Below are 111,927 nucleotides of genomic sequence, written 5' to 3'. Positions count from 1 at the left end.
GCGAACCTTCACGTGCTCCATCTTTCTTGAATGCGGGGAGGTCAAAGATTTTTTTCTCCAGCTCTGTCGTAGCCGCTGCTCCCCTTTCGATCGCTCTTGCTTCCTCATTTACTTTATTCTTCGGAACCTTGGCCATTATATTTCTGCCGCATACTTTGTTCTGAAAAAATCAAGGATTTCGGTTTTGGGCATAACGGTTTCGCAACGTTCCTCAGCGCTTAAGTTACCTCTGGCTTTAATCCACGGCGCGTCGTTATGAGTCATATCCTCAAGTGTTTTGGCAGGAAGATCGGAGTAGGCCTCAAACACCTGAATCAAGATATCTTCAATCTCAGAGGAAACGACTGGTATTTTTTGATCTTCTGGGGCCGGGAGTGGATTCCAACCATATTGTTTAAGTGCATGAAATACTTCAGGAACTACCGGCCCATGAGCCCAAGCTTGTATTTGCTCGGAAAACAGCTCCTTACCCGTCAGCGTTTGAGTCCATGCTTCCGCATAGTAAAGAAGCTTTTGAACTTTCAAATGAGTGACGAGATCCCCCGACTCTGCACACTTCGCTATAAACCAATTCGCTATATCCATAGCTTTATGTAGCGCCATAAATCGTCCTCCTATTTTTGGCGGATACTCTCACTTTTTCCAAGCCCAGTCAACTCATAAATTATTTCTTAAATGCAAGTTACATATACTTAAACACATCGATTAGATGCCAAACTAAAAATGCACTTGAAAACGCCTCATATATCCAACAATGCTTTCCAAGCACCAGCACTATTTTAACCAGCTAATTTCTTGGACACCGTAACAATATAGATCCGCGAATATATTTAGGCCGCTAGATATCGGGCGGCATTAAGTAATATTCCCCGACCTGGCGGTCAATCATCAAGCGTAGAGGCAGCGTTACATTATCTGTGGACACTCATTGGATCGCGGCCAAAGAAAAAGGGCTTCAGAACCTGGTCCTGAAGCCCTTTTCATTGTCCGATTGAAACCGCGAATCAGCTGACCCGCGCCTTGCGCACCCCATCGGCGAGGGCGGCGCACAAGCTCAACACCCCATCAATGGCCTGTTCCGGGGTATCGGCGCTGGCGATGTGGTCGATCAGCGCCGAGCCGACCACCACGCCGTCGGCCAACCGGGCAATCGCAGCAGCCTGCTCCGGCGTGCGGATGCCGAAGCCGATGCTGATCGGCAGATCGGTGTGGCGACGCAAGCGCGCCACAGCCTCTTCAACGTGCTCCAGCGTCGCGGCGCCGGCACCGGTGACCCCGGCCACCGACACGTAATACACAAAGCCGGAACTGCCATTGAGCACGGTGGGCAGCCGCACGTCATCAGTCGTGGGCGTGGTCAGGCGGATGAAATCAAGGCCAGCAGCCTGGGCCGGTTCGCACAGCTCGCTGTTGTGCTCAGGCGGCATGTCCACGACGATCAGGCCATCAACGCCGGAGTCCAGCGCCTCGCCAATGAAACGCTGCACGCCATAGCGGTGGATCGGGTTGAAGTACCCCATCAGCACCAGCGGCGTCTGGGTGTTGTCTTTGCGGAACTCGCGAACCATCTGCAGGGTTTTCGCCAGGTTCTGCTGGCTTCCCAGGGCACGGATGTTGGCCAACTGGATCGCCGGGCCGTCGGCCATCGGGTCGGTGAACGGCATGCCCAATTCGATCACGTCGGCACCGGCCGCCGGGAGGCCTTTGAGAATCGCCAGCGAGGTGTCGTAGTTCGGGTCACCGGCCGTGACGAAGGTCACCAAGGCGGCGCGGTTCTGTTCCTTGAGTTCGGCAAAACGGGTTTGCAGGCGGCTCATCAGTGTTTCTCCTGCTGGGACTGTTCCATGTGGTGCATCACGGTTTGCATGTCTTTGTCGCCACGGCCGGACAGGTTGACCACCATCAGGTGGTCTTTGGGCAGGTTGGGAGCACGCTTGAATACTTCCGCCAGGGCATGGGCACTTTCCAATGCAGGAATGATCCCCTCCAGGCGACAGCATTTATGGAAGGCTTCCAGGGCTTCGGCGTCGGTGACCGAGGTGTACTGGACGCGACCAATGTCGTGCAACCAGGCGTGTTCGGGGCCGATCCCCGGGTAGTCGAGGCCTGCGGAAATCGAATGAGCGTCGATGATCTGGCCGTCGTCATCCTGCAGCAGGAACGTGCGGTTGCCGTGCAGTACACCCGGGACGCCGCCGTTCAGGCTCGCCGCGTGCTTGCCGGTCTCGATGCCGTAGCCGGCGGCTTCGACGCCGATGATCTCGACGCTCTTGTCGTCCAGGAACGGGTGGAACAGGCCCATGGCGTTGGAACCACCGCCGATGCACGCCACCAGGCTGTCGGGCAGGCGCCCTTCCTGGGCTTGCAGTTGGTCGCGGGTTTCCTTGCCGATCACAGCTTGGAAGTCGCGCACCATGGCCGGGTAAGGATGCGGGCCCGCCACGGTGCCGATCAGGTAGAAGGTGCTGTCGACGTTGGTCACCCAGTCACGCAGGGCTTCGTTCATGGCGTCTTTCAGGGTGCCGGTGCCGGCGACGACCGGGATCACCTCAGCGCCGAGCAACTTCATGCGGAACACGTTGGCCTGCTGGCGCTCGATGTCGGTGGTGCCCATGTAGATCACGCAATCCAGGCCGAAACGTGCGGCCACGGTGGCGGTGGCCACGCCGTGCATGCCGGCGCCGGTCTCGGCGATGATGCGTTTCTTGCCCATGCGCCGGGCCAGCAGGATCTGGCCGATGCAGTTGTTGATCTTGTGGGCGCCGGTGTGGTTCAGCTCTTCGCGCTTGAGATAGATCTTGGCGCCGCCGCAGTATTCGGTCAGGCGTTCGGCATAGTAGAGGGGGCTCGGGCGACCGACGTAGTCACGCTGGAAGTAGGCCAGTTCCTCGATGAAGGCAGGATCCTGCTTCGCCACTTCGTATTCGCGGGCCAGGTCGAGGATCAGCGGCATCAAGGTTTCGGCCACATAGCGGCCGCCGAAGGCACCGAACAGGCCATTGGCATCGGGACCACTGCGCAGATTGAATGGGGTCGTAGGCTGGGTCATCGGGGGCTCCAGGCGAATGCGAAGAAAGACAATGAGGGCCACTCTACCCCTGACATCCCCTGGTGAAAACCGATAAGATCGCCACAACCTGTCAGGAAAACTCACAGATACCATGAGCCACGACCTGCCCCCGCTCAATGCCCTGCGCGCCTTTGAGGCCACCGCCCGCCTGAATAGCGTAAGCCAGGCGGCCGAACAGCTACACGTCACCCATGGCGCGGTCAGCCGACAATTGAAAGCGTTGGAAGAACACTTGGCCGTCAGCCTGTTCATCAAGGACGGCCGCGGCCTGAAACTCACAGATGCGGGCATGCGTCTGCGCGACGCCAGCACCGATGCGTTCGAGCGGTTACGCACTGTTTGCGCGGAACTGACCCAGAGCACGGTGGATGCGCCATTCGTGCTGGGCTGCTCGGGAAGCCTGCTGGCGCGCTGGTTCATCCCCCGCCTGGGCAGGCTCAACGCCGATCTGCCGGATTTACGCTTGCACCTGTCCGCTGGCGAAGGCGACCTGGACCCCAGGCGGCCAGGGCTGGATGCCTTGTTGGTATTCGCCGAGCCGCCCTGGCCGGCCGACATGCAGGTCTACGAGCTGGCGAGCGAGCGAATCGGCCCGGTGATGAGCCCGCACTATGCTGGCTTCCACCGTTTGCAAACCGCACCGGCCAGCGCGCTCCTGGACGAGCCTTTGTTGCACACCACTTCTCGCCCCCAGGCCTGGCCGACCTGGGCACGGCAAAACGCCCTGGAACCTCAAGCAATGAAGTTCGGGCAAGGATTCGAGCATTTGTATTATTTGCTGGAAGCCGCCGTAGCGGGATTGGGTGTGGCGATCGCCCCCGAACCACTGGTGGCCGAGGACGTCAGCGCCGGTCGCCTGGTCGCGCCGTGGGGCTTTGGTGAAACCCCGGCACGATTGGCGTTGTGGTTACCCAAGCGCGCCGCGGATGGGCGCGCCCGGCAGTTGGCCCAATGGCTCAGGCATGAGCTGGGCCAACCCGCTCAATCACCGCGCTTGCACAGCAAGTAAGCGGCCAGCAAGCCCAGTGCCCCTACCGCCACGCCAGCCGCAGTCCAAGGGTGCTCCTGCGCGTAATCGCGGGTGGCGAGACCGGTTTCGCGGGTTTTAACCTTGACTTCCTCATAGGCGTCGCTGAGCAGATGACGAGAATGTTTCAAGGCACTTTCAGCGTTCGCCTTGAGCGACTTGAGGGTCTTGCGCGACTCGTCCGATGCGTCGTCCTTCAGGCTTTCCAACGACTTGAGCAGACTTTCGATCTCCGCTTCCATGCTTTGCAACGAGGCTTTGCGTAACGAAGTGCTGGCCATGGTGGCTCTCTCCTGCAGTGGTTGAGTACGTGTGTGAATTGGGACTCCAGCCGTTTCCTAAAGTGCAGTAAATCTGAACTTTCAAGGCGTAAACGGCGACACACGTAAGGCGAAAAATCGCTGCTAGGCTGTTATGACAACCTAAAAGGAGAACGTCATGAGTGATCATCACACGTACAAAAAAGTCGAACTGGTCGGCTCGTCTCCCACCAGTATTGAAGATGCCATCAACAATGCTTTGGCCGAGGCCAGCAAAAGCCTCAAGCACCTGGAATGGTTCGAAGTCACGGAAACCCGCGGCCACATCGAAAATGGCCGGGCCGCACACTTTCAGGTCACCATCAAGGTCGGGTTCCGCATCGCCAATAGCTAAGCGCAGTGAACTTGCACGCTGGCGGAGTGCCATAGGAATGGCGATGCGCTATGGTGTACGCATCACGGCGTTTCCTACCTGCCCTATTTGATCCGACCAAGGAGTGCGAGCGATGAAAAAGTTGATGGTGGCCCTGGGTTTGCTGAGCCTTGCCGGTGGTGCATTTGCGGCTGGCAAGCCCTGCGAAGAACTGAAAAGCGAAATCGCAGCGAAGCTGGATGCCAAGGGTGTGTCAGGTTATTCGCTGGAAATCGTCGATAAGGGCGCAGCGGCTGACGGAAAAGTCGTAGGTACTTGTGAGGGCGGCGCGAAAGAAATCGTCTATAAAAAGTGATTCTCTTCGAACGTCAAAGCCGACGCAGTGCGTCGGCTTTTTTATGGGTGTCATTCAGCCTTTCATGACCTGCGCCAGCAGTTCATAGGAGCGCACGCGGTCGGCATGCTCATACAGGTCGCTGGTGAAAATCAGCTCATCGGCCTGGGTTTGCTCGATCAGCACCTGCAGCTTGGCGCGAATCTTCTGCGGGCCTCCCACCATGGCCAGGCCGAGGAAATCGCCAACCGCTTCCTTCTCATGGGGCAGCCAGAGGCCGTTCATGGTTTCGACCGGCGGGCGTTGCACCAGGCTCTGGCCGCGCATCAGCGCGAGGATCCGTTGATAGACCGATGTCGCCAGGTAGTCCGCCTGCTCGTCGGTGTCCGCCGCCACCAGCGGTACGCCGAGCATCACATAAGGCTTATCGAGCACCGCCGAGGGCTTGAAATGATTGCGGTAGATGCGAATCGCCTCGTGCATGTAGCGCGGTGCGAAATGCGAGGCGAAGGCGTAGGGCAAACCACGCTCACCGGCCAATTGTGCACTGAACAGGCTCGAACCCAGCAGCCAGACCGGGACGTTGGTACCGGTGCCGGGCATGGCGATGATCCGTTGATCCGGGGTGCGTGGGCCGAGGTAGCGCATCAGCTCGGCCACGTCTTCGGGAAAATCGTCGGCACTGCCGGAGCGCTCGCGACGCAGCGCCCGGGCCGTCATCTGGTCGGAACCGGGCGCTCGCCCCAGGCCCAAGTCGATTCGGCCCGGAAACAGGCTCTCCAGCGTGCCGAACTGCTCGGCGATGACCAGCGGCGCATGGTTGGGCAACATCACCCCGCCGGAGCCAACACGAATGGTCGAAGTGCCCCCCGCCAGATAGCCCAGCAACACCGCCGTGGCGGAGCTGGCGATGCCATCCATGTTGTGGTGTTCGGCCACCCAGAAGCGGGTGTAGCCGAATTTTTCCACGTGTTGGGCCAGGTCCAGGGAGTTGCGCAAGGACTGGCCGGCGTTACCGTCGGCACGAACGGGCACCAAGTCGAGGGTTGAGAACTTCACTTCGGACAGCTGTTTCATGGGCCAGGATCTCCAACGGCGTTCCGGGCTTTTCTGTGGACAAAAGCCTGCCGTTTCTAAAGGTGTGTTCCATGCAATGTGGGCATATACCCGAGTTTCAATAGCTGCGAAGAATTTTCCTACTAAATTCGTCGGCTAATCGACCAGATGAACTTTTCCGGACGGTCTATCCTCACATCCCTGACAGCTGAAAACACCCAGGCGCGACCCTCGCGCCGGATCTTTAGGAGGCAGACATGGCGATCATCAAGAAAGCATCGGCTCATTGGTCAGGTGACCTGAAAACCGGTATCGGCTCCATCTCCACGGAAACCGGGGTATTGCGCGAAGCGCCCTACGGCTTCAAGGCCCGTTTCGAAGGCGGCAAGGGCACCAATCCCGAAGAACTGATCGGCGCGGCCCATGCGGGCTGCTTTTCCATGGCCTTTTCGATGATCCTGGGCGAGGCCGGGCTCAAGGCCGACAGTATCGACACCAACGCCGAAGTGACCCTGGACCAGGTCGACGGCGGTTTTGCGATTACCGCTGTGAAGCTCATTCTCAAGGCGAAGATCCCTGGCGCCAGCCAGGCGCAATTCGACGAACTGAGCAAAAAAGCCAAGGAGGGGTGCCCGGTGTCCAAGGTACTGAACGCCAGCATCACCTTGGAAGCGACGCTGGTGAGCTGACGCACTGAAAGGGTCGCAGCCTCTGCAGGCTGCGATCTTTTTGCGGGCGGGCGAACTGTTTACCCCGGCACAAGTGTGATCGAATGCACGCCTGCGGTTTCAGCGCACAGGCAGTGCGCGCTGCAATGAGGAATTTCGAGCATGAAACGATTTGCCCTGGCGGTCATCGGCTGCGCCTTCGCCTCATCGGCCCTCGCTGCGCCAAAGTCCTGCGAAGAACTGAAAGAGGAAATCGAAGCGAAGATCCAGGCAAACAACGTGTCGTCCTACACGCTGGAAATCGTCACCAATGACGAAGTTCACGACCAGAACATGGTGGTTGGCACGTGCGAAAACGGCACGAAGAAAATCATCTATCAGAAGAATGACCGCTAGGCAGCCCTACGGCAGGCAACGGGCTTGTCGATCTTCGGCGACGATTTCTCGCTTGGCGTCGTAGAGCCGGGCGCTTGGGGTGAACGCCAGGCTGCGGGCCTCCAGGCGATAGCGTTGGCCGGCCTCGAAGTGATCATATCGAATGGTCAGGTAACACAACCGCTCTTGTGGTTCGCTCATCACACCCAACCCACCGCCGCCGTAAACCTCGAAGTCGAAGCGCACCTCCAGCTCATGACTGCCCGGTGAGACCAGGAAGTAGCGACCATCGCGCAGCCGTTGGCCATCGAGTTTTTCCGCCATCAACACCTTGCCACCCGGCGCAGGCATCGCGAAATCGACCCAGGCCAGGTTGGGATCGGCCGGGGGCAGCGGGCTGGTTGCACAACCGCCCATGGCGAAGAAGGCCAGCAACAGCAGGTGAACACGCATGGTCGGTTTCCTTGGCAATCAGGCCCTGAGCATAGCGCCGATCAGCTTTGCTGGCAGCCTGCCGGAGTGCCTTGGCCGACCATTTTTCGTTGTTGATCGTAAAGCTTGGCCCATGGCCGGAAACCGATGCTGCCGGCCTGCAACTGGTAACGCTGGCCGGCATTGAAGTCCTTGAATTTCACGTTCAAACGACAATCACGCCACAGCGGCTCGGCATTCGGGCCGATATTGCCGGGCTCGACGGCAAATTGATAACGCACCGTCAGCTCATGGCTGCCGGGTTGCACTTCGAAATAACGCCGGTCGACTGAGGTCTTGTCATCGACTTCCAGCGCTTGCAACGCGGTGTCCTGATGATTTCCCAGGTCGATCCACGCCTGGGAGGGATCAGGGTCCGGCAAGCCGGCGCAACCGGTCAGCAACAACAGGCCACTCGTCAGCATCAACACGCGCATAGCGAAGCTCCAGGCAGGCGAGATAGTCTTGCAGGCAGACTTTCCCAGGGTGATTCCAATTGATCAGGCCGCGTTCAAACCATCGGTTACTCGACCGTGCTTTCCGGATTTTGTTTCCAGGCCTCCTGCTTTTGTTACTGAACGGTTGCACCAGCGTCGGTTATTACGGCCAGCTCGTCGGCGGGCAACTGCGCTTGTTGCAGGCCCGCGAGCCTATCGATCAAGTGATTGCCGACCCCGCTCGCGCGCCCCAGTTGCGGGCGCAACTGGCCCAGGCACGCCAGGCCCGGGCGTTTGCCAGCGCACACCTGCACCTGCCGGACAACCAAAGTTATCGCCTGTACGCGGACATCGGCCGGCCATTTGTAGTCTGGAACGTCTTCGCCACGCCGGAATTTTCCCTGGCGCCGCAAACCCATTGCTTCCCCATCGCCGGTTGCGTGGCCTATCGCGGTTACTACAGCCAGGGTGCGGCCCGGGGCGAGGCCGCGCTACAGCATCTGCAGGGCATGGACGTGTCGATTGCTGGTGTGGAGGCTTATTCGACGCTGGGCTGGTTCAACGACCCGATCTTGAGTTCGATGCTGCATTGGGACGACGAACGCTTGGCGACGTTGATTTTTCATGAACTGGCGCACCAGCGCTTTTATGTAAAAGACGACACGCAATTCAACGAATCCTTCGCCACCTTCGTTGAACAGGAAGGCACCCGCCAATGGCGCGCCCATCGTGGGCTGGCGCCGGACAGCAGCAAGCAGGCGCAACAGCGCGATCAGTTCATCCAACTGGTCCTCGACACTCGCCAGCGCCTGGAAACGCTCTATGCCCAACCCCTGCCGGCCGAAAAGATGCGCCAGCGCAAGGCACAGGCATTCGAACGCCTGCGCACCGACTACAAGCAGCTGCGCGACAGCCAATGGGCAGGCGACAAACGCTACGACGCCTGGGTCTATGCACCGCTGAACAACGCGCGTTTATTACCGTTCGGGCTGTACGACCAATGGGTGCCCGCCTTTGCGGCGTTGTTCAAGCAGGCGAATGGGGATTGGGCGGCGTTCTATTCGGCAGTGGAAACACTCGGCAAGCTGCCGACCGATGGGCGCAAGGCAGCCTTGGAGGCGTTGGCAGCATCGAAGGCTTCCGGCGCGTGAACGGACCCTATCGCAAGCTTGCTCGCGATAGCGGTCTCTACAGGTGTCGAAAAAAGTCATGAAAAAAGGGCACCCGACTCCATCGGTGTGCCCTTTTTTAAGCGCCCCCGGATTACGGGTTAACGCTGTCCTTCAGAAACTTGCCTGGCTTGAAAGCAACCGTGTTGCTTGCCTTGATTTTCACCGGCTCACCGGTTTGTGGGTTCTTGCCGGTGCGGGCGCCGCGGTGGCGTTGCAGGAAGGTGCCGAAGCCTACCAGGGTAACGCTGTCCTTGCGGTGCAGGGCGCCGGTGATTTCTTCGAGGACGGCGTTGAGCACGCGGTTGGCTTGCTCTTTGGTGAGGTCTGCCTTTTCCGCGATGGCGGCGGCGAGTTCTGGTTTACGCATGAATGAAGCCCCTTTGACGGTTTTTTTGTTGTTATGTCCGTGCCGTTCTCTTTGGAACAGCCCCTAAGGCGCCGCAGGCTCTACTCTGCGGCAGACGGAAGTGAGGATGGCACGGGGCCGCAGGCGGCGCCAGTGTCCGAACGACCTTTGTGGGACCAAAAGTAGGGTTTTTGCGACAGAACGGCCGTTATTTACGCCAGCAGCGCCGGAAGTTCCTTATTCAGCGCCAGCTTCTCCATCACCGCCGCCCCCGTCAGGGCGTAGCCCAGCAGGTTGCCGTCGGCGTCGCGACACAGGGCCTTGATGTCAGCGCCCTGCCCTTCGACGCTCCATGCGCCTTCACGGCCCCGTGGCGGTGGCGAAACCACCAGCGGACACACCGGGGTCTTCACCGTGATGGGCATGGCGCCATAACTGACGGCTGTCGGGTTGCCGGCCAGGGTTTGGGCCAGGGCACGGGCGCAACTCATCAGCGGCATCACGTACAAGAGGTTCAAGCCATCGACCTCGGCGCAATCGCCCAAGGCGTAAATGTTGGCATGGGACGTTTTCAGGTGGCGGTCGACCACCACGCCGCGATTGACCACCAGGCCGGCGGCAGCCGCGAGGTCAATGCGCGGGCGCAGGCCGATGGCCGAGACCACCAGGTCGCAGGCGATCACCTGGCCGTCGGACAAGTGGGCTTCCAGCCCGTCGGCCACCCGCTGCAAACGGTTGAGCACCGGTCCCAAGTGGAAGCGCGCGCCGAGGCTCTCCAGCCCGGCCTGTACCGCGGCGGCTGCAGCCGGGTGCAACAGCGTCGGCATGACTTGCTCGCAAGGCGCCACTAATTGCACCTCATAGCCGCCAAGAATCAGGTCGTTAGCGAATTCGCAGCCAATCAACCCTGCGCCCAGCAGCAGCACACGACGCTTACCGGCGGCCGCAGCCCTGAAGCGTGCGTAGTCTTCCAAGTCGTTGATCGGGAAGATCAGCTCCGAAGCGTCACCCTGCACCGGTACGCGCACGGTTTCGGCGCCCCAGGCCAGGATCAGATCGCGGTAGCTCACCGCTTCCTCGCCGATCCACAACCGCTTGTGACCTGGGTCGATGCCGCTGATGCGGGTGTGGGTGCGCACTTCGCCCTTCAATTGCTCGGCCATGGCGCCAGGCTCGGCCACGCTCAGGCCATCGGCGTCCTTGCTCTTGCCAAACCCCGTGGAGAGCATCGGCTTGGAGTACGAGCGGCCGTCATCGGCGGTAATCAGCAGCAACGGGGTTTCGCTGTCGAGCTTGCGAAACTCCCGGGCCAGGTTGTAACCGGCAAGGCCGGTGCCGACGATGACGACAGGTGCGCTCATGTTGCTCTCCATGAAGAATGATCAGTTGATTTCGATCATTTCGAAATCCATTTTGCCCACGCCGCAGTCCGGGCAGAGCCAGTCTGCCGGCACGTCTTCCCAGCGGGTGCCGGGGGCGATGCCATCATCCGGCCAACCATCGGCTTCGTTGTAGATCAGGCCGCAGACAATACATTGCCACTTCTTCATTCAGTACTTCCTCGGGTGTCAGGCGTTTGCCGGTATTGGTTGGGTCGATGCGGTCGCCCTTCCGGCTCAGGGCGTTTTGTACTGATCGATTGCGCCAGATGCAAGCATGATCGACGCGACGGCAGGCCGGGCCAGTCAAATGGCCGACCGGCATGGTAAGCTCCCGGCCTCATTTGCTGCCATTCAAGACCTCTGTGCCGCATACAAATTCGATCTTTCCTACACTCCAATGGCTGCCCCGGCACCTGCTGGAGCCCTGTCCCGATGCCTGTGTACTCGATTGGCTGTTCGATGCGGGTTCGCTGACCCGGCGGCTGACACGGCTGTCGGACGATCACTTCAGCGTGACGCCACTGTTCGAAGGCTGGCAGCCACTGCGGGCCGATGAATGTGCCGCACTCGACTTGGCCGAAGGCAGCGAAGGCTGGGTGCGCGAGGTGTTTCTGCGCGGCCACGGCCAGCCCTGGGTGTTCGCCCGCAGTGTGGCGGCGCGCAGCGCGTTGCAGGGCGACGGGTTGCACATGGACGAATTGGGCAGCCGCTCCCTGGGGGAATTGCTGTTTTGCGACCAGGCGTTCCAGCGCCGGGCCATTGAAGTGTGCCATTACCCCGAGCCCTGGTTGCCCGCAGAGGTAAGCACCAGTGGGCTGTGGGGCCGCCGTTCGCGTTTCGATCGCGGTGCATTGAGCGTGCTGGTGGCGGAAATCTTCCTGCCGCGCCTATGGACCGTCGCCCGCGCCTATTCGGAGAATTGCTGATGTACATGCACCTGCTCAAATCCTTGAATCGCCTGAATCCGCGGGCCTGGGACTTCGTGCAATTGACCCGCATGGACAAGCCCATCGGCATCTACCTGCTGTTGTGGCCGACCCTATGGGCGTTGTGGATCGCCGGTGAAGGTTCGCCGTCCCTCGCCAATATCGTGATTTTTGTCCTGGGCGTGGTGCTGACCCGCGCCGGTGGTTGCGTGATCAATGACTGGGCCGACCGCAAGGTGGACGGTCATGTCAAACGCACCGAACAACGCCCGCTGGTGAGCGGCAAGATCCGTTCAAAAGAGGCGCTGGTGTTCTTCGCGGTGTTGATGGGCGTGAGCTTCCTGCTCGTGCTGTGCACCAACGGACCCACCATCCTGCTCTCCCTCGGCGGGCTGGCCCTGGCGCTCAGCTATCCATTCATGAAGCGCTACACCTATTACCCACAAGTGGTGCTGGGCGCGGCGTTCTCCTGGGGCATGCCGATGGCGTTCACGGCCGAAACCGGTCACCTGCCAGCGGCCGCCTGGTTGCTGTACATCGCCAATCTGCTGTGGACGGTTGGCTACGACACTTATTACGCGATGACCGACCGCGACGATGACTTGCGGATCGGCGTGAAATCCACGGCGATCCTGTTTGGCGATGCCGACCGGGTAATCATCCTGACGCTGCAAGGCCTGGCCTTGGGGTGCCTGCTATTGGCCGGCTCGAAATTCCAGCTGGGTGGCTGGTTCCACCTCGGTCTCGTGGCCGCCGCCGCATGTTTTGCCTGGGAGTCCTGGTACACCCGCGACAGGGATCGGATGCGCTGCTTCAAGGCGTTCCTGCACAACCATTGGGCCGGGTTGGCAATTTTCGTCGGCATTGTGCTGGATTACGCGTTGCGCTAAGCCACATCAATTAAGCACACATTGAACCCGTGGCGAGGGAGCTTGCTCCCGCTCGGTTGCGCAGCGACCGCCAAAAGCCGGGACCGCTTCGCAGCCCAGCGGGAGCAAGCTCCCTCGCCACAGGAGCATTTTCCTGGACCGGCTCGGGTCAGTCAGGCTTGGCGATTTTCCAGGCGCCGTCCATTTTGCCGTCACCGGTCATGTCTCCGGCTTTTTTATCCATGACGAAGGTGTACAGCGGTTTTCCGTTGTAGGCCCATTGCTTCTTGCCGTCGTCGCGGGTGATCACGGTCCATTCGCCCATGGACTTGGCGCCCTCTGCGGCCATCAGCGGTGGCCAATTGGCCGCGCATTTGTCGTTGCACATCGACTTGGCGCCCGCGTCCTTGGCGAACGTATACAGCGTCATGCCTTGGTGATCCGTCAGCATGCCGTTTTTTTCCTTCGCCGGATCAGCCGCGAATGCCGACATCGGCAGCGCCAGCGCAACCGTGACTGCCAGGGCCTTGATGGATTGAGTGAAGTAAGTCATGGAAACCTTCTCTTGTGGTTGTCAGGGTTCGGACTAAAAGCGTAGCCCAGGATCCCCGTCGATGCAGGCTCAGGAAATAACTGTCACACGACTGCAATAATTCCGTTATCTAATGCGGCGCAAGACAGTTAAATGACAAGAGGATTACCCCATGGTTGGCAGGAGCATTCTGATCGTCGACGACGAGGCGCCCATCCGCGAGATGATCGCCGTTGCGTTGGAGATGGCCGGCTATGACTGCATGGAAGCAGAGAACTCTCAACAGGCCCATGCCATCATCGTCGACCGCAAGCCCGACCTGATCCTGCTGGACTGGATGTTGCCCGGCACGTCTGGCATCGAGCTGGCGCGGCGCCTCAAGCGCGACGAGCTGACCGGCGATATCCCCATCATCATGCTCACCGCCAAGGGCGAAGAGGACAACAAGATCCAGGGCCTGGAAGTCGGCGCCGACGACTACATCACCAAGCCGTTCTCTCCACGCGAGCTGGTGGCGCGCCTGAAGGCCGTGCTGCGGCGTGCGGGGCCGACCGATGGCGAAGCGCCAATCGAAGTCGGTGGCCTCCTGTTGGACCCGATCAGCCACCGCGTGACCATCGACGGCAAGCCCGCCGAGATGGGCCCCACCGAATACCGTCTGCTGCAATTTTTCATGACCCACCAGGAGCGCGCCTACACGCGCGGGCAACTGCTGGACCAGGTCTGGGGCGGCAACGTCTACGTCGAAGAACGCACCGTGGACGTGCATATCCGGCGTCTGCGCAAGGCCCTCGGCGATGCCTACGAGAATCTGGTACAAACCGTGCGCGGCACCGGTTATCGTTTTTCGACGAAGGCATGAGAAAAGCAGCTGCGAGTTTCAAGCTACAAGCTGCAAGCAAAAGCCACTACCGACCCGCTTCAAACTTGCAGCTTGAAGCTTGCAGCTTTCAGCTGCTTCCAAAGGAAGCCCCGTGAATCAAAACTGGCATGGCACCCTGATTCGCCACATGTTGCTGCTGGTGACCGGCTGTTTGCTGATCGGCCTGATCAGCGGCTATTACGGCTGGAGCCTGGCCGCAGGGCTGGGGGTTTACCTGGCATGGACGCTCAAGCAATTGCTGCGCCTGCATGAATGGCTGCGCTTGCACCAACCCGACGAAGCCCCGCCCGACGGCTACGGCCTGTGGGGCGAGGTGTTCGACAGCATCTATCACCTGCAACGGCGCGACCAGCGTGTGCGCGGGCGCCTGCAAGCGGTGATCGATCGGGTCCAGGAATCCACCGCCGCGCTGAAAGACGCGGTGATCATGCTCGACAGCGACGGCAACCTGGAATGGTGGAACCGCGCCGCCGAAACCCTGTTGGGCCTCAAGACGCCCCAGGACAGCGGCCAGCCGGTGACCAACCTGGTGCGTCATCCGCGCTTCAAGGAATACTTCGAGCAGGATAATTACGCCGAGCCCCTGGAAATTCCTTCGCCTATCAATGATCGGCTGCGTATCCAGCTGTACATCACCCGCTACGGCAACAACGAACACTTGATGCTGGTGCGGGACGTGACGCGCATCCATCAGCTGGAACAGATGCGCAAGGACTTCATCGCCAACGTATCCCACGAATTGCGCACGCCATTGACGGTGATCTGCGGCTATCTGGAAACCCTGCTCGACAACGTCGAGGAAGTGAACCCGCGCTGGAGCCGGGCCCTGCAACAGATGCACCAGCAAAGCGGGCGCATGCAGACCCTGCTCAACGACTTGCTGCTGCTGGCCAAGCTCGAAGCCACCGATTACCCGTCGGACAACCAGCCCGTGCCCATCGACGAGCTGTTGCAAACCATCGCCGAAGACGCGCAGGAACTGTCCGGCCCCAAGCAGCAGACCATCACCCTGGAAGCCGAGCCGGGCGTGCAACTCAAGGGCAGCGAGGCGGAATTGCGCAGCGCGTTTTCCAACTTGGTGTTCAATGCCGTCAAGTACACCCCAGAACAGGGCCGGATTCATGTGCGCTGGTGGGGCGATGAGCAAGGCGCACACCTGAGCGTGCGCGATTCGGGCATCGGCATCGACAGCAAGCACCTGCCGCGCCTGACCGAGCGTTTCTACCGCGTCGACTCCAGCCGCAACTCCAACACTGGGGGAACCGGGCTCGGACTGGCCATCGTTAAACACGTGTTGTTACGTCATCGCGCACGCATGGAAATCAGCAGCGTGCCCGGCCACGGCAGCACGTTCACCTGCCATTTCGCCCCGGCGCAGGTGGTGCGCGGGCGTCTCGCCAGCCGCGCCGATTGATACCGACCGGCACTCGCCACTAGGCAACCGCCGAGTCAGCCGCTACATTGGCTGACTTGTGCCTGCCCTTTCAGGCACTCATTCCTAACTTCTACGAACATACGGAACCCGCAAAACTCCATCATGGACCCTTCCCCTGGCTTGTCCCTCGTAACACTCTTCGCCGAATTCGGCATGATTCTTTTTGCTCTGATCCTGGTTCTGCTCAACGGTTTTTTCGTTGCGGCCGAGTTTGCCATGGTCAAGCTGCGCTCGACCCGGGTCGAGGCCATTGCCGAGCAGAACGGCTGGCGCGGGCATATCCTGCGCACCGTCCACAGCCAGCTCGACGCCTACCTGTCGGCGTGCCAGCTGGGCATCACCCTCGCCTCCCTGGGCCTGGGCTGGGTCGGTGAGCCGGCGTTCGCACACATTCTCGAACCACTGCTGGGCGCGGTCGGCGTTCAGTCGCCGGAAGTGATAAAAGGCGTGTCGTTCTTCACCGCGTTCTTCATCATTTCGTACCTGCACATCGTCGTCGGCGAGCTGGCGCCCAAGTCCTGGGCGATCCGCAAGCCTGAGTTGCTGTCGCTGTGGACCGCCGTGCCGCTGTACCTGTTCTACTGGGCCATGTACCCGGCAATCTACCTGCTCAACGCCAGCGCCAACGCCATCTTGCGCATCGCTGGTCAGGGCGAACCCGGCCCGCACCACGAGCATCACTACAGCCGTGAAGAACTGAAGCTGATCCTGCACTCCAGCCGTGGCCAGGACCCGAGCGACCAGGGCATGCGCGTGCTGGCTTCGGCCGTGGAAATGGGCGAGCTGGAAGTGGTGGACTGGGCCAACTCCCGGGAAGACCTGGTGACACTGGAGTTCAATGCGCCGCTCAAGGAAATCCTGGCGATGTTCCGTCGCCACAAGTTCAGCCGCTATCCGGTGTATGACAGCGAGCGACAGGAGTTCGTCGGTCTGTTGCACATCAAGGACCTGTTGCTGGAACTGGCGGCCCTGGACCACATCCCCGAGTCGTTCAACCTGGCTGAACTGACCCGGCCGCTGGAGCGGGTGTCGCGGCACATGCCGCTGTCGCAATTGCTCGAGCAGTTCCGCAAGGGCGGCTCGCACTTCGCCGTGGTTGAGGAAGCCGACGGCAACATCATCGGCTACCTGACCATGGAAGACGTGTTGGAAGTGCTGGTGGGCGACATTCAGGACGAACACCGCAAAGCCGAACGCGGCATCCTGGCCTACCAGCCGGGCAAGTTGCTGGTACGCGGCGACACGCCGTTGTTCAAGGTCGAACGGCTGCTGGGGATCGACCTGGACCACGTCGAAGCCGAGACATTGGCCGGTCTGGTCTACGAAACCCTCAAGCGGGTGCCGGAAGAGGAAGAGGTGCTGGAAGTCGAAGGGCTGCGGATCATCATCAAGAAGATGAAAGGACCCAAGATCATCCTGGCGAAGGTATTGATGCTCGATTGAGCATCAACCTGCCCTGAAGGCTGAACATAAATCCCGTGCTATTGCTTGCCCAGCGCAAAGTTGGGCAGCTCTCCCACCGGTTGATTGAACTGGTAGGGAATCGACACCAGCCCCAGCCCGGTATTGCGCTGCACCACGAAATGCAGGTGCGGGCCGGAGCTGTTGCCGGTGTTGCCCGACAATGCCAAGGGCGTGCCCACCCCGACACGCTGCCCTTCCCGCACGTTCACCGAACCTTTCTGCAAATGCAGGTAGACGCCCATGGTCCCGTCATCGTGCAGCACCCGCACGAAGTTGCCCGAGGGATCATCGCCACGACCGGTCTGCTGGTTTTCCGTCTTGATCACTACACCGCCCCGCGCCGCGATGATCGGCGTGCCTTCGGGCATGGCGATGTCCATGGCGTAGCGGTTTTTCGGGCCGTAGTGACTGTATTGGCCGTTGGCACCCTGGCTCAACCGGAACGGCCCGCCTCGCCAGGGTAACGGGTAACGATAGGCCTGCGCCGCGTCCGCAGGGTCACCCAGGGAGTATTCGAACCTCGGGGTATACACCAACGGCCTGCCGGGCCGGGTGGCCGTGAGCAACGCCAGGCGCAGGTTGCTGCGCGCCGGCAGCACCCGGCGAATCGGCCGGCTCGGCGCCCCGCTCACGTTCTTGAGCCCGGCGAAACTCAACTCGATCTCCACCGGCGCGTACAGGTCGTTGCGCACGAATACAGCGTCCGCACCTTTGTGCTTCTGGATATCAAGAAACACCTGGCGCTCCAGGCGCTCCACCATGCGGTCGCGAAACACGAACACCTGGGCGCCTCGGCTGGGACGGTCGCTATAGGACACCACGCCATTGGCATCGGTGGATTTGTAGATCGTCATGGCCGCGGCCGAAGTGGAGGCCAGGACAAGACCACAGGCAAACAGCAAGTGCGCGAGCATGGGCAAAGGTTCTGTCGAGAAATGAAGGCCTGCACAGCAGCCTAGCAGCTGGGATGGACCAGCGTAGTCGACGGATGTTTCAAAATTGGATCAGCGATCGGTGTTGGATCTCATTGCCCCATCGCGAGCAAGCGCGCTTCCACAGAGAGAGTGGAAGTGAACTTGCTCGCGATAGCAGCCGGATCAGGCGCCCGGAACGAAGTGCTTCTGCGCGGTGCCGCGGGCGATCAGGCGGGAGATGTAGTCAAGTTTCTGCGGGTCTTTGTCGACGAAGCGGAAGGTCAGTTGCAGCCATTCGCTGTCGGGAGTCTGTTCGTGAGCGACGATGGCGTGCAGGTAACCGTTCAGACGAGCGGTCTCGGCGTTGTCGCCCTGCTCCATGTCCAGCACCGCGCCTTCGAGCACTTGCGGCAGGGTGTCGGAGCGCTTGACCACCAGCAGCGCTTCCTTGAGGCTCAGGGCCTTGATCACGCATGGCTGGGTGCCGCTGGACAGGCGCAACTGGCCCTGGCCACGGTTGCCGGCCGGCGCGGCCGAGGCAGCCGGGGCTTTGACGGGCGGGCTGTTGAGCAGACCCCGAGCCGGTGCAGCGGCGGGTGCAGCAGCCGGGGCGGCGGCAACGGCAGCGGGCTTGGCGAAAGGATTCACCGCAGGGGCCGCCGCAGCAACCGGCGCAGCCTTGCCGCCTGTAAGAGCGCTGAGGGAATCATTGCCGAACGCCGAATTCATCTTGGTTGGCGCGCTGTTCATCAGGGTGTCGAGCTTGCCGACTTTGTGCAGGGCCTGTTTGACCTTGGTCAGCAACTGTTCGTTGGTGAACGGCTTGCTGACGTAGCCGGAAACGCCGGCCTGGATCGCCTGGACCACGTTTTCCTTGTCGCCGCGGCTGGTAACCATCACGAACGGCATGCCCTTGAGGTTATCCTGCTGGCGGCACCAGGTCAGCAGTTCCAGGCCGGACATCTCCGGCATTTCCCAATCGCACAGCACCAGGTCGAACGCCTCGCGAGCCAGCACAGCCTGGGCTTTCTTGCCGTTCACCGCGTCCTCGATGCGGATGCCCGGGAAGTAGTTGCGCAGGCACTTCTTCACCAGGTCACGAATGAACGAAGCATCGTCCACGACCAACACACTGACCTTACTCATCCAGATACACCTCTAAAAAATCCCGGCAAGCATACCGCTTTTACTGATGGCACATTGCCAAAAACCTTCAGTCACGCCGGGACTTTTCGTTCGCGGGGTGCTGCTGACGATTAAAAAAAAATTCCAAAAAAAAGCCCGACCAGAAGGCCGGGCGCTTTTCTTGGCAATCTTACTTATCGTCAGCTTCGCCCGGAACATTAGCGGTTTCGGACAAGGTGCCCTCAACTTCTTCCTTCATGCGCTTGAGGCCCAAATGACGGACATCGGTGCCGCGCACCAGATAGATCACAAGTTCCGAGATGTTGCGCGCATGATCGCCGATACGCTCCAGAGAGCGCAGCACCCAGATGATGCTCAGCACCCGCGAGATCGAGCGCGGGTCCTCCATCATGTAGGTCGCCAACTCACGCAGGGCGGTCTTGTACTCGCGGTCGATGATCTTGTCGTACTGGGCCACCGACAATGCCAGATCGGCGTCGAAGCGGGCAAAGGCGTCCAGGGCATCGCGAACCATATTGCGCACCTGGTCGCCGATGTGGCGCACCTCGACGTAACCGCGCGGCGCTTCGCCTTCTTCGCACAACTGGATGGCGCGGCGGGCGATCTTGGTGGCTTCGTCGCCGATCCGCTCCAGGTCGATCACCGACTTGGAGATGCTGATGATCAGCCGCAGGTCGGAAGCGGCCGGCTGGCGACGGGCCAGGATGCGCAGGCATTCCTCGTCGATGTTGCGTTCCATCTGGTTGATCTGGTCGTCGATCTCACGCACTTGCTGGGCCAGGCCGGAGTCGGCCTCGATCAGCGCGGTGACCGCGTCGTTGACCTGTTTTTCCACCAGGCCGCCCATGGCCAGCAGGTGGCTGCGCACCTCCTCCAGCTCGGCGTTGAACTGTGCGGAAATGTGGTGGGTAAGGCCTTCCTTCGAAATCATGGTTTTGCTCCGCAAAAGCTGTGAGCTGCAAGCTTCAAGCTGCAAGCTAATTTGTGTCGTTACGCTGAACTGCCTTTACTTGCCGCTTGAAGCTTGCGGCTCGCAGCTGCCGCTAGCCATAGCGACCGGTAATGTAGTCTTCGGTCTGCTTCTTGGCCGGATTGGTGAACAAGGTGTCGGTGTCGCCGAATTCCACCAGTTTGCCCATGTACATGAACGCGGTGTAGTCGGACACCCGCGCCGCCTGCTGCATGTTGTGGGTCACGATGACAATGGTGAACTTGGACTTGAGTTCGTAGATCAATTCCTCGACTTTCAAGGTCGAGATCGGGTCCAGGGCCGAGCAAGGTTCGTCGAGCAGCAACACTTCCGGCTCCACCGCGATGGTGCGGGCAATCACCAGGCGCTGCTGTTGACCACCGGACAAGCCCAGTGCCGACTCATGCAGGCGATCCTTGACCTCATCCCACAGCGCCGCGCCCTTGAGGGCCCACTCCACCGCTTCGTCGAGGATACGCTTCTTGTTGATGCCTTGGATGCGCAGGCCGTAGACCACGTTTTCATAGATGGTCTTGGGGAATGGGTTGGGCTTCTGGAACACCATGCCCACGCGACGACGCAGCTCGGCCACGTCCTCGCCCTTGCGGTAGATGTTGTTGCCGTAGAGGTTGATTTCACCCTCCACGCGGCAGCCGTCCACCAGGTCGTTCATGCGGTTGAAGGTGCGCAGCAAAGTCGACTTGCCGCAGCCCGACGGACCGATGAACGCGGTGACGCGTTGTTTCGGGATGTTCAGGCTGACGTCATACAGCGCCTGCTTCTGGCCGTAGAACAGGCTCAGGCCCGGCACTTCGATGGCGACGGTTTCCTGCGCCAGGTCCAGGCTCTGCTTGTCGCGACCCAGGGCCGACATGTTGATGCCGCGTGCTTGTACTTCGTGTTGCATGGGAGGCTCCCTGTGCTAACAAATTCGGTTCGGTTGACCACTAAGCGGCCATGCCAATCTGTGTATCTGTGGGAGCGGGCTTGCTCGCGAAAGCGGTGTGTCAGCTTGCATCTCTACAGGATGTGCCGCCGTCTTCGCGAGCAAGCCCGCTCCCACATGAAAATCAACTATCCAACGCCTTGTACTTCTCACGCAGGTGGTTACGGATCCACACCGCCGACAGGTTGAGCGTGGCGATCACCAGCACCAGCAACAGCGCCGTGGCGTACACCAGCGGTCGTGCCGCTTCGACGTTCGGGCTCTGGAAGCCGACGTCGTAGATATGAAAGCCCAAGTGCATGATTTTCTGGTCAAGGTGCAGGTACGGGTAGTTGCCGTCCAGCGGCAGCGACGGGGCCAGTTTCACCACGCCCACCAGCATCAGCGGCGCCACTTCGCCGGCGGCACGGGCCACGGCGAGGATCATGCCGGTCATCATGGCCGGGCTCGCCATGGGCAGGACGATTTTCCACAAGGTCTCGGCCTTGGTCGCGCCCAGAGCCAGAGAGCCCTCGCGCACGGTCCGCGGGATCCTCGCCAGGCCTTCCTCGGTGGCGACGATCACCACCGGCACCGCCAGCAGCGCCAAAGTCAGGGAAGCCCAGAGCAGCCCCGGGGTGCCGAAGGTTGGCGCCGGCAAGGCCTCGGGGAAGAACAAGCGGTCGAGCGAGCCACCCAGCACGTAGACGAAAAAGCCCAGGCCGAACACGCCGTAGACGATGGCCGGTACGCCTGCCAGGTTGTTCACCGCGATACGGATCAGGCGGGTCATCGGCCCTTGGCGGGCGTATTCACGCAGGTACACCGCGGCCAGCACACCGAATGGCGTCACGATCATCGCCATGATCAGGGTCATCATCACCGTGCCGAAGATAGCCGGGAAGATCCCGCCCTCGGTGTTGGCTTCGCGAGGATCGTCGCTGAGAAATTCCCAGACCTTGCTGAAATAGAAACCGAGCTTGGTGAACGTGCCCATGGCGTTCGGCTGGTAGGCGTGCACCACCTTGCCGATGCCGATTTCCACTTCCTTGCCGTTGGCATCGCGGGCCGTCAGGCTGTCGCGATTGAACTGCGCATGCAGGTCGGACAGGCGTGCTTCGATGTCCTTGTAACGGGCGTTGAGTTCGGCGCGCTCGCCTTCCAGGTCTGCCTGGGCGGTGGCGTCGAGCTTGCCATCCAGCTCCAGTTTGCGCCCGTGCAGGCGGATGCGCTCCAGGCCGGCGTTGATGGCGCCGATATCAACTTTTTCCAAGGTCTTGAGTTCGCCTGCCAGCTGGTTGACGCGTTGTACGCGAGCCTGCAGCTGCGGCCAGGCGGCCTCGCCTTCGGCAATGACCTTGCCGTCTTCCTTGACGTTGACCAGGTAGCCGTAGAAATTGCCCCACTCACGACGCTCGATGGCCATCAGCTCCGGCGGCGTGGCCTGGTTGGTCAGCCAGTCGCCGACGATCCAGGTGAAGTCGGTGCCGTTCAGGTCCCGGTTACCCACCTTGACCAGCTCGCGGGTCATGAACTCAGGGCCTTCGTCCGGCACCGGCAGGCCGGCGCTTTTCAGGCGTTCACGCGGTACTTCTTCTTTCTGCACCACTTCGCCCACCACCAAGTGCGCGGGCATGCCGGGCACGTTGTAGTTGGCATGGATCAGATCCGCCGGCCAGAAGTGACCCAGGCCGCGCACAGCGATCACCGCCAGCAGGCCAATGGTCATGATGACCGCGATGGACACCGCGCCACCGCTGATCCAGACGCCGGGGGCGCCGCTCTTGAACCATCCTTTCAGGGAGTTCTGTTTCACAGACTTCTACCTTTCTTAAAGCGACGAATATTTCTTGCGCAGACGCTGACGGATCAGCTCGGCGAGGGTGTTCATGACGAAGGTGAACAACAGCAGCACCAGCGCCGACAGGAACAGCACGCGGTAATGGCTGCCGCCGACTTCCGATTCGGGCATTTCCACCGCCACGTTGGCCGCCAGGGTGCGCAGGCCTTCGAACAGGTTCATTTCCATGACCGGCGTGTTGCCGGTGGCCATCAGCACGATCATCGTTTCGCCCACCGCACGGCCCATGCCGATCATCAGCGCCGAGAAAATACCTGGGCTGGCGGTGAGGATCACCACGCGGGTCATGGTCTGCCACGGCGTGGCGCCAAGGGCCAGGGAGCCCAGGGTCAGGCCGCGTGGCACGCTGAATACGGCGTCTTCGGCAATGGAATAAATGTTCGGGATAACCGCGAAGCCCATCGCCAGGCCAACCACCAGAGCGTTGCGCTGGTCATAGGTGATGCCCAGGTCATGGGAGATCCACATGCGCATGTCGCCGCCGAAGAACCAGGCCTCCATGTACGGGCTCATGTACAGCGAGAGCCAGCCGACGAACAGGATCACCGGGATCAGCATCGCGCTTTCCCAGCCTTCCGGCACCTTCAGGCGAATGGATTCAGGCAGGCGACTGAAGACGAAACCGGCCACCAGGATGCCGATCGGCAGCAACATCAACAGGCTGAAGATGCCCGGCAGGTGCCCTTCAACATACGGCGCCAGGAACAGGCCCGCGAAGAAACCGAGGATCACCGTCGGCATCGCTTCCATCAACTCGATCACCGGCTTGACCTTGCGGCGCATGCCCGGGGCCATGAAATAGGCGGTGTAGATCGCCGCGGCAACCGCCAGCGGAGCGGCCAGCAGCATCGCGTAGAACGCGGCCTTGAGGGTACCGAAGGTCAGCGGCGAGAGGCTCAGCTTGGGTTCGAAGTCGGTGTTGGCGGCAGTCGATTGCCAGACGTATTTAGGCTCGTCGTAGTTTTCGTACCAGACCTTGCTCCACAACGCGCTCCACGAGACTTCCGGGTGCGGGTTGTCCAGCGTCAGCGGCTGCAGCTTGCCGCCCTGCTCCACGATCAGGCGATTGGCCCGGGGCGACATGCCGAACACGCCTTGGCCGTCGACCACCTGGTCCACCAGCAAGGTGCGATGGGCAGTGCTGTGGAACACACCGAGCTTGCCGGCCGCATCGAGGGCGACGAAGCCTTTGCGCCGTTCCTCGGCAGTGATTTCAACGATAGGCGCGGTGCCCATCTGGAAGGTGCGGATCTGCTTCAGGCGCTGCTCACCGTCCGGATCCCGGGCCATGAACCATTGGGCCAGGCCACCTTTGGAGTCGCCGAAGATCAGCGAAATCCCGCCCACCAACTGGGTTGCGGCGGTGACTTGGGCTTCGCCGTTTTCCAACAACTTGTAGCGACCGTTCAGGCTCTTGTCCCGCAGGCTGAATACATCGGCCTGGGCGCGCCCATTGACCACGTAGAGCCATTGCTGGCGCGGGTCGACGAAGATGTTCTTCACCGGCTCCGTCATCTGCGGCAGATCGATACGCGTCTGCTCGCTGGTGGTTTCGCCGGTCATCATGTTTTCTTCGCGGGTCAAGGACAGCACCTGCAACTGGGCACCGCTGGAACCGGCCAGCAACAGGGTCGAATCCGTGGCGTTGAGGCTGACATGCTCCAGTGCCGCGCCCTGCTCGTTCAACGCAATCGGGGTCTCGCCATAGGGATATTCGACGGCAGGCGAGATGGTCTTCTTGCCGTCCGGGTACGTGACGTTATAGGTGTGACGGAACACCAGCGCCTGGCCGTTGGACAGGCCGATCGCCACCAGCGGACTGCCGGGCTGATCTTCGCCAATGGAGGTGACGCTGGCGCCGGCCGGGATCGGCAGATCGACCCGACGCAGTTCGGCGCCACTGTTGATGTCGAAAAACAGCGCCTGGCCCTTGTCGGAAACCCGCAGGGCGACTTGGTTCTGCTCTTCGATGGCGATCATCAGGGGTTTGCCGGCATCTTGCATCCAAGCCGGGGTGATCGATTCCTTGGCGGTCAGGTCCGCGCCCTGGAACAGCGGCAGCACCACGTAGGCCAGGAAGAAGAAGATCAAGGTAATGGCGGCCAGGACGGCGAGGCCGCCGATCAGGACATACCAGCGAGTCAGGCGATCCTTGAGCGCACGGATGCGGCGCTTGCGTTGCAGCTCAGGCGTATTGAAGTCAATGCGCTTGGGAGGGGAAGTCGTAGTCATTGGGGAATTGGCCAGATCATTCATGCGCACACCCTAGCGATCCTGTATGACAGAAAGATGACAATGCAGTGACGCAACAAATCCGCCGCCAGCTAGAAGCGGCAGCGGACGGAAAATTCGTGCCTGTGGGAGCGGGCTTGCTCGCGAAGGGGCCAGCACATTCGATATGGATGCCGACTGATCCACCGCATTCGCGAGCAAGCCCGCTCCCACAGAGAGCCCGGGCGTTGACCCGGGCTCAGGTATTACTTCTTGGCGACGTTGCTGCCTTCCGCCAGACCCAGGTCAGCCAATGCCTTGGCAGCTACCTTGGCCGGTACCGGGATGTAGCCGTCCTTGACCACGACTTCCTGGCCTTGCTTGGACAGGATCAGCTTCACGAACTCGGCTTCCAGCGGGGCCAGAGGCTTGTTCGGTGCCTTGTTGACGTAGACGTAGAGGAAGCGCGACAGCGGGTACTTGCCGTTCAGGGCGTTTTCTTCGGTGTCTTCGATGAAGTCAGTGCTGCCTTTCTTGGCCAAGGCCACAGTCTTCACACTGGCGGTCTTGTAGCCGATGCCCGAATAACCGATGCCGTTGAGCGAAGAGCTGATGGACTGCACCACCGACGCCGAACCAGGTTGCTCGTTGACGTTTGCCTTGTAGTCGCCTTTGCACAGGGCTTCTTCTTTGAAGTAGCCGTAGGTGCCGGACACCGAGTTACGGCCGAACAGTTGCACTGGCTTGTTGGCCAGGTCGCCGGTCACACCCAGGTCGCCCCAGGTCTTCACGTCGGTTTTAGCGCCGCACAGACGGGTGGACGAGAAGATTGCGTCGACCTGTTCCATGGTCAGGTGCTGGATCGGGTTGTCCTTGTGTACGAATACCGCCAGGGCGTCCACGGCCACCGGGATTGCGGTTGGCTTGTAGCCGTACTTCTGTTCGAAGGCCTGCAGCTCGTTGTCCTTCATCTTGCGGCTCATCGGGCCCAGGTTGGCGGTGCCTTCGGTGAGGGCGGGCGGCGCGGTGGAGGAACCGGCGGCTTGGATCTGGATATTTACGTTCGGGTATTCTTTCTTGTAGTTCTCGGCCCACAAGGTCATCAGGTTGGCCAGGGTATCGGAGCCGACGCTGGACAGGTTGCCCGACACACCAGTGGTCTTGGTGTAGCTCGGGATCGCAGGGTCAACAGCGGCAACCGCGTTGGCAGTCGCAACGCCAGCGGCGACAAAGGTCATTGCCGCCATCAAACGCTTCAGTTTCATGCCTTACTCCTAGCAGATAGGGTGTGTTAAGTCGGCCAAGTATCGGTAAGCCGTGTGAACACTCTATGGCTGAAATATGACAATTGGATGAAAGGCCAGTATTGAATTTTACGAGATGATTTCTGCCGGTAGAGTCAGGCCGAAGACCCGCTCATTTACAGAGATGTACCCATCCGTGGCGAGGGAGCTTGCTCCCGCTTGAGTGCGCAGCACTCATAAAGAAGGGGTTGCTGCGCAACCCAGCGGGAGCAAGCTCCCTCGCCACAATGAATCGCAACCGCCTTGAGCTTAGCGCCCGTTTTTCCAAAGATAGCCACCCACCAGGATTCCAATCCCGCAGATCACCGCCACGTAATAGGCCGGGCCCAGCGGGCTTTCCTTGAGCAGCAGCGTGACGACCATCGGGGTCAGGCCGCCGAAGATCGCATAGGCCAGGTTGTAGGAGAATGACAGGCCACTGAAGCGCACCACGGCCGGGAACGCCTTGACCATGACATAAGGCACGGCGCCAATGGTGCCCACCAGCAAGCCGCTCAGGGCATAGAGCGGGAACAGCCACTCGGGGTGGTCGAACAGGCTGTGGTAGAACGTCCAGGAAGTAATCAATAGCAAGGCGCTGCCAAACACGAACACCCGCCCAGCGCCGAAGCGGTCGGCCAGCACGCCGGCGCCAATGCAGCCAAAGCTCAGGAAAACAATCGCCAGGCTGTTGGCCTGCAATGCGGTGGTCGGGCTGAAATGGTAAACGGTCTGCAACACTGTCGGGGTCATCAGGATGATGACGATGATGCCGGCCGACAGTAGCCAGGTCAGCAGCATTGAAATGGTGATGGCGCCGCGATGGTCACGCAGCACGGCCTTCAACGGCACTTCCTCGGCCAGGGCCTTGCGCAGTTGCAGCTCGGCGAAAACCGGGGTTTCGTGGAGCCAGCGGCGCAGGTACACCGAGAACAGGCCAAACACACCGCCCAGCAGGAACGGAATCCGCCAAGCGTAATCCGCCACTTCCACCGGTGTGTAGATGCCATTGATGGCGGTCGCGACCAACGAACCCAGGAGGATCCCCGCCGTCAGGCCGCAGGTCAGCGTGCCGCAGGCATAGCCGATGTGCCGTGCAGGAACGTGTTCGGAAACGAAGACCCAGGCACCCGGCACTTCGCCGCCAATGGCTGCGCCCTGGATCACCCGCATCAGCAACAGCAGGATGGGCGCCCACATGCCGATCTGGGCGTAAGTGGGCAGCAAACCCATGATCAGGGTCGGCACGGCCATCATGAAAATGCTCAGGGTGAACATTTTCTTGCGCCCCAGCAGGTCGCCGAAGTGGGCCATGACGATGCCGCCCAATGGCCGGGCCAGGTAACCGGCGGCAAAAATGCCGAAGGTCTGCATCAAGCGCAGCCACTCGGGCATGTCGGCGGGGAAGAACAATTTGCCGACCACGGTGGCAAAGAACACGAAAATGATGAAATCGTAGAACTCCAGCGCACCGCCAAGGGCAGAAAGCGACAGGGTCTTGTAATCGTTGCGGGTCAGTGGACGTGCAGGTTGTGCGGGCGTCGTCGTGCTCGAAGGCGCAGTGGTCATGGCAAGGGCTTCTCTTATAGTCAATTGCGCAACCCGACAACGCGGGTTTGGGGCCTGGGCAGGTTCGGCACGATAGCAAATTGTTCGAAAAAGCACATAGAGGCGCGTAATTGACGGTCAAAATCAGAACCCGGTGGTCGTCTCGACGCCTATCGCCCGATATACTCGCAACCTGCAACACTTTGTAGGGGGTTGCTGTGCGAAAACGCCGTTGGTGGCGAAAAGTAGAACCAGCCGGTTTCGCAGAGTATCCCTTTGGCACGCCTTTACGAAAAACGTGACGAACGTAGTCTGTTCGGGCTGAATCGTTTTTTTCAAGGACGGCTATTCACCTGAAGCACAAGACAGCGTTACGGGTCAGAGGCACCCCCGGCATGATAGAACTCGAACAAGAAGATCCGATCCCGCAAGGCGACCTGGCCCTGCAAATCACCGCGCTCCCGCGTGAAACCAATGGTTTTGGCGATATTTTCGGCGGCTGGCTGGTGTCCCAGATGGACCTGGCCGGCACAGCCATGGCCAGCAAGGTCGCCGGCGGACGCGTCGCCACCGTGGCAATCGATCGCATGGCGTTCCTCGTGCCGGTGGCCGTGGGCGCGCAGTTGTCGTTCTACACCCAGGCGCTGGAAATCGGCCGCAGCTCGATCCAGATGATGGTCGAGGTCTGGAGCGACGATCCGCTGTCCAGCGAATGGCGCAAGGTGACCGAGGCCGTGTTCGTGTTCGTCGCCATCGACGGCAGCGGTCGTACCCGCTCGGTTCCACCTCGCGCCCGTTAAACACGGCGGCCGTTTTGCGGTCCATTGCAGTTCCTGTTCCTGAACGAGATTTGCAGCATGCCTACGCCCAATGTCGAAGCCGTCAAACTGGATGAACTGAACGGCTGGCGCATCCGCCACGGTCAGGCCGAGTTGCTGGTGGCCCAGCAAGGCGCGCACATCCTCAGTTATCAAGTAGACGGCCAGCCGCCGCTGATCTGGCTCAACGACCAGGCCACTTTCAAGGCCGGCAAAAGCATTCGCGCCGGCGTGCCGGTGTGCTGGCCGTGGTTCGGTAACCTGACGCGCAACCCAGACAGCGTCCAGGCCATGCGCGTCAGCAACGACCCGGCCACCGCCCACGGCCTGGTGCGGGCAATGGATTGGGAGCTGAAGGGCATCGAAGCCGAAGGCGAGAGCCTCAAGGTGGAATTCGTCTTGCCCTATCCGGAAAACGGCCTCTCGGGCTGGCCGCACCAAGTCGACCTGACGCTGACCATCGTGATGGACGAGCAGTTGCACATCCGCCTGACCAGCCATAACCGCGGCAGTGAAACCGTCAGCCTCAGCCAGGCGCTGCACAGCTACTTCGCCGTAAGCGATGTGCGCAATGTGCATGTCGAAGGGGTGGACGGCTTGGACTACATCGAGACCCTGGACGACTGGAACACCGCGACCCAGGCCGGCAACTTGCATTTTGCCGGCGAGACCGACCGCATCTACCTCGACACACCGCCGACGCTGAGCATTGTCGACCCGCATTGGAATCGACGGATCGAACTGACCAGCTGCGGTTCGCGCTCGGCGGTGATCTGGAATCCCTGGACCGAACGCGCCAAGGCCTTCAGTGACATGGCCGACGATGGCTGGCAGCGCATGCTGTGCATCGAGACGGCAAACGTGATGGACGATGTGGTGACGCTGTTACCCGAGGCCAGCCATACCCTGGGCGTGAGCATCAGCAGCAAGCCGCTCTAAGCCACACCATGAATACCACTGTGGGAGCGGGCTTGCCCGCGAAAGCGAACGATCATGCACCGCAGATTCTGGATCAGAAGAAGCTCAACCCCACATGAAACAGCTTCTCGACGTCGCGAATGTGTTTTTTATCCACCAGGAACAGGATCACATGGTCGCCGGTCAGGATCGTGGTGTCGTCATGGGCGATCAGCACTTCTTCATCGCGGATGATCGCGCCAATGGTGGTGCCTGGCGGCAGGCCGATGTCGCGGATGGCTTTGCCGATCACTTTGCTCGACTTGGCATCGCCGTGGGCAATCGCCTCGATGGCTTCGGCCGCGCCTCGGCGCAGGGAATGCACGCTGACGATGTCGCCACGCCGCACGTGGGCCAGCAGGGTGCCGATGGTCGCCAGTTGCGGGCTGATGGCGATGTCGATGTCGCCGCCCTGGATCAGGTCGACGTAGGCCGGGTTGTTGATGATGGTCATCACCTTTTTCGCCCCCAGGCGCTTGGCCAATAACGACGACATGATGTTGGCTTCGTCATCGTTGGTCAGGGCCAGGAAGAGGTCGGCCTCGGCGATGTTCTCCTCCAGCAGCAGGTCGCGGTCCGAGGCGCTGCCCTGCAACACCACGGTGCTGTCGAGGGTGTCGGAGAGATAGCGGCAGCGCGCCGGGTTCATTTCGATGATCTTGACCTGATAGCGGCTTTCGATGGCTTCGGCCAGGCGCTCGCCGATCTGTCCACCGCCGGCGATGACGATGCGCTTGTAGTTTTCGTCCAGGCGACGCATTTCGCTCATCACTGCGCGAATGTTGGCCTTGGCGGCGATGAAAAATACCTCGTCGTCCGCTTCGATCACCGTATCGCCCTGGGGCAGGATCGGCCGGTCACGCCGGAAAATCGCCGCGACCCGCGTCTCCACGTTGGGCATGTGCTCGCGCAATTGGCGCAGTTGCTGGCCCACCAGCGGCCCGCCGTAGTAAGCCTTGACCGCCACCAGTTGCGCCTTGCCTTCGGCAAAATCGATGACCTGCAGGGCGCCCGGGTGTTCGATCAGGCGCTTGATGTAGTTGGTCACCACCTGTTCGGGGCTGATCAACACGTCCACCGGGATCGCTTCGTTGTCGAACAGGTCGGCGCGGGTCAGGTAGGCGGCTTCGCGCACCCGGGCGATTTTGGTCGGGGTATGGAACAAAGTGTGGGCGACCTGGCAGGCCACCATATTGGTTTCGTCGCTGTTGGTGACGGCCACCAGCATATCGGCATCGTCGGCGCCGGCCTGGCGCAGCACCGTCGGCAACGATCCGCGGCCTTGTACGGTACGGATGTCGAGGCGGTCGCCCAAGTCCCGCAGGCGTTCGCCGTCGGTGTCGACCACAGTGATGTCGTTGGCCTCGCTGGCCAGGTGTTCCGCCAGCGAGCCGCCGACCTGCCCTGCGCCAAGGATGATGATTTTCATCCGGTCACTCCTATCGATTCGGTCTTAACCGCGCGCGGCGGCGATCTTGATCAGCTTGGCGTAATAGAACCCGTCGTGACCGCCTTCCTGGGCCAGCAACTGACGGCCATGGGGCTGCTTGAGGCCGGCCTGGCTGGCGATGTCCAGCTCGCGGGCACCCGGGGTGCGGGCAAGGAAGGCTTCGATCACCTCGGTGTTCTCGGTGGGCAATGTCGAGCAGGTGGCATAGAGCAGCATGCCGCCCACGTCGAGGGTCGGCCACAGGGCATCGAGCAGTTCGCCCTGCAGCACGGCCAAGGCAGCGATGTCGTCCGGCTGGCGGGTGAGCTTGATGTCCGGATGCCGGCGGATCACGCCAGTGGCCGAGCATGGCGCATCCAACAGGATGCGTTGGAATGGTTTGCCGTCCCACCAAGTTGCCGTGTCGCGGCCGTCGGCGGCGAACAGCTCGGCGTCCAGGCCCAGGCGCGTGAGGTTTTCCTTCACGCGCACCAGGCGCTTGGCTTCCAGGTCCACCGCCACCACGCCGGCCAGTTTCGGCTCGGCCTCGAGGATGTGGCAGGTCTTGCCTCCCGGCGCGCAGCAGGCGTCCAGCACCCGTTGGCCGGGGGCCAGTTCCAGCAGGTCGGCAGCCAATTGCGCGGCTTCGTCCTGGACACTGATCCAACCGTCGGCGAAACCTGGCAGGGCGCGTACATCACCCGGGGTCTCCAACAGAATGCCGTCGCGGCTGAACTCGCACGGCCGGGCCGGGATGCCGGCCTCGCCCAGCAAGGCCAGGTAGGCATCGCGCGTATGGTGACGCCGGTTGACGCGCAAGATCATCGGCGGATGGGCGTTGTTGGCGGCACAGATGGCTTCCCATTGCTCGGGCCAGAAGGCCTTCAAGGCTTTCTGCAACCAGCGCGGGTGGGCGGTGCGCACCACCGGGTCATGCTCAAGCTCCGCCAACAGGGTTTCGCTTTCCCGTTGGGCGCGGCGCAACACGGCATTGATCAGGGCCTTGGCCCAGGGCTTCTTCAGTTTGTCGGCGCAGCCTACGGTTTCGCCAATGGCGGCGTGGGCGGGAACGCGGGTGTAAAGCAACTGATAAAGGCCCACCAGCAGCAACGCTTCGACATCCGCGTCGGCGGCCTTGAACGGCTTCTGCAACAGCTTGGCCGCCAGGGCCGATAGCCGCGGCTGCCAACGGGCGGTGCCGAACGCCAGATCCTGGGTGAAACCGCGGTCACGGTCTTCTACTTTGTCCAGTTGAGTCGGCAGGGAACTGTTGAGGGAGGCTTTGCCGCTGAGAACGGCGGCCAGTGCCTTGGCGGCGGCCAGGCGCGGATTCATGAGGCGTCCGCCACTTGGCCCAGATGACTGCCAACGGCAAATTGCTCGCGACGACTGTTGAACAAGTCGCTGAAGTTCAGCGCCTTGCCGCCGGGCAATTGCAGACGTGTCAGGCACAGCGCCTGTTCACCGCAGGCGACCACGAGACCGTCCTTGCTGGCGCCGAGGATTTCGCCCGGGGCGCCCTGCCCTTCGGCCTGGCTGGCGGCCAGCATCTTCAGGGCTTCACCGTTCAGCGTGCTGTGGCAGATAGGCCACGGGTTGAAGGCGCGCACCAGGCGCTCCAGCTCGACAGCCGGACGGCTCCAGTCGATGCGGGCCTCGTCCTTGTTCAATTTGTGAGCATAAGTGGCGAGGCTGTCATCCTGCACTTCGCCTTCCAGGGTACCGGCCGCTAAGCCTGCGATGGCCTCGACCACCGCCGGCGGGCCGATGAGCGCGAGGCGGTCGTGCAGGCTGCCACCGGTATCGTCGGCGCTGATCGGAGTGCTGACTTTGAGCAGCATCGGCCCGGTGTCCAGGCCGGCCTCCATGCGCATCACGGTCACGCCACTCTCGGCGTCGCCCGCTTCCACGGCGCGCTGGATCGGCGCCGCACCGCGCCAGCGTGGCAGCAGCGAAGCGTGGCTGTTGATGCAACCCAGGCGCGGAATATCCAGCACCACTTGAGGCAGGATCAGGCCGTAGGCGACCACCACCATCAAGTCCGGCTGCAGTGCGGCCAGTTCGGCCTGGGCCTGCGCATCACGCAAGGTCGGCGGTTGTAACACCGGGATGCCGTTTTCCAGGGCCAACTGCTTGACCGGGCTGGGCATCAGCTTTTGCCCGCGGCCCGCCGGACGATCCGGCTGGGTGTAGACCGCGACGATCTCGTGAGGGCTGCTCAACAGGGCCTTGAGGTGTTCGGCGGCAAATTCAGGGGTGCCGGCAAAGACGATGCGCAGTGGCTCAGTCATGGGAAGCTCTCAAATTTCAAAGCAGTCGCAAAAAGAAAAAGGCTTGCCGCAGCAAGCCTTTGAAGGAGGGCATCAAGCATTCTGGCGATGCAGTTTTTCCAGTTTTTTCTTGATCCGGTCACGCTTGAGCGTAGACAGGTAATCGACGAACAACTTGCCGTTGAGGTGGTCACACTCGTGCTGGATGCACACCGCCAGCAGGCCTTCGGCGATCATTTCGTAAGGCTGGCCGTCACGGTCCAGGGCCTTGATCCTGACTTTCTGCGGGCGGTCGACGTTCTCGTAGAAGCCCGGAACCGAGAGGCAGCCTTCCTGGTATTGCTCCATCTCGTCCGTCAGGGTTTCGAACTCGGGGTTGATGAACACCCGTGGCTCGCTGCGGTCTTCGGAGAGGTCCATGACGACGATACGCTTGTGCACGTTGACCTGGGTCGCGGCGAGGCCGATGCCTGGCGCCTCATACATTGTTTCAAACATGTCATCGACCAACTGACGCACTTCGTCGTCCACTACGGCCACGGGTTTGGCGATAGTGCGCAGGCGCGGGTCCGGAAATTCGAGAATGTTCAAAATGGCCATAAGCTTGATAAATGCACGTGTGAGGTAAAGTCGGGTGGCTGGCCTGGCGTGTCTTGGGATGCAGGCTACCGTTGTAAAACGTTGCTCCTGAAGCGCAGAGCCTCACGGAGCGAGCCACGGGGGCTCTGGCGTTTCACGCGAACGCACATAATAAAGGGATTCACCGCATGAGGAAATCACTACTCGCCCTGCTCGTTCTGGCCTCGGCCGGCGTCGCGCACGGGCAAGTGCAACTTCGGGAGGGTTTTCCCCCGCAATACACGGTGGTGACGGGAGACACCCTGTGGGACATTTCCGGTAAGTACCTGCGCGAGCCCTGGAAATGGCCGGAGCTCTGGCAGGCCAACCCGCAGATCGAAAACCCGAACCTGATCTATCCCGGCGACACCCTGTCGCTGGTCTACGTCAACGGGCAGCCGCGCCTGACCCTCAATCGCGGCTCCTCGCGAGGCACCATCAAACTGTCCCCGCGCATCCGCAGCTCGCCGGTGGCCGACGCCATCCCGAGCATTCCGCTGCAGGCCATCAACAGCTTTTTATTGAGCAACCGTATCGTCGACACCGCCGAGGATTTCAACAAGGCGCCGTATATTGTCGCCGGCAATGCCGAGCGGGTGCTCAGCGGCATGGGAGACCGGGTCTTTGCCCGTGGTTCATTCGACGCGAGCCAGTCGGCGTATGGCATCTTCCGCCAGGGCAAGGTCTACACCGACCCCGAGACCAAGGAGTTCCTGGGCATCAACGCCGACGATATCGGCGGCGGCGAAGTGGTTGCCACCGAGGGTGATGTCACCACGCTGACCCTGCAGCGCACCACCCAGGAAGTACGCCTCGGTGACCGCCTGTTCAGCGGCGAAGAACGCTCGATCAACTCGACGTTCATGCCCAGCGCGCCAAAATCGGAAATCAACGGGCTGATCCTCGACGTGCCCCGGGGCGTGACCCAGATCGGCGCGCTCGACGTGGTAACCCTGAACAAGGGCCGTCGCGATGGGCTGGCCGAAGGCAACGTGCTGGCGGTGATGAAAACCGGGGAGACCGTGCGCGACCGCATCACTGGCGAGTCGGTAAAAATCCCCGACGAACGGGCCGGCCTGTTGATGGTGTTCCGTACCTACGACAAGCTCAGTTATGGCTTGGTGCTCTACGCATCGCGTTCGTTGGCGGTGCTCGACAAGGTGCGTAATCCATAACGGGTCTCACAAGTTACCAACAGAGTTATCCACAGCTTGTTCCCGTTTCTACGGGGCTTATAACGGTCAAGGATGATCGCATGTCATTACCTGAATCTGCTCCGGTTTCCCCTGCGGAACTGGAGGCCCGGCTACGTCTTCATCGCTTGCCGGAGCTTGGACCCAAACGTTTCATGACCCTGATGGAGGCCTTCGGCTCGGCCTCCAAAGCCATCAGCGCACCGGCCAGCGCGTGGCAAGCATTGCGCTTGCCTGCGGCGTGCGCCGAGGCTCGGCGCAACCCGGATGTGCGTGACGGCGCCGCCCACGCATTGGCCTGGCTAGAGCGTTCGGGTCAGCATTTATTGATGTGGGACCAACCGGACTACCCGGCGCTGCTGGCGCAGATCAGCGACGCGCCACCGCTGCTGTTCGTCGCGGGCGACGCATCGATCCTGGAAAAACCCCAGCTGGCGATGGTCGGCAGTCGCCGCGCATCGCGACCGGGCATGGACACCGCGGCGGCGTTTTCCCGCAGCCTGGCCGGCGCCGGTTTTGTCATCACCAGCGGCTTGGCCTTGGGTATCGATGCGGCAGCCCATCAAGCGGCGCTGGACGTCGGCGGGCGCACCATCGGCGTACTGGGCACCGGCCTGGAAAATTTTTATCCACAGCGCAATCGACGACTGGCGGAGGCGATGATTGCCCAGGGCAGCGCCGTGCTGTCGGAGTTCCCGCTGGACGCGCCACCTCATGCCAGCAATTTTCCGCGCCGCAACCGGATCATCAGCGGCTTGTCCCTGGGTGTGCTGGTGGTGGAGGCCAGTATTGCCAGTGGCTCGCTGATCACGGCACGGCTGGCCGCCGAACAGGGTCGCGAGGTGTACGCCATTCCGGGGTCCATTCATCATCCCGGCGCCCGGGGCTGTCACCAACTGATCCGCGACGGCGCCGCGCTGGTGGAAACCGTTGAACATATCTTTGAAGCCTTGCGGGGCTGGCAGCGGTTAGCGCCAGCCCAAGCGCCTGAACCCGTGACCCATCCGCTGTTGCGCCTGCTGCATGCCGCCCCGCTGAGCACTGAGGCGCTGGCCGATGCCAGTGGCTGGGGGTTGCCCAAGGTGCTTGCAGCCCTGACCGAGCTGGAAATGGAAGGACGCGCCATCCGTGACAATGGTCGCTGGTTTGCGCGCACGCGCTAGGTTTTATGGGGAAGATCGGTAAACTGCGCACAGCCTTATTTGTGTTGCGGAGATTCTTTCATGGTCAACAGTTGGCGTGTGCAACAAGCCGCGCGAGAAATTCGTGCCGGGGCGGTGATTGCCTATCCAACCGAAGCGGTCTGGGGCCTGGGTTGTGATCCGTGGAACGAGGAAGCGGTGGAACGGCTCTTGGCGATCAAATCGCGGTTGCCTGACAAAGGCCTGATCCTGGTGGCTGACAATATCCGCCAGTTCGACTTCTTGTTCGAAGACTTCCCCGAAACCTGGATGGACCGCATGGCCAGCACGTGGCCAGGGCCCAATACCTGGCTGGTTCCGCACCAGTGTCTGCTGCCTGAATGGATTACCGGTGTGCACGATACCGTCGCACTGCGGGTCAGCGATCATCCCACGGTGCGCGACCTCTGCTCGCTGGTCGGCCCATTGGTGTCAACCTCGGCCAACCCCCAGGGTCGCCCGGCAGCGCGCACGCGGATTCGCGTCGAACAGTATTTCCGTGGGCAGATCGACTTGGTGCTGGGCGGTAACCTGGGCGGGCGCAAGAACCCCAGCGTGATTCGCGACCTGGCGACCGGGAAAGTCGTGCGGCCGGACTGAGACCGCGCAGGTCCCATTCGCGAGCAAGCCCGCTCCCACATTCGATTCTCGGCGAACACAAGTCTTGCGTTCAATGGGCCCCTCTGTGGGAGCGGGCTTGCCCGCGAAGACGACGGCACATCCAACTTGGATTCAAGCTGACCCACCGCAATCGCGAGCAAGCTCGCTCCCACAGTTTTTTCAAGCAACCTGCCCCCCAACCTCAGGGCAAGAGGATGGTCGACCCGGTCGTCCGTCGCGCCGACAACTCGGTCTGGGCCTTGGCCGCTTCCGCCAGTGGATAACGCTGGTTGATGTCCACCGTGAGCTTGCCGCTGCTGATCATCGCGAACAGTTCATCGGCCATGCGTTGCAGGTTTGCGGCGTTGTTGGCGTAGGTGGCCAGGGTCGGGCGGGTGACGTACAGCGAGCCCTTGGCGGAAAGAATCCCCAGGTTCACCCCGTCCACCGCGCCCGAGGCATTGCCAAAGCTCACCACCAGGCCACGGGGGGCGACGCTGTCCAGCGAGGTCAGCCAGGTGTCCTTGCCGACCCCGTCGTACACCACGGGTACTTTTTTGCCGTCAGTCAAATCCAGCACGCGTTGTGCGACGTTTTCCTTGCTGTAGTCGATGGTTTCCCAAGCACCATGGGCTTTGGCTATCGCGGCTTTCTCCGGTGAGCTGACGGTGCCGATCAGCTTCACGCCCAAGGCCTTGGCCCACTGGCACGCCAACGAGCCCACACCACCCGCGGCGGCGTGAAACAGGATGGTTTCTCCGCCCTTGAGTTCATAGGTCTGGCGCAACAGGTACTGCACGGTCAGGCCCTTGAGCATCACGCCGGCCGCCTGTTCGAAACTGATGGATTCGGGCAGGTGCACCAGGTTGGCTTCGGGCAGCACATGCACGTCGCTGTAGGCGCCCAGAGGACCGCTGCCATACGCCACCCGGTCGCCGACCTTGAAGCGCGAAACCTCGCTGCCGACCGCCTCGACCACGCCCGCCCCTTCGGCGCCCAGGCCCGAGGGCAGCGCCGGTGGCGGGTACAAGCCGCTGCGGTAATAGGTGTCGATGAAGTTGAGCCCGATGGCCCTGTTGCTGACGCGTACCTGCTGCGGGCCCGGCTCGGCGGGCTGGTAGTCCACGTACTCAAGCACTTCGGGACCGCCGTGGGAACTGAACTGGATACGTTTGGCCATCTTCACTCTCTCCTTGTCGAGGGACATTTACCAAGCCTGCTATCGGACTCCTAAGCTTGACCTTCGTCAACTGTGGCGTGGGCAAGTGCGGTGGTATCCTGTGCGCCAATTTGCGACCGGCCCGTTGTACGCCGCGTAGCGTAGCCCTGATCAAGGTGATGTCATGTCCACTCGCACCGAGGCCGTGAAAGCCTACCTGCTCGACCTGCAAGACCGTATCTGCGCCGCCCTGGAAACCGAGGATGGCGGCACGCGCTTCGTCGAAGACGCCTGGGCCCGGCCTGCCGGTGGCGGCGGTCGCACGCGGGTCATTGAAAACGGTACGGTGATCGAAAAGGGCGGCGTCAATTTTTCCCACGTCTTTGGCAGCGGTCTCCCACCGTCGGCCAGTGCCCACCGGCCGGAACTGGCCGGGCGCGGCTTCGAAGCCCTGGGCGTATCGCTGGTCATTCATCCGCACAATCCCCATATCCCGACGTCCCACGCCAACGTGCGCTTTTTCATCGCCGAAAAGGAAGGTGAAGAGCCCGTCTGGTGGTTCGGCGGTGGCTTCGACCTGACGCCCTACTACGGCGTAGAAGAAGATTGCGTGCATTGGCACCGTGTCGCCGAGCAGGCCTGCGCGCCGTTCGGCCCGAATGTATATGCGCGCTACAAAGCCTGGTGCGACAGCTACTTTCATCTCAAGCATCGCAACGAGCCACGGGGCATCGGCGGCTTGTTTTTCGATGATCTGAACGAATGGGATTTCGACACCAGCTTCGCCTTCATGCGCGCCATTGGCGACGCCTACATCGATGCCTACCTGCCGATCATGCGCCGACGCAAGAATGATCCCTTCACCGCCAAGCAGCGCGAGTTCCAGGAGTTTCGCCGCGGGCGCTACGTGGAATTCAACCTGGTCTACGACCGCGGCACGCTGTTCGGGCTGCAATCGGGCGGGCGTACCGAATCGATCCTGATGTCCCTGCCGCCGCAAGTGCGCTGGGGCTACGACTGGAAAGCCGAACCGGGCAGCGAGGAAGCGCGGCTGACCGAATACTTCCTGCAGGATCGCGATTGGCTGGCAACGGCCTGAACGGGGAATGTCCATGGATCGCTACGTTGTAATGGGTAACCCGATCGGCCACAGCAAGTCGCCGTTGATTCACCGCTTGTTTGCCGAACAAACCGGACAAGCGCTGGACTACACCACGCTGCTGGCGCCCCTGGAGGATTTTGCCGGTTGCGCACGGGCATTTTTCCGCGAAGGGCGTGGGGCAAACGTCACGGTGCCGTTCAAGGAAGACGCCTTCCGCCTGGCCGACAGCCTGACGCAGCGAGCGCAGCGGGCCGGCGCGGTCAACACGTTGAGCAAGCTGGCCGACGGCCGCCTGCTGGGCGACAACACCGACGGCGCCGGGCTGGTACGGGACTTGACCGTCAATGCGGGCCTGAGCCTCAAAGGCAAGCGCATCCTGTTGCTGGGGGCCGGCGGCGCGGTGCGCGGCGCCCTGGAGCCGCTGCTGGCTGAAGCACCGGCCTCAGTGATCATCGCCAATCGCACAGTGGAAAAGGCTGAGTTGCTGGCGGAATTGTTCGCGGATCTGGGGCCGGTCTCGGCCAGTGGTTTCGACTGGTTGCAAGAGCCGGTGGACCTGATCATCAACGCCACGTCCGCCAGCCTGTCAGGAGAGGTGCCGCCGATTGCCGGCAGCTTGATCGAGCCCGGCCTGACGGTCTGCTACGACATGATGTACGGCAAGGAGCCGACCTCGTTCTGCCGCTGGGCCAGCGAACACGGCGCGGCGTTGGCAATGGATGGCTTGGGGATGCTGGCCGAGCAGGCGGGTGAAGCATTTTACCTGTGGCGCGGCGTGCGCCCCGACACCGCGCCAGTGCTGGCCGAACTGCGCCGCCAGCTAGCACTCTGAACCCCCGTGGCGAGGGAGCTTGCTCCCGCTGGGCTGCAAAGCAGCCCTAAAATACTCGACATGACAGGTTTGCGGGCGCTTCGCACCCGAGCGGGAGCAAGCTCCCTCGCCACGGGTCAGTCCTCGAAAAGAATCGGGCACTTCTGTGCCCCCTCCAGTTTCAACAACTCTTCCACCACCTGCGGCCGGGCCATGCGCAACGTCAGGCTACGCCCCTGACTGCGCAGGCGCCGGGCCTCCTGGTGAAGCATTTCCACCCCGGAATAATCGATGAAGTTGATCTGCTGTGCGTCGATCACCACCCGTTGCGCCTGCAACCGTTGCAGGCGCACTTGCAGGTAGTGGCTGGCGCCGAAAAAGATCGAGCCGCCCACCCGCAGGATCTCTGCCTCTCCCTCGCGAAAGTGTTGCACCCGTGGCTGCGACGTTCGTTTGAGATAGAAGAACAGCGAGGCCAGGACGCCGGCGTAGATGGCGGTTTGCAGCTCCAGCAGCAGCGTGGCCAGGCAAGTCAGGCCCATCACCACGAATTCGGCACGACTGACGCGATACAGCGCGCGGATGCCTCGGTGGTCCACCAGGCCCCAGGCGATCAGCAGGATGCTGCCGGCCATGGCGGGAATCGGAATGTGCGCGATCAGTTTCGCCCCGGCGACCGCAAACAACGCCACCCACAACGCCGAGAACACCCCGGCCAACGGCGAGCAGGCCCCGGCTTCATAACTGAGGCCGGAACGGGTAAAAGAACCGGCCGACAGCGATCCGGAGAAAAATCCTCCAACGATGTTGGAAAGCCCCTGCGCCCTCACCTCCTGGTTCGCATCGAGCAGTTGCCCGGAGCGGACCGACAGCGAGCGGGCGATGGACAGGCTGGTGACCAGCCCGAGCATGCCAACCGCGACGGCCCCAGGCAGCAGGCGCAGTATCAATTCCAGGTCCAGCGGCAGCGGAGCGAACGGGGGCAGGCGCCCGACAAAGGCACTGACCAGCGCCACATGCCCGAACATTGCCGGCCACAACCAGACCAACAGGCTGCTGAGCACCAGAGTTATCAACAGGCTCGGCCAGCGTGGTAACAAGCGTTTGAGCACGACGCCGATGACCAACGTTCCCAATCCCAACAGCAACGACGGTTTATCCACAGCCCCGATGTGGCTGAGCAGTCTCAACAAGCCTTTCAACGCCGTGGCTTCGTTCGGCAACTCCAGGCCCAGCAAGTTTGGCAACTGCCCCAGCGCAATGACCACCGCCGCGCCCAAGGTGAAACCCAGCACCACCGAGTGCGAGACGAAATTGACCAGCGCCCCGAAACGCAACAACCCCAGCAGCCACTGGAAGATGCCCGCCAGCACAGTCAGCAGCAGGATCAACGTGACGTAGTCCTCGCTGGCGGGTACGGCCAGTGGACTGACGGTGGCGTACAGGACGATGGAAATCGCCGCCGTGGGACCGCAGATCAAATGCCACGACGATCCCCACAGGCACGCGATCAACACCGGCACAATCGCCGCGTACAGTCCGTATTCAGGCGGTAAACCGGCGATCAGGGCGTAGGCAATGGATTGCGGCAACGCCAGAATCGCGCCGCTCAGGCCGACGATCAGGTCACGGCCGACGCTGGCGCGGGTCTGCCGAGGCAGCCAGTTCAGGAACGGCAAGAGTGAGCGGCGGGTGGGAATTGCCATGGGGCCTCAAGGATGGGGTTTGGCGCAGAGTATCAGGCGAGTGACCGCCCGTGGCGAGGGAGCTTGCTCCCGCTGGGCTGCGAAGCAGCCCCAAAATCCGAGACGGCACGACACCGTATCGGTTTTGGGAGGGCTTCGCCCTCCAGCGGGAGCAAGCTCCCTCGCCACAAGAGCAACTCACCGGCACATCGGCTTTACAGCTTGGCTTTCACCGCCGCCAACGCATCTTTGCCATCCACGGTCTTCACACCGTCCAGCCATTTATCCAGCACAGCCGGGTTAGCCTTGATCCAGGCCTTGGCCGCGTCGGCGTTGCTGACTTTGTTGTTGACCACCTCGGCCATGATGCTGTTTTCCATTTCCTGGGTGAAGCTAAGGTTCGTCAACAGCTTGCCCACGTTCGGGCAGGCCTGTGCATAACCTTTGCGGGTCAGGGTATAGACGCTGCCGGTGCCGCCGAAGTATTTCTCGCCACCCTTGAGGTAATGCATTTTCAGCTGCACGTTCATCGGGTGCGGCGTCCAGCCAAGGAAGGTCACGAACTTCTGCTTCTTAACGGCCCGGGAAACTTCGGCGAGCATCGCCTGCTCGCTGGATTCCACCAGTTTCCACTCGCCCATGCCGAAGTCGTTGGTTTTGATGATCTCTTTCAACGACAGGTTTGCCGGCGCGCCGGAGCCGATGCCGTAGATTTTCTTGTCGAACTTGTCGGCGAATTTGTTCAGGTCGGCAAAGTTATGCACACCTGCGTCCCAGACATAATCCGGGACCGCCAAGGTGAATTCCGTGCCGTCGAGGTTCTTCGCCAGCTGCGTCACATCGCCATTGGCCACGAACTTGTCATAGAAACCCTGCTGGGCTGGCATCCAGTTGCCAAGGAACACATCCACCTGGCCATCCTTGAGGCCGCCAAAGGTGATCGGCACTGCAAGGGTGTCGACCTTGGCCTTGTAGCCCATCCCGTCCAGCAGGAAACCGGTGATGGCGTTGGTCGCAGCGATGTCGCTCCAACCCGGGTCGGCCATTTTCACGGTGTCGCAGCTTTGCTCGGCCCATGCCGAAACACTGCTCAACGCCAACAGCCCAGCGGTCAGTACTGTGGATAACTTTTGCATGTGCTTCCCCTTACGTTATTGGTTTTGGCAGGGTTGTGGATAACGGGCCTTGCGCTCCAGATCGTCGAGGTCGATGTGGTTGCGCATGTATTGCTGACTGGCGTCCACCATTGGCTGGTGATCCCAGCTCTTGAGTTTGCCCAGGGTCAGTGCCTGGGCAACGAAACGCCGACGCCGCTGGCTGGCGAGCACCTGGCGGTGAATGGTTGGGATATCCCATTTGGCCCGCGCTTGGGCGAGAAAATCGCCGAATAGCGTCCGATGTTCCGGCGACTGGCTAAGATCTTCCTGTTCCTCAGGATCGTTACGCACGTCGAACAACAGGCACGGATCGTCTTCGCTGTAGATGAACTTCCAGGGGCCGCGGCGAATCATCATCAACGGGCTGACGGTGCCTTCGGCCATGTATTCGCCAAACACTTCGTCATGGCCGCCCTGCCCTTGCAGGTGCGGTACCAGCGAACGGCCATCCAGCGGCAAACCCGGCTCCAGCGTGCCGCCGGCCAGTTCGACGAGGGTCGGCAGCAGGTCGGCCGTGGACACCGCCGCGCTGACCCGACCGCTGGCAAACTGCCCCGGCGCGCTGATCAACAGCGGCACGCGGGCGGCCATTTCGAACCAGTGCATTTTGTACCAAAGGCCCTTTTCCCCAAGCATGTCGCCGTGGTCGCCGGAGAACACCACGATGGTGTCGTCCAGCAGGCCAGTGTCCTCCAGCGTTTGCAGCAGTTTGCCGACGTTGCTGTCAATGTAGCTGCACGCGCCAAAATAGGCCCGGCGAGCATCGCGAATCTTATCCACAGGCAACGGCTTGTCCCACAGGTCGTAAACCTTTAGCAGCCGCTGGGAATGTGGGTCGAGTTCGGTTTGCGCCGGCGTGTGTGGCAGCGGGATGTCCTTGTCCTCGTACAGGTCCCAGAACGCCTTGGGAATCGTGTATGGATCGTGCGGGTGAGTCATGGACACGGTCAGACAGAACGGCTGATCCCCGTCTTCACGAATGTGGTCGAACAGGTATTGCTGCGCCTTGAACACCACTTCTTCGTCGAAATCCAGTTGGTTGGTGCGCACGCACGGCCCGGCCTGCAACACCGAGGACATGTTGTGGTACCAGCTGGGCCGTACATCGGGCTCGTCCCAATTCACCGCCCAGCCATAATCGGCCGGGTAAATATCGCTGGTCAGGCGCTCTTCATAACCGTGCAGTTGATCGGGACCGCAAAAATGCATCTTGCCGGACAACGCCGTGCGGTAGCCGAGGCGCCGCAAGTAATGGGCATAAGTCGGTACGTCTGCCGGAAAATCCGCCGCGTTGTCATAGGCGCCGATCTTGCTCGGCAACTGGCCGCTGACCAGGGTGAAGCGCGACGGTGCGCAGAGCGGGCTGTTGCAATAGGCGGCGTCGAACACCACGCCTTCAGCGGCCAGGCGCGACAGGTTGGGCAGTTTGATGGGTGAAGGACCGTAGATCGGCAACATTGGCGCGGCCATTTGATCGGCCATGATGAAAAGAATGTTCTTGCGCTTCATGTATTCGCGGCATTCCATAGTAGACAGTTATGCGAAATTGCTGCGATCGAGCATGTAGCCACAAGGTATTGGGGTAAAGCCCATGCAGGATAATGACTAGGATAAGCACAGCTTATGTATGACGCCTTGGGTGACCTGTCCCTGGAACTGTTCCGTGCCTTTGAAGCCGCAGCCCGCCAGCAAAGTTTTACGGCGGCGGCAATCGAGCTGGGCACCACGCAACCGGCCATCAGCCAGCAGATCAAACGCCTGGAAGAACAACTGGGCACGCGACTGTTCGACCGCATCTATCGCGGCATCGAACTGACCGAGGCCGGAACGATCCTGTTCGAGCAGGTCCAGGCCGGTTTGCAGAGCATCGATGCGGGGCTGAGCGCGATCACCGCCCAGCATCAGCATGAGGTGCTGCAAGTCGCCACGGACTTCGCGTTCGCCGCCTATTGGTTGATGCCGCGCCTGCACCGCTTCCACGCGGCCAATCCCCAAGTGGACGTCAGCCTCGTGACCAGCGAGCGCAACCACAACATGTTGCGCACGGATATCGACGTTGCCGTATTGTTCGGCGACGGTCGCTTCAAACAAGGCGAAAGTCGCTGGCTGTTCAGCGAAGAAGTCTTTCCAGTCTGCAGCCCGCTGCTGCTCAAGGACCGTCCCCTGCCCTTGCCCGCCCAGGCCTTGGCGGAATTCCCCTTGCTGCACTTGCGGGCGGGCAATAGCAACAGCTGGTTCGACTGGAGCGGCGTGTTTCGTGAGCTGGGGATCACCTCGCCCCCGGCGCCGGGCCAATTGCGCTTCGACAACTACACGTTGCTCATCCAGGCCGCGATTGGCGGCCAAGGCGTCGCCATCGGCTGGCGGCACCTTGTGGATAACTTGCTGGCGCAGGGATTGTTGTGTCGCCCGATCTCGGAAACCGTGTTGTCGCGGCTGGGGTACTACGTGGTCTTGCCCCAGCGTAAACGGCGCGGGGTGTTGATCCGGCAGTTCGTCGACTGGTTGATGGAAGAACAGGCCAACAGCGCCGACTCGCTCACGGGATTGCCGCTGCCGTCGATTGCGGTTTGATTGTTGGGTGGGCGACGTCCTCTGGGGCCGCTACGCGGCCCAGCGGGAGCAAGCTCCCTCGCCACCCGGGGTGAATATCGCTTCTAGTGAGCTGCCACGAAGCTGACATGCTCGCCCACGTGCAGGTTCAGGTGCAGTTCGTCAACGATACCGACCGCGACGCGGTTGAGCCGTTCCAGGGATTCAGCCATGCCGGGTTCCAGGCTCGTACTGACGTGGCTGAAATGCTCGAAACCCAGGCCCGGCGCAGCGTAGGGGGCGTTGACCAAGGTCCATTGCAAGGTGCTGTTCTTGAGTGCGTCGAGCACTTCCTCGGCGGCATGGCGCTGTAAATCGTCGTCGGCCTGCTCCTCGTCGAGCACGGCGAAATCGCCTATCAGGAACAACCGGGGAACATTCACTGCCTGCATGCCGGCGACCAGCGCATCCACCGCCAATACTTGCTCGACGGGGCCGGGAATCAATGTGCGCTCCACCTGTTCGCTGTTCATCGGCAGGCCCGGTGCATTGAGCAGGCACACCACGGCGTCGGCACCGGCAACACTTTGCTTGACCCGCAGGGGATCAAAAAGACTGCCGGTCTTGGTCCGCAAGCCGGGGCGCGGGGCCAAAGCTGTGAGATCATCGAGAATGACGATGACCTCATGCTGGCGCCGCAGCATTTCAGCCATCAACGCACTGCCCAGACTGCTCATGGCGCCATAAAGCACAACTTTGACGACCGGGGTTTCGGCATTTTTCATGGCTTCGTTTCCCTTATTCCTGCGTATAGGCGTCTGACCCGCGGGAAACGCAGAGGGTTCGGCCTCTTTTAAAAGGAGCGACAGATGCAGCGGATCAAGGGTTACCACGCCCACGTGTATTTCGACGCCAACACGCTCGACCAGGCGAAGGCCCTCTGCGAGGAAGCGGCGCAACTGTTCCCGCTGAAAATGGGCCGCGTCCACCAGCGCCCGGTCGGCCCGCACCCGGACTGGAGCTGCCAATTAGCGTTCGATCCGCAGTACATCGGCGTGGTCTTGCCGTGGCTGGCCCTGAACCGCAAAGGCTTGGTGATTTTTCTTCATCCGGACACCGGCGATGACCTGACCGATCACACCGAGCATGCAATCTGGATGGGCGCGGTACGGCCGCTGGATCTTTCAGCATTTGAACCGAAACAGTAATTGCTCCCTTGCCATGAAAACGGGCCAGTCATCAGCCATTGCCATAGCGAAAGCTGGCTGAAAGCTTGCGCGATTAGGATCGCCCCCACTACCGGCAAAAGACCGGTGGCCAGAAGCGAGTTTCCAACGCTCGCTTGGCCCCTTTAACAACAACAATGGTGATTCTGATGTCCGCTGCTTCCTCTTCCGTCGCACCCACTCCATCCGTCCGTCCCGAGCCTTGCATCCTGCGCTGACCTATCCGGTTTGCCTTTGCCCGCCGCGCCACGCCTGGAGTATTTCCTATGCTGACTTTCCTTGGCTTCGCCATGGTCATCACGTTCATGTTCCTGATCATGACCAAGCGCCTGTCTGCGCTGATCGCCCTGATCATCATCCCGATCCTGTTCGCCCTGTTCGGTGGCTTTGCGCCGAAGATCGGCCCGATGATGCTCGAAGGCATCACCAAGCTCGCCCCGACCGGGGTGATGCTGATGTTCGCGATTCTCTATTTTGCCCTGATGATCGATTCCGGCCTGTTCGACCCGGCCGTGCGCAAGATCCTCAAGCTGGTCAAGGGCGACCCGTTGAAAGTTTCGGTCGGTACCGCCGTCCTGGCGCTCGTCGTTTCCCTTGATGGTGACGGCGCGACCACTTACATGATCTGCGTGGCCGCGATGCTGCCGCTCTACAGCCGCATCGGCATGAGCCCACGCATCATGGCTGGCCTGATCATCCTCGCCGGTGGCGTGATGAACATGACGCCCTGGGGCGGCCCGACGGCCCGCGCAGCCAGTGCGTTGCATGTCGATCCGTCCGATATCTTCGTCCCGATGATTCCTGCGATGGCCGCCGGTGTGGTGGCAATCCTGGTGATCGCCTACATGTACGGCAAACGCGAGCGGGCACGCTTGGGTGAACTGCACTTGGCCGGTGATGAAATCGACCACAGCGAAATCAGCGTTTCCCAGTTTCCGGATGCCCGCCGCCCGAAGCTGATCTGGTTCAACGGCGCGTTGACCCTGGGCCTGATGTGCACCCTGATCGCCGGCCTGTTGCCGCTGCCGGTGTTGTTCATGGTGGCATTCAGTATCGCCATGATCGTCAACTACCCGTGCCTGCAGCAGCAGAAGGACCGCGTCGCGGCTCACGCCGGCAGCGTCTTGGCAGTGGTCGGGCTGATTTTCGCGGCAGGCATCTTTACCGGCATCCTGTCCGGCACCGGCATGGTCGACGCCATGTCCAAAAGCCTGCTGGCAGTGATCCCGGACTTCCTCGGCCCGTACCTGGCAGTGATTACCGCCCTGGCGAGCATGCCGTTCACGTTCTTCATGTCCAACGATGCATTTTATTACGGGGTGTTACCGGTTCTCGCCGAAGCCGCCAGTCATTACGGCATCACCGCCGTTGAAATGGCCCGTGCCTCGATCGTCGGCCAACCCGTGCACCTGCTGAGCCCGCTGGTTCCGTCCACCTACCTGCTGGTGGCCCTGGCCGGGATCGAGTTCGGCGATCACCAGCGCTTCACCCTGAAGTGGGCAGTGCTGGTTTGCCTGTGCATAATGTTCGCCGCGTTGCTGATGGGGATTTTTCCGCTGTTCAGCACTCTATAAAAGCAATGCCCGCCGCGTCGCCCAGGCAGCGCGGCCTAACACTCGCTCAAAGGAACTCACATGGAATGGCTGACCAACCCGGAAATCTGGGTTGCCTTCTTTACCCTGACCGCCCTGGAAATTGTCCTGGGCATCGACAACATCATCATGATCTCGATCCTGGTCAGCCGCATGCCCAAGCACATGCAGGCGCGCACCCGGATATTCGGCCTGGCGCTGGCCATGGTCACGCGGATCCTGCTCCTGCTGTCCATCACCTGGGTGATGCGCCTGACCGCCGATTTGTTCGAAGTGTTCGGCCAGGGCATCTCCGGTCGTGATCTGATCCTGTTCTTCGGTGGCCTGTTCCTGCTGTGGAAAAGCTCCCAGGAGATGTACCACGCGCTGGAAGGTGAAGACGAAAGCAGCGACGAGCCCTCGGGCAAGGGCGGCAACTTTCTCTACACCATCATCCAGATCGCGATCATCGACATCGTGTTCTCCCTGGATTCGGTCATCACCGCGGTAGGCATGGTCTCCCATGTGCCGGTGATGGTCGCGGCGATCATCGTCGCCGTGCTGGTGATGATGCTGGCCTCGGGCACTATCAGTGAGTTCATCGACAAGCATCCGTCGCTGAAGATGCTGGCGCTGTCGTTCCTGCTGGTGGTCGGTACCGTGCTGATCGCCGAGTCGTTCGACGTGCACGTGCCAAAAGGCTACGTCTACTTCGCCATGGCGTTCTCGTTGGCGGTGGAAGCCATCAACATCAAGATGCGCACGGCGATTGCCCGCAAGCGCAAGCAGCAGGATCCGGTGAAACTGCGCAAGGATGTCCCTGGTCAGTAAGTGTAGGGGCAATGGACGAAGGGGCTCTTGGAGCCCCTTTTTCATGCCGGTGTCATTGGCCTGGTGCGCCCCTGTGGGAGCGGGCTTGCTCGCGAAGAGGCCAGAACATTCAACCCTGTGTCGCCTGAAAGAGCGCATCCGCGAGCAAGCCCGCTCCCACAGGCTTCGCGTTTGTCTGATGGACCCAGGAGGTTTCAAGACCGCAGCATAGTTTTTATGACAGTTTTGTTTCAAACCCTTCTTTAGCTGTGCAATGCTGGCGCTCGAACCGTTAGCCAACTACAGCTTAAGTACACACCTAAAAATGAAGTGGCATCGTCAATTTGTCCCTTTGGGACGCTAACAGGGGGCTCCTCATGCTGACCCTGCTGAATCTACTTTCCGCCGTGGCCCTGCTGATCTGGGGCACGCATATCGTCCGTACCGGCATCTTGCGGGTCTATGGCTCGAACCTGCGCCATGTCATCGGCCAGAACATGTCCAGGCGCTGGCTGGCGTTCCTGGCGGGCATCATGGTCACGGCCATGGTCCAGAGCAGCAACGCCACGGCCATGCTCGTCACATCGTTCGTTGGCCAAGGGCTGATGGCACTGACGCCGGCCCTGGCGACCATGCTTGGCGCCGACGTCGGTACGGCGCTGATGGCGCGGGTCCTGACCCTCGACCTGTCGTGGCTGTCGCCGCTGTTGATTTTCCTCGGGGTGATTTTTTTCCTGTCGCGCAAACAGACGCGAGTCGGGCAGATGGGTCGGGTCAGCATCGGCCTGGGCCTGATCATCCTGGCGCTGCAACTGATCGTCGAGGCTGCCGCGCCCATCACCCACGCCCAGGGCGTGAAAGTGATCTTCGCCTCGCTCACCGGCGACATCTTGCTCGATGCGTTGGTCGGTGCGCTGTTCGCGATGATTTCCTATTCGAGCCTGGCGGCCGTGCTGTTGACTGCGACGCTGGCCGGCGCCGCCGTGATCAGCTTGCCGGTGGCCATCGGCCTGGTGATCGGCGCCAACATCGGCAGCGGCATATTGGCATTCCTCAGCACGAGCATGCAGAACACCGCAGGGCGGCAGGTGGCGCTGGGCAGCCTGTTGTACAAACTGATCGGGCTGTTGCTGATCATTCCGGTACTCGACCCGCTGGTGGGCTGGCTGGACAGCCTGGATTTCAGCCCGCAGGAAACGGTCATTGGTTTTCACCTGCTCTATAACAGCGTGCGTTGCCTGGTGCTGCTGCCCAGCGTCGCGCCCATGGCCAGGCTGTGCGCCTGGTTGCTGCCGGAACGTCCCGAAATCAACGGCACGGCCAAGCCCCGGCACCTGGACCCCACGGCCCTCGCCACCCCGAGCCTGGCGCTGGCGAACGCCGCCCGGGAAACCCTGCGCATTGGCGATCTGATCGAAAACATGCTCGAAGCCATGCTGGACGTGTTGCGCGGCCAGCAGACGGCGGTTACCCAGGAAGTGCGGCGCATCAGCGATGACGTCGAGGCATTGTGCAGCGCCATCAAGTTGTACCTGGCGCAAATGCCCCGGGAGGACCTCAGTGAGCAGGACAGTCGTCGCTGGGCGGAGATCATTGAGCTGGCGATCAACCTGAAACTGGCCAGCGACCTGATCGAGCGTATGTTGCGCAAGGTCCAGCAGCAGAAGACCTCGCAACGCCGCTCCTTTTCCGAGGTGGGCCTGGAAGAGTTGGCGGGGCTGCACAACCAGCTGATCGCCAATCTGCGCCTGGGCATGTCGGTGTTCCTGAGTGCCGACCGGGAAAGCGCCCGTCAGTTGTTGCGCGAGAAGCGCCGTTTTCGTGCGCAGGAACGGCGAATGGCCCATGCCCACGTCAGCCGTTTGCATCGCAAGGTCCTGCAAAGCCTGGAGACCAGTTCCCTGCACCTGGAACTGATTGCCGACATGAGACGCCTCAATTCGCTGTTCTGCGGCAGCGCCTATGTGGTGCTGGAGACAGCCGAGATCGGCGCACTGTCGGCAGATGAAATTTCTGACATCACCCATTCGCCTTGAACGACTGGCGCATTGGTCAGTCAGTAACATTGGCCAGGGCTTGAAGCCATTCGCGGGCCAGCCGCTCCCACTGTCATAAACCTGCCTGGATTCGATGTGAGAGCGAGCTTGCCGGCGATGATCCTCTGCCCGGCGCCATGGACCCGCACCTCAGCCGCCAGGAAGCCCTTATGCGTTGTCTGCTATTCGCCTTTCTTTTGCTCGGCTCGTTGCCGGTAGTGGCCCTGGACCGGTTCCAGGTCGAAGGCTATACGTTGCCCAACGGCATGCAATTGTTGCTCAAGCCCGGCAGCGAACGCGGGCACGTGGCGATCCGGCTAGTGGTCGGCGTGGGCCTGGACGACTTCAGCTGCGCCGACAAGGAGCTGCCGCACCTGCTCGAACATCTGCTGTTCAGCGGCGTCGATGACAGTGGCGAAGGAGGCCTGGAGGAGCGCATGCAGGCCTTGGGCGGTGAGTGGAACGCCTTCACCAACAACGCCGATACCACGTTTGTGATCGAGGCACCGGCGAACAACCAGCGCAAGGTCCTGGACCTGCTGCTGGCGCTGTTGACCCGTACCCGCATCGATGAAAAAGCCCTGGCGGCGGCCAAGCAGGTGGTCGAACGCGAAGACGGCGGCCATTACACCCACCTGCAACGCTGGCTCGATCGTCAGGACCTGAGCCACAAGGCCAGCAATCAACTGGCAGTGGAACTGGGCTTGCGTTGCGCGGAACGGGCCGAGGTCGAACGTCTCACACTCGCCAAGATCGAGCACGTGCGCGAGGCCTGGTATGCACCGAACAACATGACGCTGATCGTGGTCGGCGATCTCGACCGGTTGTTGCCGGCCTATCTGGAACGCACCTTTGGCGAGCTCGAAGCAGTGGAGCCCAGCGTGCACGAACCGCTGCCGCAGATCCGCTACAGCGCGGTGACCAAGCGCAACCTTATTCGCGGCCTGGTCGGCAATGGCGCGAAACTCCACTGGTTATTTCCGGAGCCGGTGCTGGAACAGCAACACGACGAAACCTTCGACTTGCTCAAGGATTATCTGGACTGGGCGCTCTATCGTCAGTTGCGCCTGGCCCGTGGTCTGTCCTATGGGCCTTGGGTAGAGCGAGAGGTGTTCGGCGGCGTCGGCTTTTTCAGCCTGAACGCCGACCTGGCGCGCGAAGATTTGCCGCAAGCCGAGCAGGCGCTCGAAGCGCTGCGCCAGACCTTGCTCAAGGACGGCCTGGACACTGACAGTTTCATGCGTATCAAACGGGCCGCCATTGCCCATCAGGCCTGGGCGGTCCAGGGCAACAGCGCCCTGGCCGATTACTACTGGAGTGCCCTTGGCGACTATGAAGACGGCCGCTTCGCCAATCCCGCCGTGCGCTTGCAGGGAGTGAGCCTGGAACAGGCCAACCTGGCCCTGCGCGAGTTGCTGAAGGACCCGGGTTACCTGCGTATCGAGAAGCCGCTGCTCAGTGATGATGAGCTCGTTTGGGCGCTGGGCGGTGCGCTGGGGGTGCTGTTGCTCGGGCTGGTGATCTGGCAAGTGCGCCGCCGGTCCCGCCCGAGCGAGAGCTGAGTTCGCCACAACCACAAAAGCAGGCTCGTCACATCGTTGTCCGGGCGATACTCTGTAGGGGATATTTCCTACGACTTACTGTGAACCCACCTCATGCAGAACCTGACACTCTTTATCCAGCGCATTCTGGAACTGATGAAGCGCTATCCGGGGGTCATCGCGCTGGGTGGTTTCATTTCCGGGCTCGGCAGTTTCATGCTGGTGGACCGCCAACAGGGCCTGGCGACCTGGATCGCCATCATGATGCTGGTGAGCTGGCTCTGGCTGATGGTGGAAAACAGCATGACCCGGCTGTTCACGCGGATCTTCAAGCGTGAAATCCCCCAGCCGCTGTTGCGCTACGCCACGCAGATGATTCACCAGGAAAGCCTGTTTTTCGTCCTGCCGTTTTTCTTCATTACCACGACGTGGAACAGCAGCCAGTTGATCTTCACCGGCCTGCTCACCATCGCCGCGTTGATTTCGATCACCGATCCGCTGTATTACAAATGGCTCGCACCGCGGCGCTGGGCGTTCCTGGCGTTGCACACCCTGACGCTGTTTGCCGCCCTGCTCACCGCGTTGCCGGTCATCCTGCACTTGACCACTGACCAGAGCTTCAAGCTGGCGCTGGGCATTGCCATGCTGCTGTCGTTTCCGAGCCTGGCGTCGATCTTTCCGATCCGCACGGTGCGCAACGCCCTGGCGATCCTGTGCATCACCGTGGGGATCGGCGCCGCCGGCTGGGTCCTGCGCTCCTGGGTGCCACCGGCCACGCTGTGGATGACCGAAGTGGCGATCAGCACCCAACTGGAAGACCGCACGCCGGGCGCCAGCCTCAAGGAAGTCAGCGCAGCCCAGATCCGTGGCAACGGCCTGTATGCCTACACCGCCATCAACGCACCGCGAGGCCTCGACGAGCGGATTTATCACGTCTGGCAATTCAACGGCAAAGAAGTGGACCGCATCGCCTTGGATATTCATGGCGGGCGCAAGGAAGGCTACCGCGCCTGGACCCACAAGCAGAACTTCCCGGACGACCCGACGGGCAAATGGCAGGTACGGGTGCTGACGGAAAACGGCCAGATGATCGGCGTGCTGCGTTTCAACGTCAGCGCCGCGGCGCCCGAAGCAAAATGAGTGTGGTCGTGCTATTAGGTAGCGCTGTTCAAGCCGAACGAGCAAGAAACGTATGACCCCTGGCCCCCACATGGGCAGTGCCCGACTCGACACTTCCGGCTCGCCGGCGCAACTGTGGATCAGCGGCGACTGGACGCTGGCCCATTACCCACAGCTCAAGCGCTTGGGCGAATCGCTGCGCGGCCAGTACGACGAAAAGACCCGGATCGACCTCAACGGCCTCGGCGCCCTCGACACCGCCGGGGCCTCATTGCTGGTGGAACTGCTGGGTTCCGAGCGGCTGGGCAAGACCGCCGAACATCCCGATTGCAGCTTGCCGGCCGCCGAGCGGGCACTGCTACAGACGGTTTATCGTTCGCTGACGGATTTCTGCGTACCCATCAAAGAACCGACGGTGAGCGTTTGGACCCAATTGCTCACACGCATCGGCCGCGCCGTGGAAAAGGTTTGCCAGGACACCCTGCAATTGCTGGGCTTCGTCGGCCTGATCCTGGAAACCATCGCCCGCAACCTGTTTCGCCCCAGACGCTGGCGCATGACCCCCATGATCGTCCACATCGAACAGACCGGCCTGGATGCGGCCCCCATCGTCGCCTTGCTGACGTTTTTGGTGGGCGCGGTGGTGGCGTTCCTCGGGGCGACGGTGCTGGCCGACTTCGGCGCCAGTATTTTTACCGTCGACCTGGTGGCGTTCTCGTTCCTGCGTGAATTCGGCGTGCTGCTGACGGCGATCCTCATGGCGGGCCGCACCGCCAGCGCGTTCACCGCACAAATCGGCTCGATGAAGGCCAACGAAGAAATCGACGCGATCCGCACCCTTGGCCTCGATCCCGTCGAGTTGCTGGTCGTGCCACGGGTGTTGGCGTTGCTGGTGGCGCTGCCCATGCTGACCTTCGTGGCCATGCTTTCGGGCATTGTCGGCGGCGGCGTTGTCTGCGCCCTGTCACTGGGTATTTCCCCGGCGATGTTCCTGACGCTGTTGCAGTCGGACATTGGCGTACAGCATTTCGTGGTGGGGATGGTCAAGGCACCGATCTTTGCCTTCCTGATCGCCGCCGTCGGCTGCCTGGAAGGTTTCAAGGTCAGCGGCAGCGCCGAGTCGGTCGGGGCGCACACGACGTCCAGCGTGGTGCAGTCGATTTTCGTGGTGATTGTGCTCGATGCCGTGGCCGCGCTGTTCTTCATGGAGATGCAATGGTGAGCCGACCTCCTCGCCCGCCCGCCGAGGCGGTGATTCAAGTGCGTGGCTTGTGTAATCGCTTCGGCCAACAGAGCGTGCATGAAAACCTCGACCTGGATGTGTACAAGGGCGAGATCCTCGCGGTAGTCGGCGGCTCTGGCAGTGGCAAGTCGGTGTTGCTGCGCAGCATCGTTGGCTTGAACCAACCCAGTGAGGGATCGGTCAAGGTGTTTGGCCAGGACTTGCCGAGCCTGTCTCAGGAACAGCGCTCGCGGATCGAGCGCCGCTTTGGCGTGCTGTTTCAGAAAGGCGCGCTGTTTTCGTCCCTGACCGTGACTGAAAATGTCGCCCTGCCGCTGATCGAACACGCCGGGCTTAGCCGCGCCGATGCCGAACATCTGGCAGCGGTGAAACTGGCATTGGCCGGGCTACCGCTCTCGGCGGCAGACAAGTACCCCGCCTCGCTGTCCGGCGGCATGATCAAGCGAGCCGCACTGGCCCGGGCGCTGGCTCTGGACCCGGACATTCTGTTTCTCGACGAACCTACCGCAGGCCTTGATCCCATCGGTGCGGCGGCGTTCGATCAATTGATCCTGACGTTGCGCGATGCCCTGGGCTTGAGTGTGTTCCTGGTCACCCATGACTTGGATACCCTCTACACCATCACTGACCGGGTGGCGGTGCTGGCGCAGAAAAAGGTGCTGGTGGCCGATGTCATCGACAAGGTATCGGAAACCGACGATGCCTGGATTCACGAATATTTCCACGGCCCTCGCGGTCGCGCGGCGCTATCGGCCGCTACACAACTGAACGAGGTTTGACATGGAAACCCGAGCCCATCATGTGCTGATCGGCCTGTTCACCGTAATTGTGGTGGTCAGCGCCCTGCTGTTCGGCCTCTGGCTGGCAAAGTCCAGCGTGGACAGCGAGTTCAAGGATTACGAAGTGGTGTTCAACGAGGCCGTCAGTGGCTTGTCCAAGGGCAGCTCGGTGGAATACAGCGGCATCAAGGTCGGCGATGTCGTCAGCTTGCGGCTCGACCCTAACGACCCACGCCGGGTGCTGGCGCGGGTGCGCTTGAGTGGTGAAACGCCCATCAAGCAAGACACCCAGGCCAAGTTGGCACTGACGGGCATTACCGGCACCTCGATCATCCAGCTCAGCGGCGGCACACCCCAGAGCCAGCCATTGACCGGACACGACGGCGAACCGCCGGTAATCATTGCCGCGCCCTCGCCCATCGCCCGCCTGCTCAATAACAGCGATGACCTGATGACCAGCATCAATCTGCTGCTGCACAACGCCAACGAGGTGTTCTCCTCGGACAATGTCCAGCGCCTGAGCAGCACCCTCGACCATCTGGAACAAACCACCGGAGTCATCGCCGAGCAACGCGGCGACGTTCGCCAGGCCATGCAACAGCTGGCAACCATCGGCAAGCAGGCGAGCGCCACGCTGGAGCAGACCACCGCACTGATGCGCAACGCCAATGGCTTGCTCAATGACCAAGGCAAACAGGCATTCGGCAACGCCGGCCAGGCCATGCAATCCCTGGCTCGCAGCACGGCAACCCTCGACAAACTGCTGGATGACAATCGGGACTCGCTGAATAACGGCATGCAGGGCCTCAATGCCTTGGCGCCAGCCGTGCGTGAGCTGCGCGAGACCCTGAGCGCACTGCGGGGGATCTCCCGGCGCCTGGATGCCAACCCCAGCGGCTACTTGCTGGGCAATGACAAGAACAAGGAATTCACGCCATGAAGCCGTTGCATCGGTTCATCCGCCCTATTCTCTTGCTGGCAGGACTGACCCTGGCTGGCGGTTGCTCGATTTTGCCCAAGACAACGCCGTCGGATGTGTATCGCTTGCCCATCACTCAAGCCCCTGCTTCTGCGGGCACGCCGGTGAGCTGGTCGCTACGCCTGGCCACCCCCCAGGCCAGCGAGATACTCAACAGCCCGAACATCGCGGTCATTCCCCAAGGCAACCTGCTCAGCAGCTATGCCGCCTCGCGTTGGAGCGATCCGGCACCGGTTTTGCTGCGTAACCGTTTGCTCGATGGCTTCGCCCAGGATCGACGCGTCGGGTTGTTGAGTGTCGCCGACAGTAACTTGCAGGCCGACTTGGAGTTGGGCGGCCAGTTGCAGGCTTTCCAGACGGAATATCAAGGTACGGCAGCCAGCGTGGTGATTCGCCTGGATGCGCTGCTGGTGCGCGGTTTCGACCAACGCATCCTGGCCAGTCGCCGTTTTGAAGTCCGCCAACCGCTGACCGACGTGAAAGTGCCAGCGGTGGTGGAAGGTTTTGGCCGGGCCAGTGATCGACTGACGGCCGAGGTCGTTAATTGGACGGTGGAGCAGGGCCAGCGTCTCGCAACGCCCTCGCTGCACTAGGGTTCGCCAGGGCTCAGCCAAAGAACCAATAGCAAACCCCGATCGCCGCCACGACCCCGGCGAACTCCGCCAGCAGCGCGCAGCCCACGGCATGGCGCGCTCGTTGGATACCCACGGAGCCGAAGTACACCGCCAGCACGTAGAAGGTGGTCTCGGTGCTGCCCTGGATGGTCGCGGCCACCAGGGCCGGAAAGCTGTCCACGCCGGACGTCTTCATGGTCTCGATCAGCATGGCCCGTGCGGCGCTGCCGGAGAACGGCTTGACCATGGCGGTCGGCAAGGCATCGACGAAGCGGGTATCCAAGCCGGCCCACTGCACCAGGTGACGGATGCCGTCCAGGCCGAAATCCAGCGCTCCCGAAGCGCGCAGCACACCCACGGCGCAGAGCATCGCCACCAGGTACGGCAGCAGATTCTTGGCGACGTCGAACCCCTCCTTGGCCCCTTCGACGAAGGCTTCGTACACCTTGACCTTGCGCAGAGCCCCTATCACAAGGAACAGGATGATCAAGCCAAACAGCGTCAGGTTGCCCAGGATCGAAGATAACCCCGCCAGCGCCGTGGCCGAGAGCGTCGCCAACAGCGCCATGAAGCCGCCCAGCACCAACGCCCCCGGAATCAGGTAAGCCAGCACCACCGGATCCCAGAGCCGCAGGCGCTGAACGAAGGCCACCGAGAGCAGCCCCATCAAGGTCGAGGCGCTGGTGGCGAGCAGGATCGGCAGGAACACCAGGGTCGGATCCGGCGCGCCTTGCTGGGCGCGGTACATGAAGATCGTCACCGGCAGCAGAGTCAGCGAGGAGGCGTTGAGCACCAGGAACAGGATCTGCGCATTACTGGCGATGGTCGGGCTGGGGTTGAGGTCCTGCAGGGCCCGCATGGCCTTGAGACCGATAGGGGTTGCGGCGTTGTCCAGGCCCAGGCCGTTGGCGGCAAAGTTGAGGGTGATCAGGCCAATCGCCGGGTGGCCGGCCGGCACTTCTGGCATCAAGCGCAAGAACAGCGGTCCGAGGGCCTTGGCCAGCCAGTCGACGATCCCGGCTTTTTCGGCGATCCGCAAAAAACCCAGCCACAAGGTCAAGGTGCCGAACAGCAGGACCATCACTTCCACCGACAGCTTGGCCATGGCGAAGATGCTTTCCACCATGGCCGCGAAAATCCCGGCGTTGCCGCCGATCAACCACTGCGCCAGCGCCGACACGGCTGCCACGATAAAGAAGCCAAGCCACAGGCCATTGAGCATCGGTTAAATCCCCCGGAAGATGCCGCGAATGATAGCGGGGCTGGCAGAAACGACAAACCCCGGATTTCTCCGGGGTTTGCGTGGGTGGTCAATGTCGGAGCGAGCTTGCTCGCGATGGCGGCCTCAAGGCAGCCTCAGTGACCGGAAGTTTCCCCGGCCGGCAGCGGCTCTTTGCTGCGCCAGTGCGGCAGGGAGTTCCAGTAGCGCTGGCCCTTGGCATCGTCGTACATGCCTTCCCAGCGGGAAATGACCAGCACCGCCAGGGCGTTGCCGATGACGTTCAGCGCGGTGCGAGCCATGTCCATGATGCGGTCGACACCGGCAATGAACGCCAGGCCTTCCAAGGGAATGCCCACGCTGCCAAGAGTAGCCAGCAGCACCACGAACGACACACCCGGTACGCCGGCGATGCCTTTGGAGGTCACCATCAACGTCAGCACCAACAGCAATTGCTGACTGATGGACAGGTCGATGCCGTACAACTGGGCGATGAAAATCGCCGCGATGCTCTGGTACAGGGTCGAGCCGTCGAGGTTGAACGAATAACCGGTAGGCACCACGAAGCTGCAGATGGCTTTCGGTGCGCCGTAGGCTTCCATCTTCTCGATCACGCGCGGCAGCACGGTCTCGGAGCTGGCGGTGGAGTAGGCCAGCACCAGCTCATCCTTGAAGATGCGCATCAGCTTGAGCACCGAGAAGCCGAACAGACGAGCAATCAGGCCCAGTACCACGAAAGCGAAGAAAGCGATGGCGACGTAAACCAGGATCACCAGTTTCGCCAGCGGCAGCAGGGAGGCGAAACCGAAGTTGGCGACCGTCACCGCGATCAGCGCGAACACGCCGATGGGCGCGTACTGCATGATCATGTGTGTCACCTTGAACATGCTTTCCGACACGCCCTGGAACATCTTCACCAGCGGTTCGCGCAGGTCCGATTGCAGGCTGGACAGGCCCAGCCCGAACAATACGGAGAAGAAGATGATCGGCAGCATCTCGCCACGGGCGACCGCTGCGAAGATGTTCGATGGGATCAGGTTGAGAATGGTCTCGACGAAGGCATGCTCATGCTGGACTTCGGCGGCGGTGGCCTGGTACTTGGAAATATCCACAGTGCCCAGGGTGCTCATGTCGATGCCGCTGCCCGGCTGGAAGAAGTTGGCCAGTAGCAGGCCGACGACGATGGCGATGGTGGTGACGACTTCGAAATAAAGGATGGTTTTGAGGCCGATACGCCCCAGTTTCTTGGCGTCGCCGACCCCGGCAATGCCGACGATCAAGGAGGAAATCACGATCGGAATCACGATCATCTTGATCAAGCGGATGAAGATATCGCCGGCCGGTTGCAGCACGTTGCTGATCCACCAGGCCTTCTCGGCACTGAAATGGTTGAGCAGCGCGCCCAGTGCAATCCCGAGCACCAGACCGATGAGGATCTGCCAGGCGAGGCTTAATCTTGCCTTCTTCATATCATTACCCTTACTTCAGTTGGACTCGGGCAGCGGCACGAACACGGTTGCCAATGGCAATAAAGGTTCGCGCCGCTGCCCCCGTATAAGGTCACCCCGAGCGCGCTAGCGGCTAACTGGCAGGCGAAAAAAGGCGCAACTATTGCGATGCAAGGGGAGGCCGTCTAATGCCGTAAACGCCTACCCTATGCCGAATCGGCATGAGATTTTCAAAACGAAACGAGCGTCCCGATCGAATCTAATCGAGCGTTCTGGCGGGCATAAGCGCCGTGAAACGGCCATTTCAGCGTAGCCCGGCCTTCGCGGGCATACCTGCGGATCCGATGAAATGCAGGCGAATCCAGACATGCCCCATGGACGCAAAAGCGCGGGCATTCTCCGATATACGGTCGGGCGTGGGGGGATAAATCGAACGATGGAGACAAAATGCCGCATCGGGCAGCGGTGCGAGGCGTCGATCTGGCAGCCGCTCTGGCGCAAGCATTGGGTGCGATAAGCTCTCCGCAAGTTCGCCAAGCCACCGTGGCTTTGCGAACTTGCGTCGCAGCTTTTACCTGACCCGGCCCTTTCGCAGGCACCCCTTGTGCCCGTAGGTCACTCCGACCCTAAGCGGTCAGAACGTCCCAGCCCCCTGGTCATGCAGCAGCCCTCCTCGGGCTGTGCAGAAGGAAAAGCAAGGCTGCTTTTCCCGTTCTCAAAATCAGTACCAATTTGGATCTTTCTTGAGTTGTTCCCTTAACAGTTCCTGCATACCTTCATCGGGTTTGCCAAGGAACCGGTAGTCGGCATGACGCGTGGGCGACTTGTCGGCCGGCAATCCGGCAGGCACTTCCACCAGCATTGCGTAGGCCTCGTCCTTGTCAAAACTAAAGGCCACGATCAGGCGTTTACTGCGGCATGTCGCCTGGGTTTCGCACAGAGGGCCCACCAGATATTTCTCGCCATCTTCCTCGACGGCGTTCATCTGTTGCGAATCGCCCGACAGGTTCATCACCCATTCCGGCAAGCGTTCCTCTTTGCGAACGACGTGCTGCCAGGTCTCGCGGTACTGCGGGTCTGCCTCAAGCAGTTGATTGACCCGCATCTGTCCATCATTGGCAGCCATTGCCGTGGCACAGCCGCCCAAGAGCAGGGCGGCGGCCAATCCTTTATAGGGAACGCCCATGGTCAGCCTCGACCACGACGGCCAAAGAAGAAGGAAGCGATGAACATCACCAGGAACACGACAAAGAGAATCTTGGCGATGCCCGTGGCGGTGCCTGCGATACCACCGAAGCCCAGTACGGCGGCGATGATGGCAATGATCAGGAAAGTAATTGCCCAGCTCAACATGGTGATTCTCCTTACGCTTTTCTATTTAGTGAGGGTCTGGCGGTGATGGTTCCGGTGCACTGGACGACCGGTCTCATCGAGTTAAAAAACCCAACGCTCCTGACGGGGCATGTCAGTGACGGGTTGGGCCTGGTCGACCTCCATCATTCGCATTGAAGCGGTGGCTTCCGCGACGCTGTTTACGGCGCTGAAATGCGTCTGAGGAGCGCGATACACGGAAACCTGAGGCGCCTCGGGCTGGCGGCTTTCGTGCCAGAGAAGAAGCTGCTGGCTTGCCACCAGAGTGATCAGCAGCGCCAGAACAGCCCACAAACCCTGCTGGATATGCAGGGAAGAGATTCGAAATTGGGCGGCACGTTGACGATTCATCCTGAAATTCCTCCCCACCCGAGTGGTGATTTGGTTGAGGCGTTCTAACGCCACGTTTGATTCAGAACATTGCAGTCGCCGTGCCAGATTTTTTATCGACACAAATATCAATTAAAACAAATAGTTATGAAAGCTGTGCACGATGTTGGGGGCGCATCCTGCACGATGACCCGATGGGAGTCGTGCGAATTGCACGAAGGAAAAAGGGAAGGGCGATAGATTCTTTTTGAATTGCCCGTCTGAAACAGCTGTCGGAATGAGCGAGCCGAACCGTAAGACCCACGCGGCTCATGAAAAAAGCAGCTTAAATCAATATTTTAGCCACCCGGCGTCCACAGGGCCGTTCGCGGTGGGTAATATCCCCTCAGAAATGACCATGCAACTTGCCCGATTTTTCTGACACTAACCAACATCATTCATTAAAGGAGCGTAGGAAAGATGGAATCCGCCACTGAGCATCAAGGCCGCATTCTGCTGGTGGACGATGAGTCCGCCATCCTGCGTACGTTCCGTTATTGCCTTGAAGACGAAGGCTATACCGTCGCCACCGCCAACAGCGCCGCCCAGGCCGATGCCTTGCTGCAACGCCAGGTATTCGACCTGTGCTTTCTCGACTTGCGCCTGGGTGAAGACAATGGCCTGGACGTCCTGGCGCAGATGCGTATTCAGGCGCCATGGATGCGGGTAGTGATCGTCACTGCTCACTCGGCTGTCGACACCGCTGTCGATGCGATCCAGGCCGGGGCGGCGGATTATCTGGTCAAGCCTTGCAGCCCGGATCAACTGCGCCTGGCGACCGCCAAGCAATTGGAAGTGCGCCAATTGTCGGCAAGGCTTGAAGCCCTCGAGGGGGAAGTACGCAAGCCCAAGGATGGCCTCGATTCTCACAGCCCGGCGATGAAAGTGGTCCTGGAAACTGCCCGCCAGGTGGCCAGCACCGATGCCAACATTTTGATTCTCGGCGAGTCCGGCACCGGTAAAGGCGAGCTGGCCCGGGCGATCCACGGCTGGAGCAAGCGTGCGAAGAAGTCCTGCGTGACCATCAATTGCCCGTCATTAACCGCTGAGTTGATGGAAAGCGAATTGTTCGGCCATAGCCGTGGGGCATTCACCGGCGCCAGCGAGAGCACCTTGGGTAGGGTCAACCAGGCCGATGGCGGCACGCTGTTTCTTGACGAGATCGGCGATTTTCCCTTGACGTTGCAGCCCAAGTTATTGCGCTTCATCCAGGACAAGGAATATGAGCGGGTAGGCGACCCGGTGACCCGTCGCGCCGACGTGCGGATTCTTGCCGCGACCAACCTCAACCTGGAGGACATGGTGCGCGACGGACGTTTTCGCGAAGACCTGCTGTATCGCCTGAACGTCATCACCCTGCACCTGCCGCCCCTGCGCGAGCGCGCCGAAGACATCCTGACCCTGGCCGACCGTTTCCTGGCGCGCTTCGTCAAGGAGTATGCACGTCCGGCCCGGGGTTTCAGCGACGAGGCTCGCGAAGCGCTGCTAGGCTACCGCTGGCCAGGCAACATTCGGGAGCTGCGAAACGTGGTCGAGCGTGCCAGCATCATCTGCCCCCAAGAGAAAGTCGAAATCAGTCACCTGGGCATGGCCGAGCAACCGGTCAACAACGCGCCGCGAATCGGTGCCGCGCTAAGCCTCGACGAATTGGAGAAAGCCCATATCGGCGCGGTGCTGGCCACGGCCGACACCCTCGACCAGGCGGCCAAGACGCTGGGTATCGATGCCTCCACGCTGTATCGCAAACGCAAGCAGTACAACCTGTGAGCGAGACGTCATGAAACTGGCAATGAAGCTGCGCACCCGATTGTTCCTCAGCATCTCGGCCCTGATTACGGTGGCGCTGCTGGGGTTGGTGCTGGGGCTGGTCAGTGTCATGCAAATGGCCAACACCCAGGAACAATCGGTACGCGACAACTTCCTCTTGCTGGACCTGGGGCTCAAGCTGCGCCAGACCCTGGGCGATCAGTTGATGATCATGCTCGACGACAAGCCCGACCTTGCTGCGCTGGAACAGTCCAAGCAGCAATACCTGGCGCTGATCGACGAGGGCATCGCCCATGAGCGCGCGCTGGATGACTCGGCCATCAGCTTCAGCAAGGCCAAGGCCGACTACATCGACTTCTTCCAAGCCTTCACCGCCTCTCGCCAGGATCCGCAACAGCTCGCCGGCATCCAAGGCCTCACCGATAAATTCGATGTGCTGCGCAATGGGCTGATCGAAGGTTATCGGCACGCCCTGAACAACATCAGTGAGACTCAAGACCGCGCCCGTGAACGCGCGTTGCTGATTTCCGCGCTGCTGGGGTTGGTTGGGCTGGCCGTGCTGATCATCGGATTCATTACGGCCCACGGTATCGCCCGGCGTTTCGGGGCCCCGATCGAGGCGCTCGTCGCGGCGGCGGACGACATCGGCCAGGGCAATTTCGAAGTGACGCTGCCGATTTCCTCTGCCGCCGAGCTGAATCTGCTCACACGTCGTTTCGGGATCATGGCCCAGGCCTTGCGTGAGCACCAGGCCACCAATATCGATGAACTGTTGGCCGGCCAGCAGCGCTTGCAGGCGGTGCTCGACAGCATTGACGACGGCTTGCTGATGATCGACCGCCAAGGCCGCCTGGAACACCTCAACCCGGTGGCCCAGCGTCAGTTGGGTTGGGATGAGGAACGCCTGGGTCATGGATTGGGCGAGGCATTGGGGCGACTGGAGCTGGATGAAGAGCTGCAACTGGTACTTCGCGGCGGCACGCTGGAGCGCGCACCGGAGGACTTGAGCATCGAAGTGGATGGTGAAACCCGCGTATTGACCTACAGCCTCACGCCGGTCAGCCATACCCAGGGCCACATCCTCGGCGCGGTGATGGTGTTGCATGACGTCACCGAACAACGCGCCTTCGAACGGGTGCGCAGCGAATTCGTGCTGCGAGCCTCGCATGAACTGCGCACACCGGTGACGGGCATGCACATGGCCTTCGGCCTGTTGCAGGAGCGCGTGCACTTTGCCGAGGAATCCCGCGAGGCTGACCTGCTCAACACGGTCAATGAAGAAATGCAGCGGCTGATGCAGCTTATCAACGACCTGCTGAATTTCTCTCGCTATCAGAATGGCCTGCAGAAACTGACCCTGGCGCCGTGCTCCATCGAAGAGCTGTTGGAGGCGGCCCGGCTGCGGTTTGCCGAGCAGGCCGAAACCCGGGGTGTCGAATTGCGTGTGGAGCTTCAGGGCACGTTGCCAAGATTGCATGCCGACGCGGCGCAACTGGACCGTGTGCTGGATAACCTGATCGACAACGCCATGCGCCACACCGGCGACAATGGCCAGATCCGTTTGCAGGCCCGGCGCCACGGCGAACGGGTCATCATCAGTGTCGAGGACAATGGCGAAGGCATCGCCTACGGCCAGCAGGGCCGGATCTTCGAGCCGTTCGTGCAGGTCGGACGCAAGAAGGGCGGCGCAGGCCTGGGACTGGCGCTGTGCAAGGAGATCGTGCAACTGCACGGTGGCCGCATGGGCGTTTACTCGAGACCGGGGCAGGGCACGCAGTTCTACATGGCGCTGACGGTCTGAGGCCGATCAGGCTTCGTCGTCCAGGCGTCGTCCGATCAGCCGTCGACCCCGTGTAATCAATTCGATGAGCTGCACCGCGCTGAGCGCATGAGCAAACAGCCAACCCTGGCCGAACCTCACCCCTTCGCTGCTTAGAAAGGAGGCCTGGGCTTCGTGCTCGATACCTTCGGCAATCACTTTGAGCTGCAACGCGTGGGCCATGCGAATGATATGCGGGGCCACGCCGCTGCTGGCGGCATCGTGGCCGAGGGCGTCGATGAAGGCCTTATCGATTTTCAGGCAATCGACCGGCAGGGTTTGCAGGTAGGCCAGGCTGCAATAACCGGTGCCGAAATCGTCGATCAATACCTGATGTCCGACATCACGCAGCGATTGCAGGTTATCCCGGGCGACCAACACATCGATCAAGCCACGTTCGGTCACTTCGAAGGCGATCTGGTGCGCCGATACTCGATGCCGAGCCAGCAACCGCGCAATCACCTCACCGATGCGCGGCACCATCACATCGCAGGCCGCCAGGTTCACTGAAATGTACAGCTGCGGATTGGCGCGCAACATCTGGCCCAACTGATCAAACAGCCGCTGCAATACAAAGTCGGTGATCTGGCGAATCTGCCCGGTGTTCTCGGCCATCGGAATGAACAGATCCGGACTGGTGAGGGTGCCGTCCGGTCGTCGCCAGCGCAGCAGGGCTTCGGCCCCGACACAGTTGCGGCTGTTCAGGTCGAAGATCGGCTGGTACAGCACCTGCAACTCACCACGCCGGATAGCCCGATTCAGCTCGGCATCCATGGACTGGCGCTGGCGCGCCAACAAAAACACCTGGAAGCCGATGCCCAGGCCCAGCACCAGGCTGAAGGGAAATATCCACCACGCGGCTGCCGGCATGCTGTAGCTATTGCGCGGGGCGATCAGCACCAACTGATACTCCGGGCTGTCGGTGGGCATCCGGTAGATCAGCCGGGTCTGCGTCACTTGCAAGGCATTCTGGCTTTTGGGTGGCCAGGGCTCCGTGGGCGGCCAATACTGCTCGGTGCCCAAGACGGGAATGGCCCGCTCGCCATGATCGACCACCACCAGCAGACTGCTATCCGGTGGCAGATCGACCACGTCGGTCAGATGGCCGCGAGAGGTGGCCACCCGAAAATTGCCGCGCCCCAGCATCAAGGCGGCGCGGTCTTCATCGGGTTCGGTGGTGGTGTTGAGCCAGTAGCTATAGGTCGGGCCACGGATATCGGGGGGGCGGGTAACTGACAGTCCACTCTGCCGGGGACGATTGGAGCACACACCGCTGCCATCGATATACACCGCTTCGTAAACGAAACGGTAGTTGAAGCTGACCTGCCGCAACGTCGCGATCATGTCATCGTCGCATCCCCGTAGCGGCTGGTTCTGGAGGTCGTCGAGGCTTTCACGCAGTTGCCCGAACAACTGCTCCAGCCGTTGCAGGAAGCGCTCGCCCTGGGCGTTCATCAGGTCGCTCTCACGCTGCTGCGCCTGCTGCCTGACCACAAGCAGACCCACCCCCAGCAACAAGGCTGTACTCAGGACAGCCGCCATCACCGCCAGGAACACGGGGCGATGGAGCCAGCTCTGCAGGGTTTCGCGGGCAGCCGTCATCATGGGTAATCCGAAAGTTACCAATGAGTTATAGCTGCTGATTTGGATCTAGCCTTGATCGTCAGACGGGCGTCATTATTTTGTCTGGTTGAGCACCTGCAAGAGCGCGGCGCTTTGTGCGTCCGGCATGCCATCGAACCGGGTCGGCCGGTAGTGCATCTGGAAGGCGGCCAGTACATGGTGCGTGGCGACATCCCATTCGCCGGTCTGTGGCGTTGGGTAGCCGAGACGGGCCAACTCCACCTGGAACCAGCTGGCACTGGGCAGCTGCGCCGCGAAGGTGGGCTGCAGGCGCGCTACGGCCTGTTCGTCGGGCCAGACGCCCAGGCCCGCCTGGGCCAGGCGTTTCCACGGAAACAGCGGGCCCGGATCCAACTTGCGCAGGGGGGCGATGTCGCTGTGGCCGATGATGCTGCGCGGGTTGATCCCGTTGCGCTGGATGATGTCCTTGAGCAATACGATCAGGGCCTGGACCTGGGCTTCGCTGTAGGGATACCAGAGGCGCCCTGTGGGCGTATCGACGAAGCCAGGATTGACGATTTCGATGCCGATGGAGCTGGAATTGAGCCAGGTCCGGCCCTCCCACTCACTTTCCCCGGCGTGCCAGGCGCGCCGGCTCTCGTCCACCAGTTTGTAGATCGTCGCGCCTTTATCGTCGCCAATCAGGTAATGGGAACTGACTTCACCGTGTGTCAGCAGGGCCAGCGAGCGCTCCAGGGAGGCTGATGTGTAATGCACCACCACGAATTGGATGCGGTTGTCATGATTGACAGAAGGATGGCTGGTATCGAGCCGAGGGCCACTGGCGCAGCCGGCCAGCATGGCTAAAAAGACGATAAACGGTAAAAATTTCATGGTGGACTGCATTACAGGTTGGAGTAATGCAACAGTGTAACGTATTGGGTCGCGATGATCCGGTGCGCGGCCGATATTAAACAAAATGGAACAATTGAGTTATCAGGCTAGCTCCACTCGATTGCGCCCGGCATTTTTTGCCCGATACAGCGCCAGGTCGGCTCGCTTGATCACCGAATCACTGTGTTCGCCGGGCTTGAAGGCGGTCATGCCCATGGAAACCGTGACGGTCACCGGCTCGCCTTTGAAATGGAACGGGCAGGATTCGATGGCTGCGCGCAAGGCCTCGGCCAACTTGACGCCGGAAGCCAACGGCGTGTCAGGCACCAGCAGGACAAATTCCTCGCCACCAAAGCGGGCGATAAAATCGCCGCCACGCAGGCGCTTACGCAGTACCGAGGCGATCAGCTTCAATACCCGGTCGCCGGCCAAGTGGCCGTAGTTGTCGTTGATTCGCTTGAAGTGGTCGAGGTCGAGCATGGCCAGTAGCAGGCTGTTACCGTGTTGCTGCCATTTAGCGACTTCATGCTCCAGGCGCTCGGACCAGGCGGCGCGGTTGGGCAGGCCGGTGAGCGGATCGACCAGCGCTTTTTGCCGTTGTTCCTCGAGATTCTCGCGAACGACCTGAGCATCCTGCTCCATCAGCGCCACGCGCTCGGCCAGGCTTTTCAGGCGAGCCGAGACTTCCTGCTCACGTTGGTCACGTTGCTTCTGGTGCTCGTCCAGCGTCCCCAGCAAGCCCTCCAGGTGATTTTCGAGCACCTGCTTGACGCCTTCCAGGTCGTCGGCTGCCTGAACGCTGCTTTGCAGGCCATCTACCTGTTCACGGATCTGGGTGTCCATTTCCCTGGAAGCTGAATGGTTATCGGCGTGGTCTTCGCTCGCGGCCTGCAAGCTGCTCTGGAATGACTCGAGCCGATCGTTGAGGCGCTTCAGGTAGGCTTCGAATTCATGCTGGCCACTGTCGGTGATGGCCAGCATGAGTACCGCCAGATCGTCGAGGATTGGCAGCAGCTCGTACCAGTTCAAGCCATTTCGCAGGCGCTCGCGCATGGCCTCTGCCTGCGGTCGATGACGCTCGGGCAGGGTGAGGTCGCCCAACAGGCCCAGCAGCGTATCTTCAATGTGCTTGGCAACCGAGCTGTAGGACGGTTCCGGTGAGTCGGGCAGCGCATACTGGGCATCGGCCGCATCGGCGACCGCTATCGGGACTTCGGCGGGCTCGGCCTCTACGGACGGCAGCGATGGTTCGGACAGGGCCTGTGGCGGGACTTCTGGCTTTAGCTCGTCGGGGTTATCCGGCAGGGGCATCGACTCGACGGGCTCGGGCTCGCTGTGGACCGGTGCCGGCTCGCTTGCCTTGTCCGGCTCGCCGGCCGGCTCAACCTCTTCTGATGCGGCTGTCGGTGCCGGCTCGACGCTCGGCGCAACGACAGTGATTGCTTCGGGCGCGGTCTGCGAGGCCGCTGATTGTGCGGGGCTGGATGCTATGGAGGATGCTGGTTCGGGTGCCGGTGCTTGGCCGGTGTGCTCTTTGGCCGGTGCCGCTGTTACCGGAGGGGCCGTTTCGGGCGCGCGCGTCTCACTGGCCTGGGCAGGCTCGTGTGGCGCTGGCGCCAGCGCGGGCTGTTCGGCGCCCTGGCTGCCGAACAGCCGCTGCAATAAACCCGGTCGATTCGGTTCGGTGGGCGTCTCCAGGGCGCTCAGCGCCTTGCCTTGAAGACTGCTCAATTCGCCGAGCAGCAGTGGGAGCTCCCGAACCTGGCCGGCCCTCTCTTCCAACTGCTTGGAGAACTTCTTCAACGGCCGGCTGACTTCCTTCGGCAACGGCAGGGTTTGCAGTTGGGCAACCAGCGCCATCAGCGCGGCGCTCATCTGCTCGGCCCGGGTCTCGCGACGCTGCTCGGAATCGAGCACCGCCTTCTCCAGGCGCGGCAGCAAAGCGGCGAGGGCGGCATCCATGTCGTCGGTGCGCACCGCCTCGCGCATTTCCTTCATGCACTGGTCCACCGCCCGATCCGTGCCCTCGGCGGCCAGGGTGCTGCGCACCAGGCCTCGACGCAGCAAGTCGAGGCGAGCATCCCAGCGGCGTTCGAGCTTCTCCTGTTGCTCGATACCCTTGAGGTACTTCTCTCTCCAGCGTTCAGCGTCGTCGCTCATTCATCGGATCCGCAAGGGGCAGGGCTCAGCACAGGGAATGCATCAGCCGTGAGCGAACCCGGCAAACGAATTTCGACCGCGACCGGCAGGTGGTCGGAAATGGGTTGGGCCAGCACCTCGACGCGTTCGAGGGTCAGGGTCGGGCTCAACAGGATATGGTCCAGGCAGCGCTGGGGGCGCCAGCTGGGAAACGTCGCTTCCAGTTGTGGAGCGAGCAGGCCAAGGTCGCGCAGGGGCGAGGTCTGGAGCAAGTCACTGGCATGGGTGTTCATGTCGCCCATCAGGACCTGGTGCTTGTAGCCACCGATCAGCTCGCGGATGTAGGCCAGTTGCATCGTCCGGGTACGCGCCCCGAGCGCCAGATGCATCATGACCACGACCAGCGCCTCCGGCCCTTCGCCGAAACGCGCGAGGATCGCCCCGCGCCCCTTGGGACCCGGCAGCGGATGGTCTTCGATCGCCCACGGGCGCAGGCGGCTCAACACACCGTTGCTGTGTTGACCGAGACGACCGAGGTTGCGATTGAGCTGTTGGTACCAGTAGGGAAAGGCGCCCAGTTGGGCCAGGTGTTCGACCTGATTGACGTAGCCGGACCTCAGGCTTCCGCCGTCGGCCTCTTGCAGGGCCACCAGGTCAAAATCCTTCAGCAGGTCGCCGATTTTCTGCAGATTACCGGCACGCCCGGTGTGCGGCAGCAAATGTTGCCAGCCACGGGTCAGATAGTGCCGATAGCGTTCGGTGCTGATGCCCACCTGAATATTGAAGCTGAGCAGCCGCAAACGGCTGTCAGCCGGCAGGCCCGTGGACGTGACGTGATGCTCGTTGACCCGCGGTTCATGCAGGCCAACGATGCGTTCGGTGCTCCAGCGGGCCATGGGCTGGGCCGCGCTTAGTTGGCGGCAGCCTTGTTGGCCGCTCGCTCTTTGGCGACCAGTTGGTCGGCCAGTTGCAGCGCTTGCTCGGCACCGCCGGCAGAACCGATATCAAAGCGATACTTGCCGTTGACGATCATGGTCGGAACACCCGTGATTTCGTATTTTTTCGCCAGCTCACGGGCTTTGTTGATCTGGCCCTGAATGGCGAAGGAATCGAACGTGGCCAGGAACTTTTCCTTGTCGACGCCCTGGGTGGCGAGGAAATCGGCCATGTCTTCTTTCTTGACCAGTTTCTTGCCTTCTTTCTGGATCGCGTTGAACACCGCGGCGTGAACCTGATGCTCGACGCCCATGGCTTCGAGTGTCAGGAACATCTGGCCGTGGGCATCCCATGGGCCGCCGAACATGGCCGGGATGCGTACGAAGTTTACGTCCGAAGGGAGTTTTTCGACCCAAGGGTTGATGACCGGCTCAAAAGCGTAGCAGTGCGGGCAGCCGTACCAGAACAGTTCCACCACTTCGATCTTGCCAGGCACCGCTACCGGAACCGGGTTGGTCAGTTCGACGTAAGGGGCCTTCGATTCCTCGGCGTTGGCTTGGGCGGCCATGCCGAACAGGCTGGCGGCGACGAGCGCGGCGCTGATGATCAGATTACGCATGCTTTACTCCTGGACAATGAGGTGGCCTCGCGAGGCGTGTTTTTCAGACAGACCGTGGCGGGTTCAAGTTCGCTAGTGTAACGGCAGCGGCCACAAAAAAGGGCGGCCAAAGCCACCCTTTTGATGCTCGCATCGACAGATTAATCGAGCGTTAACGTTGCAAGGGGTGTACCCCCTCGCAACGGCCTTAATGCAGGCCCTGGATGTAGCTGGACACTGCCGCGATATCTTCGTCGCTCAGTTTTTTCGCAATGCTCTGCATCGGCTTGGTGTCGCCGTCGTTGGCCCGGCCACCTTCTTCCTTGCGGAAGTCGGTCAATTGTTTGCCTACGTACTGGGCATGCTGGCCGCCCAAATGCGGGAAGCCGGCTGCGGCGTTGCCTTTACCGTCAGGGGAGTGGCAACCGGTGCACGCAGGAAGGCCCTTGCTCAAGTCACCCCCGCGGAACAGCGCTTCACCCCGTGCTACCAGTTTCGGATCGGCAGCACCGACGCTGCCCTTCTGGCTGGAGAAATAAGCCGCGATGTCCGCCAGGTCCTGGTCGCTCAGGTTGGTCAGCAGGCCGGTCATTTCCAGCACCGTGCGCTTGCCGGACTTGATGTCGTGCAGTTGCTTGTTCAGGTAACGCTCGCCCTGGCCCGCCAGTTTCGGAAAGTTGGGCGCCATGCTATTGCCATCCGGGCCGTGGCAGGCACCGCATACGGCCGCTTTCGCCTGACCAGCGGCGGCATCGCCAGCGGCGTGGGCTACGCCGGATATCCCCAAGGTCAACAGCAGACTCACGATCAGTTTGTTCATCAGCTAATCCAACTACGGCTAAGGGTTAAAGAGTTATGGACCGGGTTTACTCGCTCATCCACTGGATGATGGCTCGGTAATCCTCGGCACTGCAGTCCATGCACAAACCACGCGGCGGCATCGCCTTGAAACCCTGGGTCACGTGTTGCACCAGCGTCTCCATACCTTTCGCCAACCTTGGCGTCCAAGCTTCCTGATCGCCCTTGCGAGGCGCCGTAGGGAGTTGGCCGGAATGACAGGCACCACAAACACGGTTGTACACAGCTTCCGGATCCTGTGTAGCCTGAGCGCTGTAAAGCGGCATCAAGACACCGGCAGCTAGCAGCCATTTCGTCATAAAACGACCTTTTCAGGGTTGGGAACGAGCTGCGTTCTAATGCGCAATTTCGGTCGATCGCTCCCGTGAGCTTCATCCTACGCTGGGACAAAGCGCACACAAAATCTGCGGCATTATATACTGGCGTCACTGAAACGGAAACGACACAGCTTGCCGCGTCCCTTCCCGACGCCGCCCACATCGGAAATCCCATGCAACTGAAGAACCCCATCCTTGGCCTGTGCCAACAGTCCACCTTCATGCTCAGCGCCGCCAAAGTCGATCAATGCCCTGATGACGAAGGCTTCGAAGTGGCATTTGCCGGCCGTTCCAACGCCGGCAAATCCAGCGCGCTGAACACCCTGACCCATGCAAGCCTGGCGCGCACCTCGAAAACCCCGGGTCGCACACAGCTCTTGAACTTCTTCAAGCTAGACGAAGAACGCCGTTTGGTCGACCTGCCCGGTTACGGCTACGCGAAAGTACCGATCCCGCTCAAGCAGCACTGGCAGCGCCACTTGGAAGCCTACCTGGGCAGTCGCGAGAGTTTGAAGGGGCTTATCCTGATGATGGACATCCGTCATCCAATGACCGACTTCGACCTGCTGATGCTCGATTGGGCCGTCGCCAGCGGCATGCCGATGCACATTTTGCTGACCAAGGCGGACAAGCTCACCTACGGCGCGGCGAAAAATACCTTGCTCAAGGTGCAGTCGGAAATTCGCAAGGGCTGGGGCGACACGATCACCATCCAGCTGTTCTCGGCCCCCAAGCGCATGGGCCTGGAAGAGGCCTACACGGTACTGGCCGACTGGATGGAATTGGCGGACAAGGGCAGCGAAGCGGCCGAATAAGCCAAATCGCAGGCAAAAAAAACCCCGGACTTCTTATGGGGAGGGGGAAGTTCGGGGTCCAAGTTCCGGACCGCTAGGGCGGGGTCCAGATATCTGCCAACACTTAACACAACATAGGAGCATTGAAGGGCTTCACCAGCCATTCAAAATCTCTGAGTGCCAATTCACGGGTTTAGTTCAGATTAATTTGGAAATAACCCTAGGAATTTTCTGACCTAATGAGGCCGCCCCTGGCTTTACGGTGGTCATCCGTGGCGAGGGAGCTTGCTCCCGCTTGAGTGCGTAGCGCTCACAAAAGTTGGGCTGGCTGCGCCACCCAGCGGGAGCAAGCACCCTCGCCACGGGGCTTGCTCCAACTGCGACGCACTACGAATCAGTGCGCCTCATCCCAGTTGTCGCCCACGCCCACTTCCACCAGCAACGGCACGTCCAGCGTGGCGGCGGCACTCATGTGCTGACGGATTTCTGCGCTTACCTGATCGACCAGGTCTTCGCGTACTTCCAGCACCAATTCGTCGTGTACCTGCAAGATGACCTTGGCATCCAGCCCTGACGCTGTCAGCCAGCCATCCACAGCGACCATGGCTTTCTTGATGATATCGGCAGCCGTGCCTTGCATCGGCGCGTTGATGGCCGTGCGTTCGGCGCCTTTGCGCAGGGCCGGATTCTTCGCATTGATGTCTGGCAGGTACAGCCGACGGCCGAATATGGTTTCGACGAAACCCTGCTCCGCAGCCTGGGCACGGGTGCGCTCCATATACGCCAGCACGCCCGGGTAGCGGGCAAAATAGCGGTCGATGTAAGCCTGGGACTGCTTGCGGTCGACGCCGATCTGCTTGGCCAGGCCGAACGCGCTCATGCCGTAGATCAAGCCGAAGTTGATCGCCTTGGCGCTGCGGCGCTGGTCATTGCTGACGGCCTCCAGCTCGACGCCGAACACTTCCGCAGCCGTGGCCCGGTGTACGTCCAGGTCATTGCGGAAGGCGTGGAGCAGGCCTTCATCCTTGGCCAGGTGCGCCATGATCCGCAGCTCGATCTGCGAATAGTCCGCGGCCAGCAGTTTGTAGCCCTTGGGCGCGACAAACGCCTGACGAATCCGGCGACCTTCAGCGGTGCGGATCGGAATATTCTGCAGGTTCGGGTCGATGGAGGACAGTCGCCCGGTCGCGGCGACGGCCTGTTGATAATTGGTATGGACGCGGCCCGTGCGGCTGTTGATCTGCTCCGGCAGGCGGTCGGTGTAAGTGCTCTTGAGCTTGCTCAGCGAGCGGTACTGCATCAGCACCTTGGGCAGCGGGTAATCCTGCTCGGCGAGCTCGGCCAGCACCGCTTCGGCAGTCGACGCCTGGCCCTTGGCGGTCTTGCTGAGCACCGGCAAGCCGAGTTTTTCGTACAGGATCGCACCCAATTGCTTCGGCGAACCCAGGTTGAATTCCTCCCCGGCGATGGCAAACGCCTCACGCTCCAATGCCACCAACTTCTCGCCCAACTCGACACTCTGAACGCCCAGCAACCTGGCATCGACCAGCGCCCCCTGGCGCTCGATACGCGCCAGGACGGGCATGAGCGGCATTTCAATTTCGTTGAGTACCTTGCCCAGGCTCGGCGTGGCGGCCAGCTTCTCTTGCAAGGCCTGGTGCAGGCGCAAGGTCACATCGGCGTCTTCAGCGGCGTAAGGGCCGGCCAGTTCGAGGGAGATCTGGTCAAAAGTCAGCTGTTTAACGCCTTTGCCGGCGATATCCTGAATGTCTGTCTTGCTTTTGCCCAAGTATTTGAGCGCGAGGCTGTCCATGTCGTGGCGAGTCGCCGTGGAGTCCAGCACGTAGGACTCAAGCATGGTGTCGAATGCGATGCCTTGAACCAGAATTCCATTGGCCTGATCGCCACCGATGGCGCAGTTGGCCAGGATGTTGGTTTCAAACTTGGCGTGCTGACCGACCTTGAGCTTGTCCGGGTTTTCCAGCAAAGGCTTGAGGGCCTTGAGCACGGTGTCGCGGTCCAGTTGCTCAGGCACGCCCATGTAGGAATGAGTCAATGGAATGTAGGCCGCTTCAAACGGGGCAACAGCGAACGACAAGCCCACCAGTTGCGAATGTTGGGCGTCGCCACCGTTGGTTTCGGTGACGAAGGCAAACAGTGATGCTTTTTCCAGCTTGGCCAGCCAGGCATCGAAACGCGCTTGGTCGAGAATGACCTCATACTGGGCCTCGGGAGCGCCAGGCTGTTGCTCGCTGACTTCGACGATTTCCTGGCCGGCACGCTTGGCATCGCGTTGGTTTTCTTCGAACCAGCTCTTGAACTCCAGCAGGGTGTACAGCTCGGCGAGTTTCTCGTGGTCCGGCTCGCCCATTTTCAGGTCGTCGAGGCCGATGTCCAACGGCACATCGGTCTTGATCGTCGCCAACTCATAGGAAAGCAGTGCCATTTCCTTATGCTCTTCCAGCTTGGCGGCCAGGGTCTTGGCCCCTCGGATCGGCAGGGTGGCGACGATGTCCAGTTGCGCGTACAGCTCGGTCAGGCCGCCATTGACGCCCACCAACAGGCCGGAAGCGGTCTTCGGTCCGATGCCTGGAACGCCTGGGATGTTGTCGGACGAATCGCCCATCAGCGCCAGGTAATCGATGATCTGCTCTGGAGCGACGCCAAACTTCTCCTTCACGCCAGCCACATCCAGCGCGCTTCCGGTCATGGTATTGACCAAGGTAATGTGCCCATCGACCAACTGCGCCATGTCCTTGTCACCGGTGGAGATCACCACCGGGCGATCCGCCGCCGCGCTGCTGCGGGCCAAAGTGCCGATTACATCGTCGGCCTCGACGTTGTCCACGCACAACAGCGGGAAGCCCAGGGCCTTGACGCTGGCGTGCAGCGGTTCGATCTGCACACGCATGTCGTCGGGCATGCTCGGGCGGTTGGCCTTGTATTCGGCGTACAGCGCATCGCGAAACGTCCCACCCTTGGCGTCGAATACGACGGCGAACGGGCTCTCCGGGTACTGCTTGCGCAGGCTCTTGAGCATGTTCAACACGCCCTTGACCGCACCGGTCGGCAGGCCTTTGGAGGTGGTCAAGGGAGGCAGCGCGTGAAAGGCGCGGTACAGATAAGAAGAACCGTCCACCAGGACGAGGGGGGCTTGGCTCATGAGCAGGATCAACCTTTTCGGCGGGTCCGGGGCTAGAATAGCGGGACCGTTGACGACAAAGGGACAAGGTTATCATGCGTACACTAAATCGCCTGTTACTGGCTGGCTTGTTTGCATTCACCCCGTTGGCCGTCATGGCAGCGGACGACGCACCCTCGGCGGACCCGGATGTCACCATCCGCACCGAGGGCGATAAAACCATTCAGGAGTATCGGCAAAACGGTTTCTTGTACGCGATCAAGGTCACGCCCAAGAACGGCAAGCCTTATTTCCTGGTGCGTGCCGACGGCAGCGATGCAAACTTCATCCGTTCGGATCAGCCGGATATGCTGATTCCGTCATGGAAAATCTTTGAGTGGTAATGCCGCTCGCGACTTCAACCGGCGCCCGCTGAAGGGCGCCCGTACTGGCAGTTTTAACCATGTCTGTGTTCACGCCCCTGGCTCGGCCCGAGCTGGAAACCTTTCTCGCCCCTTACGGGCTTGGCCGTCTGCTTGATTTCCAGGGGATCGCCGCCGGCAGCGAAAACACCAATTTTTTTATCAGCCTGGAGCGGGGCGAGTTCGTCCTGACCCTGGTCGAGCGTGGCCCGGTGCAGGAAATGCCGTTCTTCATCGAACTGCTGGACGTGCTGCATGACGCCGACCTGCCGGTGCCTTACGCCTTGCGCACCACTGACGGCGTCGCGCTGCGCGAACTGGCGGGTAAGCCGGCGCTGCTGCAGCCGCGCCTGGCGGGCAAGCACATCAAGCAGGCCAACGCGCAACATTGCGCCCAGGTCGGGGAGTTGCTGGCGCATCTGCACCTGGCGACCAAAGACAACATGATCAAGCGCAAGACCGATCGTGGCCTGGACTGGATGCAGGAGGAGGGCGCGAAGCTGCTGTCGCACCTCGATGCCGAGCCGCGTCAGTTGCTGACGGCTGCGCTGGATGAAATTTCATCGCAGAAGACCGGCATCCTGGCGCTGCCCCGGGCCAACATCCACGCGGACCTGTTCCGTGACAATGCGATGTTCGAAGGCACCCACCTGACCGGGCTGATCGATTTCTACAATGCCTGCTCCGGACCGATGCTGTATGACGTTGCCATCGCCTTGAACGATTGGTGTTCGGATGACGACGGAGTGCTCGATGGCGCGCGGGCACGGGCGTTGCTGGGGGCTTATGCGGCGCTGCGACCGTTCACCGCCGCCGAGGCGCAGCTGTGGCCGACCATGCTGCGCGTGGCGTGCGTGCGGTTTTGGTTGTCGCGGTTGATCGCCGCCGAATCGTTTGCCGGGCAGGATGTGTTGATTCACGACCCGATGGAATTCCAGCAGCGGTTGGCGCAGCGGCAGAAGGTTCACTCTTTGTTGCCTTTTGCCCTATAACCAGGCGCGAAGCTGGATGCTCGTGTGGCGAGGAAGCTTGCTCCCGCTGGGTTGCGCAGCAGCCCCAAGATTTTGCGGTCGCTGCGCAACCGAGCGGGAGCAAGCTCCCTCGCCACATAGGATCTAGTTTCGGCAGGAGAGAGCGGTGCTGGGGTTACAGCGACTCCAAACACCCCGCCAAATCATTCCCCAACTTCTCCAACAACTGCTCATACCCTTGCGCTGTCGCCGGGGTATAGCCACCCAGCGCATCCAGTTCCGCCAGCTTCACCGGCAACCCGGCCACCAGGGTTTCGGCCAGGCGCGGACGCAAGGGCGGTTCGCTGAAGACGCAGGTCTTGCCCACCTCCTGCAAACGCGCGCGCATGGCGGCCACGTGCTGGGCACCGGGCTGGACTTCGGCAGCCACGGCGAACACCCCAGCGTGCTTGAGGCCGTAGTTGTCCTCGAAATAATCGAACGCTTCGTGGAAGACGAAATACGGCTTGCCCGCGATTGCGGCCAGACGCGTCTTGAGGCGTATATCCAAGGCATCGAGACGCTGGTTGAAGCCTTGGAGGTTGCTTTGATAGCGGGCAGCGTTGGCCGGATCGGCCGCGCTCAGGTCGGCCGCCATTTTCGCGGCGATTACCCTGGCATTGATCGGCGAAAGCCACAGGTGGGCGTCGATGCTGCCGGGGCGGTGGTCGTGATCATGCTCGTCGCCGTCATGGTCATCCTCGGCATGGGATTGGCTGTCCTGGGCGAAATGACGCAACTTGAGCCCCGGCAGATCCTGTATGGCAACGGAAGGTTGCGTACGACCATTGAGCACGCGCGGCAGGAAGCTTTCCATGTCCGGCCCGATCCAGTAGAGCAGATCCACCGATTGCACTTTGCGCACGTCCGATGGCCGCAACGCATAGTGATGCGGTGAAGCGCCGGGCGGCAGCAGCACTTCGGGAACGGCCACGCCGTCCTGCACCGCAGCGGCTATGAGCTGCAGTGGCTTGATGCTGGTGAGCACCCTGACTTCGGCCTGAGCCGTGCCGATCAGCAGAAAAGTGGCGGAAAAAGCGACAAGGAGCGAAAAAAATCGGGACACGATGACCACTCGAAGAGGCGAGAACGGGTAACATAATAACGTCTCTCACTGAACACGTCGCTGCCCATGCCTATTACACCCCTTGCCAGTCGCCCCCACGACCACTCTCACTGCGTGCACACCGCACTGTCCGAGGCCGATGCCATCTGCGCGCGCCAAGGGTTGCGCCTGACCGCCTTGCGTCGCCGCGTGCTCGAGCTGGTCTGGCAAAGCCACAAGCCGCTGGGCGCCTACGACATCCTGGCCGTACTCAGTGAGCAGGATGGCCGCCGCGCCGCGCCGCCGACGGTTTATCGAGCGTTGGACTTCCTCTTGGAAAATGGCCTGGTGCACCGCATCTCGTCGCTGAACGCCTTCGTCGGCTGCAACCATCCGGAACATGCCCACCAAGGCCAGTTCCTGATTTGCCGCGTTTGCCACGCTGCCATTGAGCTGGAGCAGAAATCCATCAGCGATGCCATCATCGCCAGCGCCAAGGACGTGGGTTTCATGGTCGACACCCAGACCGTCGAAGTGGTCGGCCTGTGCTCCGGCTGCCAGGGGGCCTGATGAGCAATGCGTTGATCCGCCTCGAACAGGTGGCCGTGACCTTCGCCGGGCAGAGCGTGCTGGATAACATCCAGTTGAGCGTCGAGCCGGGACAGATCGTTACGCTGATCGGCCCTAACGGCGCAGGCAAGACCACCCTGGTGCGCGCCGTGCTGGGGTTGCTCAAGCCGGACAGCGGCAGTGTCTGGCGCAAACCGAAGCTGCGGATCGGTTACATGCCGCAAAAGCTCCATGTCGACCCGACACTGCCGCTATCGGTGTTGCGTTTCCTGCGCCTGGTGCCGGGCGTGGACCGCGCACGAGCCCTGGCGGCACTCAACGAAGTTGGCGCCGAACAGGTGATCGACAGCCCGGTACAAACTGTTTCCGGTGGCGAAATGCAGCGCGTCCTGCTGGCCCGCGCCTTGTTGCGCGAGCCGGAGCTGCTGGTGCTCGACGAGCCGGTGCAAGGCGTCGACGTAGCTGGCCAGGCCGAGCTGTACAGCCTGATCACGCGCCTGCGTGACCGTCACGGCTGCGGCGTGCTGATGGTGTCCCATGACCTTCATCTGGTGATGAGCACCACCGACCAGGTGGTGTGCCTGAACCGCCACGTTTGCTGCTCCGGGCATCCCGAGCAGGTCAGCGGTGATCCCGCATTCGTCGAGCTGTTCGGAAAGAACGCACAAAGCCTGGCGATTTATCACCACCACCATGACCACGCCCATGACCTGCATGGCTCGGTGGTCAGCGACTCGTCTGTTTCTACCCATGTTCATGGAGATGGCTGCAAGCATGGCTGACTTTCTGTTGTACGCCCTGCTTGCAGGCCTGGCCCTTGCACTGGTGGCCGGGCCCCTGGGTTCGTTCGTGGTCTGGCGGCGCATGGCCTATTTCGGCGACACCTTGTCCCACGCGGCCTTGCTCGGCGTGGCCTTGGGGTTTCTGTTGGATGTCAGCCCGGCGGTGGCGGTGACCGTTGGCTGCCTGTTGCTGGCGGTGGTGCTGGTGACCTTGCAACAGCGCCAGCCGCTGGCGTCCGACACGCTGCTGGGCATTCTGGCGCCGAGCACGCTGTCCCTCGGCCTGGTGGTGCTCAGTTTCATGCATGACGTTCGCATCGACCTGATGGCTTACCTGTTTGGTGACCTGCTGGCGATCAGCCCGACGGACCTGTCCTGGATCCTCGGCGGCAGCGCGGCGGTATTGCTGTTGCTGGTGGCGCTCTGGCGGCCCTTGCTGGCCGTCACCGTGCACGAAGAGCTGGCCCGCGTCGAAGGCCTGCCGGTGACAGGGTTGCGCCTGGCACTGATGCTGTTGATTGCGGTGGTCATCGCCGTGGCGATGAAAATCGTCGGTGTGTTGCTGATTACGTCGCTGCTGATCATTCCCGCCGCTGCGGCACAGCGTCACGCCCGCTCGCCGGAGCAAATGGCCCTGGGCGCAAGCCTGCTGGGCATGCTTGCGGTGTGTGGCGGCCTGGCACTTTCGTGGTTCAAGGACACTCCGGCCGGCCCGTCTATCGTGGTCAGCGCCGCTGGGCTGTTTCTGTTGAGTTTTGTCCTGCCTCGTCGAGGGGTGTAGACTTGCTCGCTTTTTGCGCAAATAGAGAGTCGCAGGAATGAAGCCGTTCGCCTCCCGTTATCTGCTCCTTGTCGCATTTTCCGTGCTACTGGGTGCTTGCCAGAGTTCTCCGCCGGTCACCCAGGCCCCCGATACACGGGGCCCGGCCATCGCGCAGCTGGAACAGAGCCTGGCCGGCAATGAGCTGGCCACTGCCGAAGATCAGTTGGCAGCCTTGCAAGCCCAGTCGCCCGAAGACCGGTCGCTGGAACCCTATCAGCGACAACTCGCCGAGGCGTACTTGCGCCGCAGCCAGATCGACCTGCAAAAAGGCGATGTCAACGCCGCTGCGACCGCCCTGAGCCGTGCCCGAGCCCTGATGCCCAAAGCGCCGGCGCTCACCGGCGAAGTCAACAGCGCGATTGCCGAAGCCCGCAAGGCCGACCTGGATAAAGCCGAAGCCGACCTCAAGGCTGCCGAAGCCAAACCGGTCGCCAAAGTGATTGACCCGAGTGCTGAAAGCACGACGATTGCACTCAATATCGCCGATATTCAGCAAATGCGCCGCCAACTGGATGCGATTGCCGCTGATGTTGTTGCGTACCACTGCGACGTGAGTATTCAGGCCCCACGCACCGATGATTATCCATGGTTGGCCAATTTGCTGACCAAACGGGTCAAAAAGCTCGACTCGGAGTTTGATCTGAAGCTGCGTAAACAGATCCTGCGTAGCGTGCCGGCGCAAATGGTACTGACACCGCGTAAGCCTTGACCGCATCTCGAGCAAGCTCGCTTCCACATTGGATTTTGTATTGATCACAACAGAGCGATCGACACAAACCCTGTGGGAGCGAGCTTGCTCGCGATAGCGTCCTACAAGCAGCGACTTGTTTCAGACAAACATCACGCCGGAATCGCCTTCGCCTTAGGCTCCCGCGCCCACACCCGATGCTGGGCAATCGCGCCGAAGAACGTCTGGAACTTGCCAGCGTCCGCGTCAGGAATCAGCCCCGCATCCGCCTCCAGTTTCAACAACACCAACAATTGCCGCGCTTCGCCATTTAGCGCGATGGCCTTCAGATGCTTGTAGGCTTCCAATAGGTAATGCAACGCCACACCGTCGCTGCTCAAGGTTTTGATGGATTCCACGCCGCCCGGCACGAACACCGCATCAAAGGCAATCGACGGCAGCCCTTCCATGGACGCGTCCACCTTCAGCGTCTTGCCATCAGCGGTGGTCACCGGCGCCGAAGTGGGCCCCAGTACCTTGGCGTGGGCGCCCTCAGCGTTCAGGGCTTTCTTGAGCGCATCGATGATCGCTCCATCGACACCGTCAGCCACCAACACCGCGACTTTGCGCGTCTTGATATCGCCGGACAGCAGGTTTGCCTGGCTCAAGGCCGGGGATTGCTCCAGCGAAGGTGTCGGCACATCGACGGTGCCTGCGGTGGGTGCTGGTAGCCCAAGGTTCTTCGCGACCCGCGCTGCCAGTTCCAGGTCGATGTTGGCGAGAATCTCGTTGACCTGCCGCGCCCTGATGAACTCACGTTCGACCTTGCCCAGTTCGAAACTGTAGGCCGCAATGATGTGCTCCTGCTCGTGGGGGCTCATGCTCTTGTAGAACAGCCGCGCCTGGGAGAAGTGATCGCCGAACGAATCGCTGCGCTGACGGACCTTGTAGGCGTCGATGCGCTCCGGATAGCTTTCAAAGCCTCCGTCCTGCGGGCCTGGGGGCGTTTCCTTCGGCCAGCCGCCGTCGATGGAGTTCGGCTCGTAGGAAGTGCGTCCTTTGTCGATGGTGGTGCGGTGCATGGCATCGCGCTGGCCGTTGTGCACCGGCGTAATCGCACGGTTGATCGGCAACTCATGAAAATTCGGCCCACCGAGTCGGCTAATTTGCGTATCGGTGTAGGAAAACAGCCGGCCTTGCAGCAACGGGTCGTTGGAGAAGTCGATGCCCGGCACGATGTGTCCGGGACAGAACGCAACCTGTTCGACCTCGGCGAAGAAATTGTCCGGGTTGCGGTTCAGCACCATCTTGCCCAACGGGGTGATGGGAACGAGTTCTTCCGGAATGATCTTGGTCGGGTCGAGCAGGTCGAAGTCGAACGTGTGCTCATCGTCCTCGGCGACGATTTGTACGCCGAATTCCCATTCCGGGTAATCGCCCATCTCGATCGACTCCCACAGATCGCGACGGTGGTAGTCCGTATCTTTACCGGCCAGTTTCTGGGCTTCGTCCCACACCAATGAACAAGTGCCGACCTTGGGCCGCCAATGGAATTTGACGAAGCTGCTTTTGCCTTCGGCGTTGATCATGCGAAAGGTATGTACACCAAAGCCCTGCATGGCCCGTAGGCTTTTAGGAATGGCCCGGTCGGACATCGCCCAAATCACCATGTGGGCCGATTCCGGCACCAATGAGACGAAATCCCAAAAGGTGTCGTGAGCCGAGCCGCCGGTGGGGATTTCATTGTGCGGTTCAGGTTTTACCGCATGGACGAAGTCGGGGAATTTCACCGCATCCTGGATGAAAAACACCGGCATGTTGTTGCCCACCAGATCGAAGTTGCCCTCGTCAGTGAAAAACTTCACTGCAAAGCCACGCACGTCCCGCACGGTGTCGCCGGAACCCCGCGGCCCCTGCACCGTGGAAAATCGCACAAAGACCGGTGTTTTTTTGCTCGGATCCTGTAGGAAACCGGCTTTGGTCAATGCCGAATGCGTGTCATAGCTTTGAAAATAACCATGGGCACCGGTGCCCCGCGCGTGAACGATGCGCTCCGGGATGCGTTCATGGTCAAAATGCGTGATTTTTTCACGCATGATGAAATCTTCCAGCAGCGACGGCCCACGGGCACCGGCGCGGAGGGTGTTCTGGTTATCGGCGATTTTCACGCCCTGATTGGTGCGTAACGCCTGTTCGGTGGCGTCAGAGCGAAACTGCTCCAGGCTCTCGAGCTTGGCGTTGGTGTTGCTGCGATCCAGGGTGTCGGTCCCGGCCAGTTGGCTTTTGTTGGCCGTAGGCTTGTTGATACTCATCAGGCGTAACTCCTTTCTGCGTTCCTCGCCTTGGCCAGGAATTTTGAGTTCGGTGCCGCAGGTGCGTTACCTGGACATTTGGAGTGGCTTAATGAGTGACCCATGCCGTTTCGCTGTGTTCCTTTTTTATGCCCTTTGATCGCCTTATTGCCAAATGACTGGTTAAGTCGCAAATAAATGCTAAGAACCTCTATACGGACAGGCTAAAATGCGCGCCCGGCTAACCGCTGACCCTTTTCCAACGCGCCCCACAAGGTTCGCTACGTGATCGAGTTTCAAAACGTCCATAAAACCTACCGGGTCGCCGGTAAGGATATCCCCGCCCTGCATCCGACCAGTCTGACGATTGAGAACGGCCAGGTTTTCGGCCTCATCGGCCATTCCGGTGCGGGAAAAAGTACCCTGCTGCGCCTGATCAATCGCCTGGAAGATTCCAGCGGCGGCAAGATCACTGTCGACGGTGAAGAAGTCACCGCCCTGGACGCAGGCGGCTTGCGGCGCTTCCGCCAACAAGTCGGGATGATTTTCCAGCACTTCAACCTGCTGGCGTCCAAGACCGTGGCCGACAACGTGGCGCTGCCGCTGACGCTGGCGGGCGAATTATCCCGCAGCGAAATCGACCGCCGCGTCGCCGAGTTGCTGGCCCGCGTGGGTTTGTCCGATCACGCCAGAAAATACCCGGCGCAACTCTCAGGCGGCCAAAAGCAGCGCGTCGGCATCGCCCGCGCCCTGGCGACCAAGCCCAAGATTTTGCTGTGTGACGAAGCCACCAGCGCCCTCGACCCGCAGACCACCGCATCGGTGCTGCAACTGCTGGCCGAGATCAACCGCGAGCTGAAGCTGACTATCGTACTGATCACCCATGAGATGGACGTGATTCGCCGGGTCTGTGATCAAGTGGCCGTGATGGATGCCGGCGTGATCGTCGAACAGGGGCCGGTGGCTCAGGTGTTCCTGCACCCCAAGCACCCCACCACCAAGCGTTTTGTCCAGGAAGACGAGCAGATCGACGAAAGCGAACAGCGCGACGATTTTGCTCACGTCCCGGGGCGCATCGTGCGTCTGACATTCCAGGGCGAAGCGACCTACGCGCCATTGCTCGGAACCATCGCCCGGGAAACCGGCGTGGACTACAGCATTTTGGCCGGTCGTATCGACCGCATCAAAGACACCCCCTACGGGCAACTGACCCTCGCCATCACCGGCGGTGACATGGACGCGGCATTTGCCCGCTTCACCGCGGCCGATGTCCACATGGAGGTGCTGCGCTAATGGAATTTTTTGCAAACATCGACTGGCTGGAAATCTGGCTCGCCACCGGCGACACCTTCCTGATGCTCTTTGGTTCGCTGTTGTTCACCGTGTTGCTCGGCCTGCCGCTGGGCGTATTGCTGTTTTTGTGCAGCCCGCGCCAATTGCTCGAGGCTCGCGGCGTCTATGCGCTGTTGTCGCTGGTCGTGAACATCCTGCGCTCGCTGCCGTTCATCATCCTGTTGATCGTGATGATCCCGTTCACGGTATTGATTACCGGCACCTCGTTGGGCGTGGCCGGCGCGATTCCTCCGCTGGTGGTCGGCGCGACGCCGTTCTTCGCCCGCCTGGTGGAAACCGCCTTGCGCGAAGTCGATCGCGGCATCATCGAAGCGACCCAGGCCATGGGCGCAACGACCCGCCAGATCATCGTCAACGCCTTGCTGCCGGAGGCCCGTCCGGGCATTTTCGCGGCGATTACGGTGACAGCGATTACGCTGGTGTCCTACACGGCCATGGCCGGTGTGGTCGGTGCTGGTGGGTTGGGCGACCTGGCGATCCGTTTCGGTTACCAGCGTTTCCAGACCGATGTGATGGTCGTCACCGTGGTATTGCTGCTGGTGCTGGTCCAAGTCCTGCAGACCGTGGGCGATAAATTGGTTGTGCATTTCTCTAGAAAATAAGGCCTCGCGCCAATAAACCATGAGCCAGCCATTCGCTGGCAGGCGCCGAGAGCGGGCGCCTCACAAGGAGTTAGCTGAATGAAGAAATTACTGGTTGCCTTTGCTGCCGCTGCAGCTTTTTCCGCCCACGCCGCCGACACCCTGACCGTCGCGGCCACGCCGGTGCCGCACGCGGAAATCCTCGAATTCGTCAAGCCAGCGCTGGCCAAGGAAGGCGTGGACTTGAAGGTCAAGGTCTTCACCGACTACGTACAGCCAAACGTACAAGTCGCCGAAAAACGCTTGGACGCCAACTTCTTCCAGCACCAGCCGTACCTGGATGAATTCAACAAGGCCAAGGGCACGCACCTGGTCAGCGTGACCGGCGTGCACCTGGAACCCTTGGGCGCGTATTCCAGCAAATACAAGAAACTGGAAGAGTTGCCAGGCGGCGCCAACGTGGTGATCCCGAACGACGCCACCAACGGCGGCCGTGCGCTGCTGCTGCTGGCAAAAGCCGGGCTGATCAAGCTGAAGGACTCGAACAACATCCTGTCCACCACCAAGGACATCACTGAGAATTCCAAGGATCTGAAATTCCGTGAATTGGAAGCCGCGACCATTCCACGCGTGCTGACTCAGGTTGATCTGGCGCTGATCAACACCAACTACGCGTTGGAGGCGAAGCTTGATCCATCCAAGGATGCGCTGGTGATCGAAGGCAGCGACTCGCCTTACGTGAACATCCTGGTTTCCCGAGAGGACGACAAGGACAGCGAAGCGATGAAGAAGCTGGTGGCTGCGTTGCACAGCCCGGAAGTGAAGGCTTTTATTCTTGAGAAGTACAAAGGCGCGGTGTTGCCGGCGTTTTGATCTGATCAGGTAGTGAAAAAACGGGGCTGCGTGGGAATGCAGGCCCGTTTTTTTTGCGTGGAATGTCGAGGGCCGAATGAACCATCGGATCTGCTTCATTGTTCTATAACCCGCATGATAGATTCCCCGCCGCGACCTCTAATCAATAGAGGGCATTCAGGGAGAGAAGTGAGTGATCAAGTCTTTGTTGGTTGGGGCATTGCTGGCAATGGCGTCAGCATCGGCATCTGCGATGAGTTGCGATAACCCTCGGAACGCCTACGACAGAACCTATTGCGCGTCGCTGAAAATGGTTCAGTCGGATCAGGACATCAATGATCAGTACAAGAAGACGATGAGTGCTCTGAACCCGGATCAGAAGAAAAAGGTGAAAGCCGCTCAAATCCAGTGGATCAAGATTCGTGACAACGCCTGTTCCAACGATGGCCTGCTCTACCTGGACTGCGCCAACGAGAAGACCGAGGCGCGTATCGTCATACTCAAAGCAGTGGAGCGCGAGTGCCGTGCTTCCGGTTGCGACGACGCCAAGCTGTCGCAAGTCGAGTAACCGGTAAACAATGAGCACGTGGGGCTTGCTCTCGCTCATTCAACATTGCGCTCCGTCCCTTTCTGCCGAGGGCAGCTGACCTTTATCGCTAAGAAGAAGCGATAGGCAAGCGAAAGTCGCACCCACGAAAAACCCGACGTAAAGCGTCGGGTTTTTCTTTGGCGGGTTCACCCGCTATCGGGGGGGCTGCTTCGCGGCCCAGCGGGAGCAAACTTCTTCGCCGCCGCGTTTGGCTTAACTGGGATATCGGGCGTAATTCGGTTGTTTGCGTTGGTGGCAGGGTGCCACAATCGCTGCTTTAGTCGCATCACGATCAGGTGGATCACATGGATGGCCCAGGATCTCGCAATGGCCAGGATTTTTTCATAGCCCGGCAAGTGCGAACTGACCGATTGCAGCAGCTCTTTGGCCAATCCGTTTCGGCAGTTTTTGGTAGCTACCTCGCTGCCATCATGCTGAGTTGGCTGTGCTGGGATCGTTTTGAACACAACGTTATTGTCTGGTGGCTGGCCATACTGACCGGGTCGACGCTGCTGCGCATCTCTATGTTCGTGGCCTATTTGCGCTGCGACCAGAGTGAGCGCACGCCTCAACGCTGGGAGCGCAAATATTGGGTCACGCTCGTGTTGTCCGCCGGTATCTGGGGAGGCGGCGCGCTGGCGCTCATGCCAGCGGACGATCTTCTGTCCCAAGCTTTGGTCATGCTTTTTACTGTCGGAATGTCCGTCAGCGCGGTGTCTTGCTACTCCGCCTACCGTGACATGACACTCGCCTCCATTGGCCTGGTTCTGTTGCCAAGTACCGTCTGGCTGCTGTTCCAACCGTCCCCGATCCAAGTCGGCATGGCCCTCTCGATTCTGGTGTTCACGGCATTTGCTGCCCGTGCCACCCATAAAATGGCCGAGGCACTGGAAACCGCTTTTCGACTCACCCGTGAAATGGAACAGGCGAACAGCATTTCAACCCGCGCCGCACAAACCGATGAACTGACCGGCCTGAAGAGTCGACGCGCTTTTTTTGAACATGCCCAGCTGCTTTACGACCAGTGCAAAACCAATCGGCTAGGGTTATGCGCGGTCATGTTGGACATGGATCACTTCAAGCACATCAACGACACCTACGGCCATCAGGTCGGGGATAAGGTCTTGCGCCAAATGGGCGTGGTCATCAGTTCGTCCTTCAGGGCAACGGACATTCACGGCCGCCTAGGTGGGGAAGAATTCGCCATCCTGCTTCCGGACACGTCCATTGAAGTCGCTATCAGGATTGGAGAAGAGCTTATCCAGACGATTGCCGAGCTGATGATCGAGCCGGTCCACCGTATAACCGCCAGCCTGGGCGTGGCGTCCACGGAGGCTGGGCATAAGGATCTGCATGGTTTGATGAATAATGCGGACAAGGCGCTGTATCGGGCAAAGGCGTTGGGGCGCAATCAGGTGGCGGTTGCTTCGTAGGGTTGGTTTGCGTTTGAAAATGATCATCCGTGGCGGGGAGTTTTGGTCCTGAGCCGCAACCTGGTTTGCCCTTTTGATTTTCCTTTCTGAATGCCTGCGATTGCGCTGGCCCTGCTGATATTTCGGCATCTTCTCTCTCCGCCCTACACCTCGCAGCACGCCCAGGCTGGCACAGCTGCGTCGTTAAAAAATACTTCCCCTTAAAAATCAGCCGGTTAAGTGGTCGAGGCGAGATTTTTAGAAAATATCTCTTGCGCGTTAAATATTATGGCGCTAACTTTAACGCCACTGGTTAGCGCACAAACATTTAGCGCGAACCAAGCCAGAATCTAATCAGACCATTACGCAGGAAGGAAAAACCATGAACGTTCTCTATACCGCAGTCGCAACCTCCACCGGTGGCCGTGATGGCCGTGCTGTTTCCAGCGACAAGATTCTCGACGTGAAACTGGCGACTCCAAAAGCCCTGGGCGGCGCCGGCGGTGAAGCCACCAACCCCGAGCAACTGTTTGCCGCTGGCTACTCGGCTTGCTTCATCGGCGCGTTGAAATTCGTCGCCAGCCAAAGCAAACGCAGCATTCCTGCCGATGCCTCGATCACGGCACACGTCGGCATCGGCCAGATCCCTGGCGGTTTCGGTCTGGACATCGACCTGCACATCAGCCTGCCAGGTCTGGATCAAGCCGATGCTCAAGCGCTGGTCGACGCGGCTCACCAGGTCTGCCCGTACTCCAACGCAACACGCGGCAACGTCGACGTCCGTTTGCACGTCACCGTCTAACTCAATGTATCTAACCCATTAAAAGGATCAGGACATGAACACTTTCGGCAAAGTACTCGCTGGCTCGCTTCTGGCACTGTCGCTCGGCAATGCGTTCGCAACTTCGTTTGTTCACCCTACGGTCGCTGAAGGGGGCTCGGATCGGTTGATTGAAAAACGTGTGGCCGAGGGCGGTTCGGATCGGTTGATCGAGAACCGTGTGGCCGAAGGTGGTTCGGATCGTCTGCAAAGCAACAAGGTGGCCTGAACAAATCCCTTCATCGCTGAAAGCCCGATCGGATAAGCCAAATGCCCCTAGAAGAAAAACGCCGCTTCTCTCTTATGAGGAAGCGGCTTTTTTTTGCGTAGCGTGGCTGATTGATGCAGTCGGACTGAATGGCTGCTAAGCGATGCTATCGACCACCCCACCATCAACGCGAAGCGCCGCTCCCGTAGTGGCCGAGGCCTGCTCCGAGCTGACATAAACGATCATGTTGGCAACCTCCTCGACACGCGCCGCGCGCTGGATGATCGAGGTGCTACGGTGCTGATTGACGAAATCCGCCGCCACCTTCTCCAGGCTTTCCCCGCTACGCTCCACGTCGGCCTGAAGCATTTGGGCAACCCCTTCGGAAAGCGTCGGCCCAGGCAGCACCGAGTTCACCGTCACACCCGTGCCAGCGAGGCGCTTGGCCAAGCCGCGAGCGATTGAAAGCTGGGCGGTTTTGCTGAAGCCGTAGTGGATCATGTCGGCGGGAATGTTCAGGCCAGACTCCGACGAAACAAACACAATCCGCCCCCAACCACGCTCCGCCATGCCCAGCGCATAAGCCCTGGAAATACGCACACCCGACATCACGTTGGTTTCGAAAAAGCGCTGCCATTCGCTGTCCGGTGTTTCGAAAAAGTCTTCCTGCTTGAAAATGCCCAGGTTGTTAATGACGACATCGAAGCTTGGGTACTTGGCGACCAATGCCTGGCAGCCGGACTCATTGCTGAGATCGCCAACAAAGCCTTCGGCCCTTGAGGCAAGGTCGCCCAAGCGCTGCAACGCGTCGTGCACGCTGCTCTCGCTGCGACCATTGATGACCACTTGAGCGCCGGATTCGAGAAAGCCTTTGGCCGTGGCAAAACCGATACCGCTGGTGGAGCCGGTGACTAAGACGTGACGGCCGGTGAAGTCGATTTTCATGGGAGGGTCTCCTTGATCAATGGACTAGGGGGCTGTGCGATATTTTTGGCTGGGTGGAAGTTGGACGGGGTTCCAGATGGGTATCCACCCAGCGTCTGCGATATCGCAGGGACTTAATCATGGACGCGATATTGGATTTGCGCCTGTTTGAGGGGCATTTCTGCGATGAGCAGGCTGGAAGGCTACGCCGCCGAGCGGGAGCAAGCTCCCTCGCCACGAAAAACAGACGGTGCTGGCCCGATCACCCTCGCAAGAACGCTTGGTGCAACGCTTCCAACGTTTGAAAGTGATACGCCGGCGCTTCGGCGTTCAGCTCTTCATAACTCCCGAACCCATACCCCACCGCCGCCGCATCCAGCCCATTGCTACGGGCGCCAATCAAGTCGTGCTTGCGGTCGCCAATCATCAGGGTACTGGCCGGGTCGAGCCCTTCTTCAGCCATTAAATGTGCAATCAACTCGACTTTGTTGGTGCGTGTGCCGTCCAGTTCGCTGCCATAGATCACCTTGAAGTGCCGGGCGAAGTCGAAGTGGCGGGCGATTTCCCGGGCGAAAACCCAGGGTTTGGAGGTGGCGATGTACAGCTGTCGTCCTTGGCCGCCGAGGGTTTCCAGCAGTGGCGTCACGCCGTCGAACACTCGGTTTTCGTACAGTCCGGTGACCTTGAAGCGTTCCCGGTAGAAATTCACCGCCTCCCAGGCCTTGGCTTCGTCGAAGGCGTAGAACTGCATGAAGGCCTGCAACAACGGCGGGCCGATGAAATGTTCGAGGCGGGTGAGGTCGGGCTCGTCGATGCCCAGTTTGCTCAAGGCGAACTGGATCGAACGTGTGATGCCCTCGCGCGGGTCGGTGAGGGTGCCGTCGAGGTCGAAGAGTATGGTTTGGTGATGCATGGCAATTCCTGGGAATATCACTGGATTGTAAGTGCTTCGCACTCAAGCGGGAGCAAGCTCCCTCGCCACGATGAATTAGAGGTGGCAGGCAAACCCCTCAGGCCTGGTCGTAGCCTTCGGCCAAGTGCAGATCCTTGAGCTTCACGTAATTGGCCGCGCTGTAGGTGAAAAACGCGCGTTCCTTGTCGGTCAGCGGCCGGGCTTGTTTCACTGGGCTGCCGACGTATAAAAAGCCGCTCTCCAGGCGTTTGCCCGGCGGTACGAGGCTGCCGGCGCCGATGATGACGTCGTCTTCCACCACCGCGCCGTCCATGACGATGCTGCCCATGCCGATCAGGATCCGACTGCCCACGGAGCAGCCATGGAGCATGACTTTGTGGGCGATGGTCACGTCATCGCCGATCAGCAACGCAAAGCCGTCGGGGTTGAAAGGCCCGGAGTGGGTGATGTGCAACACGCAGCCGTCCTGCACGCTGGTACGGGCGCCGATACGGATGCGGTGCATGTCGCCGCGAATGACCGTCAGCGGCCAGACAGAGCTGTCTTCGCCGATTTCAACGTCGCCGATCACCACTGCGGTGCTGTCGACAAAAGCGCCACGGGCAAGCCGTGGGCTGTGATTCTGGTACGTGCGAAGGGTCACGATAGGCTCTCTCTTTGTTACTGATAGGTGCTGCTAGCTGCGGTGAACGTCGATTGTAATTAAGATGGTCCCATGTTTCTTCCAGCCAAGGTGTCAACCGTGAGCGTGAACAACCCTCTTTTGCAACCCTATGACCTGCCGCCGTTCTCGGCGATCCGTGCCGAGCACGTGCAACCGGCCATCGAGCAGATCCTGGCTGACAACCGTGCCGCCATCGCTGAAATCCTCAAGACCCAGGGCAGCCAGCCTACCTGGGCCGGCCTGGTGCTGGCGATGGACGAACTCAACGATCGCCTGGGCGCCGCCTGGAGCCCGGTGAGCCACCTGAACGCCGTGCGCAACAGCCCGGAACTGCGCGAGGCCTACGAGGCCTGCCTGCCGGCACTGAGTGCCTATTCCACCGAACTGGGCCAGAACCGCGAATTGTTCCAAGCCTTCGAAGCGCTGGCAAACAGCCCCGAAGCTGCCGGTTTCGACGTGGCGCAGAAAACCATCCTCGAGCATTCCCTGCGTGACTTCCGCCTGTCGGGCATCGACCTGCCGCCCGAGCAGCAGAAGCGCTACGCCGAAGTGCAGAGCAAACTGTCCGAGCTGGGCAGCCGCTTCTCCAATCAGCTGCTGGACTCGACCCAGGCCTGGACCAAGCACGTCACCGACGAAGCGGCCCTGGCCGGCCTGACTGACTCGGCCAAGGCGCAAATGGCCGCCGCCGCCCAGGCCAAGGAGCTGGACGGCTGGCTGATCAACCTGGAGTTCCCCAGCTATTACGCGGTGATGACCTACGCTGAAGACCGCGCCCTGCGTGAAGAAGTCTACGCCGCCTACTGCACTCGCGCGTCGGACCAGGGCCCGAATGCCGGGCAGAACGACAACGGCCCGGTGATGGAGCAGATCCTTGACCTGCGCCAGGAACTGGCCCAACTGCTGGGCTTCGCCAACTTCGCCGAATTGAGCCTGGCGACCAAAATGGCTGAATCCAGCGATCAGGTGCTCAGTTTCCTGCGTGACCTGGCCAAGCGCAGCAAGCCGTTCGCGGCCCTGGACCTGGAACAGCTGAAGGCCTTTGCCGCCGAACAGGGCTGCCCCGACCTGCAAAGCTGGGACAGTGGTTTCTACGGTGAAAAACTCCGTCAGCAGCGTTACAGCGTGGCCCAGGAAGCCCTGCGCGCCTACTTCCCGATCGACAAGGTATTGAGCGGTCTGTTCGCCATCGTGCAGCGCCTCTACGGCATCGAGATTGCCGAACAGAAGGGCTTCGACAGCTGGCATCCCGACGTGCGCCTGTTCGAGATCAAGGAGAACGGCCAGCACGTCGGCCGCTTCTTCTTCGACCTCTATGCCCGCGCCAACAAGCGCGGCGGTGCGTGGATGGACGGCGCTCGCGACCGTCGTCGCACGGCCGATGGCGTCCTGCAAAGCCCGGTGGCAAACCTGGTGTGCAACTTCACCCCGGCCGACAGCGGCAAGCCTGCGCTGCTGACCCACGATGAAGTCACCACCCTGTTCCATGAGTTCGGCCATGGCCTGCACCACCTGTTGACCCGCATCGACCATGCCGGCGTGTCCGGCATCAATGGTGTGGCGTGGGACGCCGTGGAGCTGCCAAGCCAATTCATGGAGAACTGGTGCTGGGAGCCCGAAGGCCTGGCGCTGATTTCCGGCCATTATGAAACCGGCGAACCGCTGCCCCAGGACCTGCTGGAAAAAATGCTCGCGGCGAAGAATTTCCAGTCCGGCCTGATGATGGTCCGCCAGCTGGAATTCTCGCTGTTCGACTTCGAGCTGCACGCCACCCACGGCGACGGTCGCAGCGTGGCGCAAGTGCTCGAAGGCATACGCGACGAGGTCTCGGTCATGCGTCCGCCAGCCTACAACCGCTTCCCCAACAGTTTTGCCCACATCTTCGCCGGCGGTTATGCGGCGGGCTACTACAGCTACAAGTGGGCTGAAGTGCTGTCGGCGGACGCGTTCTCCAAGTTCGAAGAGGACGGCGTGCTCAACGCCGACACCGGTCGGGCCTTCCGTGAGGCGATCCTGGCCCGTGGCGGTTCGCAGGAACCGATGGTGCTGTTCGTCGACTTCCGTGGCCGTGAGCCGTCGATTGACGCACTCTTGCGCCATAGCGGCCTGACCGAGGACGCGGCAGCATGAGTGAGGGGCCTGTGATTACCAAACGACGCTTCATCGCCGGGGCGGTCTGCCCGGCGTGCAGTGAGCCGGACAAGTTGATGATGTGGAACGAAGACGGCGTGCCGCACCGCGAATGCGTGGCCTGCGGCTACAGCGACACGCTCAACGAACAAGGCCTGTCGGTGCCCAAGGAGTTGGGCACCCGCGTTAACACGTCGGCGCTTAAAGTGCCGGACGCCAAGGTGCAGGCGGTACAGTTTTTCCCCAACCCCAAGTTGAAGAAAAAACCCGACTGAAACCTGCGGCATCATCTTCCGGGCCGCCCGGCCCGGAAGCGATACATATATACCGCTGGCCTTGCGGCCTTCCTGCCCAGACTTGTCCATCAAGTCCAAAGACAGGAAGGCTTCCATGCCCCACGCCGACAACCCGCTGTTGCAGGCCTATGACCTGCCCCCTTTTGCCCGCATCCAAGCCTGGCATTTCTCGCCGGCCCTCGACCGGATCCTGGCCGATAGCCGTGCCCAGGTGGCCCATATCATCAAGACTCAGGTAGCGTTTCCCACTTGGGACGACTTGGTGCTGGCGATGGATGAAATCCATACGCGGCTTGATGGCTTCAACGCTCTGCTGGACCTCCTGGCCTCGGCCAAGAGCGGGGACGAGTGGGCACAGGCTTCACTGGATTGCGGCGAGCGGCTGCACGATTTCCAACGCTGGTTGAAACAACATCCGGAACTGTTCCAGCTCTATCAACGCCTGGCGGACAGCCAGATAGCCCGGCATTTCGAACCGGCGCGCAAACGCGTCCTGGAAAAAATCCTCCGACAGTTTCGCCAGAGCGATCCGGCCCACACCTCACGAACCGATTTGAACGCCCTGCAGCGTCGTATCAAAGACGCCCAGCAGCTGTTTCTGGAGAACCTGCACGAAGCCAATAACGCCTGGAGCAAAACGTTCGACGATGAGAACCAACTCAACGGCCTACCACTGGCGTTCCAACAGCGCATGGCCCGTCAGGCACGCGAGGCCGGGCGTTCGGGTTGGCTGCTGAGCCTCGATGACGAGTCGTTTGGCATCGTCACGGCCTACGCCGAAGATCGCCTTCTGCGCCAAGAGCTGTACGTGGCCTACAGCACGCGAGCATCGGACCAGGGCCCCCAGGCCGGGCGGTTCGATAACGGCAAAGTGCTCCAGCGTCTGCTGGATGATCGGCACCGGTACGCGACGCTACTTGGCTATGCGAATTTTGCTGAAATGGCGATCGAGCCGGAGCAAGCCGAGTCTGCCGAACAAGTCGCGGCCTTCCTGCGACGGCAATTGGCCCGACACCAAAGCGAATTCGCCAGGGACGCTGAACAGCTCAAGGCGTTTGCCGACGAGCAGGGGTTCAGCGAGCTCCAGCCTTGGGATTATCCGTTTCTGGTGGAGAAACTTCGGCAGCAGGCGGCGGGCACCTCCCAGCATGCCCTCAGCGCCTGGTTTCCCCTGGAGTCGACGTTTGCCCAGTTGCTGCTGATCGCCAAGGCGCTTTTCGGCGTGGATTTCATCGAGCGTCCGCAGGCTCCGACCTGGCATCGCGACGTGCGTCTTTACGAGGTCCGCGAGTGGGGACAAGTCATCGGTTACCTGTATTTCGATCCGTTCGAGGATGCGAACCGCACCGGTTATCCGAATACCTCCACCCTGCGAAACCGGAGCATCACCGCCGAGGGCCGACCCCGGCACCCCATCGCGGTCCTGCATGGCTGGCTGCCGCGTGGCTTAGGCTCCCGGCCGGCGACGCTCGACCATCTGCAGCTGCGCATCCTTTTTCATGAGTTCGGCCATTGCCTGCACCATGTCCTGACCCGGGCGCAATACCGGGAAATTTCCGGCATCACCGAACTGTCTCGCGACACGTCCGAGTTCGCCGGCATGCTGTTCGAACAGTGGTGTTTTTCCAGGGAATGCCTGGTCCGCGTGTCGGCGCACTACCAGACCGGGGCGGCAATGCCCGACGAAGTCGCCGATCAGCTGCTGGCGTTCGCCAATACCCAGGCCAGTTGGGAAACCGCCTTGCTGTTACGCAACGCGCTTTTCGACATGGAGCTGCACCGCACCCACGGCGATGGGCGCACCGTCCAGCAGGTGTTCGATCAGATCAATGGGTACACAAAGCATCTGCCGACGTTCGCGAACGAACGCTGGGCCAATGGCCTGGACTATATGGTGACCGGTTATGCCGCGAGGATTTATGCCTACGCCTGGTCCAAGGAGCTGGCCCTTAGCGTGTTCGAAAGGTTCAAGCGCGACGGGCTGTTCAACCCCGTAACGGGACGGGCGCTGCGCGAAGCCATCTTCGCACCAGGCGATGCGCGGCCCCTGGCCGAATCCATTGCAGATTTTGCAGGCTCGCCAAGGTTCATCGCGCGGGCAGGGCAACCTCAGGCTCAAGGTGATGGGCGGTCGTGGTCGAGTTGACCCAGCTTTCCAGCGAGCAAAGCGCAAACACGCTGGTGCTGCAGTCGCCGTTCGCCAATGCGGCACGGAGTTTTTCCACATCGGCCTGCATCATGTAGCGGACCCCATCCTTGAAGTGATGGCTGTCACCGAAGCCGCCTTCCGTCATTTCGTTCAAGGCGTCTTCCTTGCTCCAGCCCTGCACCACCACACGGTACATGGCGGCCACCAGACCGGTGCGGTCCGAACCGTGCTTGCAGTGCATCAGCACCGGTCCCTTGGCTTCGGCAGCCTGCACGGCGCGCAGGGCCTTGAGTATGTCGCTGTCGTCGACATGATTGGTGCGATAGGGCAGTTGCACCCGCTCGATGCCGGGGGTGGACAGCCAGCGTGCATCCGACTCCGGCAGGAACGTGATAACCGTGCCGATCTTGAGTTTCGTCAGCAATGGCAGGGCGCCGCCGTCCGGCAGGGAGCTGCGGTAAAGCGTGGGAGACATCTGGTAGAGGTTGTAGTCCTTCTCCACCGGCTGGGCCCATTCTCCTGGCCTGGCCTGCTCGGAGTCGGCCGCTTGGGCCGAAGGCTCGACAAGCCCGATAGACAAGGCCAGGCAAAACAGGGAAGACAAACAGAGCTTGAGCATGCAGGGCGGCCAGCAACGAAGAATTCGAGAGGATCAGTTTCGCCTCGCTACGGTTAAAAACCCGTAGGAAGGACGTCAAAGCGTTGTGAATTGCGATGAAGATTACGCCGGCCTCCTGGCGGACCGCCGAATGGCACTGGTCTAAATCGAGCCCAGGCAATACTGTATGCGCATACAGTTTGCGGAGTTCCCCCATGCCAGCCTCACTTCCCCCGCGCGGCCGTGGCACCGCCGCCAATCCCCACAACCGTTTCGCCCCGAGCCGCTCGGTGGCTGAAGATGACGGCTGGTATCAAGAAGTCCCGCTGACCCAAGGCACCGAGGTGACCTTCGAAACGGCGAAGACCATCATCACTCGCAATACGTCGCCGGACATCCCCTTCGATCGCTCGATCAACCCTTACCGGGGTTGTGAGCACGGTTGTATCTACTGCTTCGCGCGACCCAGCCATGCGTATTGGGACATGTCGCCGGGGCTGGATTTCGAAACCAGGCTGATCGCCAAGACCAACGCTGCCGATGTACTGGAACAACAGCTGTCCAAGCGCGGTTATCAATGCGCGCCGATCAACCTGGGCTCCAACACCGACCCTTACCAGCCCATCGAGCGTGAACAGCGGATCACCCGCCAAATCCTTGAAGTGCTGCTGCGTTACCGCCATCCGGTGACCATCGTGACCAAGGGCTCGCTGATCCTGCGGGATCTGGACCTGCTGGCCGAACTGGCGCAACAGCGGCTGGTGGCGGTGATGATCAGCCTCACCACCCTGGACGATGAACTCAAGCGAATTCTGGAACCGCGCGCGGCGGCGCCCAAGGCGCGGTTGAGGGCGATAAAGGTCATGCGCGAGGCGGGCATCCCGGTGGGTGTGTTGTGCGCGCCAATGATCCCGATGATCAATGACTGCGAAATCGAGAGCCTGCTGACCGAGGCCCATGCTGCCGGTGCGCAAAGCGCCGCCTACGTCATGTTGCGCCTGCCGCTGGAGGTGGCGCCGCTATTCGAGGAATGGTTACAGGCGCATTACCCGCAGCGCGCCGCCCATGTGCTGAGCCTGGTCCGCCAGAGCCGGGGCGGGGAGCTTTACGACAGCCAGTTCGGCAAACGCATGCGCGGCGAAGGGCCGTTCGCCGACCTGCTGGCCCAGCGGTTCACCAAGGCGATCAAGCGCCTGGGGCTCGATCGGCGCCAAGGCTACAATCTCGATTGCGATGCCTTCTGTCCGCCGGGCCGACAGATGTCGTTGATTTGATTAAAGTTGACCTTGGAACGGCTGCTGGACATGATCTGCGCCAGTGTTTCGCCATCCCTGAAATCATTGTCCTAGAGCCTTGGATTTCAGTTTGAGTTAAGTTTGGGCCGCTACCTTGTTCAGCGAGTGACTGATGGGTCGAACATCTCGGCCTGGATGTTTTAGCCACTGCTGACCTCTCAGGTCACAAATACCGTCAAGAGGATGAATCATGAGTGACAAGGATAAACAGCCGTTGGCTGCGTCGGCTTCAGCCCAACCCGAGGCGGAGACCGCCGATGCAGCGCTGCAGCATATTGTTGACGGCTTTTTGCATTTCCATCATGAGATCTTTCCGCAGCAGGAAGAACTCTTCAAGAAACTCGCCACCGCCCAGACACCCCGGGCGATGTTCATCACCTGCGCCGATTCGCGCATCGTGCCCGAGTTGATCACCCATAGCTCCCCCGGCGACCTGTTCGTGACCCGCAACGTGGGCAACGTCGTTCCGCCGTATGGACAGATGAACGGCGGCGTTTCCACCGCCATCGAATACGCCGTGCTGGCCCTCGGCGTGCAACACATCATCGTCTGCGGCCATTCCGATTGCGGCGCCATGCGTGCGGTGCTCAACCCCGACACCCTGGAAAAAATGCCCACGGTCAAAGCCTGGTTGCGCCACGCCGAAGTGGCCAAGACCATGGTCCACGACAACTGTCCGTGCGGCGACGAAAAACAAACCATGCCCATCCTTACCGAAGAGAACGTGATCGCGCAGCTGCAGCACTTGCGAACGCATCCCTCGGTGGCCTCGCGCATGGCCAGCGGTCAGTTGTTCATCCATGGTTGGGTGTACAACATCGAGACCAGCGAGATCAAAGCCTTTGACGCGGACCAGGGACGTTTCCTGCCGCTCGATGGCAGCCATCCGATCCCGGTGGCGACGCCCAAAGCGCGCTTCTAACCGCTCCTAATCATCCTTGCATGGTTCAAGCCTTACCGCTGTTTGCGCGGTAGGGCCTCGCCATGCCTGAAGAAAACTTCGGGAGAGTCGCCATGCGTGCTGCTCAATTAAAAGCTGTTCTGCCACGGGAGCTGCTGGCTTCGGTGGTTGTATTCCTGGTGGCCCTGCCTTTGTGCATGGGCATCGCCATCGCCTCTGGCGTGCCGCCGGCCAAAGGCCTGATCACCGGCATCATCGGTGGCCTGGTCGTGGGTTTCCTGGCCGGTTCGAAGCTGCAAGTCAGTGGCCCGGCCGCCGGCTTGGCGGTGCTGGTCTTCGAGCTGGTGCGCCAGCATGGCGTGGCAATGCTCGGGCCGATCCTGCTGCTGGCGGGTCTGCTACAGCTGTTGGCCGGGCGTTTTCGCCTGGGCTGCTGGTTCCGCGTCACCGCACCGGCGGTGGTCTACGGGATGCTGGCGGGTATCGGCGTGCTGATCGTGCTGTCCCAGGTCCATGTGATGCTCGACGCCGCGCCCAAGCCTTCCGGGTTGGATAACCTGGCGGCGTTCCCAGCGGCTGTGGCCCAGGCGCTGCCGTCCTTCGGCTGGCAGGCTGGTCTGCTCGGTTTGTCGACGATTGCGGTGATGTGGCTGTGGGAAAAGTTTCGTCCCTACAGCCTGCGCTTCATTCCCGGCGCCTTGCTCGGCGTAGGCTTGGCGACCGTTGCCAGCCTGCTGCTGGCGTTGCAGGTCAAGCGTGTGGAAGTGCCGGAGAACCTCGCCGAAGCCATTGACTGGCTGCGCCCAGCGGACCTGCTGAACCTGGCCGATCCGACGCTGTTGGTCGCCGCGTTTGCCGTTGCCTTCATCGCCAGTGCTGAAACCTTGCTATCGGCCGCCGCGGTGGATCGCATGCACAGCGGTGAACGGGCGGATTTCGACCGGGAGCTGTCGGCCCAAGGTATCGGCAACATGCTCTGCGGCCTGCTCGGCGCCTTGCCGATGACCGGGGTGATCGTGCGCAGTTCGGCCAACGTCCAGGCCGGCGCCACCACGCGCATGTCGACGATCTTCCATGGCTTATGGCTGCTGCTTTTCGTGCTGTTGCTGTCCAGCGTGCTGCAAAGCATTCCAGTGGCGAGCCTGGCGGGTGTGCTGGTGTACACCGGTTTCAAACTGGTGGACCTCAAGGCATTCCGAAGCCTGGGTCGTTATGGCCGGATGCCGATGTTCACCTATGCGGCCACGGCGCTGGCGATCATCTTCACCGACCTGCTGACCGGTGTGCTGATCGGTTTCGGCCTGACCCTGGCGAAGCTGGCCTGGAAAGCCTCGCGGTTGAAAATCAGCCTGATCGACCTGCCCCAGGAAGGCGAAATGGAACTGCGGTTGGTAGGCGCGGCGACCTTCCTCAAGGTGCCGGCGCTGACCCAGGTGCTGGGCACCATCCCGGCGGGCGCGACGGTGCACGTGCCGCTCAATAACCTGAGCTACATCGACCACTCGTGCCTGGAGCTGTTGGAGGAGTGGGGCCGGGCAAATGCCAGCAAGGGTTCGAAGCTGTTGATCGAATCCCGAGGCCTCAAGCGCAGGCTGGAAGGGCGGTTGCGCACGACCGTGGGGGTTGGCGCAGCGTCTGCATTACAGCCAAGCCCGCTCCAAAAGCAACAGTTCACATAAGGTGTGCTTGAGTCAGTTCACTTAGATGTGTTCGAGTCATCGTGGCGAGAGAGCTTGCTCCCGCTTGAGTGCGAAGCACTCACAAAAATGGGCCTGCTGCGCAGTCCAGCGGGAGCAAGCTCCCTCGCCACGGGGGCCCTACTTTCTTAAGTGAATCATCAAGCCGCAGGCTGATCCAGTTCCAGGCCTACGCCCAGGCGGCGGGACATGCAGGGCCAGCGTTTCCAGGCGGCACCGGTTTGCGGGCTGCTGAGCGTTTCGCGGTAGGCCTCTACCGACTCCAGTGCAAACGTGTCGTCATCGAGCATTTCGTCGATCGCGTGATGCACCACTTCATCCAGTTGGTTGGCAAATTCCTCACCGATCAATTGGTGAGCAATCAAGTTGGCGACGGTCATGTCCAAGGGGATCAGTGGCTGGCCAAAATGCTTGATATAAAGGTCGTTGACCTCTTCCACGAACCGGTGCGCCAGGTAGGCTTCGTCCAGCAGGCTGTCGAGCCCGACATGGCCGTCCATGACTTTCGGCGGATGGAGAAAATACTGTTCGGCAATCTTCAGTACCGGTTTGATCTGCGACTCAATCCCCGCCTCCTTGGCCACTTCGTTGGCCGCATCCAGCAAATCAGGGACTTCATCGATGTAGGCGCCGACAAAACGCGCCAGGACATCATTGGCGTTCGCTTCCGGTAATTGGATCGCACGGTGCAGATGCGGTAAATGAGCCTCCAGCTGACGGGTCAACTGGCCGGTCTCGGCTTCATGTCGTTGGGCTTTTTGGATCTGCTCGCGCAATGCGGCGGTGTTCATGACAACTCCAGGGAACAAGGCAAAGGAAATAGGAAAGACATAACTTAGCTGGCGCAAAAACACTCCTAAGACCTATTTTTCATAACCGTCTCTTCCTTGATACGCAGCAGGTTATATCGGTTTGCCATCACTCAGGTCGCATCCTTCTCCATTCGCGGGCTCTAGCGCAAGCCCTGTCTGTTTCAAACGATTTACGCCATCGCGTTGCGAGGTTGCAGTCGCTGTCTATACTCGGTTTTGAATGGAGTTAGCTGATGACACCCGATTGCATGTGCAGCAAGGCGCGGCGAGTCAAGTTGGTAGTCTGAAGTAGCCGATCCCTTGCCGCAGGCTTTACGCCTACGGGATAACAAGAACGATAAGGGGAACCCGCAATGACGCGACATCCACACGTATGGATGGGCCTCCTGTTGTGGTCGATTTTCAGTCAGGCACAAGCGGCCTGGACTGTGAATATGGCGCCTGGAGCGACACAGATCAGCAATGCAGTGTTCGACTTGCACATGACCATTTTCTGGATCTGTGTGATCATCGGCATCATCGTCTTCGGCGCCATGTTCTGGTCGATGATGATGCATCGCCGCTCAACCGGCCAAAATGCCGCGCATTTCCACGAAAACACCCGCGTCGAAATCCTCTGGACCATCGTGCCCTTCCTGATCCTGGTGCTGATGGCGATTCCTGCCACCGCCACCCTGATCAAGATGTACGACTCCAGCGAGTCGGACATCGATATCCAGGTCACCGGCTATCAATGGAAGTGGCACTACAAGTACCTGGGCCAGGACGTCGAGTTCTTCAGCAACCTGGCCACGCCCGCCGAACAGATCCATAACCAGAGCGCCAAGGGCGAGCACTACCTGCTGGAAGTCGACAAGCCGCTGGTGCTGCCGGTCGATGCCAAAGTGCGCTTTCTGGTGACCTCGGCCGACGTGATCCACTCCTGGTGGGTGCCGGCCTTCGCGGTCAAGCGCGATGCGATTCCCGGGTTCGTCAACGAAGCCTGGACCCGCGTCGACAAGCCCGGCATCTACCGCGGCCAATGCGCCGAACTGTGCGGCAAGGACCACGGTTTCATGCCCATCGTGGTGGAGGTCAAGAGCAAGCCCGACTATGAAAAATGGCTGGGCGAACGCAAGGCCGAAGCCGCGCAGCTTAAAGAGCTGACCAGCAAGGAATGGACCCTTGATGAGCTCAAGGAACGTGGCGACAAGATCTACCACACCACCTGCGTGGCCTGTCACCAGGCCGAAGGCCAGGGCCTGCCGCCGATGTTCCCGGCCCTCAAGGGCTCGAAAATCGCCACCGGGCCAAAAGCCGATCACCTGAGCCTTGTCTTCCACGGCAAGCCGGGCACCGCCATGGCCGCGTTCGGCAAACAATTGTCGGAAGTCGATATTGCCGCGGTCGTGACCTATGAACGCAACGCCTGGGGCAACAACAAGGGCGACATGGTGACGCCTAAAGAAGTGCTGGAACTCAAACAGGCAGAAAGCAAATGAGCCGGCCTGACGCGTGTTCCCGCAACCGGTCGGGGCTCACCGCCCCGCGCCGTCCAGCCCACTCGCTCGAAGGAGACAGGACATGAGTGCTGTGATCGATGACCACGGCCATGCCGGCGCCGACCACGCCCACGGCCCCGCCAAGGGCCTGATGCGCTGGGTACTGACCACCAACCACAAGGACATCGGCACGCTGTACCTGTGGTTCGCGTTCTCCATGTTCCTGCTGGGCGGCTCGTTCGCCATGGTGATTCGCGCCGAGCTGTTCCAGCCCGGGCTGCAGATCGTGGAGCCGGCATTCTTCAACCAGATGACCACCATGCATGGCCTGGTGATGGTCTTCGGCGCGGTGATGCCAGCGTTCGTCGGCCTCGCCAACTGGATGATCCCGCTGATGATCGGCGCGCCGGACATGGCCCTGCCACGCATGAACAACTTCAGCTTCTGGCTGTTGCCGGCGGCGTTCCTGCTGCTGGTGTCCACGTTGTTCACACCGGGCGGCGGACCGAACTTCGGCTGGACGTTCTACGCGCCGCTGTCCACCACCTATGCGCCGGAAAGCGTGACGTTCTTCATCTTTGCGATCCACCTGATGGGCATCAGTTCGATCATGGGCGCGATCAACGTGATCGCCACCATCCTCAACCTGCGCGCCCCCGGCATGACCCTGATGAAAATGCCGCTGTTCGTCTGGACCTGGCTGATCACCGCGTTCCTGCTGATCGCGGTGATGCCAGTACTGGCTGGCTGCGTGACGATGATGCTGATGGACATCCACTTCGGCACCAGCTTCTTCAGCGCTGCCGGCGGCGGTGACCCAGTATTGTTCCAGCATGTGTTCTGGTTCTTCGGCCACCCCGAGGTGTACATCATGATCCTGCCGGCCTTCGGCGCCGTCAGCTCGATCATCCCGGCGTTCTCCCGCAAGCCGCTGTTCGGCTACACCTCGATGGTCTACGCCACGGCCGCCATTGCGTTCCTGTCGTTCATCGTCTGGGCGCACCACATGTTCGTGGTGGGCATTCCGCTGGTGGGCGAGCTGTTCTTCATGTACGCCACCCTGCTGATCGCCGTGCCCACCGGGGTGAAGGTGTTCAACTGGGCCAGCACTATGTGGCAAGGCTCGCTGACCTTCGAGACGCCGATGCTGTTTGCCGTGGCGTTCGTGATCCTGTTTTCCATCGGCGGTTTCTCCGGGTTGATGCTCGCCATCGCGCCGGCGGACTTCCAGTACCAGGACACCTACTTCGTGGTGGCGCACTTCCACTACGTGCTGGTGCCTGGCGCGATCTTCGGCATCTTCGCCTCGGCCTACTACTGGCTGCCGAAATGGACCGGCCACATGTATGACGAAACCCTCGGCAAGCTGCACTTCTGGCTGTCGTTCGTCGGCATGAACATGGCCTTTTTCCCGATGCACTTCGTCGGCCTGGCGGGCATGCCCCGGCGGATCCCCGACTACAACCTGCAGTTCGCCGACTTCAACATGGTCTCGTCCATCGGTGCGTTCATGTTCGGCACCACGCAGATCTTCTTCCTGTTCATCGTGATCAAAACCATCCGTGGCGGCCCACCCGCACCGGCCAAACCGTGGGATGGGGCTGAAGGCCTGGAGTGGAGCGTGCCGTCGCCGGCGCCGTATCACACCTTTACCACGCCGCCGGAAGTGAAATGAGTGTGGGAGCGGGCTTGCTCGCGAATCAGGCGATGCGGTCTGACAGAAACACCGCGTCATCGTTCTTCGCGAGCAAGCCCGCTCCCACAGGGTTCGGTGCAAGAGGCTGTAACCATGGCTGACTCAATCTCGATGAAAAAACTGGTCACCCGCCTGCTGCTGGTGGTGGTGGCCATGTTCATCTTCGGGTTTGCCCTGGTGCCGATCTACGACGTGATGTGCAAGGCGTTCGGCATCAATGGCAAGACCGCCGGGCAGTACGAGGGGGAGCAGACCGTTGATGAATCGCGGCAGGTGCGCGTGCAGTTCCTGTCGACCAATGCGGTGGACATGGTCTGGGATTTCTACCCCAAGGGCGACCAACTGGTGGTCAAGCCTGGGGCGGTCAACGAGATGATTTTCGTTGCCCACAACCCCACCAACCGGCCGATGAGCGCCCAGGCGGTCCCGAGTATTTCGCCCAGCACGGCGGCGTCGTATTTCCACAAGACCGAATGTTTTTGTTTTACCCAGCAAGTGCTGCAACCCGGCGAACGCATCGAAATGCCCATGCGCTTCATCGTCGACCGGGACATGCCCAAGGAAGTGAAGCACCTGACGCTGTCCTACACGCTGTTCGATATCACCGCTCGTCATCCACCGGTGGCTGTAAACACTGACCGATAGCGTGCCCGATAAGGAGAACAATAAATGGCAACTCATGAGCACTATTACGTTCCGGCCCAGAGCAAATGGCCGATCATCGCCACGGTCGGGATGTTCGTCACGGTGTATGGCCTGGCGACCTGGTTCAACGACCTGAAGGCGGCGCGCCCGGAATCCCACGGCCCGCTGATCTTTTTCGTCGGCGGCCTGCTGGTGGCCTACATGCTGTTCGGCTGGTTCGGCGCGGTGATCAAGGAAAGTCGCGCCGGGCTCTACAGCCCACAGCTCGACCGCTCGTTCCGCTGGGGCATGAGCTGGTTCATCTTTTCCGAAGTGATGTTCTTCATCGCGTTTTTCGGCGCGTTGTTTTATGTGCGCCATGTGTCAGCGCCAGGCCTGGCGGGGGAAGGCACCAAGGGCATCTCCCACATGCTCTGGCCGACCTTCGAATTCGCCTGGCCCTTGCTTCACAACCCCGACCCGAAACTCTTCCCAGCGCCCAAGGACGTCATCAGCCCCTGGGGCCTGCCGCTGCTCAACACCGTGCTGCTGGTCAGTTCCAGCGTCACCGTCACCATCGCCCACCACGCGCTGAAAAAAGGCCATCGCGGCGCGTTGAAACTCTGGCTGGCGATCACCGTGCTGCTCGGTTGCGCCTTCCTGACTTTCCAGGCTGAAGAATACATCCACGCCTACAAGGAACTGGGCCTGACCCTGGGTTCCGGCGTCTACGGCGCGACGTTCTTCATGCTCACGGGCTTTCACGGCGCTCACGTCACCATCGGCACGATCATCTTGTTCGTGATGCTGATGCGGATCATGCGCGGGCACTTCGACAACGAGCACCAGTTCGGCTTCGAGGCCGCGAGCTGGTACTGGCACTTCGTCGATGTGGTGTGGATCGGCTTGTTCGTCTTCGTCTACGTGCTCTAAAGCCATCGCTACCAAGGCGCGTGGGACACCAACTGGCCGCTGAAAAAACCCCAGGCGATCAAGCCGACGGTGACGGCGGCCAGACTGACCCGGACCGCCAGGGCGGTGAGCAGGCGATTGGAATCGCTGTCGTCCTTGACCAAAAAAAACAGGCCGCTGAAAAGGCTCGCAATCGTGGCAATCAGCATCAGGACGATGGCTGCTTTTAGCATGAGAAACGCTCCGGGGGGACGTGATGCACGTGAGTATAGCTACCCCGTTCGACGGCTTTCGGACGGCGCCATGAAACACTTCCGGCCGGGGATCGTGCCATCGCTGGTGGTCGCCATCCTGGTGCCGGTGATGGTGTGCCTGGGGTTCTGGCAGCTGAGCCGGGGCGAACAGAAGCGCGTGCTCATGGACACTTACGCCGAGCGCCGCGTGGCGCCGCTGATGGACAGCACCGAGCTGCAACACACCACAGACCCCGCCTTCCGGCCGGTGAGCCTGCACGGCCAGTTCGACGCCGAGCACAGCGTTTTGCTGGATAACCGCCAGCACGACGGCAAGGTCGGCGTCGAATTGCTCCAGCCCTTTATCGACTCGGCAAGTGGCCTGTGGCTGCTGGTCAACCGGGGTTGGCTGCCCTGGCCCGACCGCCGCACCCCACCGGTCTTCAGCACCCCGGAGCAGCCCTTGAGCCTCGAGGCCTGGGTCTATGTGGCCCCCGGCGCAACCTTCCAGCTCCACGCCGACCCGGCGGGCGCGCCCTGGCCCCGCGTGGTCACCGCCATCGAACCGAACAAACTCTGGACCGAACTGGGCCGCAGCGGTTTTACCTACGAACTACGGCAACAAAGCGGCCCTGGCGCCTACCGGACCGATTGGCCGGTGGTGAGCATGGGGCCGGAAAAACACCTCGGTTATGCCGTGCAGTGGTTCGCCATGGCGGCGGCGCTGTTTGGCCTTTTCCTTTATCTCGGATGGCACAACGCAGGGAGACAGCATGGGGAACACCATGAATCCAACCAACACGTCTGAAGCCAACACGCCGCGCAGCCGTCGCAAAGGGCGTCTGCAACTGCTGTTGATCGTGCTCGGGGTGGTCGGCCCGATGATCCTGGCCACCGGCATGTATAAATTCCAGTTCTGGGTGCCCGATAGCCGCAGCTACCACGGCGAGCTGATCGGCAACGGCCAGACCCGCGCCGAGATCGGCGTAGAGGCCGATGAACAGCGCTGGCAGATATTGGTGACGGCACCGCAGGAATGCTCAGTGGATTGCCGGCAACTGGTGTACCTGGCCCGGCAAGTGCAAATCGGCCTGGGCCGCGATGCCGGTCGCGCCAGCCATGCCCTGGCGATCGCACAACCGCTGGATGGCGAATACGAAGCCCAGCTGCAACGCGAATACCCGCAACTGCAACGCTACCCGCTGGACGTGCCGGCCTATCAGAAGGGCGCCCAGGGTTCTGGCGGCGCCCAGCTGTGGATCATCGACCCCCATAGCAACCTGGTGCTGCGCTACGACGCCCGGGTCAAGGGCAAGGATCTGCTCAACGACCTGCGTCATCTGCTGAAACTGTCGAACATCGGCTGAGGGCATCGACATGGCCAAACCTGGATTTCGCCTCGCGCTGTTCGCCACACTGCTGGCGCTGATCGTCGTTTTGCTGGGCGCCTATACCCGGCTGACCCACGCCGGCCTTGGCTGCCCTGACTGGCCCGGCTGCTACGGGTTTATCAGCGTACCCAAGGGCGAAGCCCAACTGGCCCATGCCGAGCTGCATTTTCCCGATGCCCCGGTCGAAGCCCACAAGGGCTGGAACGAAATGGTCCATCGCTACTTTGCCGGGACCTTGGCGTTATTGATTGCCGCCTTGGCCGCGCGGGCCTGGACGAACCGTCATCGTCCCGGCCAGCCGTTGAAGTTGCCGCTGTTTATGCTGGTGGTGGTCTTCGCCCAAGCGGCGTTCGGCATGTGGACCGTGACGCTGAAACTATGGCCGCAGGTTGTCACCGGGCATTTGCTGGGCGGGTTCGCGACGTTAAGTTTGCTGTTCCTGCTCACGTTGAGATTGTCCGGCGTATTGCCGGCGTTGACCGTGCCCAAGCGCCTGCAATACTGGGCCACGGCCGGGCTGCTGCTGGTGATCGGCCAGATCGCCCTGGGCGGTTGGGTCAGCTCCAATTACGCCGCCGTGGCCTGCATCGATTTCCCCACCTGCCACGGCCAATGGCTGCCACCGGCCGATTTTGCCAACGGCTTCCACCTCACCCAACACATCGGCCCGAACTACCTGGGCGGGCAGCTCGACAGCGACGCCCGCACCGCCATCCACCTGACCCACCGCATCGGCGCGTTGCTGGTGACCGTGGTGCTGCTGGGCCTGGCCTGGCAGTTGAAGGCCGTAGGCATGACCCGACTGGCGGGCCTTGTCCTCACCGCACTGGCGGCACAAATTACCTTGGGGGTCAGCAACGTAGTGTTTCACTTGCCGCTGCCGGTCGCAGTGGCTCACAACGCCGGGGGCGCCGCGCTGTTGCTGACCTTGGTGCTGGTCAACTATCACGCCCGTACCAGCCTGGTGCGGGTCAAGCATCAGGTCCCGCTGCGCTGGCGGTTCAACCCGCATAAACACGGTGTCAGCCCCATCACTATAAAAGGAGAGATGCCATGGCAACCTTGACCGGTGAACGCCACAGCCGGGCGATCTGGCGCGATTACCTGGAGCTGACCAAACCCAAAGTGGTGGTGCTGATGCTGATCACCTCGCTGGTCGGCATGTTCCTCGCCACCCGCGCCGGCGTGCCGTGGACAGTGCTGGTGTTCGGCAACCTGGGCATCGCCCTGTGTGCCGGCGGCGCGGCGGCGGTCAACCATGTGGTGGACCGACGCATCGACGCAGTCATGGCCCGCACCCACAAGCGGCCACTGGCCGAAGGACGGGTTTCCCCGGCCGCCGCACTGACCTTCGCCCTGGCGCTGGCCGTGGCCGGCCAAGCCTTGCTGCTGGCCTTCACCAACCCGCTGACGGCCTGGCTGACCTTGGCCTCCTTGCTGGGTTACGCGGTGATCTACACCGGTTTCCTGAAACGGGCGACACCGCAAAACATCGTCATCGGCGGCCTGGCCGGCGCGGCGCCACCGCTGCTGGGCTGGGTGGCCGCCACCGGTCATGTCAGCGCCGAACCGCTGCTGCTGGTGCTGATTATCTTCGCCTGGACCCCGCCGCATTTCTGGGCCCTGGCGATCCACCGCAAAGAGGAATACGCCAAGGCAGACATCCCGATGCTGCCGGTGACCCACGGCGAGCACTACACCAAGATCCACATCCTGCTCTACACCCTGGTGCTGCTGGCGGTGAGCCTGATGCCGTTCGTGATCCACATGAGCGGGCTGCTTTACCTCGTGTGCGCGCTGGTACTCGGCGCCCGGTTCCTGCAATGGGCCGTGGTGCTGTACCGTGGCAGTCGGCCGCATGCCGCGATCAACACCTTCAAGTACTCTATTTACTACTTGTTCCTGCTGTTCATCGCCCTGCTTGTCGATCACTACTTACTGTTGAGCCTATGACCCGAACCCAGAAAACCGTCTTCATTCTCGTGGCCGTGATCGCATTGATCCTCGGCCTTACCATCAACAAAGTGCTGTCCGGCAAAGGCCAGGGCGACCCGACCGCGCTGATCGACGCCGGCATCATCCTCCTGCCCCAAAGCCGCAACCTGCCCGACGTGAAAATGACCGACCAGAACGGCCAGCCGGTAGCGATGGACGGGTTGAAAGACAAATGGAGCCTGCTGTTCTTCGGCTACACCTTCTGCCCGGACATCTGCCCAACCACCCTCGCCCAACTGCGCCAGATCAAAAGCGAGTTGCCGAAGGAGGCTGTGGATAAGTTGCAGATCGTACTGGTGAGCGTCGACCCGAACCGCGACACGCCCAAGCAGTTGAAGCAGTACCTGGGGTACTTTGATTCGCAGTTCATTGGTTTGACGGCTTCATCGGTTGAGGATCTGCAGAAACTCGCCAACGCCGTCAGCATCCCCTTCATTCCAGCCGACACTAGCAAACCCAACTACACCGTCGACCACAGCGGCAACCTCGCCGTCATCGGCCCCGACGGCACCCAACGCGGCTTCATCCGCGCGCCGTTGAACAACCAAAAACTGGTCGCCCAGTTGCCCGAGATGCTCAAGCGCAAATAGCGCCTCCAGGGGCATACCGCTCAGCTAAGCCATGCCGATTCCTTGTGGTGAGGGAGTTCCTGTGGTGGGGAAATTCCTTGTGGCAATGAAATCCATCGTGGCGAGGGAGCTTGCTCCCGCTGGGCTGCGCAGCAGCCCCCAAAAGGCTGAATGCGATCTACATGGCACAACGCGGTGGCTGCGTTCAGGACGAGGGAGCTCCTGCCCCCAATCTCTCTGTGGGAGCGGGCTTGCTCGCGAAAGCGGCGGGTCAGCTTGAATCAATATTGAATGTGCCGCCCTCTTCGCGAGCAAGCCCGCTCCCACACCGGGTGTTGGTGAACACAGCATCTGCAACAGCCCCCAATCCCTGTGGGAGCGAACCTGCTCGCGATGAAATCGACTCGGTTCCAGACCAAAACAAGTCACCCGCATCGCCGGCAAACCCTACTCCTACAGACCCTGGCTACACACCTCCACCAACCCACGCATCCTTGCGCCTTTGCCTACAACTACGCCAGAATCCGCCCGCTTGTGCGCCTTGTCCCTGGGCTCTATTGTCTTCCTGCCACTGCCCATCAGTGGTCGGGTTTAGTAGCCCGGACGACATCCCGGTTGCACGAGCCTCATCAGTAAGGCAT

109 protein-coding genes and 1 pseudogene (1 of these 110 only partly in view) are annotated in these 111,927 nt (G+C 61.0%); 60 read left to right on the top strand and 50 right to left on the bottom strand.

Annotated elements, in window-relative coordinates; genetic code table 11:
* The 4 genes from AD663_RS00655 to trpB all read right to left on the bottom strand — a co-directional run.
* Positions 1-136: the beginning of a hypothetical protein gene (locus AD663_RS00655; RefSeq protein ID WP_033045869.1), read on the bottom strand. It extends 368 nt beyond the left edge of the window; only the first 136 of its 504 coding nucleotides appear in the window; its start codon is at positions 134-136; the stop codon falls past the left edge of the window.
* Entirely contained in the window at positions 136-603 is a 468-nt protein-coding gene (locus AD663_RS00650; RefSeq protein WP_033045868.1) for a Panacea domain-containing protein, read from the bottom strand. Before AD663_RS00650 ends, AD663_RS00655 begins: the two co-directional genes overlap by 1 nt.
* 401 nt (positions 604-1,004) lie before the next feature.
* Complete coding sequence (gene trpA, locus AD663_RS00645; protein ID WP_053213086.1) at positions 1,005-1,817, bottom strand: tryptophan synthase subunit alpha; 813 nt, start codon at positions 1,815-1,817, stop codon at positions 1,005-1,007.
* Positions 1,817-3,049: a tryptophan synthase subunit beta gene (gene trpB / locus AD663_RS00640; RefSeq protein WP_003177212.1), complete on the bottom strand. Its 1,233-nt coding sequence runs from the start codon at positions 3,047-3,049 to the stop codon at positions 1,817-1,819. The genes trpA and trpB overlap by 1 nt, the downstream gene beginning before the upstream one ends.
* A 112-nt stretch (positions 3,050-3,161) precedes the next feature.
* On the opposite strand from trpB, the gene AD663_RS00635 reads away from it, so the two are divergent.
* Positions 3,162-4,079, top strand: coding sequence for a LysR family transcriptional regulator (locus AD663_RS00635; protein WP_003177211.1), 918 nt, complete (start codon positions 3,162-3,164; stop codon positions 4,077-4,079).
* On the opposite strand, the gene AD663_RS00630 is transcribed toward AD663_RS00635, so the two are convergent.
* Complete coding sequence (locus AD663_RS00630) at positions 4,052-4,378, bottom strand: YqjD family protein (protein ID WP_003177210.1); 327 nt, start codon at positions 4,376-4,378, stop codon at positions 4,052-4,054. The genes AD663_RS00635 and AD663_RS00630 overlap by 28 nt on opposite strands.
* A 157-nt stretch (positions 4,379-4,535) precedes the next feature.
* On the opposite strand from AD663_RS00630, the gene AD663_RS00625 reads away from it, so the two are divergent.
* Both AD663_RS00625 and AD663_RS00620 read left to right on the top strand, forming a co-directional pair.
* Positions 4,536-4,751, top strand: a complete 216-nt coding sequence (locus tag AD663_RS00625; RefSeq protein ID WP_003177209.1) for a dodecin — start codon at positions 4,536-4,538, stop codon at positions 4,749-4,751.
* 112 nt (positions 4,752-4,863) lie between these two features.
* Positions 4,864-5,085, top strand: a complete 222-nt coding sequence (locus AD663_RS00620; protein WP_003177208.1) for a DUF1161 domain-containing protein — start codon at positions 4,864-4,866, stop codon at positions 5,083-5,085.
* Positions 5,086-5,139: 54 nt separating this feature from the next.
* On the opposite strand, the gene AD663_RS00615 is transcribed toward AD663_RS00620, so the two are convergent.
* Entirely contained in the window at positions 5,140-6,141 is a 1,002-nt protein-coding gene (locus tag AD663_RS00615; protein ID WP_003177207.1) for an LLM class flavin-dependent oxidoreductase, read from the bottom strand.
* Between the two features lie 236 nt (positions 6,142-6,377).
* Here AD663_RS00615 and AD663_RS00610 point away from each other — a divergent pair, with 236 nt between their 5' ends.
* Both AD663_RS00610 and AD663_RS00605 read left to right on the top strand, forming a co-directional pair.
* Entirely contained in the window at positions 6,378-6,809 is a 432-nt protein-coding gene (locus AD663_RS00610) for an OsmC family protein (RefSeq protein ID WP_003177206.1), read from the top strand.
* 141 nt (positions 6,810-6,950) lie between these two features.
* The gene (locus tag AD663_RS00605; protein WP_003177205.1) at positions 6,951-7,184 is read left to right on the top strand and encodes a DUF1161 domain-containing protein; all 234 of its coding nucleotides are present in this window, start codon (positions 6,951-6,953) and stop codon (positions 7,182-7,184) included.
* A gap of 6 nt (positions 7,185-7,190) precedes the next feature.
* Here the strand turns inward: AD663_RS00605 and AD663_RS00600 are convergent, their stop codons facing one another.
* Together AD663_RS00600 and AD663_RS00595 are read right to left on the bottom strand one after the other, a co-directional pair.
* On the bottom strand, positions 7,191-7,616 hold the full coding sequence (locus tag AD663_RS00600; RefSeq protein WP_003177204.1) for a hypothetical protein: 426 nt from the start codon (positions 7,614-7,616) through the stop codon (positions 7,191-7,193).
* Between the two features lie 41 nt (positions 7,617-7,657).
* Positions 7,658-8,071: a hypothetical protein gene (locus tag AD663_RS00595; protein WP_003177203.1), complete on the bottom strand. Its 414-nt coding sequence runs from the start codon at positions 8,069-8,071 to the stop codon at positions 7,658-7,660.
* A 59-nt stretch (positions 8,072-8,130) separates the two neighbouring features.
* On the opposite strand from AD663_RS00595, the gene AD663_RS00590 reads away from it, so the two are divergent.
* Positions 8,131-9,222 carry an aminopeptidase gene (locus tag AD663_RS00590; protein ID WP_053213085.1) on the top strand — a complete coding sequence of 364 codons (1,092 nt, stop codon included), beginning with the start codon at positions 8,131-8,133 and terminating at the stop codon, positions 9,220-9,222.
* A gap of 112 nt (positions 9,223-9,334) precedes the next feature.
* Here the strand turns inward: AD663_RS00590 and AD663_RS00585 are convergent, their stop codons facing one another.
* The 3 genes from AD663_RS00585 to AD663_RS00575 form a co-directional block, all read right to left on the bottom strand.
* Complete coding sequence (locus AD663_RS00585) at positions 9,335-9,610, bottom strand: HU family DNA-binding protein (protein WP_003177201.1); 276 nt, start codon at positions 9,608-9,610, stop codon at positions 9,335-9,337.
* A gap of 191 nt (positions 9,611-9,801) precedes the next feature.
* The gene (locus AD663_RS00580) at positions 9,802-10,950 is read right to left on the bottom strand and encodes an FAD-dependent oxidoreductase (RefSeq protein WP_053213084.1); all 1,149 of its coding nucleotides are present in this window, start codon (positions 10,948-10,950) and stop codon (positions 9,802-9,804) included.
* A gap of 21 nt (positions 10,951-10,971) precedes the next feature.
* Entirely contained in the window at positions 10,972-11,139 is a 168-nt protein-coding gene (locus AD663_RS00575) for a rubredoxin (RefSeq protein ID WP_003177199.1), read from the bottom strand.
* A 194-nt stretch (positions 11,140-11,333) separates the two neighbouring features.
* On the opposite strand from AD663_RS00575, the gene AD663_RS00570 reads away from it, so the two are divergent.
* Together AD663_RS00570 and ubiA are read left to right on the top strand one after the other, a co-directional pair.
* Positions 11,334-11,897, top strand: a complete 564-nt coding sequence (locus tag AD663_RS00570; protein ID WP_003177198.1) for a chorismate lyase — start codon at positions 11,334-11,336, stop codon at positions 11,895-11,897.
* Positions 11,897-12,787, top strand: a complete 891-nt coding sequence (ubiA, locus tag AD663_RS00565) for a 4-hydroxybenzoate octaprenyltransferase (RefSeq protein WP_053213083.1) — start codon at positions 11,897-11,899, stop codon at positions 12,785-12,787. The genes AD663_RS00570 and ubiA overlap by 1 nt, the downstream gene beginning before the upstream one ends.
* A gap of 148 nt (positions 12,788-12,935) precedes the next feature.
* Here the strand turns inward: ubiA and AD663_RS00560 are convergent, their stop codons facing one another.
* On the bottom strand, positions 12,936-13,319 hold the full coding sequence (locus AD663_RS00560) for a hypothetical protein (RefSeq protein WP_053213082.1): 384 nt from the start codon (positions 13,317-13,319) through the stop codon (positions 12,936-12,938).
* A 151-nt stretch (positions 13,320-13,470) separates the two neighbouring features.
* Between AD663_RS00560 and phoB the strand changes: the two genes are divergently transcribed.
* The 3 genes from phoB (at position 13,471) to AD663_RS00545 (ending at position 17,059) form a co-directional block, all read left to right on the top strand.
* Complete coding sequence (phoB, locus tag AD663_RS00555; RefSeq protein WP_003177195.1) at positions 13,471-14,160, top strand: phosphate regulon transcriptional regulator PhoB; 690 nt, start codon at positions 13,471-13,473, stop codon at positions 14,158-14,160.
* Positions 14,161-14,272: 112 nt separating this feature from the next.
* On the top strand, positions 14,273-15,595 hold the full coding sequence (gene phoR / locus AD663_RS00550; RefSeq protein WP_003177194.1) for a phosphate regulon sensor histidine kinase PhoR: 1,323 nt from the start codon (positions 14,273-14,275) through the stop codon (positions 15,593-15,595).
* Positions 15,596-15,718: 123 nt separating this feature from the next.
* Positions 15,719-17,059 carry a hemolysin family protein gene (locus AD663_RS00545; RefSeq protein ID WP_003177193.1) on the top strand — a complete coding sequence of 447 codons (1,341 nt, stop codon included), beginning with the start codon at positions 15,719-15,721 and terminating at the stop codon, positions 17,057-17,059.
* A gap of 38 nt (positions 17,060-17,097) precedes the next feature.
* Here AD663_RS00545 and AD663_RS00540 read toward each other — a convergent pair whose 3' ends face one another.
* The 8 genes from AD663_RS00540 to AD663_RS00505 form a co-directional block, all read right to left on the bottom strand.
* On the bottom strand, positions 17,098-17,994 hold the full coding sequence (locus AD663_RS00540) for a peptidoglycan DD-metalloendopeptidase family protein (protein WP_003177192.1): 897 nt from the start codon (positions 17,992-17,994) through the stop codon (positions 17,098-17,100).
* A 183-nt stretch (positions 17,995-18,177) separates the two neighbouring features.
* Positions 18,178-19,140 (bottom strand): response regulator, encoded by a 963-nt coding sequence (locus AD663_RS00535; protein ID WP_003177191.1) that lies wholly within the window; start codon positions 19,138-19,140, stop codon positions 18,178-18,180.
* A 169-nt stretch (positions 19,141-19,309) separates the two neighbouring features.
* A complete protein-coding gene (gene phoU, locus AD663_RS00530; RefSeq protein ID WP_003177190.1) occupies positions 19,310-20,071 on the bottom strand; it encodes a phosphate signaling complex protein PhoU in 762 nt (253 codons plus the stop codon).
* A gap of 112 nt (positions 20,072-20,183) precedes the next feature.
* A complete protein-coding gene (gene pstB / locus AD663_RS00525) occupies positions 20,184-21,017 on the bottom strand; it encodes a phosphate ABC transporter ATP-binding protein PstB (RefSeq protein WP_003177189.1) in 834 nt (277 codons plus the stop codon).
* A gap of 163 nt (positions 21,018-21,180) precedes the next feature.
* Complete coding sequence (gene pstA, locus AD663_RS00520; protein ID WP_053213081.1) at positions 21,181-22,851, bottom strand: phosphate ABC transporter permease PstA; 1,671 nt, start codon at positions 22,849-22,851, stop codon at positions 21,181-21,183.
* A gap of 15 nt (positions 22,852-22,866) precedes the next feature.
* A complete protein-coding gene (locus AD663_RS00515) occupies positions 22,867-24,900 on the bottom strand; it encodes an ABC transporter permease subunit (RefSeq protein ID WP_172680572.1) in 2,034 nt (677 codons plus the stop codon).
* 473 nt (positions 24,901-25,373) lie between these two features.
* Positions 25,374-26,372, bottom strand: a complete 999-nt coding sequence (locus AD663_RS00510) for a phosphate ABC transporter substrate-binding protein PstS (protein WP_053213079.1) — start codon at positions 26,370-26,372, stop codon at positions 25,374-25,376.
* Positions 26,373-26,660: 288 nt separating this feature from the next.
* Complete coding sequence (locus AD663_RS00505) at positions 26,661-27,959, bottom strand: MFS transporter (protein ID WP_053213078.1); 1,299 nt, start codon at positions 27,957-27,959, stop codon at positions 26,661-26,663.
* 374 nt (positions 27,960-28,333) lie between these two features.
* Between AD663_RS00505 and AD663_RS00500 the strand changes: the two genes are divergently transcribed.
* Together AD663_RS00500 and AD663_RS00495 are read left to right on the top strand one after the other, a co-directional pair.
* A complete protein-coding gene (locus tag AD663_RS00500) occupies positions 28,334-28,738 on the top strand; it encodes an acyl-CoA thioesterase (RefSeq protein WP_003177184.1) in 405 nt (134 codons plus the stop codon).
* A gap of 57 nt (positions 28,739-28,795) precedes the next feature.
* Positions 28,796-29,695 carry a D-hexose-6-phosphate mutarotase gene (locus AD663_RS00495; protein WP_053213077.1) on the top strand — a complete coding sequence of 300 codons (900 nt, stop codon included), beginning with the start codon at positions 28,796-28,798 and terminating at the stop codon, positions 29,693-29,695.
* 73 nt (positions 29,696-29,768) lie between these two features.
* Here the strand turns inward: AD663_RS00495 and trkA are convergent, their stop codons facing one another.
* The 4 genes from trkA to def form a co-directional block, all read right to left on the bottom strand.
* Positions 29,769-31,142, bottom strand: coding sequence for a Trk system potassium transporter TrkA (trkA, locus tag AD663_RS00490; protein ID WP_003177182.1), 1,374 nt, complete (start codon positions 31,140-31,142; stop codon positions 29,769-29,771).
* Between the two features lie 24 nt (positions 31,143-31,166).
* Positions 31,167-32,477 (bottom strand): 16S rRNA (cytosine(967)-C(5))-methyltransferase RsmB, encoded by a 1,311-nt coding sequence (rsmB, locus tag AD663_RS00485; protein WP_053213076.1) that lies wholly within the window; start codon positions 32,475-32,477, stop codon positions 31,167-31,169.
* Complete coding sequence (gene fmt / locus AD663_RS00480; RefSeq protein WP_053213075.1) at positions 32,474-33,433, bottom strand: methionyl-tRNA formyltransferase; 960 nt, start codon at positions 33,431-33,433, stop codon at positions 32,474-32,476. The genes rsmB and fmt overlap by 4 nt, the downstream gene beginning before the upstream one ends.
* Positions 33,434-33,505: 72 nt before the next feature.
* Positions 33,506-34,012, bottom strand: a complete 507-nt coding sequence (gene def, locus AD663_RS00475; RefSeq protein ID WP_003177179.1) for a peptide deformylase — start codon at positions 34,010-34,012, stop codon at positions 33,506-33,508.
* A gap of 167 nt (positions 34,013-34,179) precedes the next feature.
* Between def and AD663_RS00470 the strand changes: the two genes are divergently transcribed.
* From AD663_RS00470 to AD663_RS00460, 3 genes are all read left to right on the top strand, one after another.
* Positions 34,180-35,205 carry a LysM peptidoglycan-binding domain-containing protein gene (locus AD663_RS00470; RefSeq protein WP_003177178.1) on the top strand — a complete coding sequence of 342 codons (1,026 nt, stop codon included), beginning with the start codon at positions 34,180-34,182 and terminating at the stop codon, positions 35,203-35,205.
* A gap of 80 nt (positions 35,206-35,285) precedes the next feature.
* Entirely contained in the window at positions 35,286-36,386 is a 1,101-nt protein-coding gene (dprA, locus tag AD663_RS00465) for a DNA-processing protein DprA (RefSeq protein ID WP_003177177.1), read from the top strand.
* Between the two features lie 60 nt (positions 36,387-36,446).
* A complete protein-coding gene (locus AD663_RS00460; RefSeq protein WP_003177175.1) occupies positions 36,447-37,004 on the top strand; it encodes an L-threonylcarbamoyladenylate synthase in 558 nt (185 codons plus the stop codon).
* A 202-nt stretch (positions 37,005-37,206) separates the two neighbouring features.
* On the opposite strand, the gene AD663_RS00455 is transcribed toward AD663_RS00460, so the two are convergent.
* The gene (locus AD663_RS00455) at positions 37,207-38,184 is read right to left on the bottom strand and encodes an NADPH:quinone reductase (RefSeq protein WP_053213074.1); all 978 of its coding nucleotides are present in this window, start codon (positions 38,182-38,184) and stop codon (positions 37,207-37,209) included.
* Between the two features lie 163 nt (positions 38,185-38,347).
* On the opposite strand from AD663_RS00455, the gene hemF reads away from it, so the two are divergent.
* Positions 38,348-39,262, top strand: a complete 915-nt coding sequence (hemF, locus tag AD663_RS00450; RefSeq protein WP_003177171.1) for an oxygen-dependent coproporphyrinogen oxidase — start codon at positions 38,348-38,350, stop codon at positions 39,260-39,262.
* 13 nt (positions 39,263-39,275) lie between these two features.
* Positions 39,276-40,097: a shikimate dehydrogenase gene (gene aroE, locus AD663_RS00445; protein WP_053213103.1), complete on the top strand. Its 822-nt coding sequence runs from the start codon at positions 39,276-39,278 to the stop codon at positions 40,095-40,097.
* A 116-nt stretch (positions 40,098-40,213) separates the two neighbouring features.
* Here aroE and AD663_RS00440 read toward each other — a convergent pair whose 3' ends face one another.
* From AD663_RS00440 to betC, 3 genes are all read right to left on the bottom strand, one after another.
* Positions 40,214-41,782, bottom strand: a complete 1,569-nt coding sequence (locus AD663_RS00440; protein WP_003177169.1) for a SulP family inorganic anion transporter — start codon at positions 41,780-41,782, stop codon at positions 40,214-40,216.
* Between the two features lie 194 nt (positions 41,783-41,976).
* Entirely contained in the window at positions 41,977-42,897 is a 921-nt protein-coding gene (gene choX, locus AD663_RS00435; protein WP_053213073.1) for a choline ABC transporter substrate-binding protein, read from the bottom strand.
* 15 nt (positions 42,898-42,912) lie between these two features.
* A complete protein-coding gene (betC, locus tag AD663_RS00430; RefSeq protein ID WP_003177167.1) occupies positions 42,913-44,427 on the bottom strand; it encodes a choline-sulfatase in 1,515 nt (504 codons plus the stop codon).
* A gap of 114 nt (positions 44,428-44,541) precedes the next feature.
* On the opposite strand from betC, the gene AD663_RS00425 reads away from it, so the two are divergent.
* Positions 44,542-45,492 carry a LysR family transcriptional regulator gene (locus AD663_RS00425; protein WP_003177166.1) on the top strand — a complete coding sequence of 317 codons (951 nt, stop codon included), beginning with the start codon at positions 44,542-44,544 and terminating at the stop codon, positions 45,490-45,492.
* Positions 45,493-45,575: 83 nt separating this feature from the next.
* On the opposite strand, the gene AD663_RS00420 is transcribed toward AD663_RS00425, so the two are convergent.
* Positions 45,576-46,235: an NAD(P)-dependent oxidoreductase gene (locus AD663_RS00420; protein ID WP_003177165.1), complete on the bottom strand. Its 660-nt coding sequence runs from the start codon at positions 46,233-46,235 to the stop codon at positions 45,576-45,578.
* Between the two features lie 84 nt (positions 46,236-46,319).
* Here AD663_RS00420 and AD663_RS00415 point away from each other — a divergent pair, with 84 nt between their 5' ends.
* The 10 genes from AD663_RS00415 to AD663_RS00370 all read left to right on the top strand — a co-directional run bounded on the left by AD663_RS00415 (position 46,320) and on the right by AD663_RS00370 (position 57,347).
* Complete coding sequence (locus AD663_RS00415) at positions 46,320-46,658, top strand: DOPA 4,5-dioxygenase family protein (RefSeq protein WP_053213072.1); 339 nt, start codon at positions 46,320-46,322, stop codon at positions 46,656-46,658.
* 284 nt (positions 46,659-46,942) lie between these two features.
* A complete protein-coding gene (locus AD663_RS00410) occupies positions 46,943-48,250 on the top strand; it encodes a CitMHS family transporter (RefSeq protein ID WP_003177163.1) in 1,308 nt (435 codons plus the stop codon).
* Between the two features lie 60 nt (positions 48,251-48,310).
* Positions 48,311-49,078, top strand: a complete 768-nt coding sequence (locus AD663_RS00405) for a TerC family protein (RefSeq protein WP_003177162.1) — start codon at positions 48,311-48,313, stop codon at positions 49,076-49,078.
* A 356-nt stretch (positions 49,079-49,434) separates the two neighbouring features.
* Positions 49,435-51,093, top strand: a complete 1,659-nt coding sequence (locus AD663_RS00400; protein ID WP_003177161.1) for a Na/Pi cotransporter family protein — start codon at positions 49,435-49,437, stop codon at positions 51,091-51,093.
* Between the two features lie 170 nt (positions 51,094-51,263).
* A complete protein-coding gene (locus AD663_RS00395; RefSeq protein WP_003177160.1) occupies positions 51,264-52,655 on the top strand; it encodes a pitrilysin family protein in 1,392 nt (463 codons plus the stop codon).
* A gap of 93 nt (positions 52,656-52,748) precedes the next feature.
* Positions 52,749-53,774: a DUF5924 family protein gene (locus AD663_RS00390; protein ID WP_003177159.1), complete on the top strand. Its 1,026-nt coding sequence runs from the start codon at positions 52,749-52,751 to the stop codon at positions 53,772-53,774.
* 52 nt (positions 53,775-53,826) lie between these two features.
* The gene (locus tag AD663_RS00385) at positions 53,827-54,975 is read left to right on the top strand and encodes an ABC transporter permease (RefSeq protein WP_003177158.1); all 1,149 of its coding nucleotides are present in this window, start codon (positions 53,827-53,829) and stop codon (positions 54,973-54,975) included.
* Positions 54,969-55,775 (top strand): ABC transporter ATP-binding protein, encoded by an 807-nt coding sequence (locus AD663_RS00380; protein ID WP_172680571.1) that lies wholly within the window; start codon positions 54,969-54,971, stop codon positions 55,773-55,775. Before AD663_RS00385 ends, AD663_RS00380 begins: the two co-directional genes overlap by 7 nt.
* A 1-nt stretch (position 55,776) precedes the next feature.
* Positions 55,777-56,715 carry an MlaD family protein gene (locus AD663_RS00375; protein ID WP_003177156.1) on the top strand — a complete coding sequence of 313 codons (939 nt, stop codon included), beginning with the start codon at positions 55,777-55,779 and terminating at the stop codon, positions 56,713-56,715.
* The gene (locus tag AD663_RS00370) at positions 56,712-57,347 is read left to right on the top strand and encodes an ABC-type transport auxiliary lipoprotein family protein (RefSeq protein WP_053213071.1); all 636 of its coding nucleotides are present in this window, start codon (positions 56,712-56,714) and stop codon (positions 57,345-57,347) included. The genes AD663_RS00375 and AD663_RS00370 overlap by 4 nt, the downstream gene beginning before the upstream one ends.
* 13 nt (positions 57,348-57,360) lie before the next feature.
* Here AD663_RS00370 and AD663_RS00365 read toward each other — a convergent pair whose 3' ends face one another.
* The 5 genes from AD663_RS00365 to AD663_RS00350 all read right to left on the bottom strand — a co-directional run bounded on the left by AD663_RS00365 (position 57,361) and on the right by AD663_RS00350 (position 61,757).
* A complete protein-coding gene (locus AD663_RS00365; protein WP_003177154.1) occupies positions 57,361-58,590 on the bottom strand; it encodes a nucleoside recognition domain-containing protein in 1,230 nt (409 codons plus the stop codon).
* Positions 58,591-58,724: 134 nt separating this feature from the next.
* Complete coding sequence (gene gltP, locus AD663_RS00360) at positions 58,725-60,056, bottom strand: glutamate/aspartate:proton symporter GltP (RefSeq protein ID WP_003177153.1); 1,332 nt, start codon at positions 60,054-60,056, stop codon at positions 58,725-58,727.
* Between the two features lie 700 nt (positions 60,057-60,756).
* Positions 60,757-61,221, bottom strand: a complete 465-nt coding sequence (locus AD663_RS00355; RefSeq protein WP_003177152.1) for an inhibitor of vertebrate lysozyme family protein — start codon at positions 61,219-61,221, stop codon at positions 60,757-60,759.
* A 2-nt stretch (positions 61,222-61,223) separates the two neighbouring features.
* Positions 61,224-61,388, bottom strand: coding sequence for a DUF1328 domain-containing protein (locus AD663_RS28020; RefSeq protein ID WP_003177151.1), 165 nt, complete (start codon positions 61,386-61,388; stop codon positions 61,224-61,226).
* A gap of 81 nt (positions 61,389-61,469) precedes the next feature.
* Positions 61,470-61,757: a hypothetical protein gene (locus AD663_RS00350; protein WP_003177150.1), complete on the bottom strand. Its 288-nt coding sequence runs from the start codon at positions 61,755-61,757 to the stop codon at positions 61,470-61,472.
* Between the two features lie 438 nt (positions 61,758-62,195).
* On the opposite strand from AD663_RS00350, the gene algB reads away from it, so the two are divergent.
* Positions 62,196-63,542: a sigma-54-dependent response regulator transcription factor AlgB gene (algB, locus tag AD663_RS00345; RefSeq protein ID WP_003177149.1), complete on the top strand. Its 1,347-nt coding sequence runs from the start codon at positions 62,196-62,198 to the stop codon at positions 63,540-63,542.
* Positions 63,543-63,552: 10 nt separating this feature from the next.
* Positions 63,553-65,343, top strand: coding sequence for an ATP-binding protein (locus AD663_RS00340; RefSeq protein WP_003177148.1), 1,791 nt, complete (start codon positions 63,553-63,555; stop codon positions 65,341-65,343).
* A gap of 6 nt (positions 65,344-65,349) precedes the next feature.
* Here the strand turns inward: AD663_RS00340 and AD663_RS00335 are convergent, their stop codons facing one another.
* From AD663_RS00335 to AD663_RS00305, 7 genes are all read right to left on the bottom strand, one after another.
* On the bottom strand, positions 65,350-66,966 hold the full coding sequence (locus AD663_RS00335) for an EAL domain-containing protein (protein ID WP_033045867.1): 1,617 nt from the start codon (positions 66,964-66,966) through the stop codon (positions 65,350-65,352).
* Positions 66,967-67,038: 72 nt separating this feature from the next.
* Entirely contained in the window at positions 67,039-67,818 is a 780-nt protein-coding gene (locus AD663_RS00330; RefSeq protein ID WP_003177146.1) for an N-acetylmuramoyl-L-alanine amidase, read from the bottom strand.
* 102 nt (positions 67,819-67,920) lie between these two features.
* On the bottom strand, positions 67,921-69,978 hold the full coding sequence (locus tag AD663_RS00325; RefSeq protein WP_053213070.1) for a GGDEF domain-containing protein: 2,058 nt from the start codon (positions 69,976-69,978) through the stop codon (positions 67,921-67,923).
* Positions 69,975-70,853 (bottom strand): endonuclease/exonuclease/phosphatase family protein, encoded by an 879-nt coding sequence (locus AD663_RS00320; RefSeq protein WP_003177144.1) that lies wholly within the window; start codon positions 70,851-70,853, stop codon positions 69,975-69,977. Before AD663_RS00320 ends, AD663_RS00325 begins: the two co-directional genes overlap by 4 nt.
* Before the next feature lie 14 nt (positions 70,854-70,867).
* The gene (locus AD663_RS00315) at positions 70,868-71,512 is read right to left on the bottom strand and encodes a thiol:disulfide interchange protein DsbA/DsbL (RefSeq protein WP_003177143.1); all 645 of its coding nucleotides are present in this window, start codon (positions 71,510-71,512) and stop codon (positions 70,868-70,870) included.
* A 187-nt stretch (positions 71,513-71,699) separates the two neighbouring features.
* A complete protein-coding gene (locus tag AD663_RS00310; RefSeq protein ID WP_003177142.1) occupies positions 71,700-72,311 on the bottom strand; it encodes a cytochrome c in 612 nt (203 codons plus the stop codon).
* 46 nt (positions 72,312-72,357) lie between these two features.
* Positions 72,358-72,648, bottom strand: a complete 291-nt coding sequence (locus AD663_RS00305; RefSeq protein WP_003177141.1) for a cytochrome c5 family protein — start codon at positions 72,646-72,648, stop codon at positions 72,358-72,360.
* Positions 72,649-72,839: 191 nt separating this feature from the next.
* On the opposite strand from AD663_RS00305, the gene yihA reads away from it, so the two are divergent.
* A complete protein-coding gene (gene yihA / locus AD663_RS00300) occupies positions 72,840-73,481 on the top strand; it encodes a ribosome biogenesis GTP-binding protein YihA/YsxC (RefSeq protein WP_003177140.1) in 642 nt (213 codons plus the stop codon).
* A gap of 373 nt (positions 73,482-73,854) precedes the next feature.
* Here yihA and polA read toward each other — a convergent pair whose 3' ends face one another.
* The gene (gene polA, locus AD663_RS00295; protein WP_053213069.1) at positions 73,855-76,623 is read right to left on the bottom strand and encodes a DNA polymerase I; all 2,769 of its coding nucleotides are present in this window, start codon (positions 76,621-76,623) and stop codon (positions 73,855-73,857) included.
* Positions 76,624-76,697: 74 nt separating this feature from the next.
* Here polA and AD663_RS00290 point away from each other — a divergent pair, with 74 nt between their 5' ends.
* Together AD663_RS00290 and AD663_RS00285 are read left to right on the top strand one after the other, a co-directional pair.
* Positions 76,698-76,985, top strand: a complete 288-nt coding sequence (locus AD663_RS00290; protein WP_053213068.1) for a DUF2782 domain-containing protein — start codon at positions 76,698-76,700, stop codon at positions 76,983-76,985.
* Positions 76,986-77,044: 59 nt separating this feature from the next.
* Positions 77,045-77,995 (top strand): homoserine kinase, encoded by a 951-nt coding sequence (locus AD663_RS00285; RefSeq protein WP_003177137.1) that lies wholly within the window; start codon positions 77,045-77,047, stop codon positions 77,993-77,995.
* A gap of 154 nt (positions 77,996-78,149) precedes the next feature.
* Here the strand turns inward: AD663_RS00285 and znuA are convergent, their stop codons facing one another.
* Complete coding sequence (gene znuA, locus AD663_RS00280; protein WP_053213067.1) at positions 78,150-79,079, bottom strand: zinc ABC transporter substrate-binding protein ZnuA; 930 nt, start codon at positions 79,077-79,079, stop codon at positions 78,150-78,152.
* Positions 79,080-79,145: 66 nt separating this feature from the next.
* On the opposite strand from znuA, the gene zur reads away from it, so the two are divergent.
* The 4 genes from zur to AD663_RS00260 are packed head-to-tail and all read left to right on the top strand — an operon-like array spanning position 79,146 to position 81,942.
* The gene (gene zur / locus AD663_RS00275) at positions 79,146-79,628 is read left to right on the top strand and encodes a zinc uptake transcriptional repressor Zur (protein WP_003177135.1); all 483 of its coding nucleotides are present in this window, start codon (positions 79,146-79,148) and stop codon (positions 79,626-79,628) included.
* Positions 79,628-80,410 (top strand): zinc ABC transporter ATP-binding protein ZnuC, encoded by a 783-nt coding sequence (gene znuC, locus AD663_RS00270; RefSeq protein ID WP_003177134.1) that lies wholly within the window; start codon positions 79,628-79,630, stop codon positions 80,408-80,410. Before zur ends, znuC begins: the two co-directional genes overlap by 1 nt.
* The gene (znuB, locus tag AD663_RS00265; protein WP_003177133.1) at positions 80,403-81,191 is read left to right on the top strand and encodes a zinc ABC transporter permease subunit ZnuB; all 789 of its coding nucleotides are present in this window, start codon (positions 80,403-80,405) and stop codon (positions 81,189-81,191) included. Before znuC ends, znuB begins: the two co-directional genes overlap by 8 nt.
* Positions 81,192-81,228: 37 nt before the next feature.
* On the top strand, positions 81,229-81,942 hold the full coding sequence (locus AD663_RS00260) for a PA5502 family lipoprotein (RefSeq protein WP_053213066.1): 714 nt from the start codon (positions 81,229-81,231) through the stop codon (positions 81,940-81,942).
* 131 nt (positions 81,943-82,073) lie between these two features.
* Here AD663_RS00260 and katE read toward each other — a convergent pair whose 3' ends face one another.
* Positions 82,074-84,212 (bottom strand): catalase HPII, encoded by a 2,139-nt coding sequence (gene katE / locus AD663_RS00255; RefSeq protein ID WP_053213065.1) that lies wholly within the window; start codon positions 84,210-84,212, stop codon positions 82,074-82,076.
* Between the two features lie 264 nt (positions 84,213-84,476).
* Here katE and AD663_RS00250 point away from each other — a divergent pair, with 264 nt between their 5' ends.
* The 7 genes and pseudogenes from AD663_RS00250 to AD663_RS00220 all read left to right on the top strand — a co-directional run.
* Complete coding sequence (locus AD663_RS00250; RefSeq protein WP_053213064.1) at positions 84,477-85,484, top strand: methionine ABC transporter ATP-binding protein; 1,008 nt, start codon at positions 84,477-84,479, stop codon at positions 85,482-85,484.
* Positions 85,484-86,146, top strand: a complete 663-nt coding sequence (locus AD663_RS00245) for a methionine ABC transporter permease (RefSeq protein WP_003177129.1) — start codon at positions 85,484-85,486, stop codon at positions 86,144-86,146. Before AD663_RS00250 ends, AD663_RS00245 begins: the two co-directional genes overlap by 1 nt.
* A 78-nt stretch (positions 86,147-86,224) precedes the next feature.
* A complete protein-coding gene (locus tag AD663_RS00240) occupies positions 86,225-86,998 on the top strand; it encodes a MetQ/NlpA family ABC transporter substrate-binding protein (RefSeq protein ID WP_003177128.1) in 774 nt (257 codons plus the stop codon).
* Between the two features lie 172 nt (positions 86,999-87,170).
* Entirely contained in the window at positions 87,171-87,545 is a 375-nt protein-coding gene (locus AD663_RS00235) for a lysozyme inhibitor LprI family protein (protein WP_003177127.1), read from the top strand.
* A gap of 326 nt (positions 87,546-87,871) precedes the next feature.
* Positions 87,872-88,999: a diguanylate cyclase gene (locus tag AD663_RS00230; RefSeq protein ID WP_053213063.1), complete on the top strand. Its 1,128-nt coding sequence runs from the start codon at positions 87,872-87,874 to the stop codon at positions 88,997-88,999.
* 361 nt (positions 89,000-89,360) lie between these two features.
* Positions 89,361-89,780: an organic hydroperoxide resistance protein gene (locus tag AD663_RS00225; RefSeq protein WP_030139009.1), complete on the top strand. Its 420-nt coding sequence runs from the start codon at positions 89,361-89,363 to the stop codon at positions 89,778-89,780.
* Positions 89,781-89,814: 34 nt separating this feature from the next.
* Positions 89,815-90,024, top strand: a pseudogene (locus tag AD663_RS00220) (hypothetical protein); the annotation flags it as partial.
* Between the two features lie 138 nt (positions 90,025-90,162).
* Here the strand turns inward: AD663_RS00220 and AD663_RS00215 are convergent.
* The 3 genes from AD663_RS00215 to AD663_RS00205 all read right to left on the bottom strand — a co-directional run bounded on the left by AD663_RS00215 (position 90,163) and on the right by AD663_RS00205 (position 92,486).
* On the bottom strand, positions 90,163-90,951 hold the full coding sequence (locus AD663_RS00215; protein ID WP_053213061.1) for an SDR family NAD(P)-dependent oxidoreductase: 789 nt from the start codon (positions 90,949-90,951) through the stop codon (positions 90,163-90,165).
* A gap of 241 nt (positions 90,952-91,192) precedes the next feature.
* A complete protein-coding gene (locus AD663_RS00210; protein WP_003177121.1) occupies positions 91,193-91,843 on the bottom strand; it encodes an HAD family hydrolase in 651 nt (216 codons plus the stop codon).
* Positions 91,844-91,940: 97 nt separating this feature from the next.
* Positions 91,941-92,486 (bottom strand): gamma carbonic anhydrase family protein, encoded by a 546-nt coding sequence (locus AD663_RS00205; protein ID WP_053213060.1) that lies wholly within the window; start codon positions 92,484-92,486, stop codon positions 91,941-91,943.
* Between the two features lie 99 nt (positions 92,487-92,585).
* Here AD663_RS00205 and prlC point away from each other — a divergent pair, with 99 nt between their 5' ends.
* The 3 genes from prlC to AD663_RS00190 all read left to right on the top strand — a co-directional run bounded on the left by prlC (position 92,586) and on the right by AD663_RS00190 (position 97,079).
* Positions 92,586-94,637, top strand: a complete 2,052-nt coding sequence (gene prlC / locus AD663_RS00200; RefSeq protein ID WP_003177119.1) for an oligopeptidase A — start codon at positions 92,586-92,588, stop codon at positions 94,635-94,637.
* Positions 94,634-94,912, top strand: coding sequence for a YheV family putative zinc ribbon protein (locus AD663_RS00195; protein ID WP_003177118.1), 279 nt, complete (start codon positions 94,634-94,636; stop codon positions 94,910-94,912). Before prlC ends, AD663_RS00195 begins: the two co-directional genes overlap by 4 nt.
* A 115-nt stretch (positions 94,913-95,027) precedes the next feature.
* Positions 95,028-97,079 (top strand): M3 family metallopeptidase, encoded by a 2,052-nt coding sequence (locus AD663_RS00190; RefSeq protein ID WP_053213059.1) that lies wholly within the window; start codon positions 95,028-95,030, stop codon positions 97,077-97,079.
* Here AD663_RS00190 and AD663_RS00185 read toward each other — a convergent pair.
* Positions 97,021-97,701, bottom strand: a complete 681-nt coding sequence (locus AD663_RS00185) for a tyrosine-protein phosphatase (RefSeq protein WP_033045865.1) — start codon at positions 97,699-97,701, stop codon at positions 97,021-97,023. The genes AD663_RS00190 and AD663_RS00185 overlap by 59 nt on opposite strands.
* Positions 97,702-97,895: 194 nt before the next feature.
* Between AD663_RS00185 and AD663_RS00180 the strand changes: the two genes are divergently transcribed.
* From AD663_RS00180 to AD663_RS00170, 3 genes are all read left to right on the top strand, one after another.
* Positions 97,896-98,954: a PA0069 family radical SAM protein gene (locus AD663_RS00180; protein ID WP_003177116.1), complete on the top strand. Its 1,059-nt coding sequence runs from the start codon at positions 97,896-97,898 to the stop codon at positions 98,952-98,954.
* Between the two features lie 211 nt (positions 98,955-99,165).
* Positions 99,166-99,897: a carbonic anhydrase gene (locus AD663_RS00175; protein WP_003177115.1), complete on the top strand. Its 732-nt coding sequence runs from the start codon at positions 99,166-99,168 to the stop codon at positions 99,895-99,897.
* 92 nt (positions 99,898-99,989) lie between these two features.
* On the top strand, positions 99,990-101,555 hold the full coding sequence (locus tag AD663_RS00170; RefSeq protein ID WP_053213058.1) for a SulP family inorganic anion transporter: 1,566 nt from the start codon (positions 99,990-99,992) through the stop codon (positions 101,553-101,555).
* A 158-nt stretch (positions 101,556-101,713) separates the two neighbouring features.
* Here AD663_RS00170 and AD663_RS00165 read toward each other — a convergent pair whose 3' ends face one another.
* Positions 101,714-102,364, bottom strand: coding sequence for a hypothetical protein (locus AD663_RS00165; protein ID WP_003177113.1), 651 nt, complete (start codon positions 102,362-102,364; stop codon positions 101,714-101,716).
* A gap of 374 nt (positions 102,365-102,738) precedes the next feature.
* Here AD663_RS00165 and coxB point away from each other — a divergent pair, with 374 nt between their 5' ends.
* From coxB to AD663_RS00145, 4 genes are all read left to right on the top strand, one after another.
* Complete coding sequence (coxB, locus tag AD663_RS00160; RefSeq protein ID WP_053213057.1) at positions 102,739-103,866, top strand: cytochrome c oxidase subunit II; 1,128 nt, start codon at positions 102,739-102,741, stop codon at positions 103,864-103,866.
* A gap of 82 nt (positions 103,867-103,948) precedes the next feature.
* Positions 103,949-105,541 (top strand): cytochrome c oxidase subunit I, encoded by a 1,593-nt coding sequence (ctaD, locus tag AD663_RS00155; RefSeq protein WP_003177111.1) that lies wholly within the window; start codon positions 103,949-103,951, stop codon positions 105,539-105,541.
* Positions 105,542-105,655: 114 nt separating this feature from the next.
* A complete protein-coding gene (locus tag AD663_RS00150; protein WP_003177110.1) occupies positions 105,656-106,207 on the top strand; it encodes a cytochrome c oxidase assembly protein in 552 nt (183 codons plus the stop codon).
* 24 nt (positions 106,208-106,231) lie between these two features.
* Complete coding sequence (locus AD663_RS00145; RefSeq protein WP_003177109.1) at positions 106,232-107,119, top strand: cytochrome c oxidase subunit 3; 888 nt, start codon at positions 106,232-106,234, stop codon at positions 107,117-107,119.
* Between the two features lie 8 nt (positions 107,120-107,127).
* Here the strand turns inward: AD663_RS00145 and AD663_RS00140 are convergent, their stop codons facing one another.
* Positions 107,128-107,331 (bottom strand): twin transmembrane helix small protein, encoded by a 204-nt coding sequence (locus AD663_RS00140; RefSeq protein WP_003177108.1) that lies wholly within the window; start codon positions 107,329-107,331, stop codon positions 107,128-107,130.
* Between the two features lie 70 nt (positions 107,332-107,401).
* Here AD663_RS00140 and AD663_RS00135 point away from each other — a divergent pair, with 70 nt between their 5' ends.
* Genes AD663_RS00135 through AD663_RS00115 form a run of 5 tightly spaced genes read left to right on the top strand, consistent with a single transcriptional unit; the run spans position 107,402 to position 111,307 of the window.
* Positions 107,402-108,139 carry an SURF1 family protein gene (locus tag AD663_RS00135; protein WP_003177107.1) on the top strand — a complete coding sequence of 246 codons (738 nt, stop codon included), beginning with the start codon at positions 107,402-107,404 and terminating at the stop codon, positions 108,137-108,139.
* Positions 108,105-108,698, top strand: coding sequence for a hypothetical protein (locus AD663_RS00130; protein WP_003177106.1), 594 nt, complete (start codon positions 108,105-108,107; stop codon positions 108,696-108,698). Before AD663_RS00135 ends, AD663_RS00130 begins: the two co-directional genes overlap by 35 nt.
* Positions 108,699-108,708: 10 nt before the next feature.
* Positions 108,709-109,788, top strand: a complete 1,080-nt coding sequence (locus AD663_RS00125; protein ID WP_003177105.1) for a heme A synthase — start codon at positions 108,709-108,711, stop codon at positions 109,786-109,788.
* Positions 109,776-110,675 carry a heme o synthase gene (gene cyoE / locus AD663_RS00120; protein ID WP_003177104.1) on the top strand — a complete coding sequence of 300 codons (900 nt, stop codon included), beginning with the start codon at positions 109,776-109,778 and terminating at the stop codon, positions 110,673-110,675. The genes AD663_RS00125 and cyoE overlap by 13 nt, the downstream gene beginning before the upstream one ends.
* Positions 110,672-111,307, top strand: a complete 636-nt coding sequence (locus AD663_RS00115; protein ID WP_003177103.1) for an SCO family protein — start codon at positions 110,672-110,674, stop codon at positions 111,305-111,307. The genes cyoE and AD663_RS00115 overlap by 4 nt, the downstream gene beginning before the upstream one ends.
* Positions 111,308-111,927: the final 620 nt, after the last annotated feature.

This window comes from Pseudomonas sp. Q12-87 (assembly GCF_001269755.1).
Classification (GTDB): Bacteria; Pseudomonadota; Gammaproteobacteria; order Pseudomonadales; family Pseudomonadaceae; genus Aquipseudomonas; species Aquipseudomonas fluorescens_S.
This window is presented reverse-complemented; position numbering and strand designations above follow the sequence as displayed.

Excerpts from the sequence above, each read along its gene's own strand:
- AD663_RS00165 (WP_003177113.1), bottom strand. The coding sequence starts at position 102,364 with ATGAACACCGCCGCATTGCGCGAGCAGATCCAAAAAGCCCAACGACAT.
- phoB (WP_003177195.1), top strand. The coding sequence starts at position 13,471 with ATGGTTGGCAGGAGCATTCTGATCGTCGACGACGAGGCGCCCATCCGC.
- AD663_RS00650 (WP_033045868.1), bottom strand. The coding sequence starts at position 603 with ATGGCGCTACATAAAGCTATGGATATAGCGAATTGGTTTATAGCGAAG.
- coxB (WP_053213057.1), top strand. The coding sequence starts at position 102,739 with ATGACGCGACATCCACACGTATGGATGGGCCTCCTGTTGTGGTCGATT.
- AD663_RS00325 (WP_053213070.1), bottom strand. The coding sequence starts at position 69,978 with ATGAGCGACGACGCTGAACGCTGGAGAGAGAAGTACCTCAAGGGTATC.
- AD663_RS00515 (WP_172680572.1), bottom strand. The coding sequence starts at position 24,900 with ATGCAAGATGCCGGCAAACCCCTGATGATCGCCATCGAAGAGCAGAAC.
- rsmB (WP_053213076.1), bottom strand. The coding sequence starts at position 32,477 with ATGAATCCGCGCCTGGCCGCCGCCAAGGCACTGGCCGCCGTTCTCAGC.
- hemF (WP_003177171.1), top strand. The coding sequence starts at position 38,348 with ATGTCCACTCGCACCGAGGCCGTGAAAGCCTACCTGCTCGACCTGCAA.
- AD663_RS00625 (WP_003177209.1), top strand. The coding sequence starts at position 4,536 with ATGAGTGATCATCACACGTACAAAAAAGTCGAACTGGTCGGCTCGTCT.
- AD663_RS00605 (WP_003177205.1), top strand. The coding sequence starts at position 6,951 with ATGAAACGATTTGCCCTGGCGGTCATCGGCTGCGCCTTCGCCTCATCG.
- AD663_RS00505 (WP_053213078.1), bottom strand. The coding sequence starts at position 27,959 with ATGACCACTGCGCCTTCGAGCACGACGACGCCCGCACAACCTGCACGT.
- znuC (WP_003177134.1), top strand. The coding sequence starts at position 79,628 with ATGAGCAATGCGTTGATCCGCCTCGAACAGGTGGCCGTGACCTTCGCC.
- choX (WP_053213073.1), bottom strand. The coding sequence starts at position 42,897 with ATGCAAAAGTTATCCACAGTACTGACCGCTGGGCTGTTGGCGTTGAGC.
- gltP (WP_003177153.1), bottom strand. The coding sequence starts at position 60,056 with ATGAAGAAGGCAAGATTAAGCCTCGCCTGGCAGATCCTCATCGGTCTG.
- dprA (WP_003177177.1), top strand. The coding sequence starts at position 35,286 with ATGTCATTACCTGAATCTGCTCCGGTTTCCCCTGCGGAACTGGAGGCC.
- AD663_RS00560 (WP_053213082.1), bottom strand. The coding sequence starts at position 13,319 with ATGACTTACTTCACTCAATCCATCAAGGCCCTGGCAGTCACGGTTGCG.
- AD663_RS00125 (WP_003177105.1), top strand. The coding sequence starts at position 108,709 with ATGGCCAAACCTGGATTTCGCCTCGCGCTGTTCGCCACACTGCTGGCG.
- trkA (WP_003177182.1), bottom strand. The coding sequence starts at position 31,142 with ATGAAAATCATCATCCTTGGCGCAGGGCAGGTCGGCGGCTCGCTGGCG.
- AD663_RS00385 (WP_003177158.1), top strand. The coding sequence starts at position 53,827 with ATGACCCCTGGCCCCCACATGGGCAGTGCCCGACTCGACACTTCCGGC.
- AD663_RS00245 (WP_003177129.1), top strand. The coding sequence starts at position 85,484 with ATGGAATTTTTTGCAAACATCGACTGGCTGGAAATCTGGCTCGCCACC.
- AD663_RS00630 (WP_003177210.1), bottom strand. The coding sequence starts at position 4,378 with ATGGCCAGCACTTCGTTACGCAAAGCCTCGTTGCAAAGCATGGAAGCG.
- AD663_RS00600 (WP_003177204.1), bottom strand. The coding sequence starts at position 7,616 with ATGCGTGTTCACCTGCTGTTGCTGGCCTTCTTCGCCATGGGCGGTTGT.
- AD663_RS00310 (WP_003177142.1), bottom strand. The coding sequence starts at position 72,311 with ATGAACAAACTGATCGTGAGTCTGCTGTTGACCTTGGGGATATCCGGC.
- yihA (WP_003177140.1), top strand. The coding sequence starts at position 72,840 with ATGCAACTGAAGAACCCCATCCTTGGCCTGTGCCAACAGTCCACCTTC.
- AD663_RS00290 (WP_053213068.1), top strand. The coding sequence starts at position 76,698 with ATGCGTACACTAAATCGCCTGTTACTGGCTGGCTTGTTTGCATTCACC.
- AD663_RS00380 (WP_172680571.1), top strand. The coding sequence starts at position 54,969 with ATGGTGAGCCGACCTCCTCGCCCGCCCGCCGAGGCGGTGATTCAAGTG.
- trpB (WP_003177212.1), bottom strand. The coding sequence starts at position 3,049 with ATGACCCAGCCTACGACCCCATTCAATCTGCGCAGTGGTCCCGATGCC.
- AD663_RS00405 (WP_003177162.1), top strand. The coding sequence starts at position 48,311 with ATGGAATGGCTGACCAACCCGGAAATCTGGGTTGCCTTCTTTACCCTG.
- AD663_RS00315 (WP_003177143.1), bottom strand. The coding sequence starts at position 71,512 with ATGCGTAATCTGATCATCAGCGCCGCGCTCGTCGCCGCCAGCCTGTTC.
- AD663_RS00455 (WP_053213074.1), bottom strand. The coding sequence starts at position 38,184 with ATGGCCAAACGTATCCAGTTCAGTTCCCACGGCGGTCCCGAAGTGCTT.
- katE (WP_053213065.1), bottom strand. The coding sequence starts at position 84,212 with ATGAGTATCAACAAGCCTACGGCCAACAAAAGCCAACTGGCCGGGACC.
- AD663_RS00395 (WP_003177160.1), top strand. The coding sequence starts at position 51,264 with ATGCGTTGTCTGCTATTCGCCTTTCTTTTGCTCGGCTCGTTGCCGGTA.
- pstB (WP_003177189.1), bottom strand. The coding sequence starts at position 21,017 with ATGCAACACGAAGTACAAGCACGCGGCATCAACATGTCGGCCCTGGGT.
- AD663_RS00195 (WP_003177118.1), top strand. The coding sequence starts at position 94,634 with ATGAGTGAGGGGCCTGTGATTACCAAACGACGCTTCATCGCCGGGGCG.
- betC (WP_003177167.1), bottom strand. The coding sequence starts at position 44,427 with ATGAAGCGCAAGAACATTCTTTTCATCATGGCCGATCAAATGGCCGCG.
- AD663_RS00175 (WP_003177115.1), top strand. The coding sequence starts at position 99,166 with ATGAGTGACAAGGATAAACAGCCGTTGGCTGCGTCGGCTTCAGCCCAA.
- AD663_RS00470 (WP_003177178.1), top strand. The coding sequence starts at position 34,180 with ATGAGGAAATCACTACTCGCCCTGCTCGTTCTGGCCTCGGCCGGCGTC.
- AD663_RS00335 (WP_033045867.1), bottom strand. The coding sequence starts at position 66,966 with ATGATGACGGCTGCCCGCGAAACCCTGCAGAGCTGGCTCCATCGCCCC.
- AD663_RS00285 (WP_003177137.1), top strand. The coding sequence starts at position 77,045 with ATGTCTGTGTTCACGCCCCTGGCTCGGCCCGAGCTGGAAACCTTTCTC.
- cyoE (WP_003177104.1), top strand. The coding sequence starts at position 109,776 with ATGGCAACCTTGACCGGTGAACGCCACAGCCGGGCGATCTGGCGCGAT.
- AD663_RS00400 (WP_003177161.1), top strand. The coding sequence starts at position 49,435 with ATGCTGACCCTGCTGAATCTACTTTCCGCCGTGGCCCTGCTGATCTGG.
- AD663_RS00140 (WP_003177108.1), bottom strand. The coding sequence starts at position 107,331 with ATGCTAAAAGCAGCCATCGTCCTGATGCTGATTGCCACGATTGCGAGC.
- AD663_RS00320 (WP_003177144.1), bottom strand. The coding sequence starts at position 70,853 with ATGGCCCGCTGGAGCACCGAACGCATCGTTGGCCTGCATGAACCGCGG.
- ctaD (WP_003177111.1), top strand. The coding sequence starts at position 103,949 with ATGAGTGCTGTGATCGATGACCACGGCCATGCCGGCGCCGACCACGCC.
- AD663_RS00540 (WP_003177192.1), bottom strand. The coding sequence starts at position 17,994 with ATGCTCGCGCACTTGCTGTTTGCCTGTGGTCTTGTCCTGGCCTCCACT.
- AD663_RS00585 (WP_003177201.1), bottom strand. The coding sequence starts at position 9,610 with ATGCGTAAACCAGAACTCGCCGCCGCCATCGCGGAAAAGGCAGACCTC.
- AD663_RS00260 (WP_053213066.1), top strand. The coding sequence starts at position 81,229 with ATGAAGCCGTTCGCCTCCCGTTATCTGCTCCTTGTCGCATTTTCCGTG.
- AD663_RS00340 (WP_003177148.1), top strand. The coding sequence starts at position 63,553 with ATGAAACTGGCAATGAAGCTGCGCACCCGATTGTTCCTCAGCATCTCG.
- fmt (WP_053213075.1), bottom strand. The coding sequence starts at position 33,433 with ATGACTGAGCCACTGCGCATCGTCTTTGCCGGCACCCCTGAATTTGCC.
- AD663_RS00635 (WP_003177211.1), top strand. The coding sequence starts at position 3,162 with ATGAGCCACGACCTGCCCCCGCTCAATGCCCTGCGCGCCTTTGAGGCC.
- aroE (WP_053213103.1), top strand. The coding sequence starts at position 39,276 with ATGGATCGCTACGTTGTAATGGGTAACCCGATCGGCCACAGCAAGTCG.
- AD663_RS00535 (WP_003177191.1), bottom strand. The coding sequence starts at position 19,140 with ATGAGTAAGGTCAGTGTGTTGGTCGTGGACGATGCTTCGTTCATTCGT.
- AD663_RS00170 (WP_053213058.1), top strand. The coding sequence starts at position 99,990 with ATGCGTGCTGCTCAATTAAAAGCTGTTCTGCCACGGGAGCTGCTGGCT.
- polA (WP_053213069.1), bottom strand. The coding sequence starts at position 76,623 with ATGAGCCAAGCCCCCCTCGTCCTGGTGGACGGTTCTTCTTATCTGTAC.
- AD663_RS28020 (WP_003177151.1), bottom strand. The coding sequence starts at position 61,388 with ATGTTGAGCTGGGCAATTACTTTCCTGATCATTGCCATCATCGCCGCC.
- AD663_RS00575 (WP_003177199.1), bottom strand. The coding sequence starts at position 11,139 with ATGAAGAAGTGGCAATGTATTGTCTGCGGCCTGATCTACAACGAAGCC.
- AD663_RS00580 (WP_053213084.1), bottom strand. The coding sequence starts at position 10,950 with ATGAGCGCACCTGTCGTCATCGTCGGCACCGGCCTTGCCGGTTACAAC.
- AD663_RS00355 (WP_003177152.1), bottom strand. The coding sequence starts at position 61,221 with ATGGGCGTTCCCTATAAAGGATTGGCCGCCGCCCTGCTCTTGGGCGGC.
- ubiA (WP_053213083.1), top strand. The coding sequence starts at position 11,897 with ATGTACATGCACCTGCTCAAATCCTTGAATCGCCTGAATCCGCGGGCC.
- AD663_RS00595 (WP_003177203.1), bottom strand. The coding sequence starts at position 8,071 with ATGCGCGTGTTGATGCTGACGAGTGGCCTGTTGTTGCTGACCGGTTGC.
- AD663_RS00240 (WP_003177128.1), top strand. The coding sequence starts at position 86,225 with ATGAAGAAATTACTGGTTGCCTTTGCTGCCGCTGCAGCTTTTTCCGCC.
- AD663_RS00415 (WP_053213072.1), top strand. The coding sequence starts at position 46,320 with ATGCAGCGGATCAAGGGTTACCACGCCCACGTGTATTTCGACGCCAAC.
- phoU (WP_003177190.1), bottom strand. The coding sequence starts at position 20,071 with ATGATTTCGAAGGAAGGCCTTACCCACCACATTTCCGCACAGTTCAAC.
- AD663_RS00230 (WP_053213063.1), top strand. The coding sequence starts at position 87,872 with ATGGATGGCCCAGGATCTCGCAATGGCCAGGATTTTTTCATAGCCCGG.
- AD663_RS00330 (WP_003177146.1), bottom strand. The coding sequence starts at position 67,818 with ATGAAATTTTTACCGTTTATCGTCTTTTTAGCCATGCTGGCCGGCTGC.
- AD663_RS00495 (WP_053213077.1), top strand. The coding sequence starts at position 28,796 with ATGCCTACGCCCAATGTCGAAGCCGTCAAACTGGATGAACTGAACGGC.
- AD663_RS00420 (WP_003177165.1), bottom strand. The coding sequence starts at position 46,235 with ATGAAAAATGCCGAAACCCCGGTCGTCAAAGTTGTGCTTTATGGCGCC.
- znuB (WP_003177133.1), top strand. The coding sequence starts at position 80,403 with ATGGCTGACTTTCTGTTGTACGCCCTGCTTGCAGGCCTGGCCCTTGCA.
- AD663_RS00185 (WP_033045865.1), bottom strand. The coding sequence starts at position 97,701 with ATGCTCAAGCTCTGTTTGTCTTCCCTGTTTTGCCTGGCCTTGTCTATC.
- AD663_RS00440 (WP_003177169.1), bottom strand. The coding sequence starts at position 41,782 with ATGGCAATTCCCACCCGCCGCTCACTCTTGCCGTTCCTGAACTGGCTG.
- AD663_RS00305 (WP_003177141.1), bottom strand. The coding sequence starts at position 72,648 with ATGACGAAATGGCTGCTAGCTGCCGGTGTCTTGATGCCGCTTTACAGC.
- AD663_RS00375 (WP_003177156.1), top strand. The coding sequence starts at position 55,777 with ATGGAAACCCGAGCCCATCATGTGCTGATCGGCCTGTTCACCGTAATT.
- AD663_RS00510 (WP_053213079.1), bottom strand. The coding sequence starts at position 26,372 with ATGAAACTGAAGCGTTTGATGGCGGCAATGACCTTTGTCGCCGCTGGC.
- AD663_RS00190 (WP_053213059.1), top strand. The coding sequence starts at position 95,028 with ATGCCCCACGCCGACAACCCGCTGTTGCAGGCCTATGACCTGCCCCCT.
- AD663_RS00620 (WP_003177208.1), top strand. The coding sequence starts at position 4,864 with ATGAAAAAGTTGATGGTGGCCCTGGGTTTGCTGAGCCTTGCCGGTGGT.
- def (WP_003177179.1), bottom strand. The coding sequence starts at position 34,012 with ATGGCCATTTTGAACATTCTCGAATTTCCGGACCCGCGCCTGCGCACT.
- AD663_RS00145 (WP_003177109.1), top strand. The coding sequence starts at position 106,232 with ATGGCAACTCATGAGCACTATTACGTTCCGGCCCAGAGCAAATGGCCG.
- AD663_RS00225 (WP_030139009.1), top strand. The coding sequence starts at position 89,361 with ATGAACGTTCTCTATACCGCAGTCGCAACCTCCACCGGTGGCCGTGAT.
- AD663_RS00115 (WP_003177103.1), top strand. The coding sequence starts at position 110,672 with ATGACCCGAACCCAGAAAACCGTCTTCATTCTCGTGGCCGTGATCGCA.
- AD663_RS00390 (WP_003177159.1), top strand. The coding sequence starts at position 52,749 with ATGCAGAACCTGACACTCTTTATCCAGCGCATTCTGGAACTGATGAAG.
- AD663_RS00410 (WP_003177163.1), top strand. The coding sequence starts at position 46,943 with ATGCTGACTTTCCTTGGCTTCGCCATGGTCATCACGTTCATGTTCCTG.
- AD663_RS00370 (WP_053213071.1), top strand. The coding sequence starts at position 56,712 with ATGAAGCCGTTGCATCGGTTCATCCGCCCTATTCTCTTGCTGGCAGGA.
- AD663_RS00500 (WP_003177184.1), top strand. The coding sequence starts at position 28,334 with ATGATAGAACTCGAACAAGAAGATCCGATCCCGCAAGGCGACCTGGCC.
- AD663_RS00615 (WP_003177207.1), bottom strand. The coding sequence starts at position 6,141 with ATGAAACAGCTGTCCGAAGTGAAGTTCTCAACCCTCGACTTGGTGCCC.
- AD663_RS00180 (WP_003177116.1), top strand. The coding sequence starts at position 97,896 with ATGCCAGCCTCACTTCCCCCGCGCGGCCGTGGCACCGCCGCCAATCCC.
- AD663_RS00365 (WP_003177154.1), bottom strand. The coding sequence starts at position 58,590 with ATGCTCAATGGCCTGTGGCTTGGCTTCTTTATCGTGGCAGCCGTGTCG.
- AD663_RS00130 (WP_003177106.1), top strand. The coding sequence starts at position 108,105 with ATGGGGAACACCATGAATCCAACCAACACGTCTGAAGCCAACACGCCG.
- AD663_RS00460 (WP_003177175.1), top strand. The coding sequence starts at position 36,447 with ATGGTCAACAGTTGGCGTGTGCAACAAGCCGCGCGAGAAATTCGTGCC.
- AD663_RS00425 (WP_003177166.1), top strand. The coding sequence starts at position 44,542 with ATGTATGACGCCTTGGGTGACCTGTCCCTGGAACTGTTCCGTGCCTTT.
- AD663_RS00610 (WP_003177206.1), top strand. The coding sequence starts at position 6,378 with ATGGCGATCATCAAGAAAGCATCGGCTCATTGGTCAGGTGACCTGAAA.
- AD663_RS00350 (WP_003177150.1), bottom strand. The coding sequence starts at position 61,757 with ATGAATCGTCAACGTGCCGCCCAATTTCGAATCTCTTCCCTGCATATC.
- AD663_RS00150 (WP_003177110.1), top strand. The coding sequence starts at position 105,656 with ATGGCTGACTCAATCTCGATGAAAAAACTGGTCACCCGCCTGCTGCTG.
- algB (WP_003177149.1), top strand. The coding sequence starts at position 62,196 with ATGGAATCCGCCACTGAGCATCAAGGCCGCATTCTGCTGGTGGACGAT.
- AD663_RS00210 (WP_003177121.1), bottom strand. The coding sequence starts at position 91,843 with ATGCATCACCAAACCATACTCTTCGACCTCGACGGCACCCTCACCGAC.
- AD663_RS00545 (WP_003177193.1), top strand. The coding sequence starts at position 15,719 with ATGGACCCTTCCCCTGGCTTGTCCCTCGTAACACTCTTCGCCGAATTC.
- AD663_RS00135 (WP_003177107.1), top strand. The coding sequence starts at position 107,402 with ATGAAACACTTCCGGCCGGGGATCGTGCCATCGCTGGTGGTCGCCATC.
- trpA (WP_053213086.1), bottom strand. The coding sequence starts at position 1,817 with ATGAGCCGCCTGCAAACCCGTTTTGCCGAACTCAAGGAACAGAACCGC.
- zur (WP_003177135.1), top strand. The coding sequence starts at position 79,146 with ATGCCTATTACACCCCTTGCCAGTCGCCCCCACGACCACTCTCACTGC.
- AD663_RS00215 (WP_053213061.1), bottom strand. The coding sequence starts at position 90,951 with ATGAAAATCGACTTCACCGGCCGTCACGTCTTAGTCACCGGCTCCACC.